This window comes from Cellulosimicrobium sp. NPDC030954 (genome assembly GCF_055571305.1).
The window spans coordinates 1035485-1150827 of sequence record NZ_JBVIFN010000001.1 but is presented as its reverse complement, the minus strand read 5'-3'; the positions used below and the strand labels follow the sequence as shown (position 1 = coordinate 1150827).

Below are 115343 nucleotides of genomic sequence, written 5' to 3'. Positions count from 1 at the left end.
GCGTACTCGGCGAACGCGTACGCGGTGTCGCGGTTGGCCCAGCCGCCGGCGTCCTCGAGCTCCTGCGGGAGGTCCCAGTGGTAGAGCGTGACGACGGGCTTGACGCCCTTCTCGAGCAGCGCGTCGACGAGGCGCGAGTAGAACGCGACGCCCTCGGGGTTGAGCGGGCCGGTGCCGCCGGGCTGGACGCGGGACCAGGAGATGGAGAACCGGTACGCGCCGAGGCCGAGGTCCGCGACGTGCTGCACGTCCTCCTGCCACCGGTGGTAGTGGTCGTCCGCGACGTCGCCCGTGTCGCCGTTGAGCGTGCGGCCCGGGGTGTGAGAGTAGGTGTCCCAGATGGACGGCGTGCGGCCGCCCTCGGCGGCGGCGCCCTCGATCTGGTACGCGGCGGTGGCGGAGCCCCAGAGGAAGTCGGTCGGGAACGTCCGGCGGCCCGACGGCGCGGGCGCGGTCTGCGTTTCGACGGCGTCAGGGGCGGTGGTGTCGGTGGTCACGAGGGTCCTCGCTGCTCGGTCGGCGGACGGCGCGGTCCGCGACGGGGTGGTCGGTGGGAGGTGCTCGGGGAAGGACGGGGGCGAGCATGTCATGGGAGCGCTTCCATGACATGCTCGCCCAGGATACGTCCTCAGCCGAGGTCGATCGTCACGCTCGTCGCGCCGTGCGCCTCGGCCGTCGCCGATCCGGCCCGCACGGACCAGGCCGCCGCGGCGTCGTCGGACGAGACGGTGAGCGTCGCGCCCGACCGGCGCACGCGGAACGTCGCGCCCTGCGCGCCGTCTGCCGACGGGACGACCACGAGCTCGTCGTACCCGTCGGGCAGCTCGAACGCGTGCAGCGTGACGCCGTCGGCCCAGTCGTAGTCGGGGCGGTCGGTGCGGGCGCCCACCGGCAGGACGGTGCCCGGGCGCACGAGCACCGGGAGCGAGTCGAACCCGTGGGTCTCGGTGACCCAGCGCGGGCCGGTCACGGTCTCGCTCAGGGCGGGGCCGTCGTCGGGCTGGACGAGGCGCGTCCACGTGCCCTCCGGCACGTAGTACTCCACGCGGCCGTCCGCGCGGAACACCGGCGCGACGAGGAGCGCGTCGCCCAGCAGGTACTGCGTGTCCGCGGTGTACCCGGCGCGGTCGTGCGGGAGCTCGAGCACGAGCGGCCGCATCATCGGCACGCCGTCGGTGTGCGCCTCCTCGGCCACCCGCCCGAGGTACGGCATGAGCGAGAGCTTGAGGTGCGTGAACTTGCGCGTCACGTCGACGGCCTCGTCGTCGAACGCCCACGGGACCCGGACCGAGCCCGAGCCGTGCAGGCGCGAGTGCGACGACAGGAGGCCGAACGCCGTCCAGCGCTTGAACACGCCCGGGTCGGGCGTGCCCTCGAAGCCGCCCATGTCGTGGCTCCAGTAGCCGAACCCCGACATCGACATCGACAGGCCGCCGCGCAGCGACTCGGCCATCGACGCGTAGGTCGAGTCGCAGTCGCCGCCCCAGTGCACGGGGAACTGCTGGCCGCCCGCCGTCGCGGACCGCGCGAACAGGACCGCCTCGCCCTCGCCGCGCTTGCGCTCGAGCAGCCGGAAGACCGCCTCGTTGTAGAGCTGGGCGTAGTAGTTGTGCATCTTGCGCGGGTCGGAGCCGTCGTGCCACGCGATGCCGTCGACGGGGATCCGCTCGCCGAAGTCGGTCTTGAAGCAGTCGACGCCCTGGTCGAGCAGGCCCTCGAGCTTCCCCACGTACCACGCGGTCGCGTCGGGGTTGGTGAAGTCCACCAGGCCCATGCCCGCCTGCCACAGGTCCCACTGCCACACGGACCCGTCCTCGCGCTTCACGAGGAAGCCCTGCTCCACGGCCTCCGCGAAGAGGGGCGAGCGCTGCGCGACGTACGGGTTGATCCACACGCACACCTTGAGCCCGCGGTCGTGCAGGCGGCGCAGCATGCCCTCGGGGTCGGGGAACGTGCGCGGGTCCCACTCGAAGTCGACCCACTGGTACTCGCGCATCCAGAAGCAGTCGAAGTGGAACACCGACAGCGGCAGGTCGCGCTCGGCCATGCCGTCGATGAACCCGTTCACCGTCTGCTCGTCGTAGCTCGTCGTGAACGACGTCGTGAGCCACAGCCCGAACGACCACGCCGGCACGCGCGCGGGGCGGCCGGTGAGCGCGGTGTACCGGCGCAGCACGTCCTTGGGCGTCGGCCCCTGGATGACCAGGTACTCCAGCGCCTGCCCCTCGACGGAGAACTGGACGCGCGTGTTCACCTCGGACGCGACCTCGAACGACACCTTCTCCGGGTGCTCGACGAACACCCCGTAGCCCTTGGTCGTGAGGTAGAGCGGCACGGACTTGTACGCCTGCTCGCTCGACGTCCCGCCGTCCTCGTTCCAGATGTCCACGACCTGGCCGTTCTTGACGAACGGGCCGAACCGCTCCCCCAGGCCGTAGACGAGCTCGCCCGGCTCGAGCGCGAGCTGCTCGTGGGTCCACGTGCCGCCGTCGTCCGACGTGACGTGCCCGACAGACTTCGGCAGCGAGGAGGTCAGCACCTCGCCGTCCGCCTCGAAGTCGACGCGCCAGCGGTCGCCCCGGTGCACGCGCACGGCGAGGTCCTTGGACCGCAGGACGGCGACGTCGTCGTGCACCTCGACCTCGGGCCGGAACCCGGGCTCGCCGGCCACCTGGAACGCCGGGCCCCGGCGCACGGCGCCCTGGTGGTGCTCCACGCGCACCCGGATGACGCCGGGCGCGGGCGAGGAGTACGTCGTCGTGAGCATCGGGCGGTTGAGCGTGTCACCGCGGCCGCGGATCTTCGCCGTCGGCGCGTACACGGTGAGCGTGCCGGCCGCCTCGTCCGCGCGGACGTCGTCGACCTCGACCGCGTAGAGCGGGTGCATGCCGGGCCGGACCTGCCAGTACCCGTCGGTGAACTTCATGGGTGGTGCTTCCTTCGTCGGTGCGTATCGGAGTCTCGGGGCCGCCCCTGGGGCGGCTCGGCATCACACGGCGAGCGTCACTTCACGGCGCCCGCCGTGACGCCCCGGGTGAGCGTGCGCTGGAAGATGAGGAAGAAGATCAGCGCGGGGATCAGCGAGACGAGCGCGCCCGCGTTCGTCGTCGGGGCGTCCATCATCCGGTCGCCCTGGAGCGACGCGAGGGCGATGGGGATCGTCTGGGTGTCGTTGGTGGTCAGCATGACCAGCGGGATGAAGAACTCGTTCCACGTCCAGATGAAGAAGAAGATCATGAGGACGCCGAGCGTGGGCTTGACGATCGGGTAGACCACCTGCCACAGGATGCGCCAGCGGCCGGCGCCGTCGAGCTGCGCTGCCTCCAGCAGCGCGGGCGGGAACGTGCCGAGCACGGACGCGAGCAGGTACGTGCCGAACGCCGCCTGGATGACGGTGAAGATGATGATGATCGACCACTGCGAGTTCGACAGGCCCACCTTCTGCGCCATGTCGAACAGGGGGTAGATGAGCGCCTCCTGCGGCAGCATGTTGGCCACGAGGAAGAGCGTGACGATCCACAGACGACCCTTGATGCGGCCGACGCCGATCGCGTACGCGCTGAGCAGCGACAGGAGCGTCCCGAACACGGCGACGAGCGCCGAGATGAAGACGGAGTTCCAGAGCTTCTGCGGGAAGTTCGTCCGCGTCCAGAAGTTCTGCACGCCCTCGAGGTAGAGCTCCTTCGGGATGCTCAGCGGGCCGTCCTGCGAGTACTCGGCCGGCGACTTGAACGCGTTGAGCACCATGATGACGAACGGCGACAGCATGAGCAGCGCGACGAGGATCGCCGCGGCGAGCACGAACCAGCGACCGATCCCGCGGCGGTAGCGCTCGTCCTGGCGCGTGGCTCGCAGAGCGCGGCGGGGGTGGGACGCGTCGGCGCCCGGCGCCACGGCGTCCGCGGGGGTGGTGGTGACGGTGGACATCAGCGGCCCTCCTGCTCACGACGCTCGGCGCGGCTCTGCAGCGCGAGGATCACGACGGCGACGACGATGATGACGAGGGTCAGCACGGTCGCCACCGCGGCGCCGTAGCCGACCTTCGACTTGTCGAAGAAGTTGAGGTACGAGTAGTAGCTCGGGACGAGCGTCGAGCTCTCGGGCCCGCCGCGCGTGAGCACGTAGATGGGGCCGAACACCTTGAGCGCGGCGACCGTGCACGTGAGCGTCACGACGAACGTCTCCGGGCGGATCTGGGGGATCGTGATGGCCCCGAAGCGGCGCCACCAGCCCGCGCCGTCGAGCTCGGCCGCCTCGTACAGCTCGGGGTCCACGCGCTGGAGCGCGGACATGAAGATGACGACCGGGTAGCCGATCTGCACCCAGATGAGCACGAGCATGACGCTCGGCAGCGCCGTCGTCGTGTCGCCGAGCCAGTTGGGCGGGTTCTCGATGCCGATCCCGCGCAGGATCACGTTGAGCGCGCCGGTCTGGGAGTTGAGGATCCAGTTCCACAGCACGCCGGCGACGGCGACCGGGAGGATCTGCGGCAGGTAGTACGTGGCGCGCAGGAACGCCGCGACGCGCGGGCCGAAGCGCCGGCCGAGGTAGTCGAACAGCACGGCCGCGAGGACGAGTCCGATGAGGGTCGGCGCGACGACCATCGCGAGGATCATCGCGATCGAGTTCTGGAACGAGGTCCAGAACGCCGAGTCGTGCAGGAGGTCGGCGTAGTTGCCCAGCCCGTACCAGCGCATCGGCGCCATGCCGCCGCGCCACTTGAACAGGCTGTAGTAGACGTTCATCACGAACGGGTAGCCGATCACGACGACGAACGCCACCGCGCCGGGCAGGAGGTAGGGCAGGTACGGCACCCAGGCGGGACGGCGACGACGTCGCGGCGCCGCGGTCGCGCGGGTGGCCTCGCGCTCGGGGCCGGGCGCGGCCTCGGGCACGGTGTCGGTGCGGGTGGTCATGACGGTCTCTTTCGCGGGAGGTGCTCGGGTGGGGGCCCGGGCCGGCCGGGGCGATCCTGGGATCGGACCCGACCGGCCGCGGGCGTGCGTCCGCTCAGCTGTCGAGCAGGTCCGCCTTGCCGTCCACGTACGCGGACTCGAGGCCGTCGAGCACCTCGGTCGGCGACTTCGACTGGTTGATGAGCGACTGGAGCTCGCTGACGATCACGTCGTAGTAGCCGGGCACGGGCCAGTCGGGGTAGAACGCGAGGCCGTCGTCGTCGAGGATCGCCTGGAAGTTCTCGGTGAGCTGCTGCGTGCGCTCGTCCGTGATGACCGACGCGTCGCCGGCGACGGGCAGGCCGCCCTTCTCCGCGAGGATGTTCTGCACCTCGGGGCGCAGGGTGATGTCGATGAACTCCTCGGCGAGGTCGGGCGAGTCGGCGTTCGCCGGGACGACCCAGAGGTTGCCGGACGAGCCGACCTGGAGCGTGTTGCCGGGGAAGTTGAACTGGCCCCAGTCGGCGTCCATCTCCTCGACGATGCGGCCGAACCACCACGAGCCGGAGACCATCATCGGGTAGGTGCCGTTGATGAAGGACACGCCCATGTCCTCGGCGGTCAGCGCGGCGGAGTCGGACGCGACGTAGCCGTCCTTGATCCAGGAGTCGAGCGTCTCGGTGGCCTGCGTCATCTCGGGACCGTGGAAGTCGGGGTCGCCGTCGAAGAGCTGGTACTGGTCGACGAAGTCGCGCTCGGAGCTCGCGAGCACGAGCTCGTACCAGAGCTGGCCCATCGGGTACTCGGCGCCGGCCTCGGCGAGCGGGGTCACGCCCTGGTCCTTGAAGGCCTGCATGACGGTCTCGAGCTCGTCGAGCGTCGTCGGCACCTCGAGCCCGTACTGGGCGAACATGTCCTTGTTGTAGTAGACCTGCACGAACTCGCCGTAGTTCGGGACGCCGTACCACTCGCCCGAGCCCATGAGGCCCTGGTCGTCGTAGGTCGCGGTCGTCTGGAGCGAGCCGCTGAGCTTCTCGTCCCAGCCGCGGTCGGTCGCCGCGTCGGTGAGCGGCGTCAGCAGGCCCTGCGCCGCGAGCTGGCCGGCGGTCGCGTTGCCCTTGTTGTACTCCATGACGTCGGGCACGTCGTCGCCGGTGAGCACGATCTTGGCGTTCTTCTGGATCTGCTCGAACGTCTGCTTCTCGACGACTACGTCGACGTCCGGGTTCTCCTCCTCGAAGATCTCGATCGCCTTGGCCCATGCCTGGCCCATGGCGGAGTCCTCGTTCTCGTAGTGCCAGATCGTCAGGGTCTGGTCGTCGGACCCGCCGCTGCCGCCGGAGCCCCCGCACGCCGCGAGGGCGAGTGGGAGCGCTACCACGGCAGCGACGAGCGAGATCTTCCGGGATCGCAGCATGTGCGTGTCCTCCTCATCGAGTTCCGGCGCTGGAGCCGGAGGGTGACCGGGGCGTCGCCCGGTCGGTCGGGTCAGCGAGCCTCGGGCTCGCGGTCGTCGTCGTCCGGGGACCGGCCGGCCGCGGGGGCGACGCTGCTGCCGGGTTCGAGGACGCACGGGATGAGCACGTTCGGCGTGCTCGGACGGGAGCCGTCCACGAGGGACAGCAGCTTCTGCACACCCAGGCGGCCGAGCTCGGCCCCGGGCGCGTGCATGGTGGTCAGCGGCGGGTTGCTCATCTCCCCGACGCCGGGCGACGTGACGATCGACAGGATCGACATGTCCGCGGGGATCGCGACGCCGCGCTGCTGCAGCTCGGCGACGACGCCGAACGTCGCGATCTCGTTCATGGTGACGAAGGCCGTCAGACGGGGCTCGCGCTCCAGGAGCGTCGCGACGGCGTCGCGGCCCGCGCGCGGGGACTCATCGACGCGCAGCGCGAGCGGCTCGAGCCCGCGGCGACGCATCGCCGCCTCAAAGCCCTCCTCGGCGCGGAACGTCGGCGCGTAGCCGTCGTCCGCCGTCGCCTGCGAGTGGTTGACGAGGGCGACGTGCCGGTGCCCGAGGTCGACGAGGTGCTGGACCGCGTCGTCCGTCGTGCGCTCGAAGTCGATGTCCACGGACGGACGGTCCGTGACGTCGCGCGTGCGGCCGATCATCGTGTACGGCACCCCGGCCTCGTCGAGCACGTCGACGCGGGCGTCGTCCAGCGCGACCTCCATGAGCAGGACGCCGTCCGCCATCCCCTGGCGCACGAGGTCGCGGACCTCCGGCGCCTGGGTCGTGCGGAAGGGCCACAGCACGAGGTGGTACCCGTTCTCGCGCGCCGTCTCCGCGGCGGAGGAGACGAACTCGGCGACCGTGCCGCCCAGCCCCTTCTCCATCGCGGGGTAGATGAGCGCGAGCACGTGGCTGCGGCGCGACGCGAGCCCGCGGGCCATCGCGTTGGGCTGGTAGCCGAGCTCGGACATGGCGTCCTCGATGCGGCGACGCGTGGCGTCGGAGACGGGACGAGTCCCGGACAGCGCGTAGGAGACCGTGCTCAACGAGACCTGCGCGCGTCGCGCCACGTCCTGCATCGTCGCCATCGTCACCACTCCCCTGTGGTCCGGTCCGTCGCCTCGGCCGTCGAAGCGCTTCGTCGAAACGCATCGTCGAAGCGCTTCGCTGTTACGAGTATTGGATGAACAAATGACGAGAGTCAAGCCCGTGGAGCAAGAACGCGCTCTCTGGTTGACGACTCCCGCGCCGACCTGCACCGACGTCGGGTGGATCCGAAGCCCGTCGAACCGCCGAACCCGGGCATACCGGTGAGTTCGACCCGCGAGTCGCCCCCAACCCCGGGTTCGCCGCGCTCCCCTGACGTGACGAACCCGGGGTCGCTCCTCATGGAACAGGCCGGGTGAGGGACGACCCCGGGTTCGGCGGGTGCGGTCGGCGGGGCGACGCGTGCGGGTGCGGGTGCGGGTGGGTCAGGGCTCGAGGTCGACCGGGGCGCCCGCTCGCAGGACCTCGCGGACGCGCAGGTCGGCGTCCGTGACGACGACGTCGGCGCGGCGGCCCGCGACGAGGCCGCCGCGGTCGTCGAGGCCGAGCACGCCCGCCGGGGTCCACGACGCCGCGCGGACGGCGTCGACCAGCGGCACGCCGGCCTCGACGGTCTCGCGCACGACGTCGAGCAGGTGGTACGTGCCGCCCGCGATGGACCCGCCCTCGGTGAGCCGCGCGACGCCGTGCGCGACGGTCACGCGCATCGGCCCGAGCTCGTAGGCGCCGTCGGCCATGCCCGCCGCGGCCATGGCGTCGGTGACGAGCGCGACGGCGTCCGGCCCGGCGACGGCGCCGTCGGCACCGACGTGCGACCCGACCAGCTCGACGACGCTGCGGATCGTGCCGTGCGCGAGGTGCGTGCCGTCGGCGACGAGCTCGACGACCAGCTCGCCGCGCGCGGCGGCCGCGAGGCACGCCGCGATGGGGCCGGGCTCGCGGTGGTGCAGCGGGCGCATGCCGTTGAACAGGTGGGTCGCGGTGAGCCGCGCGCCGGGCCGACCGGCGGCCGCGAGCGCCGCGACGCCGGCCGCGATCGCCGCCTCGGTCTGCTCGGTGCTCGCGTCGGTGTGCCCGATCGACGGGAGGGCCCCCACCTCGACGAGCGTCTCGATCACTCCCCCGGCGCCGACGACGCCCGGCACCTCGGGCGCGACCGTCATGGTCCGCAGGTAGCCGCGCGCCGCGCCCGCGATCGCGCGCACGAGCTCCGGGTCGCCCTCGAGCATGTCGTGCGGGTTCTGCGCGCCGCACCGCACCTCGGAGAGGAACGGGCCTTCGAGGTGGATGCCGACGATCTCGCCCGCGTCGGCGAGGTCCGCGAGGTTCGCGGTGCGCTCGAGCAGGACGTCGCGCGGGGCCGTGACGAGCGAGGCGACGAGGCTCGTCGTGCCGTGGCGCAGGTGCTCGCGCGCGGCGACGCGCGCCTCCTCGACGCTCGTCGCGTCGGGGAAGCTCGACCCGCCGCCGCCGTGGTCGTGCACGTCGACGAGGCCCGGGAGCAGCGTCGCGCCGTCGCCCGCGGGCAGGTCGGCGTAGCCGGCGTCGGCGGCCTGCGCGCGGGTCCCGACCCACGCGACGCGCCCGTCCTGCAGGGCCACGACGCCGTCGTCGAGCACCCCCGTCGGGGTGACGACGCGGCCCACGAGGACTCGTGCGGTGCCGGTCTGCTGGTCGGGACGAGGGCTGCGGGCGTCGGTCATGGGCCCATTCTGGCGCACTTCGTACACCCGGCGTGCAAACTCGTGCGGACGTGGACGCGCGCGGGTCGGGACGCGAGACGTCAGCGGTCGCGCGCGGCGAGGAGCCGCTTCGCACCGCGGCCGAGGTGCAGGGCGAAGAGCCGCTGGAACGTGGGCACGGCGAACGCGAGCGGGCGCACCCACCACAGCACCGGGCGGCTGAACACGTCGATGCTCCACCACAGGTCGCCCGCGTCGTCGCGCTCGACGGCGAAGCGCTCCTCGCCCACGAACGCGTGCCCGGGCAGGGTGCCGTACCCGAACGCGACGCGGTGCGCGGACCGCTCGACCCAGACGACCTCGCACGGCTCGGGCAGCCGCAGCCGCCCGAGGCCGAGCAGCGTCGTCACGCGCGCACCGGGCTCGGCGACCGGGGCCTCGGTCTCGAGGCGCACGCGCGCCGCGGCGTGCACGCGCCAGGTGAGGAGCTGCTCGCCGAGCCACGCGAGGTCGTCGGGCGTGCGCGGCCGGTCGGTGAGCCGACGGCGCACGTGCAGGTGCCGGTACCCCGTGGGCCAGGTGTCGGTGCGGGTCGCGCCGACCTCCGGGTACGTGAACGTCATGCCGCACTCCCCTCCGGGGCCCGCCCGGGCCCGCGTTCCGTGTCCTGTCCCGCGTCGCCGTGCTCCGCCTCGCCCGTGCCCTCCGCCTCGCGCGAGAGCGGCGGCCGGGCCGCGAGGACCCGCAGCCCGAGGAGGGTGCAGAGCACGAACCCGAGCGCGTTCGCGACGCCGTGCGTCGCCGCCATGACGTCGAGGCTCGGGTGCGCGAACCCGAGCGCCTCGCCCGCGGCCCACCAGAGCGCGAGCAGCATCGACAGCCCGACCACGACCGCACCCGTGCCGAGCAGCGCCCGGACGCCCGCCGTGCTCGCCGTGCTCGCCGTGCTCACCGTGCTCACCGTGCTCACCGTGCTCACCGTGCTCACCGTGCTCACGAGGCTCCCCGGACCGGCCGGGTGCGCGTCGTCGGCCGGGTGCGGCGGGCCGGTGGGCCGCGCGAGCGAGCGGACCGCCGCGACCGCGGTCGCCCAGAGGGCGAGCGTGAGCACTCCCGAGCCGACGAGCTCGGCCACGTCGCCGACGAGGTAGCCGACCAGCACGAGCGCCGTCCCGACCGGCACGCCCCACGCGCCCGCGACCGCGAGCCGGTCGGCGACCGCGAGGCGCGCGACCGTGCCCGCGACGAGTGCCGCACCGAACCCGGCGTAGAGCATGTGCGGGACCGTGAGCGCGAGATACGTCCCGGAGAACCCGAGGAGCCCCCACCCGGCGCGCTCGGCGACCAGCGCGCTCGCGCCGACCGCCGGCATGACCAGCGCGGTCGCGGTCGCCGCGCGCGAGGCGAGACCTGCCGCGGCGACCTGCCCGTCGCGCAGGTCGCGCGCCGTGCGCACCGCCAGACGCGCGCCGGTACCGGCGAGCACGACGGTCGCCGCCGCGAAGACGAGCGCGAGCAGGACGGACGCGGTGCCGTGCGGCAGCACGAGGCTCACCGCCCCGGCGACCCCCGCGAGGGGCCACGCCACGCTGCGCGGCGCGGGGACGACGTCGGGCCCCAGGAGCCGGAGGCCGAGCGGCAGGACCACGACCATGCCGAGGATCACCAGGCCCGAGACGAGGGCCCCGCCGGCGGGGCTCACGCGCCCGCCTCCGGCTCGCCCGCGCGCTCGCGCTCCGCATCCCCCGGGGGCGACGCCCAGGGCGCGCCCGGGTGGACCGCGCGCACGAGGCGCAGCGCGTCGTCGACCACGCCGCGCGCGACGGGGAGCCGGGACAGCCGGACGAGGCTGCCGACGAGCGAGGCCCCGCCGTCGACGAGGCGGCGCGTGCGCGCGAACCCGGGCGAGGTGTCGTGGACCCAGAACAGGGTGATGCCGAGCTGGGCCAGCCACAGCAGCTCGGGGAGCTCCGAGCGCAGCCGCTCGGGGACGCGCGTCGACGTCCCGGCGACGATCTGCTCGAACAGGTCGCGCGAGAGGTCGCGCGAGGCGGCGGAGGCCGCGGAGAAGGGGCTCGCGTCCGAACCCGGGCGGATCGCGACGGACACGAACTCGCCGCCGAACGCGTGGAAGGGGGCGAACGCGTCGACCGACGCTCCCCAGACGCCGCGCAGCCGGTCGGTGAGCGACCCGCCCGCGGCGAGCACGGGCGCGGCGCGCTCGGCGTGCTCGCGCTGCACCTCGAGGTAGAGCTCCTGGACGAGCGCGTCCTTGGACGGGAAGTGGTAGTAGGCGTTCCCGGTGCTCACGCCCGCCTCGGCGGCGACGGCGCGCATGGTCGTCCGCTCGTACCCGACGTCGCGCAGCATCCGGACCGCGACGTCGCGCAGGTGCGCGCGCGTGCGCTCGGACTTCGGTGTCGCGCTCATGCGACGGCGCCGTTTTTGAACATGTTCAAAAACTACCACGGAGAGCAGCCGGCCGGCACGAAGGAGGGTCCGCACCCGCCGCCTGTTGTTTTCTGTTTGCTCTTGTTGGAATCTGTGGCCGACAGCGCAGTCACGTCCCCGTGCCCTGGACCACGCGGGACCCGCTCTTCGACGACGAAGGACACGCATGCGACGACCACGCTCGACGGGCGCCCTGGCGCTCGCCTCCGGCCTCCTGGCCCTGGCCCTCGCGACCCCGGCGGTCGCGGCGACGCCGCCGGCGCCCGCGGCCGCCCCGGCCGCCTCCCCCGGGGCCGCGACCGACGACCCGACGACGCCCCTCGACCGGCCCGAGGTCGGGCCCGGGACGTCCTTCGTCGACGTCGGCGAGAAGCTCGACGGCTACGCCGACCCCGACTGGTACGCGGCCAACGTCCCGGTCGTGGACCTCCCCGACGCGGACGCCGAGGCCGTCTACTACTACCGCTGGCGCGTGCTCAAGGAACACCTGCGCTACACGGAGCCCGGCACGGGCTGGGTGCTCACGGAGTTCCTCGACTGCTGCGGCTACGCCGCGCCGTACCAGGCCATCAACGCCGCGGCGGGCCACCAGCTCGCCGAGGGCCGCTGGCTGCGCGACCAGCGCTACCTCGACGACTACGAGGACTACTGGCTCACCGGCCCCGGCCAGATCGAGCCCGCGCAGAACCCCGAGGCGGCCGACTGGGCGCACCAGTACTCGTTCTGGGCCGTGACCGCGATCGTCGAGCGCGCGAAGGTCACCGGGAACCTCGACCGCCTCCGCGCGCTCCAGCCCGAGCTGGAGACCTTCGTCGAGGACTGGGGGAACCAGTTCGACGCCGACCTCGGGCTCTACTGGCAGACGCCCGAGTACGACGCCAAGGAGAGCTCGCCCGCGTCGTACGCGACCGACCGCGACTACGCGGGCCGCCACACCTTCCGGCCGTCGATCAACGCCTACCTCTACGGCGACATGCTCGCGCTCGCCGAGGTCGCGACGCTCAACGGCGACGAGGCGACCGCGACCGAGTACCGCGACCGCGCCGCCGCGCTGCGCGAGGCCGCGGACACCTACCTCTGGGACGACGAGCGCGACTTCTTCTACGACGTCGTCGACTGGGAGAACCCGGACCACGAGCGCCTGCGCGACCGGCTCGACGTCGGGTTCGTCCCGTGGAAGTTCGGCCTCGCCTCGCCGGAGCAGGCGGTCGCCTTCGACCAGCTCCTCGACCCGCAGGGGTTCGCGGCGCCGTACGGCCCGACGGTGACCGAGCGCCGCTCCCCCGACTTCTGGCGCTCGTCCGACCAGGGATGCTGCAAGTGGGACGGGCCGTCGTGGCCGTTCTCGACGTCGCTCACGCTCGACGGCGTCGCGACCGCGCTGCGCGACGACGCCGCGGGCGACCTCACGCGCGCGGACTACCTCGACCTGTTCGACACCTACGTCCGCACGCAGTTCCGCGACGGCGAGCCGTACGTCGCCGAGGCGCACCACCCCGACGAGGACCGCTGGATCTACGACAGGAACGACCACTCCGAGGACTACCTGCACTCCAGCTACGTGGACCTCGTGCTCCAGGACCTCCTCGGCCTCCAGCCGCAGTCCGACGACTCGCTCGTGCTCGACCCGCTCGTGCCGGCCGACTGGGACTGGTTCGCCGCGGAGAACGTGCCGTACCACGGGCGCAACGTCACGGTCCTGTTCGACCGCGACGGCTCGCGCTACGGGGCCGGCGCGGGCCTGCGCGTCTACGTCGACGGCGAGCAGGTGCTGCACGCCGACGCCGACGCGGTCGCCGAGGGTGCCGACCCGGTCGAGGTGCCGGTGCCGGGCGGCGAGCCGCAGCGCCTCCCCCACGCCGTCAACACGTCGGCGAACCCGCTCCGGAACGCCTACCCGCGCCCCGTCGCGTCGTACACGTGGCGGTACGACGACGCGTGGCGGGTCCTCGACGGCAAGGTCTGGTACGACGAGGTGCCCCAGAACACGCGCTGGTCCAACTACTCCTCGCCGAACGCCCGCGACTGGGTCGGCGTCGAGTTCGCCGAGCCGACGACGATCGGCGACGTCCGCTTCCACGGCTACCAGGACGCCGACGCCGTCCAGCCCGCCGCCGGCTACGGCCTCGAGTACTGGGACGGCGCGTCCTGGCAGGTCGTCCCCGACCAGACGCGCGTGCCCGAGCAGCCCGTCGGCAACGGCCTGAACCGCATCACCTTCCCGCCGCTCGAGACGACGAGCTACCGCGTCACGTTCGACGCCGCGCCCGGCAAGTCCGTCGGCGTGACCGAGCTCGAGTCGTGGAGCCCCGTGTCACGGGCGGTCTCCGCACGCGTCGAGGCTGCGGAGCCCGCCGTCGGGAGTGCCTCCCGGGTGGACGTGACCGTGTCGACGCGCGCGGACGCCGTGACGGGCGTCGAGGTCGCGCCCGAGCTCCCGGCCGGCTGGACGGCCGTCGCCGTGGGCGCGGCGGGCCCGGTCGACCTCGGGTCATGGGACCGCGCGACCCGCTCGTGGGACGTCACGCCCGGGCCCGACGCCGTCCCCGGCAGCGAGGCGCGGATCGGCGCCGTCGTGCGCTGGGGCGGGTCGGGCGCCGCCGAGGAGGCGCGCGCGGCCACGACCGCCCGGCTCGCGTTCGACCCCGCCTGGTACGACGACGTCGTGCTGCACGACGACTTCGACGCCGACACGACCGCGGAGTGGACGACGCTGCAGCCCTCCGGGGAGGCGCTGCCCGCCCTCGCGGCCGGGGACGGGGTGCTCGCCGCGACCGGCGACGCGCGCTACTGGGGGCTGTACGGGCACCGCACGGCCCGCGCGACGTCGTCGTCCGTGGTCGTCGCCGAGATCGGCGCGTTCTCCGGCGCGGGGACCCAGGAGGACTCGCTGTTCCTCGGCCTCGCGGCCGCGGACCGCACCTACGCGCTCGCCTGGTTCAACCACACGAACGTCGCGTCCGGACTCGACTACGTCGGGGGCGCGGACGGGTCGTCGCCGTACTTCGGCATCCGGGGCTACGGCCCCGGCGACCGGATCGCGCTCCAGGTGAACGGCGCGCGCGTCGACGTGTTCGCCGAGGAGGACGGCGCGTGGACCTGGTACGGCGGCACGACGACCGGCGGCGCGCTCGACACGTCCGACCCCGACGTGCTCGCCGGGCTCCTGCCGACGATCGGCTTCCGGGCCGATCGCGGCACCGTGAGCATCGCGTCGTTCGAGGTGCGCTCCCGCTCCACCGCGGCACCCGCGCCCCAGGTCGACGTCACCGCCGTCCCGCGCTGCCTCGCCGGCACGGCCTACGTCGCGGTCCGGGCGGCGTACGTCGGCACGGGCGGAGTCGGGGCGGGCGAGCCCGTGGACGTCGAGCTCGTCACGCCGTACGGGTCGCGCACCGTCGCGGAGGTGGCACCGGGCGGCAACGCCTACCAGTCGTTCTCCGCGCGCGCCGCGTCGATCCCGGCGGGCTCGGCGACGGTGCGGGTGGCGGACGCCGCCGGGACGGTCACCGAGCACGCGGCGCCGTTCGCGGCCCTCACATGCTGACCGGTCGGCCGAGCCCGCGGTCCTGACCCCTCGACCCGGCGGCCGTGGCCCGTCCTCGCTGTGGGACGGGCCACGACCGCCTGCTCGTCCGGGTTGGCGGCTCCCGCGCCGGAAGACCCGCGCGTCAGAAGAGGCGGGAGTCCACGTCGTCGACGCCGCGCATCGCGTCGTAGTCGAGGACGAGGCAGCCGATCCCCCGGTCCGTCGCGAGCACGCGCGCCTGGGGCTTGATCTCCTGCGCGGCGAACACGCCTCGCACGGGCGCGAGCAGCGGGTCGCGGTTGAGGAGCTCGAGGTAGCGCGTGAGCTGCTCGACGCCGTCGATGTCGCCCCGGCGCTTGATCTCGACCGCGACGGTCGCGCCGCTCGCGTCCTTCGCGAGGATGTCCACGGGGCCGATCGCGGTCGGGTACTCCCGGCGGACGAGCGTGTGGCCCGACCCGAGCAGCTCGATCTGCGCGGCGAGCATCTCCTGCAGGTGCGCCTCGACGCCGTCCTTGACCAGCCCCGGGTCGATGCCGAGCTCGTGAGAGCTGTCGTGCTGGACCTCGTGGAGCTCGATCTCGAGGCGGTCGTCGCTCTTCGCGTGCTGCACGGCCCAGACCTCGGTCACGCCGCGCTCGCGCGCCTCCTCGGACGGCTCGCGCACCGCGAGCGAGCACGGCGGGCTCATCCAGTTGAGCGGCTTGTACGACCCGCCGTCGGAGTGCAGCAGCACGCTCCCGTCGGCCTTGACGATGAGCACGCGCGTCGCGAGCGGCAGGTGCGCCGAGAGACGGCCGGTGTAGCGGGCGGAGCAGCGGGCGACGACGAGACGCATGAGGCAGGTCCTCCGGGTCGGTGGTGGGCGGTCCGGGACGCGGCGTCAGCCCACGGGCGACGCCTCAGACGACGACGTCGCGGCGGCCGGGCGGCGCGGCCTCCAGCCAGGAGGCCAGCCCCTCGTACGCGGCGCGCGACATCGTGAGCTCGAAGTCCTGGCCGTGGTACCGGCACCGGACGAGGTAGGTGTCGGGCCCGTCGCCGACGAACGGCTCGCGGCCCGCGATGACGAGGTCGTAGCGGGACCACGTCCGGGCGGGGCGGATCGACACCGACCACAGCCGCCACCAGTCGATGCGGCCGACGCCGTAGTGCGCGATGCCCGCGACCCAGGGCGCACCGGCCGCACCCGCGCGCCGCGCGCCGCACTCGAACGAGCCGACGCGGTGGGACAGGGCGCGCAGACGCCACGCCCCCAGCCCGATCGCGAGAAGGACGAGGACGAGCAGTCCGATCGCGAGCCAGGCCAGGGGCGTCATGGTCGTGCGAAGGTCAGCGGGCCGGTACGGACTCGACCGAGTCCGCGACGATCGTGACCTGGTTCGAGTCGACGGAGAGGAACCCTCCGGAGACGCGCACGTCGAGGGTCTCGCCCTCGGCCACGATGCGCACCGACCCCTCGCGCAGCACGGAGAGCAGCGGCGAGTGGTCCGCGAGGATGCCGATCTCACCGTCCGCCGCGGGGGCCGTGACCCGCTGTGCGCGGCCCGACCAGATCTTGCGGTCCGCCGCCACGAGGTCGACGTTCAGCTGTGCCACGGGAACTCCTTCATGGGCGGTTCATGCCCGGTGTGGTGTCCGGGACGACGCCCGGCCCGCGTGCCGCGGTCCGGGTCCGGGTGCGACGCCCGCGGGGCCGGACCGACCGGCCCGGCCCCGCGCGTGCGTCGGATCAGGCGCCGTACTCCTGCTGGATGCGCGCCCAGTTGCGCTCGAGGTCCTCGAGGCCACCGATGTTGTAGAAGGCCTGCTCGGCGATGTGGTCGAACTCGCCGTCCGCGATCTTCTTGAACGCCTCGATGGTCTCGCTCAGCGGCACGGTCGAGCCCGCGACGCCGGTGAACTTCTCGGCCATGTAGGTGTTCTGGGAGAGGAACTGCTGGATGCGGCGCGCACGCGCGACGACCGTCTTGTCCTCCTCCGAGAGCTCGTCCACACCGAGGATCGCGATGATGTCCTGGAGCTCCTTGTTGCGCTGCAGGATCGACTTCACGCGCGTCGCGACGTCGTAGTGCTCCTGGCCCACGTAGCGCGGGTCGAGGATGCGGCTCGTCGACGCGAGCGGGTCCACCGCCGGGTACAGACCGCGCGAGGCGATCTCACGCGAGAGCTCGGTCGTCGCGTCGAGGTGCGCGAACGTCGTCGCCGGCGCCGGGTCGGTGTAGTCGTCCGCCGGGACGTAGATCGCCTGGAGCGACGTGATCGAGTGACCACGCGTCGAGGTGATGCGCTCCTGGAGCAGACCCATCTCGTCCGCGAGGTTCGGCTGGTAGCCCACCGCGGAGGGCATGCGCCCGAGCAGCGTCGACACCTCGGAGCCCGCCTGCGTAAAGCGGAAGATGTTGTCGATGAACAGCAGCACGTCCTGCTTCTTCACGTCGCGGAAGTACTCCGCCATCGTCAGCGCGGAGAGCGCGACGCGAAGACGCGTGCCCGGCGGCTCGTCCATCTGGCCGAAGACGAGGGCGGTCTTGTCGAAGACGCCCGCGTCCTCCATCTCGTGGATGAGGTCGTTGCCCTCACGCGTGCGCTCGCCGACGCCAGCGAAGACCGAGACACCGCCGTGGTCCTGGGCGACGCGCTGGATCATCTCCTGGATGAGGACCGTCTTGCCGACGCCCGCACCGCCGAAGAGGCCGATCTTCCCACCCTGGACGTAGGGGGTCAGCAGGTCGATGACCTTGATGCCCGTCTCGAACATCGTGGTCTTCGACTCGAGCTGGTCGAACGCCGGGGGCTTGCGGTGGATCGGCCAGCGCTCGGTGATCTCGACCGTCTCGCCCGGAGCGGCGTTGAGCACGTCGCCCGTCACGTTGAAGACCTTGCCCTTGGTGACGTCGCCGACGGGGACGCTGATCGGCGCGCCCGTGTCCGTCACCTGGGCGCCGCGGACGAGGCCGTCGGTCGGCTTGAGGGCGATCGCGCGGATGAGCGAGTCGCCCAGGTGCTGGGCGACCTCGAGCGTGAGCGTGAAGGACTTCTCGCCCTCGCCCTGCGACGAGAGGTCGATCTCGACGGTCAGCGCGTTGTAGATGTCGGGGATGGCGTCCGCCGGGAACTCGATGTCCACGACGGGGCCGATCACACGAGCGACTCGGCCCACGCCGGGACCGCTGGAGTGCTCGACCTGTGCTTCCACGGTGGTGGCGGTCATTGCTGGCCTCGCTTCGCAGTGCCGGAGTGGTCCCCGGCGGTGTCGGTCAGGTTGTCGATGATGGTGCTGGCCGCGCGGGCCGTGCGGCCCGTCATGACGCCGCCAGGGCGTCGGCACCCGAGACGATCTCGCTGATCTCCTGGGTGATGTCCGCCTGACGCGCCTGGTTCGCCAGCCGCGTGTAGTTGCGGATGAGGTCCTCCGCGTTGTCCGTCGCCGTGTGCATCGCACGCTGACGTGCGGCGAGCTCGGACGCCGCCGCCTCGAGGAGGCAGCTGAAGATCCGGCTGCGCACGTAGCGCGGGAGCAGCGCGTCGAGCACGGCCTCGGGCGAGGGCTCGAAGTCGTACAGCGGGAGCACGTCGTGCTTGCCCGCCGGGGCGACGCCCTCGACGACCTCGAGCGGGAGCATCCGCACCACGCGCGGGCGCTGCGTGACCATGTTGACGAACTGCGTGTACACGATGTGCAGCTCGCTCACGCCGCCCTCGGCGGCCGGGGCGAGGAACGCGCCCAGCAGGGCGTCCGCGATCTCCCCCGCGACCTCGGAGTTCGGCGCGTCCGACCCGTACGACCACGAGCCGGCGAGCTCGCGCCCGCGGAACGTGTAGTACGAGATGGCACGACGTCCGGCCGCGTAGAGCGCGACCTCCTTGCCCTCGGCCACGAGCCGCTCGACGAGGCGCTCCGTCTCGCGGATGATCGACGCCGAGTAGGCGCCGGCCATGCCGCGGTCGGAGGCGACGACGAGCACCGCCACGCGGTTGGTGTCCGTGCGCTCGCTGGTCAGCGGGTGCTTCGTCGACGTGTGCGTCGCGACGGCCGAGACCGCCCGGGTGATCGCCCGGGCGTACGGCGACGCGGCGGCCGTGCGGTCGCGCGCCTTGCCGATGCGCGACGCGGCGATGAGCTCCTGCGCGCGGAACATCTTCTTGAGCGACTGCGTCGACTTGATCCGCTGCTTGTAGACGCGCTGGGATCCGGCCATGCTCAGGCCCTCTTCTGCCGGACGATCTGCTCCTGCTCGATCTCCGTCTCGGCCTCGTCCTCGGTGTCGCCGCCGACGAGCGGCGAGCCGTCACCCTTGAGGAAGCCGGAGCGGAACGCGTCGACCGCCGCGGCGAGCTGCGACTCGGTCTCGTCCTCGAGCTTGCCGGACTCGGCGATCGTCGAGAGGACGTCCGTGTTGCGGCGCAGGTGGTCGAGCAGCTCGGACTCGAAGCGACGCACGTCCTCGACCGGGACGTCGTCGATCTTGCCCTTGGTGCCGGCCCAGATGGACGCGACCTGCTCCTCGACCGGGAACGGCGAGTACTGGCCCTGCTTGAGCAGCTCCATGAGGACCGCACCGCGCTGGAGCTGGCCGCGCGACGCCGCGTCGAGGTCGGACGCGAACATCGCGAAGGCCTCGAGCGCACGGTACTGGGCGAGCTCGAGCTTCAGCGTGCCCGAGACCTTCTTCATCGCCTTGACCTGCGCGTCACCACCGACGCGCGACACCGAGATGCCGACGTCGACCGCGGGGCGCTGGTCCGCGTTGAACAGGTCGGACTGGAGGAAGATCTGGCCGTCCGTGATGGAGATGACGTTCGTCGGGATGTACGCCGAGACGTCGTTCGCCTTCGTCTCGATGACCGGGAGGCCCGTCATCGAGCCCGCACCGAGCTCGTCCGAGAGCTTCGCGCAACGCTCGAGGAGACGAGAGTGCAGGTAGAAGACGTCACCGGGGTACGCCTCGCGGCCCGGCGGGCGGCGCAGCAGCAGCGACACGGCACGGTATGCCTCGGCCTGCTTCGACAGGTCGTCGAAGATGATGAGGACGTGCTTGCCGCCGTACATCCAGTGCTGGCCGATGGCCGAGCCCGTGTAGGGGGCGAGGTACTTGAAGCCCGCGGGGTCGGAGGCCGGCGCCGCGACGATCGTCGTGTACTCCAGCGCACCGGCGTCCTCGAGCGCGCCGCGGACCGACGCGATGGTCGAGCCCTTCTGGCCGATCGCGACGTAGATGCAGCGGACCTGCTTGGTCGGGTCGCCCGACTCCCAGTTCGCCTTCTGGTTGATGATCGTGTCGATCGCGATCGCCGTCTTGCCCGTCTGGCGGTCACCGATGATCAGCTGGCGCTGACCACGGCCGATCGGGATCATCGAGTCGATCGCCTTGAGGCCCGTCTGGAGCGGCTCGTGGACCGACTTGCGCGCCATGACGCCGGGCGCCTGGAGCTCGAGGGCGCGGCGGCCCTCGGTCGCGACCTCGCCGAGGCCGTCGATCGGGTTGCCCAGCGGGTCGACGACGCGACCGAGGTAGCCGTCGCCGACGGGGACCGAGAGGACCTCGCCCGTGCGACGGACCTCCTGCCCCTCCTCGATGCCGGTGAACTCGCCGAGCACGACGACACCGATCTCGCGGACGTCGAGGTTGAGGGCGAGACCCAGGGTCCCGTCCTCGAAGCGCAGCAGCTCGTTGGCCATCGCGCCCGGGAGACCCTCGACCTGGGCGATGCCGTCGGCGGCCAGGGTGACCCGGCCCACCTCCTCGGACACGGCGCCCTCGGGCTCGTAGGACTTCACGAAGCTGTCCAGAGCGGCCCGGATCTCCTCCGGCCGGATCGTCAGCTCAGCCATTGCTCTTCTCCTGTCGTGGCCGCACCTCGTGGTTCGGGTGCGGTCGAACGTTTGTCGGTTGTGCGGCCGGTGGCCGGCAGGACGGTCGTCGGTCGGAAGGGTCGGCTCGTCAGCTCACGAGGCGTCGGCGCGCGTCGGCGAGCCGGGACAGCACGGTGGAGTCGACGACGTCGGCACCCACCTGCACACGGAGGCCGCCGAGCACGGAGTTGTCCACCGTGACGTTGAGCTGCACGGCACGCCCGTAGGCCCGCTCGAGGAGCGCACCGAGCCGGTCGAGCTGCGCCTGCGTGAGGACGGTCGCCGACGTCACCGAGGCGACGAGGCGCTGCCGACGCTCTGCCGCGATCTCCCCGATCCAGCCCAGCGTCGGGACGAACCGGCGACCGCGCAGCGCACGCGTCGCGTGGACCGCGAGCACCTCGGTGACCCGGTCGACCTTGCCGTCGAGCAGCGCGTGGAGGAACGCCGCGCGCCGCTCGGGGTCGGTCGTGTCGTCGGAGAGCACCTGGCGGGCCTCGCGCTGCCCGACGAGCGCGCGCGAGGTCCGGAACAGCTCGTCCTCGACCTTCTCCAGCGCTCCGCGCGCCTCGGCGGACGCGAGGACCGCGTCCAGACCGAGCCGCTCGGTCGCGTCCGCGAGGTCGCCCTCACGGGTCCAGCGCGACCGGACCAGGCCGGACACGAGGTCGACGACCCGCTCGTCGAAGCCCGACGCGAGGACGGCGGTCACGAGGGCCGCCTTGTCCGCGCCGGACCGCGACGGGTCCGCGAGCGAGCGCCGCAGCGGCGCCGACTCGTCGAACGCAGCAGTGACCGCGAAGAGCTGCTCGCCCAGCGCCAGCGCGCCCTCGCCCGCCGAGCGCAGGACCGGCTCGAACCGGTCCCGCGCCTGCGTCAGGGACTCGCCGCTCGTTCCGCGCATCAGCGCTCCTCGGAAGCCGTGCCCGCCGCGCTCGCCGCCGCGGGACCCGCGGCCTCGAGCTCGTCGAGGAAGCGGTCGACGACGCGGCTCTGGCGCGCCGAGTCGGCGAGCGACTCGCCGACGATCTTCGAGGCGAGCTCCGTCGCGAGCAGACCGACGTCGTTGCGCAGCGAGACCGCGGCCTGCTGGCGCTCGGCCTCGATCTGGCGGTGCGCCGTCTCGACGATGCGCGCGGCGTCGTCGGACGCCTTGGTCCGCAGGTCGGCCACGATGGCGCCGCCCTCGGCACGCGCCTCCTCGCGGATCTTCGCGGCCTCGGCCCGAGCCTCCTGGAGCTGCTGGTGGTACTCCGCCAGCGCCGCCGCGGCCTCGGCCTGAGCGGACTCGGCCTTGGCGAGACCGCCCTCGATCTTCGCGGTGCGCTCGTCGAGGACCGCCTGGAACTTGGGCAGGATCGCCTTGTAGAACGCGATCGCGAGGACGACCATGATCACGGTCGACCAGAGCAGGTCGTACCCGGCGGGCAGGAAGAGCTCGATGCCCGCGTGCTCCTCGCCCGTCTCCGCCGCGACGGTGAGCGCGGCGTCAGCCAGCGCCGTCATCACTGGATGATGAAGCCGGCGACGAGACCCAGCAGCGCGAGCACCTCGACGAACGCGACACCGATGAACATCGTCGCGCGGAGCTGCCCGGCGACCTCGGGCTGGCGGGCCATGCCCTCGATGGTCTTGCCGATGAGGATGCCGAGGCCGATGCCCGGGCCGATGGCGGCGAGGCCGTAACCGACGGTGCCGATGTTGCCGGTGACCTCAGCGAGAGTGGTGACGTCCACGATTGCTCGTTCCTTCCGTTGGGCGCCCGACCGGATGACCGGGCGTCGCGTTGGTGCTGCGCTTGATGGTGTGTCTGGTGGAGCGGAGTCGGTGCACGACCCGGGGGGTCAGTGCTCCTCCTCGAGCGACATGTTGATGTACACGGCGGCGAGGAGCGCGAAGATGTAGGCCTGCAGGAAGGCCACGAGCATCTCGAAGAGCGTGATCGCGAAGCCGCCGGCGAGGCTGAGCGCCCCGAACGCCTTCATGGCAGGAGCTGCCTCGAAGATGAAATACTGCGTCGCCGCGAAGCAGAGCACGAGCATGATGTGCCCGGCGATCATGTTGGCCGCGAGTCGGATCGCCAGCGAGGCGGGCCGGATGATGAGGACCTGCAGGAGCTCGATCGGCGTCACGATCAGGTAGATCGGCGCCGGGACCCCCGGGGGGAAGAGGCTGTTCTTGAGGTAGCCGCCGAGGCCGTGCTTCTTGATGCCGACCGCCCAGTAGGCGACGAACACCCACACGGCGAGCACGATCGGCAGGCCGATGCGCGAGGTCCCGGCCAGGTTGAGGCCCGGGATGACGCTCGTGATGTTGAACGCGAGTACGGAGAAGAAGATCGTCGCGATCATCGGGACGAAGCGCTTGGCGTTCTCCTTCCCCATGATCTCCTCGACGATCTGCACGCGCACGAAGTCGATGAGCATCTCGAGGGCGTTCTGGAACCGGCCGGGCACGAGCCGCGCGCGGCGCGCACCGGTGACGAAGATCGCCAGCAGGACGATCGCCGCGACCATGCGGATGATCCAGATCCGGTCGATCTGGAAGATCGTGTCCTCGAAGAGGATGGCCGGAGGGAAGAAGTCGGCGATCGACGGCGCGTGGAAGCCACTCTCGCCCTCGGAAGCAGCGAGGAGCACGGGGGTCGCAAGCGTGGACAGGGTGGACTCCCAATGGTCGTGTGGTCCCAGCAGCCAGCACATTGTTGTGGGCACGCCGTCGGACCTGGCCGTCATGGATTCGCCAGTAGCCTAGCGCATGGATCGGCGTGGTCCTGCCGATCCTGGCCTGCTTGTGACTTTTTGCTCATGCGGGCGGGACCCGCTTCCTGGTACTGGGGCGCGCTCTCCGCGCGCGGCGCACCAGGTCAGCGTCCGGAGGGCTCCACGTAGGGGATCCGACCCCGGCTCACGGCGCGGTAGTCGAGGACGGCGGACCCGATCACGCCGACGAGCAGGACGCCCGCGAACACCCACCGGTCGTAGAAGTCCATGCCCCGCAGGACGACGAGGACGGCGATGAGCACGACCATCTTCGCGAGCCAGCTCCCCATGACCACGGCGGCCGTGGTCGTCGGGCTCGCGTCGACGGTCCGCAGCATCACGTAGACGGTGGTGGCCGAGAAGAACAGGGCGACCCCCACGCCGAGCAGCGCGCCCCAGACGCCCGGGAGCCCCGCCACCAGCGCGCCGACGGCGACACCGAGGACGGTGAGCGCGCCCAGGAGCACGAGCACGTCCCGCAGCGCGGTGCGGAACACGGCGCGCACCGCCCGGCCCTGCGGCCCGAGCGTGGGCTCGGACGGCGTCGCGCCCTCGGCGGCGCCGTCGGCGGACGGGCGGGCGACGTACGACCCCGCGTCGTCCGGGCGGGTCGGCTCGGGCTGGCTCGTGGTCATCTCAGGGCTTCCTTCGGCGGGGTGGGGACGGCGGGCGCGGGCGCGGCGGCCGTCTCGGGCGGGAGGTCGTCGGGAGCGGCCGCGACGGGCACGGGCGCGGTGGCGGTCGCGGCGTCGTCGTCCAGGAACCGGCCGCGCGTGCGCAGCGGCCCGAGGGTGAGCACCGCGGAGATCAGGACGGCCACGGCGAGGCCCACGGCCACGCCGTGCCAGTGCCACTGCACGAGCGCGACGGCGGCGAAGGCGAACACGGCCGTCCAGACGTAGAGGATGAGGACGGCGCGCCGGTGCGAGTGCCCGATCGCGAGCATCCGGTGGTGCAGGTGCATGCGGTCCGGGTGGAACGGCGACTTCCCCCGCGCGACACGGCGCACCACCGCCATGCCCATGTCGAGCAGGGGCAGCAGGATCACCGCGAGCGGCAGCAGGATCGGGATGAAGGCCGGGATCTGCTGCGCGCCGGAGAGCGCGTCGGTCTCGATCTTGCCGGTCACGACGATGGCCGCGGCGGACATGACGAGCCCGAGGACCATCGAGCCCGAGTCCCCCATGAAGATGCGCGCGGGATGGAAGTTGTGCGGCAGGAAGCCGACGCAGATGCCGACGAGCGCGGCGATCACGAGCGTCGCGAGGCTCGAGTAGTCGTCGGCGCTCGCCTTCTGCGTGAGCACGTACGAGTAGACGAAGAACGCCGTGCCGCCGATCGCGACGAGCCCCGCGGCGAGGCCGTCCAGGCCGTCGACGAAGTTGACCGCGTTCATCGCGACGACCACCACGAGGATCGTCGCGGCGAGCTGGAGGCGCGAGGACCAGATGAGCTGCTGGTCGCCGATCCCGAGGGGCAGCCGGTACAGGACGACGCCCTGCGTGGCCATCAGCCCCGCCGCGAGCACCTGCCCCGCGAGCTTCGTCATCCAGTCGAGGTCCCAGATGTCGTCGGCGATCCCGAGCAGGCAGACGATCGCCGCCCCGCCGACGATCCCCCAGATCCGCGGGTCGGCCACGAGCCGTCCGGCGACCTCGCCCACGAACACGCTCTCGAGGAACGGCATCTGCGACGCGAAGACGACCGCCGTCACGAGGCCCAGCAGCATCGCGAGGCCGCCGAGGCGGGGGGTCGGGATCGTGTGGACGTCGCGGTCGCGCACGGCGGTGATCGCGCCGGTGCGCAGCGCGACCCACCGCGCGAAGGGCGTCGTGAGGAACGTCACCACGGCGGCGACGAGCATCACGAGCAGGTAGACCCTCACCCGCCGTTCGCCTCCGGCTCCCGGGCGTCGTCGGAGGTGGGAGCGTCGGTGCCGGCAGCGTCGGTGCCGGGAGCGGCGGCGGCCGGGTCGGCCGGCGGGTCGTCGGGGCCCGCGACGTCCGCGACCTCGCGGAGCCGGTCGAGCGTGACCGCGCCCTGGCGCACGACGCGCAACGTGCCCGACGTCGCGTCGACGATGGTCGACGCCACCCCCCCGGGCGCCGTCCCCCCGTCGAGGTAGACCGCCACCGCGTCGCCGAGCTGCTCGCGCGCGTCGTCGAGGTCGAGGGCCGCGGGACGCCCGGTCGCGTTCGCCGACGACACCGCGAGCGGGCCCGTGCGGCGCAGCAGCGCGAGCGCCGCCGGATGGTCGGGCATGCGCAGCGCGACGGTCCCGTGGGTCTCCCCCAGGTCCCAGGCCAGCGAGGGCTGCGCCTGCAGGATGATCGTGAAGCCGCCGGGCCAGAAGGCCTCGACGAGGCGGCGCGCGTCGTCGGGGACGTCGGTCGCGAGCCCGTCGAGCGTGCGCGCGTCCGGCACGAGCACGGGCGGGGGCATCTGCCGGCCCCGGCCCTTGGCCGCGAGGAGCGCGGCGACGGCCTCGGCGTCGAAGGCGTCGGCGCCGATGCCGTAGACGGTGTCGGTGGGCAGCACGACGAGGCCACCGCGGGAGATCGCGTTGACCGCCTCGTCGATGCCGGCGCCCCAGGTGTTCGGGTCGGTCACGGGGTGGACGGAGCTCACGGGTCCATCCTTCCACGCCCACGGGCGGGCTCCGGGTCACCGGCGTGCCCGGGTCCCGCGCGCCGGGCCACGACCATGCGGTCGCGTCCCGTGAGGTCGGCGACGGTGCGGACGTCGACGAACGCGCCGGTCGCCGCGACCATGTCCCGCGCGGCGGCGGCCTGGACCTCGGCGTGCTCCATGACGTAGAGACCGCCGGGACGCAGGAGCCGCGCGGCCGCGGCCGTGATCCCCCGCGGCACCTCGAGCCCGTCCGGCCCGAGGCCGTAGAGCGCGACGCCCGGGTCGTGGTCGGCCACCTCGGGGTCGCGCGGGACGGCACCGGGGGGCACGTACGGCGGGTTGGACACGACGACGTCGACCGCGCCGTCGAGGCCGCCGTCGACGGCCGGCCCGGCGAGCGCCGTGCGGGCGTCGCCCCGCACCAGGTGCACGACGACGCCGCTCGCCGCGTGCACGGCCGTCACGTTCCGCTCGGCCCAGGCGTGGGCGGCGGCGTCGAGCTCGACCGCGTGCACGTCGGTCCCGGCGACCTCCGTCGCGACGGCGAGCGCGATCGCCCCCGAGCCGGTGCACAGGTCGACGACGGTCGCGCGCCCCGCCCCGGCCACGACCGCGCGGGCCTCGTCGACGGCGACCTGCGCGACCTGCTCGGTCTCGGGCCGCGGGACGAAGACGCCCTTCCCGACGGCGAGCTCGAGGTGGCGGAACGGCGCGGTGCCCACGAGGTGCTGGAGCGGCACGCGCTGCGCGCGCCGGGCGACGAGCCGCGCGAGGTCGGGCGCTACGTCGTCCGGCACGGGCGTGCCGAGGACCGCACGGCGGGCCACCTCGGCGCGGGGCACCGCGAGGGCGTGGGCGAGCAGGAGCTCGGCGTCCGCGCGCGCCGAGGGCACCCCGGCGGCGTCGAGGACCGCCGTCGTCCAGCGCAGCCAGGTCGAGGTGCGGGCGTCCGACGGCGGGGTCGGACCGAACGGCTCAGGCATCGCCGGCGCTCGCGAGACGCGCCGCCTCGTCGGCCTCGACCGCCGAGCGGACCACCGGGTCGAGGTCGCCGTCGAGCACCTGGTCGAGGTTGTACGCCTTGTACCCGGTGCGGTGGTCCGCGATGCGGTTCTCCGGGAAGTTGTAGGTGCGGATGCGCTCGGAACGGTCGACGGTGCGGACCTGAGAGCGGCGCAGGTCGGCGGCCTCGGCGGCCGCGGCCTCCTGCTGCGCGGCGAGCAGGCGCGCGCGCAGCACGCGCATCGCCTGCTCGCGGTTCTGGAGCTGGGACTTCTCGTTCTGCATCGACACGACGATGCCGGTCGGCAGGTGCGTGATGCGCACGGCGGAGTCGGTAGTGTTGACGGACTGCCCGCCCGGGCCGGACGAACGGTAGACGTCGATGCGCAGGTCGTTCGGGTCGATCTCGACCTCGCCCGCATCCTCGACCTCGGGAAAGACGAGCACCCCGGCCGCCGACGTGTGGATCCGGCCCTGCGACTCGGTCACCGGGACGCGCTGGACCCGGTGCACGCCGCCCTCGTACTTGAGGTTCGCCCAGACGCCGTCCGCGGGGTCGGACGGCGTGCTGCGCGCCTTGACCGCGACCTGGACGTCCTTGAAGCCGCCCAGGTCGGAGTCGGTCGACTCGAGGACCTCCGTCTTCCAGCCCCGGCGCTCCGCGTACCGCAGGTACATGCGCAGCAGGTCCCCGGCGAACAGCGCCGACTCCTCGCCGCCCTCGCCGGCCTTGATCTCGAGGATGACGTCGCGGCCGTCGTCCGGGTCGCGCGGGACGAGCACGCGGCGCAGGCGCTCGCGCGCCTCCTCCTCGGCGGCGCGCAGGCCCGGGAGCTCCGCGGCGAACGCCTCCCCGTCCTCGCCGCCGAGGGCCGCGAGCTCCGCGGCGGCCTCGGCGTCGTCGCTCGCCTCGCGCCACGCGCGGTACGCGCCCACGACCTGGTTCAGCTCGGCGTAGCGCCGCCCGAGCGTGCGCGCGCGGCCCGCGTCGGCGTGGACGGCGGGGTCGGCGAGCTGGGTCTCGATGTCGGCGTGCTCGGCCAGCAGCGGCTCGACGGCGGCGAACGACTCGGTCACGGACGGCTCCTCGGTGACGGGCGGGTCGCGGTCGTCGGCACGAGGTCACGACCGCGCGAGGATCGGGAGGATCGCTCGGGCAAAGCAACAGCGCCGGTGGTCCGACCTCGCCGACTGCCCCTGGAGAGGTTGTCGGGATCGGACCACCGGCGCTGCGGTGTCGCTACTTGTCGGCGGCCTTCTTGCCGTAGCGGGCCTCGAAGCGGGCCACACGGCCACCGGTGTCGAGGATCTTCTGCTTGCCCGTGTAGAACGGGTGGCAGGCGCTGCACACGTCGGAGCTGATCTTGCCCGACGCCTCGGTGCTGCGCGTCACGAAGGTGTTGCCACAGGTGCAGGTCACCTCGGTGACGACGTACTCGGGGTGGATACCAGACTTCACGGTTTTCTCCTTGGGGTGACGTCTCCGGGTCAGGTGCGGCGACCGCACCTGTGAACCGGCGACAGGCGGCCTGACGGACGCAGGCCGACGAACCATTGTGCCAGAACGCGCGGGCGCCCCGAGAACTTCCCGGGGCCGCCCGCCGTCGGCTCCTGCCGGACGAGCGTCAGATCGTGCGGCCGACGTTGTCGTCGTCCGCGAGACCACCCGGGGTCGTCTTCTGGACGTGGAGCAGGAACTCGACGTTCGTCTGGGTCTTCTTGAGCTGGCCGAGCAGCAGCTCGATCGCCTGCTGCTGGTCGAGCGCACCCATCACGCGGCGGAGCTTGTAGACGATCTTCAGCTCGTCCGGCGACAGGAGGATCTCCTCGCGGCGCGTGCCGGACGCGTTGACGTCCACGGCCGGGAAGATGCGCTTGTCGGCGAGGTTGCGGGACAGGCGGAGCTCCATGTTCCCCGTGCCCTTGAACTCCTCGAAGATGACCTCGTCCATCTTGGAGCCCGTCTCCACGAGCGCCGAGGCGAGGATCGTCAGCGAGCCGCCGTTCTCGATGTTGCGGGCCGCGCCGAAGAACCGCTTGGGCGGGTAGAGCGCGGACGCGTCCACACCACCGGAGAGGATGCGGCCCGACGCGGGCGCCGCGAGGTTGTAGGCGCGCGAGAGGCGGGTCAGCGAGTCGAGGAGCACCACGACGTCCTGGCCGAGCTCGACCAGGCGCTTCGCCCGCTCGATCGCGAGCTCCGCGACGATCGTGTGGTCGGACGCGGGACGGTCGAACGTCGAGGCGATGACCTCGCCCTTCACCGTCCGCTCCATGTCCGTGACCTCTTCGGGCCGCTCGTCCACGAGCACCACCATGAGGTGGACCTCGGGGTTGTTGGCCGTGATCGCGTTCGCGATCTGCTGCATGATGATCGTCTTGCCGGCCTTGGGCGGCGCGACGATGAGGCCGCGCTGGCCCTTGCCGATCGGCGCGACGATGTCGATGACGCGCGGCGTCAGGCGCGTGGCCTCGGAGTTCTCGAGGCGCAGGCGCTCCTGCGGGTACAGCGGCGTGAGCTTGGTGAACTCGGGACGCTGGCGCGCCTCCTCGGGCGACATGCCGTTGACCGTGTCCAGGCGGACCAGCGCGTTGAACTTCTGGCGTGCCGTGCTGCCCTGGTTCTCGCCCTCGCGCGGCTGGCGCACCGCGCCGGTGACGGCGTCACCGCGGCGCAGCCCGGCCTTCTTCACCTGGCCGAGCGAGACGTACACGTCGTTCTGGCCCGGCAGGTACCCGCTCGTGCGCACGAACGCGTAGTTGTCGAGGATGTCGAGGATGCCGGCGACGGGAAGCAGGACGTCGTCCTCGTTGACCTCGATGTCGTCGAGGCCCGCGAGGTCCGGTCCCTGGCGGTTGCGGCCACGCTTGCGGTCGCGCTCGCGGCCGCGGTCGCGGCCCCGGCGGCGACGGCCGCCGCGCTCGTCGTCCAGGAGCTGGCGGTCGTCCCGCCGGTCGCCCTGACGCTCGCCGCGACCCTGCTGGCCACCGCTCTGCTGCTCGCGCTGCGGGGTGCTGCCCTGCTGGTCGCGCTGGCGGTCGCCGCCCTGCTGGTCGCGCTGACGGTCGGCGCGCGTCGCGTCGCCGTCGCCCTCGCCGGTCCGGGGGGCGCCGGCACCGCGGCCCGCGCGGCGCGAGCCCCGCTCGCCCGTGACGAGGCCGACCGCCGCGGCGGCGCGTGCGGCGCGCTCGTCGGCGGACTCGTTCGAGGCGTCGCGCGTGCGCACGCCCTGCTCGCCGAGCGCCTCGGCGACCGCGGCGGCGGCCTCCGAGCGGGAGTCGCGACGGCCGTCGCGACGCTCGCCACGCTGTTCCGAGCGCTGCTCGTCGGCGCGCACGGGCAGGTCGAGCACGGGAGCGGCGGTCCGCTCCTCGCGGCTCGCGGCCGACGGCGCGTCCTGGCGCGCCGGCGCGGCGCTGTCGGTGGTGGCCGCGGGGCTCGCGGCGGGACGCTCGGCACGACGGCTGCGGCCGCGCCCCGAGGCGGCGGGCGCCTCGCTCGTCTCACGGCCCGAGGCGTTCGCCCCGTCCGTGTCGCGCCGCGGCGCGGCGGGGCGCTCGGAGGCGCTCTGCTCGCCGGTGCGGGCGCGGATGACGTCCACAAGATCGCCCTTGCGCATCTTGGACGTGCCCTTGACCCCGAGCTGCGAGGCGAGCGCCTGCAGCTCCGGGAGGCGCAGCGTGGAGAGCGCGCCGGTCCGGGCGGTCCCGCCGGCAGCGGCCGAACCGGTCGCGCTGCTCGTGGCGGTGTCGATGGTGTCTGTCACGAAGGACCCTTCCCCCTCGTTTGCGCCCGCCGCTCAGAGGGCGGGCCGCGGGTGGTCGACGCCCGGCCGTGACGGCCGGTGCGTAGGTGTCGCCACGCGTCAGTGGTACGACGACGTCATCTGACGCGGGGCTGGATTGCCTTCTCTCGGACTGCTCGGTCGCAGCACACCCGGTGGATGAGAGCGCGCTCTGCGAGCGGACGTGCTGGTGCGAGAGCGTGACCGAAGGCTGGGAATCATCCTAGCACCGGCAGGACCGAGGTCAGAGCCGTTCGGCCACGACGCCCCGCGTGTCGACGTCGAGGCGGTGCACCGCCCAGTCGGCGGCCCCCCCGACGAGGGAGTCCGCGACGCGCGCGACCTCCTCCAGGCCGTCCGCCGCCGAGAGCACGAGCACGGTCGGGCCGGCTCCCGAGACGGTCGCGGCGAGGCCGTGGGCCCGCAGCGCCTGGACGAGCTCGAACGACGACGGCATGACGTCGGCCCGGTACGCCTGGTGCAGGCGGTCGTCCGTCGCGTCGAGCAGCAGGTCGGGCCGCCGGGTGAGCGCCTCGACGAGGAGGGCGGCGCGCCCGGCGTTGAAGGCGGCGTCGGCGTGCGGCACGTGGGCCGGGAGCACGCCCCGCGCCCGGCTGGTCGCGAGCCGGGCCGAGGGCACGAGCACGGTCGCCCGCACGTCGGCGTGCACGTCGAGCCGCACCGCGCGGGCGCCCGCCCCGGAGCCCGCGTCCCACGCGACGGTGGCGCCCCCCAGGAGCGCGGGCGCCGCGTTGTCCGGGTGCCCCTCGATGGCGGTCGCGAGGCCGAGAGCCACATCGTCGTCGAGGACCGACGGGTCGGCGACGAGCGCCCGCGCCGCCACGATGCCCGCGACGACGGCGGCCGCCGACGAGCCGAGGCCGCGCCCGTGCGGGACGCGGTTCACGCAGGTCAGGTGCAGGCCGGTCTGCGGCGCGCCCGCGACGTCGAGCGCGGCCCGCAGGGCGCGCACCACGAGGTGGGACGCGTCGCCGGGCACCTCTCCCGCGCCCTCTCCCTCGACGTCGACGACCACGTCGTCGCTCGCGAGCGCGCGCACCTCGAGCACGTCGTGGAGGGCGAGCGCCAGGCCCAGCGCGTCGAATCCGGGGCCGAGGTTGGCGCTCGTCGCCGGGACGCGCACCCGCACGTGGTCCGCGCCGAGCTGCATCAGTCGAGCCCGAGGGCGTCGGCGATGGACACGACGTCGGCGCTCACGCGCGTCGGGGTGACCTCGCTCCCGTCGAGCGTGCGCAGCGCCCACTGCGGGTCCTTGAGCCCGTGGCCCGTGACCGTGACGACGATGCGCGCGCCCGCGGGGACGAGCCCGCGCTCGGCGCGCGCGAGGATCCCGGCGACGCCGGCGGCCGACGCGGGCTCGACGAACACGCCGACCTCGCTCGACAGGACCCGGTGGGCGGCGAGGATCTGCTCGTCCGTGACCGCCTCGATGACGCCGCTCGACTCGTCGCGCGCCGCCTCGGCGAGCTCCCACGAGGCGGGGTTGCCGATGCGGATCGCGGTCGCGATCGTCTCCGGCTCGGTGATCGGGTGGCCCGCGACGATCGGCGCGGCGCCCGCCGCCTGGAAGCCCCACATCTGCGGGACGTGCGTGGACACGGCCGGCAGACCCTCGCCCGCGTGGCCGGGGGCGCCCTGGCCTGCATACTCCCGGAAGCCCTTCCAGTACGCGGTGATGTTCCCCGCGTTGCCGACGGGCAGTGCGTGGATGTCGGGCGCGTCGCCCAGCGCGTCGACGATCTCGAACGCGCCGGTCTTCTGACCCTCGATCCGGTCGGGGTTCACCGAGTTGACGAGCTCGACCGGGTAGGCGTCGGCGAGCTTGCGCGCGGCGACGAGGCAGTCGTCGAAGTTGCCGTCGACCTGGAGCAGGCGCGCGCCGTGCGCGATCGCCTGGCTGAGCTTGCCCATCGCGATCTTGCCGTCCGGGACGAGCACGGCGCACGTCATCCCGGCACGCACCGCGTACGCGGCGGCCGACGCCGACGTGTTTCCCGTGGACGCGCACACGACCGCCTGCGCACCGCGGCCCGCGGCCGCAGAGATCGCCGTCGTCATGCCGCGGTCCTTGAACGACCCCGTGGGGTTCATGCCCTCGACCTTGACGAAGACCTGGGCACCGGTGCGCTCCGAGAGCGCCGGGGACTCGACGAGCGGCGTGCCGCCCTCGCCGAGCGTGACGATCCGCTCGGCGACGTGCGCGGGCAGACGCTCACGATACTCGGCGATGATTCCCTGCCACTGGTGTACCACCTGGTGGGCCATCAGGCTCCCTCGACTCTCAGGACGGACGTGATCGTGCGGACGGGCTCGAGCTCGGCGACCGCGGCGACGGTCGCGGACAGCGCCGACTCCGGCGCCGCGTGCGTGGTGATGAGGAGCTCCGCGACCCCGGGCTCCGCGACGTCCGCCCCGCCCGGCGCCGCGGGCTGGCGGACGGCCTCGATGGAGACGCCGTGCTCGGCGAGCGCGTGCGCGACCTGCGCGAGCACGCCCGGGCGGTCGTCGACGTCGAGACGCACCTGGTAGCGGGTCACGGCCGCGCTCGCCGGGAGGATCGCGAGCTCGGCGTAGGTGGACTCCTGCGGGCCCTTGCCCCCGAGCACGCGGTGGCGCGCGGCCGAGACGACGTCGCCCAGGACGGCGGACGCCGTCGGCGCCCCGCCGGCACCGCGGCCGTAGAACATCAGCTCGCCCGCGGACTCCGCCTCGACGAACACCGCGTTGAACGACCCGCGGACGTTCGCGAGGGGGTGCGACGTGGGCACGAGCGCCGGGTGCACGCGCACCGAGACGCCGGCCGGCGCGCCCGCCGCGGTGCCCTCGCGCCGCTCCGCGATGGCGAGGAGCTTGATGACGTGGCCGGTCTGCGCCGCCCACGCGACGTCGTCGGCGGTGACGGACATGATGCCCTCGCGCGCGACGTCGTCCAGCGAGACGCGGGTGTGGAACGCGAGGCTCGCGAGGATCGCGGCCTTGGCCGCGGCGTCGTAGCCCTCGACGTCGGCCGTCGGGTCGGCCTCCGCGTAGCCGAGGTCCTGCGCCTCCTTGACGGCCTCCTCGAGGTCCCTGCCCGTGGTGGCCATCTGGTCGAGGACGTAGTTGGTCGTCCCGTTGACGATGCCGAGCACGCGGCGCACGCGGTCGCCCGCGAGCGACTCGCGCACCGGGCGCACGATGGGGATCGCGCCCGCGACGGCGGCCTCGAAGTAGATGTCGACCCCGGCCGCGTCCGCGGCCTTGTAGAGCGTCGGCCCGTCCTCGGCGAGCAGGGCCTTGTTCGCCGTGACGACGGCGGCGCCCGCGTCGATCGCGCGCAGCAGCAGCGACCGCGCGGGCTCGGTGCCGCCCATGACCTCCACGACGATGTCCGCGCGCGCGACGAGGCCCTCCGCGTCCTCGGTCAGGAGCGAGCGGTCGACCGACGCGGCGCGCGGCGCGGCCGCGTCCCGCACCGCGATCCCGACGAGCTCGAGGCGCGCGCCCACGCGCGAGGCGAGGTCGTCGGACTGCTCCGTCAGCAGCCGCGCGACCTGGGTGCCGACGACGCCGCAGCCCAGCAGGGCGACGCGCAGGGGCGGGTGGGACTCGGCGGCAGGGGGCACGACGGACCTTCCTCGGGTGGTCAGGACGGGTGCGGCGCCGTGCACGCGGACCGGGTCGTGCCCGGGTGGCTCGGGAGCCGCAGGCACAGGATACGGCGCCCCGTGCGACCACCCCGGGCGTGCCCACGGGTCGGATGCCGGCACGGGGCCGGCGTCCGCCGTCAGCCCTCGTCGAGCGCGAGCAGGTCGTCGACCGTCTCGCGGCGCACGAGCACCCGGCTCGCGCCGTCGCGCACCGCGACCACGGGCGGTCGGGCGAGCAGGTTGTAGTTCGACGCCATCGAGCGGCCGTAGGCACCGGTCGCCGGGACCGCCAGGAGGTCCCCCGCGCGCACGTCGCCGGGGAGCCGCACCTCGTGGACGACGATGTCGCCGCTCTCGCAGTGCTTGCCGACCACGCGTGCGAGCACCGGCTCCGCGTCCGACGCCCGGCCGACGACCTCCGCGTGGTACTGCGCCTCGTAGAGCGCCGGGCGGATGTTGTCGCTCATGCCGCCGTCGACCGACACGTACGTGCGCACCCGGCCGTCGTCGAGCGTCACGGGCTTGACCGTGCCCACGGTGTACAGCGTGAGGCCGGCCGGCCCGACGATCGCGCGACCGGGCTCGATCGAGAACCGCGGCAGCGGCGTACCGAGCTCCGCGGCCGCCGCGTCGACGGCGGCCGCGACGTCCTTCGCCACGCGCTCGGGGTCGAGCGCGACCTCGCCGGGGAGGTAGGCGATGCCGTAGCCCCCGCCGATGTCGACCTCGTCGACGAGCACGCCCGTGCGTGCGGCGAGCTCGGCGCGCAGCTCCAGCACCGCGCGCGCCGCGACCTCGAACCCCGACGGGTCGAGGATCTGCGACCCGATGTGCGAGTGGATCCCCAGCAGGTGCAGCTCGGGGCGCGCGACGACGTCGAGCAGCGCGGTCATGGCCGGGGAGTCGCCGGTCCGGGTGCCGTCCGCCGCGCGCGGCGCGGCGATCGACAGGCCGAACTTTTGGTCCTCGTGCGCCGTCGAGATGTACTCGTGCCCACCAGCGTGGACCCCCGTCGTCACGCGCACCATGACGGGCGCGACGACGCCGCGCTCCCCCGCGAGGCGCGCGACGCGCTCGACCTCGACGAGCGAGTCGACGATGATCCGGCCCACGCCCTCGTCGAGCGCGCGCCCGATCTCGGCGTCGGACTTGTTGTTGCCGTGCAGCCCGATCTCCTGGCCGGGGACGCCCGCGCGCAGCGCGACGGCGAGCTCTCCCCCGCTCGCGGTGTCGACGCGCAGTCCCTCCTCGCGCGCCCAGCGCGCGACGGCGACCGTGAGCAGCGCCTTGCCCGCGTAGTACACGTCGACGTCCGACCCGACGGCGCGGAACGCCGCCTCGAACGCCGTGCGGTACGCGCGGGCCCGGGCACGGAAGTCCGCCTCGTCGAGCACGTAGGCAGGCGTGCCGTGCTCGGCCGCGAGGTCGTGGACGTCGACGCCCGCGACCTCGACGACCCCGTCCTCCCGACGGCGCACGCCCCGCGACCACGGCTCGCCGGGGTACCCCGGCAGGCCCGTGCTCACATGCGCTCCGGCGCGGAGACGCCGAGCAGGCCGAGGCCGTTGGCGAGCACCTGGCGCACCGCGTCGTTGAGCCACAGGCGCGTGCGGTGCGTGTCCGTGACCTCCTCGTCGGGGTAGGGCAGGACGCGCTGCGACTTCTGCTGGTACCACGTGTGGTAGTCGCCCGCGAGCGCCTCGAGGTAGCGCGCGACCCGGTGCGGCTCGCGCAGCTCCGCGGCCTGGGCCACGATGCGCGGAAACTCGGTGAGGCGCCCGACGAGCGCGGCCTCGCTCGGGTGGTCGAGCAGCGCGGGCTCGAAGCCGTCGGCGCGCGCGACGCCGCGGTCGGCCGCGTTGCGGTCCACCGCCGCGGTGCGCGAGTGCGCGTACTGCACGTAGTAGACGGGGTTCTCGTTCGTCGCCCGCGCGAGCAGGTCGAGGTCGAGGTCGATGTTCTGGTCCGCGGACGAGCGCGCGAGCGAGTAGCGCGCGGCGTCGACCCCGACGGCGTCCACGAGGTCTTCCAGGGTCACGACGGTCCCGGCGCGCTTGGACATGCGCACAGGCACGCCGTCCTTGACGAGGTTGACCATCTGCCCGATGAGGAGCTGCAGGTTCTTCCCCGGGGTGTCGCCGAACGCGGCGCAGACCGCCATCATGCGGCCCACGTACCCGTGGTGGTCCGCGCCGAGCATGATGATGACCTCGTCGAAGCCGCGCTCGCGCTTGTCGAGGTAGTACGCGATGTCGCCCGCGATGTACGCGGCGTCGCCGTCCGACTTGATGACGACGCGGTCCTTGTCGTCGCCGAAGTCGGTCGTGCGCAGCCACGTCGCGCCGTCCTGCTCGAACATGTGGCCCGACTCGCGCAGGCGCTCGACGGCCCGCTCCACGGCGCCCGACTCGTGCAGCGAGTCCTCGTGGAAGTACACGTCGAAGTCGACGCCGAAGTCGTGCAGCGACGCCTTGATCTCGCCGAACATGCGCTCGACGCCGCGCGACCGGAAGACCTCCTGCGCCTCGGCGTCCGGGAGCGTGCGCGGGTCGGGGGCGCCGGCGGCGAGCGCGTCGGCGATCACCGCGTCCGCGATCTCGGTGATGTACTCGCCGCCGTACCCGTCCTCGGGCGCCTCCAGACCGCGGGCGCGGGCGAGCAGCGAGCGGGCGAACCGGTCGATCTGCGCGCCGTGGTCGTTGAAGTAGTACTCGCGCGTCACGTCCGCGCCGCTCGCCTCGAGCACGCGCGCGAGCGAGTCGCCGACGGCGGCCCAGCGGACGCCGCCGATGTGGATCGGGCCGGTCGGGTTGGCGGAGACGAACTCGAGGTTGACCTTCGTGCCCGCCCTCGAGTCGTTGCGCCCGTAGGCCGGGCCCGCGTCGACGATCGTGCGCGCGAGCTCGCCCGCCGCGGCAGCGTCGAGCGTGATGTTGAGGAAGCCCGGGCCGGCGACGTCCACGGCCTTGACGCCCGGCGTCGCGGCGAGCCGCGTCGCGAGGTCCTCGGCGAGGGCGCGCGGCGTCGTGCCCGCCTTCTTGGCGAGCTGCAGCGCGACGTTCGTGGCCCAGTCGCCGTGCTCGCGCTGGCGGGGTCGCTCCACGTGGACGCGCTCGGGGACCGCGGTCGGGTCCAGGGCGAGGGTGCCGTCGGCGACGGCGGCGGCCAGGGCAGCGCTCAGCGCTTCGGAGAGCTCGTCGGGGGTCACCGGGCGATTCTACCGAGGCGCGAGCACCCTCCGTCGCGGCATTTCGCGCGAGGGCCGCGGGGCGTCCGGACCGCCTGGCCGCCGTCGGGCCCACGCACCCCGGACGTGCTGGTAGTCTCGTGCATCGCGTCGGCGGACACCGTCGGTGCTCGCCCTCGTAGCTCAGTGGATAGAGCGTCTGCCTCCGGAGCAGAAGGTCGTAGGTTCGAATCCTATCGAGGGCACCCGCTCCGCTCCGACGAGCCCGGCCCGCCTCCGGCGGCCGGGCTCGCGTCGTCTCCGCCGCCGTCGACCCAGCCTGCTTCCCGCGCCGCGTCGCGTGCGCCCGCTACGGTGGGGCCATGACCGACGGCGGCTACGGGGACTTCGAGTTCGAGCGCCGGTTCCTCGTGCGCGAGCTGCCCGAGGACCTGCGCGACGCACCGGCGCTCATCGTGCAGAGCTACTACCTGGCGGACGAGGGCTACGCCCTGCGGCTGCGGGCCAAGGTCCCGACCGTGGACGCGACGATGGACGCGGAGACGGACCCGGTACGCCTGCTCGACCGGTTCGCCCCTGCCGTCGACCTGTGCACCCTCACCGTCAAGGGGCCCATGGCGGGCGGCACGCGGTACGAGGCGGAGCGCGAGGTCGACGTCGCGGTGGGCGTGCAGATGATCCGGCGCGGCGGGGCGCGCGTCGTCAAGACGCGGTACTCGGTCTGGGTCGGCGCGGACGGCTGGGTGGTCGACGTGTTCGGCGGCGCGAACCACCCGCTCGTCGTCGCGGAGTGCGAGCGCACCGGCCCCGTCACGGACCTGCAGATCCCCGCCTTCTGCGTCACGGAGCTCACCGACGACCCCCGCTTCTCCAACGACGCCCTGGCGAACCGGCCCTACGGCTCGTGGCGCGAGGAGTTCGAGGCCGAGCTCGCGGCGTCGGGCCCGCGGTTCCTCCCGGACTTCGGCCGCAACGAGCGGCTCTCCGGCCCGTAGCGACCGCGCGCTGCCCGCCCGGCCACCCGGTCAGCGCAGTGCGTCGGCCGCCGCACAGACGGCGGCGACGTCGAACCGGACCGTCCGACGGTCGACCGGCACCCACCCGGGCTCGTGCCCGAACAGCACGGCCCACGGGAGCGCGCCGGACGAGACGTGCTCGCGCGCGTGGTCGTGCGCGCGAGCGTCCGCGACTTCCCGCTCGACGGCGTCCTCCAGCGCCACGAGCTCCGACCGCACGGCCTCACCCTCCTCCGTGAGACGGCGCGCGCGCCCGGGCTCGAGGTAGCCGTCGCGGCGCGCGGCCCGCACGACGTCGCGCGAGGCCGAGCGCACCCGGGCGCGGAGGCCGTCGTCAGCGGGGTCGAGCACGACCCGCGCCCCCGGCCCGGCACCGTCACCGAACACCGCGGCGACGGCGACGCGCTCGCGCTCGGAGCCGGGGACAGGGTCGAGGAGGGTGAGAGCCGGGGCCGACCCGGGCGCCGCCGGCTCCACCCGGACGAGGCCGGAGAGCGCGAGGCTCAGCACCTGCGCGGCGAGCGCGTGCTCGGGACGGCGCAGGACGACCGCGGCGAGGAGCAGGTCGGCCACGGTTCCGACGATACGGCGGAGAGGGCCGAGGCGGAGGGCGCCGGGCCGTGTCAGGAGTTCTGGATCTCCTCGACGCCCTGGACGAACTCGAAGTGCCACGGCTCGTAGGCGCCGCTGCCGCCACGCTTGGCCCAGGCCGGGTTGGCCCAGCCGTAGGTGGCACCGTTCTGGTTGATCCACGCGTAGACCTCGCGCGAGCCGGTCTCGACCGAGCACAGGTCGATCGCGAGCCCCCACCCGTGCATGGACCAGCCGGGCGGCGCGGCGAACGCGCCACGGGAGGACTTGAGCGACACCTGCGTCGAGAGCGTGCGGTACGACGAGACGAGGCACAGGTCGCGACCGAACGTCGCCCGGAAGGCCTCGTTCATGGCCGACAGCGAGACCGCGGCGTCGGGCCGCAGGTGCTCGCCGGCCTGCCAGAGCTCGCACAGCGCGTGCTCGTCGAGGTTGCCGTTGGTGCCGGCGGGGCGGACGGTCGGGTCGCAGCCGGGGAGCGGGTCACGTGCGGCGGACCGGGAGGCTGCCTCGCGCCGCACCTCGACGCGCGGTGCGGCGGCGACGCTCTGGGAGACCGCGGGCGCCGTCGACGCGGCGGTCGCGAGGTCGAGCGCGCTGGGGCCGAGCGGGCGCGTGTCGGGCTCGAAGGGGGATCCCGTGCCGAGCCCGTCGTCCGCGCCGGCGGAGAGGGGCATCGCGATCGTCGCGGCGGCGAGCGTCCCGAGGACGGCGATGCGCGGCATCCAGCGGTGCTGGCTGGAGACCTGCGCCTGGGGACGACGACGGCGTGAGCCCTGCTCCGCCTCGCGCCGTGCCCGTCGGGACTCGAGGGCGGGTGCGTCGGTCTGCTGCGACTCCACCCGCCACCTGCCTCTCACCCTTCGGGGTGGCTCCCGGGCCACCGACGACCGATCAATCACGGAACAGTAACGAAGCACTCCGGCGATGCCAAGTCCCCTGCTCAGGGCCGGTCCCGACGCGGGGAACGGTCGTCAGTGCCGACGCTGCATCGCGTCGCGCACCTCCCCCACGAGCTCCTCGAGGATGTCCTCGAGGAACACGACGCCGAGGGCGCCGCCGCCCTCGGGCGCGTCGACGCGCGCCAGGTGCGCGCCCGAGCGCTGCATCGCCCGGAGCGCGTCCTCGACCTCGTCGCCCGGGGCGGCGGTCGCGAGCGCCCGCACGCGCCACGACGGGACCGGGGTCCCGCGCGTCGTCTCGTCCGCGTAGAGCACGTCCTTGACGTGCAGGTAGCCCACGAGGTCGCCCGTGACGTCTGCGACGGCGAACCGGGAGAAGCCGGTCTTGGCGACCAGGCGCTCGACCTCGTCGGGCGTGCAGCCCTCGGTGACGGTGACGAGGTCCGAGACGGGGACCATGACGTCCTGCGCGGTGCGCTCGGAGAACTCGATGGCTCCCGAGAGCAACCCCTGCTCGTCGCGCAGGACCCCCTCGGCCTGGGAGTGCTCGACGATGGACTGCACCTCCTCGGCGGTGAACGCCGACGCCACCTCGTCCTTCGGCTCGACGCCCGTGGCGCGCACCGCGTGGTTCGCGAGCCAGTTGAGCGCGACGATGACCGGCCGCAGCACGCGCCCGATCCACACGAGCGGCGGCCCGAACCACATGACCGCCGTCTCGGGCCCCGCGACCGCGAGGTTCTTCGGGACCATCTCGCCCAGCACGACGTGCAGGTAGACGACGATCGCGAGCGCGACGACGAACGCGATCGGGTGGGCGAGCGACGTGCTCACGCCGAGGGCGTGCAACGGGTCCTCGATGAGGTGCGCGAGCGCGGGCTCCGCGACGACGCCGAGGCCCGTGGAGCAGACCGTGACGCCGAGCTGGGCGCACGCGAGCATGAGCGACACGTTCTCCATCGCCCACAGGACGGTCTGCGCCCGCCGGTTCCCCTGCGCGGCGAGCGGCTCGATCGCCGAGCGGCGCGCGGAGATGACGGCGAACTCGGCGCCGACGAAGAACGCGTTGCCCGCGAGCAGGAGGACGGCGACGAGGAGCGCGGTGGTCGAGCTCACGACTCCACCTCCACCGGGGCCGCACGGACGGAGAGCCGCTCGACCCGCCGGCCCTCCATCGCCTCCACGCGCAGCACGACGCGGTCGCGACCGTCGCCCGCGACGACCTCGTCGCCCGGCTCCGGCACGCGCCCGAGCCGCGCCATGACGAGGCCGCCGAGCGTCTCGTACGCGCCGTCCTCGGGCGCGCGGAGCCCGGTGACCTCGGTGAGCTCGTCGGGCCGCATGACGCCCGGCACGAGCCAGGAGCCGTCCGCACGGCGGGCCGCGCCGGAGCGCCGCGGGTCGTGCTCGTCCGCCACGTCCCCCACGAGCTCCTCGACGACGTCCTCGAGCGTCACGACGCCGGAGGTGCCGCCGTACTCGTCGACGACGACCGCCATCTGGAGCCCGAAGCCGCGCAGCTCGACGAGCAGCGGACCGAGGCGCACGGTCTCCGGCACCCGGGGCGCCTCGACCATGAGCGCCGCCGCCGGGACCTCCTCGCGCCGCTCGTACGGGACGGCGACGGCGCGGCGCAGGTGGACGAGGCCGACGACGTCGTCCCGGTCCTCGCCGATCACGGGGAAGCGGGAGTGCCCGGTCCGGCGCGCGGCGTCGACGACGTCCGCCGCCGTCGCGTCGCGGTCCACGACGACCATCCGCATCCGGTCCGTCATGACGTCGACCGCGCTCAGCTCGTCGAGCTCGATGGAGTTCGTGAGGAGCGTCGCGACGGAGACGTCGAGCGTGCCCTCCTGCGCGGAGCGGCGGACGAGCGCGGCGAGCTCGGAGGCCGAGCGTGCGCCCGACAGCTCCTCGCGCGGCTCGACGCCGACGCGGCGCAGGATCGCGTTCGCCGACCCGTTGAGCACGGCGATCACGGGCCGGAACAGCTTGGTGAACTGGCGCTGCACGGGCACGACCTGCCGGGCCGTCGCGTAGGGGGCGCTGAGGGCGAAGTTCTTGGGGATGAGCTCGCCGAAGAGCATCGAGACGAAGTTCACGACGAGGAGGGCCAGGACCCCGGCGAGGACCGCCGAGGCCGCCTGCCCGAGCGCGGTGGCGCTCAGCCCGGCGCCGAACAGCGAGAGCAGCGCCGGCTGCGCCGTGTAGCCGAGGAGGATCGTGGTGAGGGTGATCCCGACCTGCGCGGACGACAGCTCCGTCGACAGGTGCTTGAGGCCGGCCCGGACGCTGCGGTCGCGCCGGTCGGCACGCGCCTTCCCGCCGGTGGGCGGGGATCCGCGTCTGTCGCCCTCCTGGTCGGGGTCGTCGCCCGCGGGGAGGACGGCGGGGTCGAGGGTGACCAGGGAGAACTCGCTGGCCACGAAGACGGCGGTGCCTGCGGTGAGGAGCACCCCGAGCGCGACCATGACCCAGTCGCCTACCACGAGGTGCTCCACCGATATCGAGAGGTGGTCTTCATCGTGCCGACGATGCTAGCGCCCGCTCCCCCCGGGCCGCCCGGCCGCACGGCGCCCGGCCGCCCGGCGGCGGCGAAATCCGGCCGACCTGGGCCGACGTGTGCCACGCTGTATCCCATGGCAGATCCGAGGGCAGCGAGCGCATCACCGACCGGCGCGGGCGCCGGTCCCGTCCCGGGCCGCGGGCCCGTGCCCACGACGGCGCCGTTGACGGGCGGCACCCCGCAGCAGGCCGCCACGGTCCTCGTCGTCGAGGACGAGCCCGCCATCGCGACGGCGATCGCGCAGCGCCTGAGCGCGGAGGGCTGGCGCGTCGAGGTCGCGCGCGACGGGCTCTCCGGCGTCGACGCCGCGACACGGCTGCGCCCGGACGTCATCGTGCTCGACGTCATGCTGCCCGGCATCGACGGCCTCGAGGTCACCCGGCGCATCCAGGCCGAGCAGCCCGTGCCGATCCTCATGCTCACCGCGCGCGACGACGAGACCGACATGCTCATCGGGCTCGGCGTGGGTGCCGACGACTACATGACGAAGCCCTTCTCGATGCGCGAGCTGGTCGCGCGCATCAAGGCGCTGCTGCGCCGGGTCGACCGCGCCACCCAGGCCGCGAGCGCCGCCCCGACCGACCCGCCCATGACGGTCGGTGACGTGACCATCGACAAGGCCCAGCGCCGCGTCTACCGCGCGGGCGACGAGGTCCACCTCACGCCCACCGAGTTCGAGCTCCTCGTCATGCTGGCGAGCTCGCCCAAGACCGTCCTCACGCGCGAGCGTCTCCTCGCGGAGGTCTGGGACTGGGCGGACGCGAGCGGGACGCGCACCGTCGACTCGCACATCAAGGCGCTGCGCCGCAAGCTCGGCGCCGACCTCATCCGCACGGTGCACGGCGTCGGCTACGCGTTCGAGCCGCCCGCCGGATGACCTCCCACCCCGCTGGCCCTGCCGACCCGGTCGACGGCGCGGGCGGGTCGACGAGCGCTCCGGCGCGGAACGGCCTGCACCGGGCGCACACGATCCGCCCGCACCTGCCCGACGTCCGTCCGCTCGACTCGTTCCGCTCGCTGAAGATCAAGCTCGGCGTGCTCGTGGCCGCGACCGTCACGCTCGCCGTCCTCATCACGTGGATCGGGCTGCAGAACCAGCTCGGGCCGTCGCGCACGTTCCCGCTCGCGATCGTCCTGTCGCTGCTGCTCACCCAGCTCCTCGCGCGCGGGATGACGTCGCCGCTGCGCGAGATGACGGCGGCGGCGCGCGCGATGGCCGACGGCGACTACACGCGGCGGGTGCGGGCGACGAGCCGTGACGAGGTGGGCCAGCTCGCCGTCGCGTTCAACGTCATGGCGGAGGACCTCGCGACGAGCGACCAGGTGCGCCGCGAGCTCATCGCGAACGTGTCGCACGAGCTGCGGACGCCGATCGCGGCGCTCCAGGCGCAGCTCGAGAACGTCGTCGACGGCGTCACGCAGCCGACGCCCGCGACCATGGAGATGGCGCTGGCCCAGACGGAGCGCCTCACGCGCCTCGTCTCCTACCTCCTGGACCTGTCGCGCATCGAGGCCGGCGCGGCGGCCCTCAACATCACCGAGATCGACGTCGGCGACTTCCTCGAGGAGAACGCCGAGGCGGTGTCGATGGTGGAGGCCGGGAAGCAGCTGCGGTACGTCGTGGACGTCACGCCGCCCGACCTCGTGCTCGAGGCGGACCGCGAGCGCCTGCACCAGGTCGTGACGAACCTCCTGCAGAACGCGATCCGGCACTCCCCGCAGGGGGGCGAGATCCGGCTCGAGGCGTACCCGGTGGACGACGACGTCGTGCTCGAGATCGTGGACGAGGGCCCGGGGATCGCGAAGGAGGACCGCGAGCGCATCTTCGAGCGCTTCGCCCGGGCCAGCGCGACGGGCACGCACACGACGACAGGTGGCTCGACGGGCGGGACGGGCATCGGCCTGGCGATCGTCCGGTGGGCGATCGACCTCCACGGCGGACGGATCGAGGTCGCGGACTCGCGCAGCGGCGCGACGATGCGCGTCACGCTCCCGGCCCGCTCCCGCGCCGTCGGGCTCGACCCGCTCGGCGACCCGGCGCCCGGCCCCGAGGGCCCGACGACGCGCTGAGCCCGCCGCTGACAGCGCGGACACGGGGTCGGCCGCGTGCGTGATATCCATCACACCGCGCGGCCCGGATACCTCGCGATGGCGTGGAATTCCGCGATCTTGCCGTCCGACGAGGTCCGCGTGGGGTCACGTTTGCCTGGCCCAGACGCAGCGTGAAGAACCCGCGGACAGGCCGCGCGCGAACGCCCCGCGCAGCCCGCTGGGCCGCCGTCGAGGGCCTAGGCTGGAGTGGTCCGGAATCCGGACGAGTCTGTGCCGACGTCGGGCGCCACGCCTCGCGCGTGCCGTCACGCGTCTGCTCGCAGACTGTGACCGACAGCGACCTGTGTGTGAAAGTGGGCGATCCTCGCGTGTCCCCGAAGGCTGAGTCAGAGGCGATCAGCGACGCAAGCTCCGTGTTCGGAGCGAACGAGTGGCTGGTCGACGAGCTGTACGAGCAGTATCTCCTGGACAAGAACGCGGTCGACCCCGCGTGGTGGGACTTCTTCGAGGACTACCGTCCGGCAGAGCGTGCCGAGGCAGCCACGACGACGGCCGACGCGCCGTCGACGCCCGTGAACGGGTCCTCCGCGGCGCCCGCCGCGGCCCCGGCAGCCCCCTCCGCGCCGGTCGCTCCCGCCGCCGTGACGGACGGCTCGGCCGCCGCCGAGGCGGCGCAGCGGGTCAAGCCCCCGAAGCTCCCGGCCGACCCCGCGGTCAACGCCGCCGCCGAGGCCGTCCGGGCTACGCGCCCCGTCGCGACCGCCCAGCCCGCGACCGCGCCGTACGCGCAGGTCCCGGCCCGCAAGGTCGCCGGCGCGCCGACGGCCGAGGCGGAGGCCGGCGGGGACGACGTGCAGAAGCTCCGCGGGCCCGCGGCGCGCGTCGTGACGAACATGGAGGCCAGCATCCAGGTGCCGACGGCGACGTCGGTGCGCGCGGTGCCGGCCAAGCTCATGGTCGACAACCGGATCGTCATCAACAACCACCTCGCGCGCGGCCGCGGCGGCAAGATCTCGTTCACCCACCTCATCGGGTTCGCGCTCGTCGAGGCGCTGGCGGACATGCCGGTCATGAACGCGAGCTACACGCAGCTCGACGGCAAGCCCGCGGTGAACCAGCCGGCGCACGTCAACTTCGGCCTCGCCATCGACCTGGCGAAGCCGGACGGGTCGCGCCAGCTCCTCGTGCCGAGCATCAAGAAGGCCGAGACGATGGACTTCGCCCAGTTCTGGGCGGCCTACGAGGACCTCGTGCGCCGCGCGCGCGGCGGCAAGCTCGGCGTCGACGACTTCGCCGGGACCACGATCTCGCTCACCAACCCCGGCGGCATCGGCACCGTGCACTCGGTCCCGCGCCTCATGGCGGGCCAGGGCACGATCATCGGCGTCGGTGCGATGGACTACCCCGCGGAGTTCGCGGGCGCGTCGACCGAGCGCCTCGCGCGCCTGGGCATCTCGAAGGTCCTGACCATCACGTCGACCTACGACCACCGCATCATCCAGGGCGCGCAGTCGGGCGAGTTCCTGCGGATCCTGTCGCAGAAGCTCCTCGGCGAGGACGGCTTCTACGACCGCGTGTTCGCGGCGCTGCGCATCCCGTACGAGCCGGTGCGCTGGGTCCGCGACAACACGACGGACGCCGAGATCGAGGCGGCCAAGCCCGCGAAGATCGCCGAGCTCATCCACTCGTACCGGTCGCGCGGGCACCTCATGGCCGACACCGACCCGCTCGCGTACCGGCAGCGCAAGCACGGCGACCTGGACATCCAGAACCACGGGATGACGCTGTGGGACCTGGACCGCACGTTCCCCACGGGCGGCTTCGGCGGCAGGACCAAGTCCTCGCTGCGCGACATCCTCGGTCTGCTGCGCGACTCCTACTGCCGCACCGTCGGCGTGGAGTACATGCACCTGGCCGACCGCACGCAGCGCAAGTGGCTGCAGGAGCGGCTCGAGTCCGGGTACGCGCGCACGCCCCGCGAGGACCAGCTCCGCATCCTGCGCCGTCTCAACTCGGCCGAGGCGTTCGAGACGTTCCTGCAGACGAAGTTCGTCGGGCAGAAGCGCTTCTCGCTCGAGGGCGGCGAGGCGCTCATCCCGCTGCTCGACGCCATCCTGTCGAAGGCGGCGGAGAACGGCCTCGACGAGGTCGGCATCGGCATGGCCCACCGCGGCCGCCTCAACGTGCTCGCCAACATCGCGGGCAAGAGCTACGCGCAGATCTTCGCCGAGTTCGAGGGCAACCTCGACCCGAAGAGCGTGCAGGGCTCGGGCGACGTGAAGTACCACCTCGGCACCGAGGGCGTCTTCACCGCCGAGACCGGCGCGACGACCAAGGTCTACCTCGCCGCCAACCCGTCGCACCTCGAGGCGGTCGACCCGGTGCTCGAGGGCATCGTGCGCGCCAAGCAGGACCGCATCGACCTGGGCGGCGACGGGTTCTCCGTCCTGCCGATCCTCATCCACGGCGACGCGGCCTTCGCGGGCCAGGGCGTCGTGCCCGAGGTGCTCAACCTCGCGCAGCTGCGCGGGTACCGCACGGGCGGCACGGTGCACGTGCTCATCAACAACCAGGTCGGCTTCACCACCGGCCCGTCGTCGTCGCGCTCGACGACGTACGCGACCGACGTCGCCAAGGGCTACCAGGTCCCGATCTTCCACGTGAACGGCGACGACCCGGAGGCGTGCGTGCGCGTCGCGGAGCTGGCCTTCGCGTTCCGCGAGCAGTTCGACCGCGACGTGATCATCGACATGATCTGCTACCGCCGCCGCGGTCACAACGAGGGCGACGACCCCTCGATGACGCAGCCGCTCATGTACAACCTCATCGAGGCCAAGCGCTCGGTGCGCAAGCTCTACACCGAGAACCTCGTCGCGCGCGGCGACATCACGCTCGAGGAGGCCGAGCACGTCCTCCAGGACTACCAGGCCCAGCTCGAGCGCGTGTTCACCGAGACCAAGGAGGGCGGCTTCACGCCCGCCGCGGACCGCGAGCCGATCGCCGGCCTCGAGCGCCCGGAGTCCCAGCTCGAGGACGCCGGCACGATGGTCGGCTGGAAGACGGCGATCGACCGCTCGGTCCTCGAGCGCGTCGGCCAGGTGCACGTCGCGCCGCCGGAGGGCTTCACCGTCCACCCCAAGCTCGCGCAGCTCCTCGAGAAGCGTCGGCAGATGTCCGTCGAGGGCGGCATCGACTGGGGCTTCGGCGAGCTCGCCGCGTTCGGCTCGCTCCTCGCGGAGGGCACGCCCGTGCGCCTCGCCGGGCAGGACTCGCGCCGCGGCACGTTCGTGCAGCGCCACGCCGTCCTGCACGACCGCGAGACGGGCGCCGAGTGGACGCCGCTGCTGTACCTGTCGGCGGACCAGGCCAAGTTCTGGGTCTACGACTCGTCCCTGTCCGAGTACGCCGCGCTCGGCTTCGAGTACGGCTACTCCGTCGAGCGCCCAGACGCGCTCGTGCTGTGGGAGGCGCAGTTCGGCGACTTCGTCAACGGCGCCCAGACGGTGATCGACGAGTTCATCTCGTCCGCCGAGCAGAAGTGGGGCCAGCACTCCTCGGTCGTCATGCTGCTCCCCCACGGCTACGAGGGCCAGGGGCCGGACCACTCGTCGGCGCGCATCGAGCGGTTCCTGCAGCTCGCCGCCGAGGACAACATGACGATCGCGCAGCCGTCGACGCCCGCGTCGTACTTCCACCTGCTGCGCCAGCAGGCGTACGCCCGCCCACGTCGTCCGCTCATCGTCTTCACGCCGAAGCAGCTCCTGCGCCTCAAGGCCGCCGCGTCGAGCGTCGAGGACTTCACGACCGGCACGTTCCGGCCCGTCCTCCCGGACGCGACCGCGGAGCCGGCGAAGGTCGACCGCGTGCTGCTCAGCACGGGCCGCGTCTACTACGACCTCCTCGCCGAGCGCACCAAGCGCGGCGACGAGGGCGTGGCGCTCGTCCGCCTCGAGCAGCTCTACCCGCTCGACGTCGACGGCATCCGGGCCGAGCTCGCGAAGTACCCGGGCGCCGAGGTCGTGTGGGTCCAGGACGAGCCGGAGAACCAGGGCGCCTGGTCGTTCGTGCACATCAACCTGCCCGAGGACCTGCCGCGCGTGAGCGTCGTCTCGCGTCCGGCGTCGGCGTCGACCGCCGCGGGCACGGCGAAGAAGCACCAGGCCCAGCAGGCCGTGCTCCTCGAGCAGGCGTTCGCCCGCTGACGCGGCCGGGCTCCGGCCCCGGACACGACGAAGGCCCCCTCGCGGAGGGGGTCTTCGTCGTCGGTGCGTGCGGCACTGTCGCGCCCGGGAGCCCGGGAGTCGTCGCCGCCAACGCGAGATCGACCCGAGCGTCCGAGATCGACCCTCAGGGGGTCGATCTGGCGACGTACGGGTCGATCTCGCGGGTCACCAGCGGTCGTGGACCGCCGCGCGCAGGTGGCGGTCGTAGATTTCGCGGACGCCCGAGGTGAAGAGCGGGCCGAGGACGTCGGCGTCGCCCGCGGCGGCGTTCGAGCGGGCCTGCTCGACGTTGCGCGCGCCGGGGATGACGGTCGACACGCCCGGCTGCTGCCAGACCCACGCGATCGCGACCTGGGCGGGCGTGAGCTCCTGCCCGACGACGTCCTGCACGAGCGTGGTGAACTCGCCCGCCGCCCGGACGCCGGTCTCGAAGTCGACGCCCGAGAACGTCTCGCCGACGTCGAACGCGCTGCCGTCGCGGTTGTACGTGCGATGGTCGTCGGCGGCGAAGGTCGTGTCCTTCGTGTACTTCCCCGACAGCAGCCCGGACGCGAGCGGCACGCGCGCGATGACGCCGACCCCGGCGGCGGACGCCGCGGGCAGCACGGCGTCGAGCGGCTTGAGCCGGAACGCGTTGAGGATGATCTGCACGGTCGCGACACGGGGGCGCGCGATCGCGGTGAGCGCCTCGTCGACGGTCTCGACGCTCACGCCGTAGCTGGCGATCGCGCCCTCGGCGACGAGCGTGTCGAGCCCGTCATAGACCTCGTCGCGCGAGTAGACCGCCGTCGGGGGGCAGTGGAGCTGGACGAGGTCGAGGCGGTCCGTCCGGAGGTTCCGACGCGACCGGTCGGTCCACTCGCGGAACTTCGCGAGAGTGAAGTTGTCCGCGTCCTGGGCCTCGCGGCGTCCCATCTTAGTCGCGACAGTGATCGCGTGGCCCGGGTTGTCCGCGAGGTAGCCGCCGATGATCTGCTCGCTGCGCCCGTCGCCGTAGACGTCCGCGGTGTCGAAGAACGTCACGCCGGCCTCGGCCGAGGCGTCGAGCACGGCGCGCGCGTCGTCCTCGCTCACGTCGCCCCAGTCGGCGCCGAGCTGCCAGGTTCCCAGTCCGACGACCGAGACGAGCCGTCCCGTGCGTCCGAGCACCTGTCGTTCCATCGTTCCTCCTCGTGCTGCGTCGGGTGCGTCGGGAGACACACCCGGGCACCGAGTCTGACTGCCGAGAGCGCATCGCGCACGCTCGCACGCCGAGTACCGTATGTGAGCGTGAACACCCATGCCCCCTCGGGGACCCAGGTCCGCATCGCCCACGGCGAGCACGCAGCGACGATCACCGAGGTGGGAGCGGCCGTGCGCGAGTACGCGGTGGGCGGCCGGCCCGTCTTCACCCCCTTCGCGGAGGACGAGGTCGCACCCGCGTTCAACGGCGCGGTCCTGCTCCCCTGGCCCAACCGGCTGCGCGACGGCGCGTACGAGGTGGACGACACGGCGTACCAGGTGCCCGTGTCGGAGCCCGAGCGCGGCACGGCCCTCCACGGGCTCGCCTGCTGGCAGCGCTGGGTCGTCGTCGAGCACGAGGCCGCGCGCGCGACGCTCGAGCTGCACCTGCCGCCGTCGCCCGGCTACCCGTTCGACCTCGTCACGCGCGTCACCTACTCGCTCGACGACGCGGGGCTGCGCGTCCACGTGCGGACCACGAACGTCGGCGGCGCGACCGCCCCCTACGGGATCGGCTTCCACCCCTGGCTGTCCGCCGACGGCGCGAACCTCGACGAGTGCACGCTGCGCCTCGACGCCGCGACCCGCGTCACGACCGACGAGCGGCTCCTGCCCACCGGCACCGAGCCCGTCGCGGGGAGCTACGACCTGCGCGAGCCGCGCCTGCTCGCGGGCGTCGACCTCGACGACGCCTACGTCGACGTGCTGCGCGACGCCGACGGCCTGTCCTGGATGCGCCTGTCCGCCCCCGACGGCCGCACGTCCGCCGTCTGGATGGACGGCTCCATGGACACGTGGCAGGTCTGCACGGGCGACCACGTGGGGGACGTCGCGTTCCGTCGGTCCGGCGTCGCCGCGGAGCCGATGAGCTGCATCGCGGACGCGTTCCGCACCGGCGACCGCCTCGTCCGGCTCGAGCCGGGCGCCTCGCACGAGGTCGTCTGGGGCGCGACGCTGCTCTGACCCGCCAGGTCGTGGGCGGTCCGTCCGATATGCCCGGCTGGACACGCCGTCGCCACGAGGCGGTTTCGACCCACGCGGTCCGCGTCGGGGAGAATGGCGCCCGTGGAGGACGCCGTGAGTCGTGAGGTACGGATCTGCGTCGTCGGCGACGAGCTGAGCGCCGGCGTCGGCGACGCGAAGGCCCTGGGGTGGGCGGGGCGCGTCGTCGCGCGCACACGCTTCCCCCAGCCGGCCTACGTGTTCCCGCTCGCCATCCCCGGCGAGACGACGACGGCGCTCAGCCAGCGCTGGGAGGCGGAGACCGCGCGGCGGTTCGCCCCCGAGCCGGACGTGGACAACCGCCTCGTCATCGGCCTCGGCCGCCACGACCTGGACGCGGGGCTCTCGGTCGCGCGCTCGCGCCTCAACCTCGCGAACGTGCTCGACGTCGCGGAGTCGCACCGCCTGCCGACGTTCGTCGTGGGCCCCCCGCCGGGCCACGCGCAGGACGCCGAGCGGCTCGCCGAGCTCTCGCACGCCTTCTCGGACGTCGCGAACCGGCGCCGCGTGCCGTACGTGGACACGTTCAGCCCCCTCGTGACGCACGAGCAGTGGCTCGCGGACCTCGCCCAGAGCGGCAACGGGTTCCCCGGGCAGGCGGGCTACGGGCTCATGGCCTGGCTCGTCCTGCACACGGGCTGGCACGCGTGGCTGGGCCTGCCGGACGACACGGTCTGAACCGACCACGCACGCCGACGGCCCGTCGCCCCAGGACCACTCCTGGGACGGCGGGCCGTCGGCGCGTCGGCGTCAGCCGCGCGAGACCGTGAGGTCGCCCGAGACGGTGTTCGCGGAGACGTACGCGCCGCCGGCGCCCGGCTGGTCGACGTGGTCGACCGACGTCGTGCGCTGCGCGGCGGAGTCCAGGCGGACGCCGTCGAGCACGGCCTTGCCGGTGACGCTGCGGGCCTTGAGGTTGACCGGCGACCCGGCGCCGAGGCGCACGGCCACGTCGCCGGAGACGGTGCGGGCGTCGACGAGCGGTGTGCTCTCGCGCGCCACGACCTCGACGCCGCTCGTCACGGTGTTGACGGACACCCGGCCGAGGGTCCCGCCGAGCGTGACCGCCCCGGACGCGGTGCTCACGTGGACGTCGCCGACGTGCTCGCCGACGTCGACCGCGCCGGTCGCCGTCTTGATCGACGCCGTGCCCGACACGCCCTGGACGCGCACCGCGCCCTTCGCGGTCGTCACGGACAGGTCGGCCCGCGTCCCGACGACGGAGGCCGCGGCGCGCGCGGTCGTCACCTTGACCGGCACGTGGGCGGGGACGGTGAGGCGGACCACGGCGCGGTCCTTGTCGCGCAGGCCCTTGGCCCGCTCGACGAGGCCCTCGACGCCGGCGAAGTCGTAGCCGACGCGCAGCTCGCCGTCGTGGACGCTCACCTGCAGGGGGCGCTCGGACACCTCGCTGACGTAGAGGTGCGCCCCGGCCTCGCGCGCGGGGTCGGCGACGACGTCGACCGCGCCGTCAGTGAGCTGGACGACGACGCGCCGGACGTCGGCGACGTCGACGGTCTGGGGGGCGTTGATGACCCAGGACTCGGTGCTCATGCGCTTCTCCTCGTTCGGTGCTGCGGTTCAGGGGTGCGGTGCTGGTCGTTCGTCGAGGGGTTTCTCGTGATCGTCGGTCAGGGCAGGGTCGCTCGCACGGCCTTGCGCGCGCTGTCGAGCACGGTGCGCAGGGTGTCGACCGTGAGCTCCGAGACGACGCTCGCCGCGTCGGCCCGGCGCAGGTCGGCGCGCACGTCCTCGCGGAATCGCTGGAGCAGCGCCTCGGCCTCCATGCGCCACGCGTACGACTCGCGGCGCCGTGGGTCGGCCTCTCCGTCGCGCGGGCGGGCGCGCGCGGTCTGCGCTGCGGCCGCGAGCTCGGCCCGCAGGCCCTTCAGCGAGCCCTGCACGTCGGCGCGCAGCGCCTCGGCGCGCTGGCGCACCGTCTCGGCGATGCCGTGCTCCAGCGCCGCGACGTCCGCGCGACGCGCCTCGATCTCCGCGCGACCGGCGGGCGTCAGCTCGTACGTCGTCTTGCGACCGTCCGCGCTGCGGTGCACGAGGCCCTCGTCCTCGAGCCGCGCGAGGCGGGGATAGATGGTCCCGGCGCTCGGTCGGTAGGTGCCGCCGAAGCGCTCCGAGAGCTCGGTGATGAGCTCGTAGCCGTGCTTGGGCCCCGTGTCGAGGAGCGCCAGGAGGTAGAGCCGGAGCTCGCCGTGCGCGAAGACGGTGGCCATCAGCGGTCCACCGGCCCGCTCGACGGCGCGCCGCCGCGAGCCCCCGGGGCCCCCCACACGGGGGCGTCGGCGTCGGCCGGGGCGTCCTCGACCGGGTGCCCGGCCGCGTCCCACGACGTCTCCTCCGGCGCCCCGCGCAGGACGGTCACGTCGCCGGAGACGGCGGAGACCCGAACCGGCGACCCCTTCCCGGACCGCGCGGGCTGGTGGAACGAGCGTGCGGACCCGCGCTGCTCCGCGCCGTCCACGAGGAGGCGCCCGCTCACGCAGCGGATCGCGTAGTCCATCGCGTCGGGGTCGGGCAGGCGCACGAGCACGTCGGCGGAGACGGCGCTCACGGTGATCTCGGACGGGGTCGTCCGGGTGTCGACGGTGACGGACCCCGAGACGGAGTCGAGGCGCAGCGCACGGAGCGCACCGGTCGCGGTGAGGCCGCCGGACACGGAGTCCATGCGGACCGGGCCGTCGTGCTCGCTCGCCGAGACCTCGCCCGAGACCGTGTCGACGCGCAGCTCGCCGCGCGTGCGGCTCGTCATCACGGAGCCGGAGACGGTCGCCAGCCGGGCGCCGTCGCGCACGCCCGCGACGAGGGCCTCGCCCTGCACGGTCGCGACCTTGACCGTCGTCGTCGCCGGCACGGCGACGTGGACGTCGGCCGCGTCCTTGCCCGTGTAGGTGCGGAAGCGCTCGAGGAAGCCCTTCCAGCCCGCGACGAAGGGGCCGTAGCCGACCCGGAGCGTGGTCCCCTCGAGGCGCACCTCCAGGGGGCGGCCCACGACCGAGTGGACCTCGACGCGCGTGTCGGTGCGCGTCGGGTCGTCGTGCGCGACGACGTCGATGCGTCCGCCGATGACGGTCGCGTCGAGCGTCCGCACGCGCGCGAGGTCGATGGCCTGCGGACCGGTGACGGTCCAGCTCTCCTGCGTCATCCTGTGCTCCGTCCGTGGTCGCGCCCCTGCGCCATGGCAGCGGTCGCGTGGGACACTCGCGATATATCTCGTTTCGCAAGACACGATATATCGCGTGCTCGGCCGAGGCAAGGGGTCGCGTGTGGGACGATGGTGGGCGGACTTGACCCGCCGAGACCGGCGGGGCTCCCCCGATCGTCAGGAGAACACCATGAGCAAGCGCGGACGCAAGCGTCGCAGCCGCAAGGGCAACGCCGCGAACCACGGCAAGCGCCCCAACGCCTGAGACGGCGCACCCCTCCGGGGGACGGCGAGAGGGCCCGGACCGACGACGTCGGTCCGGGCCCTCTCGCTCTTCTCGGTCCCGCGGCGGCCGGCGGCCCCTCAGGCGGGTCTCAGCGGGTCTCGACGACGGTCGTCGTCGTGACCATGACCGTGAGCTGCGTGTGGATGCGCTCCCGCAGCCCCGCCGGCGCCTTCTCGTGGCACGAGCGGCGCACGAGCTGCTTGACGAGCTCCTCGACGCTCAGCTCGGCGAGGCACGGCGAGCAGTGCGCGACGTGCGCACGCATGCGCAGCTCGTCGTCCGGCGTCATCTCCGAGTCGAGGTACTCGTAGAGGTGCGTGAGCGCGTGCTCGCACTCCGACTCCCCCGCGGTCGAGTGCGGGATGGGCGTCACCGTCTCCTCGGCCGGGCCGCGCCCCGGGATCCGGCTCTCTGACGTGCTCACGACTCACCTCCGGGGGTCTTGGCCCCCACCAGTCCTCGCCTCACGGCGTAGTCGGCCAACAGCTCGCGCAGCTGGCGCCTGCCTCGGTGCAGGCGGGACATGACCGTGCCGATCGGTGTCCCCATGATCTCCGCGATCTCCTTGTAGGGGAAGCCCTCGACGTCCGCGTAGTACACGACCATGCGTCGGTCCTCGGGCAGCTCCTGCAGCGCGCGCTTCACGTCCGAGTCCGGCAGCCGGTCGAGCGCCTCCGCCTCGGCGGAGCGCAGCCCCTGCGACGTGTGCGACGCGGCGCGCGCGATCTGCCAGTCCTCGACGTCGTCCGTCTGCGCCTGCTGCGGCTCGCGCTGCTTCTTGCGGTACGTGTTGATGAACGTGTTCGTGAGGATGCGGTACAGCCACGCCTTGAGGTTCGTGCCCGGCCGGTACTGGTGGAACGCCGCGAACGCCTTCGCGAACGTCTCCTGCACCAGGTCCTCGGCGTCCGACGGGTTGCGCGTCATGCGCAGCGCCGCGGAGTACAGCTGGTCGAGGTACTGCAGCGCGTCCTGCTCGAACCGCGCGGCGCGCGCGGCGTCGCTCTCGGTCTGCGGCGCGCGGTTCGTGTCCTCGGCGTCCGTGTCCGTGGGCAGCGTCGTGCCCTCGACCGGCGTCGTTCCCGACGTCGTCGCGGGGCTGCCGGAGACGTCGCTGCCGGAGATTCGCTCTGTCATCAACAACGAGCCTAGTCCCCTGTTCGTCTGGGTGTCCGGTGACGTGACCGGTGCCGACCACGCGGCGGCGAACGCCGCGTCCGCCGTCGGCGCCCCGGGGGTCGACGACGCGGCCCGGGCGGCGGGTGCGGGAGTCTCGAGCAGGACGGTCACGAGTGGTGCAACCCCCGCGTGCCCGCGCGCATTCCCGCCCCCGCCGAGGCTCTGACGCTCCGACGTGAGGCGTGCCTCACGGTCCGCGGGTGGCGCCGTCCCGGCGGTCGCGGCAGGCTGGGACCGACCGGTGGACGCCTGCGGCGGACCCCGGCGAGTCACCGGCGATGAGGAGAGAACCGATGCTGCTGCGTCACCTCGCGAGGCCCATGCTGGCCTCGTGGTTCGTCTACGACGGGCTCCAGGCCGCGCTCAAGCCCGCCGAGCACGTGCGAGCCGCGCGCTCGGGCGTCGAGCTCGTCGAGAAGAGCGCCGGCATCGAGGCTCCGCTCAGCGAGAAGCAGGTCGCGGTGCTCGTGCGCGCCCACGGGGCCGCGACGGCCGTCGCCGGGCTGTTCCTCGCCGTCGGCAAGGCGCCCCGCACGGCGGCCCTGACCCTCGCCGCGCTCACGGTGCCGCTCGCGGTCGTCAACCAGCCCTTCACCTCGGGCGGGGCGACGCGCGCCGAGCGCACGCGCAAGTTCGTGGCGAACGTCGGCGCGATCGGCGCGGCGCTCATCGCGGGCGCGGACTACGAGGGCCGCCCGGGCGTGCAGTGGCGCCTCGAGAAGGCCCGGCACGACCTCGCGCTCGCCAAGCAGGCGAAGCAGGAGGCCGTGGTCGCGAGCGCGAAGGGGGCCGTGAAGGACGTCTCGGCCTCGGCCCGGGGAGCGGCGAAGGAGGCGAGCCGCTCCACGAAGAGCGCGGCGAAGCGCGCGGCCAAGGAGGCCGGGCGCTCGGCGCGGCGCGCCACGAAGGCCGCCCAGGAGGCGGCCCAGCACGCCGCCGGCCTCGCCGCGGACGCCGTGCACGACGCCGAGGCCGCCGTCCGCGCGAAGGTCGCCTGACGCGGTCGGGACGCGTCCGCCCGGCGGTACCGTCCGCCGTCGGGCACGGTGCCTCCACTAGCCTGGAGGCCATGACGACCACGCCCTCCGCCGCGCCCGTGCCCCCCGCCGTCGACGAGGGCTGGGCCGCGCCCACGGCGGGCGGGCCGCTCGACGCGACGGTCGAGGTCCCGGGGTCCAAGTCGCTCACGAACCGGCTGCTCGTGCTGGCCGCGCTCGCCGACGGCCCCGGGACGCTGCGCGGTGCGCTGCGCAGCCGCGACGCGGACCTCATGATCGCCGCCCTGCGCACGCTCGGCGTCGGCGTCGAGGAGGGCGCGTCGCCGAGCGAGCTGCACGTGACCCCCGGACCGCTGCGCGGGCCCGTCGAGGTCGACTGCGGCCTGGCCGGCACCGTCATGCGCTTCCTGCCGCCGCTCGCGGCGCTCGCCGACGGCACGGTCCGGTTCGACGGCGACGAGGGCGCGCGCGTGCGCCCCATGGGCCCGGTGCTCGCGGCGCTCAGCGCGCTCGACGTGCCGGTCGACGGCGACGGCGACGGGCTCCCGACGACGCTCCCGTTCACGATCCGCGGCCGCGGCCGGGTGCGCGGCGGGTCGGTCGACGTCGACGCGTCGGCGTCGAGCCAGTTCGTCTCCGGGCTCCTCCTCGCGGCCGCGCGCTACGACCAGGGCCTCACCGTCCGGCAAATCGGCCACACGCTGCCGAGCATGCCGCACATCGAGATGACGGTGGAGGTCCTGCGCGAGGTCGGGGTCGTCGTCGACGACTCGCGGCCCGCGATCTGGCGGGTCGAGCCCGGTCCGATCGCGGCGCGCGACGTGCAGGTCGAGCCGGACCTGTCGAACGCCGCGCCCTTCCTCGCGGCCGCGCTCGTGGCGGGCGGCACCGTCCGCGTCACGGGCTGGCCGACGGCGACGACCCAGCCCGGCGCGATGGTCCCGGAGCTGCTCGAGTCGATGGGCGCGACCGCGTCGCTGGACGGCGACGTGCTGTCCGTGACGGGCACCGGCGAGGTGCGCGGCGTCGACGTCGACCTGCACGCCGCCGGCGAGCTCGCGCCGACGATCGCCGCGCTGGCTGCCCTCGCGGACTCCCCCAGCCGCCTGCGCGGCATCGCCCACCTGCGCGGGCACGAGACCGACCGGCTGGCCGCGCTCGCGACGGAGATCACGCGCCTCGGCGGGCAGGCGGAGGAGACGCGCGACGGCCTCGTCATCACGCCGCGCCCCCTGCACGGCGCGCTGTTCCGCACCTACCACGACCACCGCATGGCGACCTCCGCGGCCGTGATCGGCCTGCGCGTCCCGGGGGTCGGCGTCGAGAACGTCGAGACGACGGCCAAGACGCTGCCCGGGTTCGCGGACATGTGGCAGCGCATGCTCGGCGGCGGGACGGGACCCGGCGAGGGAGCGGCGGCCCGCTGATGGCCCGCCGCGTCCCGGACGAGTCCGACTTCCGCTCGCGCCCCGGCAAGCGCGGCAGCCGTCCCCGCACCAAGCAGCGGCCCGAGCACGCGGACGCGGTGACGGGGTTCGTCACGGGCGTGGACCGCGGCCGGTACACGCTGCTCGTCGGGCACGACGGCCCGGACGGCGGCGACGCGACCGGCGAGGACGAGCGCACGGTCCTCGCGATGAAGGCGCGCGAGCTCGGCCGCACCCGCATCGTGTGCGGGGACCGGGTGGACCTCGTCGGGGACGTGACCGGCGACGACGGGTCGCTCGCGCGGATCGTGCGCATCCAGGACCGGTCGTCGGTGCTGCGCCGCACGGCCGACGACACCGACCCCTACGAGCGCGTGATCGTGGCCAACGCCGACCAGCTCGTCGTCGTCACCGCGCTCGCCGAGCCCGAGCCGCGCACACGCATGATCGACCGGTGCGTGGTCGCTGCGTACGACGCCGGCATGGACGTCCTGCTGTGCCTCACCAAGGCGGACCTCGCCGACCCGGAGCCGCTGCGCGCGCTGTACGAGCCGCTCGGGGTGTCCGTCGTCGTGACGCGCCGCGCGCCCGACGGCCTCGCGCCGGACGGCTGGGCGATCGAGCCGCTCGGCGCGGTGCGCGCTGCGCTGGCCGGACGCACGTCCGTGTTCGTCGGGCACTCGGGCGTCGGCAAGTCGACGCTCGTCAACGCGCTCGTCCCGGACGCGCAGCGTGCGACGGGCCACGTCAACGACGTCACGGGTCGCGGCCGGCACACGTCGACGTCGGCCGTCGCGCTGCGCCTGCCGGGCGGCGGGTGGGTCATCGACACCCCCGGCGTGCGGTCGTTCGGCCTCGCGCACGTGCAGGTCGACCACCTGCTGCACGCGTTCGAGGACCTCGACGCGGTCGCCGCGGACTGCCCGCGCGGGTGCACCCACCTCGACGACGCCCCGGACTGCGCGCTCGACGAGTGGGTCGAGGCGTCGCCCGACGACGAGACCCGCGCGGCCCGCGCCGCGCGGCTCGAGTCGTTCCGCCGCGTGCTCGCCTCGCGCACCGGCGCGGCCTGAGCCCGTCCCGCGGCCGCCGCCCTCCCCGGGCCGCGCTCACGGCGCCGGGGCCGCGGCCACAACGGTGGCGAGCCGCTCGGCCAGCGCGGTCACCCGCGCCGCCGGGACGTCGACCGGGAGCGTCGCGTAGGAGAAGCCCTGCCGGGCGAGGTCGGCCTCGATGGCGGCCGCCGGCACGTCCGACGGCAGCGCGCCGACGAAGCGCGTCCGCGTCGGGCTGAGCCGGACCGGGGTGGGTGCGCCGTCGACCAGGATCGTGACGACGTCGCCGGCGTCGTCCGCCCCCGGCGCGAGGCGTTCGACGTCCCGGCGGACCTGGCCGCCGAGCTCGGCCTGGGTCACGACGCGCCGCAGGCTCTGCTCGCGCGCGATCGCGTCGACCGCGGCGTCGGAGACGCCGACGGCCCCGCGCGCGACGGCGTCGGCGTCGGCCCCGAGACCTGCGGTGCGCAGCACCGTCACCACGCGGCTCCGCTCCTGCTCGATGACGAAGCGCGCGAACTCCTCGGGGTCTCCCAGCTCGGAGGCGGTGCGGCGGAGCCCCTGGGCGGCGCTGGGACCGGCCTTGGCCTCGACGACGGTGACGACGTCGAGCACGCCGTCGCGTCCGCGACGCACGATCATGCCGTCGGTGAGCTCCCGACCGCTCAGGTCGCTGAGCCGGTGCCCCTCGAGGACCTCGAGGCCCGTCCGGTCCGCGACCCCCAGCGTGCGGTCGGCACCCTGCGCGAGGCGCCGGGCGATGTCGCGGTGCGCGAGCTCCTCCACGAGCTGGCCCTTGAGGTGCTCGACGTGGGTGCCCTTCGCGAGCACGCGCGCGACCGCCTCGTCGGACAGGTCGAGCCCGGCGAGGACCTGGCGCGCCGCCCGCAGCTGCTGCTCGGCGAGCTCCCGGCCCGCCGCGGTGATGCCGAACCGGCTCGCGGCGCGCGACGCGAGCCGTTCGGCGACGTCCTCGCCGAACAAGACCGCGGCCCTGCCCCGGAACGCGCGGAGACGGAGCGCGGACGGCGCCGCGGTGAGCGCCCGGCCGACCGGACGCAGCCCGCGCGCCACCGCCCCGACGTCGAGCGCCAGGAAGATCGCGTCGAGGACGATCCACGTGAGGGTCGGCTCGTCGAGCGACAGGTCGGCGACGGCCGCGTCGAGGGCGACGCCCTCGGCCGCCGACTCGTCCCGGTAGGCCGTGACGTCGCCCGTGAGCGTCTCGACGCCCCAGGCGGCCGCGACGGCCGCTCCCGCCAGCGGGGTGAGGAGAGCGCCGGCGAGCAACGACGTCGTGATCGCGAGCGCCACCTTGGCGGCCGCGAGGAACGACTCGTCGGCCTCCGCGAGCTCGATCCGCCGGTGCACCGCCGCGAGCAGCACCGGATCGTCCACGCCCAGCCGCTCCTGCGTGAGGCGGACCACGAAGCGCAGGTTCCAGACCTTGAGCCGGTCCCGGTCGATCGCCTCCCGCACGCGCGCGATGTTCTCGACGACGACCGCGATCGGCTCGCCCGTGAGACGCCCGAGCTCCTCGGGCGGCGCGCCGGCGAAGGAACCTGGCCGGTAGCCGTCGCTGAGCAGGAGGGGGAAGCGCCGACCGAGCCCGAGGCGGGCACGGTCGTAGACGGCGCGCCTGCTCGGGAGCTGCTGCCGGTTCCGGTCGAGGTTCGCGATGTCCACCCCCACCGACCGCTCGCTCTCGGGGAGGCTCTGCACCAGCTCGGCCGGCGTGAGGACGCCGGCCGACGGCGCGTACCTGCTGAGCACCCGCTCGGCCGCGGCCACGGAGATCTCGAGCGACCGGTAGTCGAGGCTCGCGAGCGTCCGGTCCGCCTCGAGCAGCCCCTCGAGGTCGGGCGAGCACACCTGCAGCGCGTAGCGGTCCCGCTCCGCGAGGGCCTCCCGCTCGTTGTCGGCGAGCAGCTCCTGCGCGACGGTCTTCGCGTGCTCCAGGAACTGCTCGGGGAAGTCCCGCTCCACGAGGGCCACGAGCGCGCGCTCGTCGGGGACGCCGAGCGCCGCGAGCTCCCGCTCGATCCTCGCGGTGAGCTCCCGCTCCTGCGCCCGCGCGTCCTCCCGCGCGGCGACGACCTCCGCGGGCTCCACCCCCGCCGAGGGCCGGTCGCGGTCGAGCTGCTCCAGCCGCAGCCGCAGCGCGTCGCGCCGCCGCACGGCCTCGACGAGCGGGGCGCCGCCGACGGCACGTCCGAGCGCCTGGGTCTGCGCCTCGGTGAGGCTCGGTCGCAGCAGCCGGGCGTACCTCGCCGGCACGTCGGCCGGTGCGTCGTCCGCCGGCCGCGGCCCGGTGTCGGGGTCTCTCGACACGACGACCGTCGGCACGACGGGCGGCACCGACACCACGTTCGTCACCGCACCGTTGCCCGCCGCCGACTGGAGCTGCTGCAGGAGCCCCCCGGCGAGCGCGAGCCCCGACACGCTCGCGACCGGACCCGCGGCGAGCGCCGGCCCGGCGCGTCCGCGCTGCGCGGCCGGCGCCGCGACGGACGCCCTCGGCGCCGCCGCCCTGCCACGCGGAGCGCCCGGCTCGACCCCGTGCACAGCGCCGCGGCTCCTGCCCATGAGCCCCTCCCGCTGCCAGGATGCGACGACCGCGCCCCGCCCTCCAGCACGATCGCGCGCCCGGGCGCGCACCGTCCCTGCCCGATGGGGCACCGGCCCGCCCGCGAGGCGCGCCGTCGCCGCGTTCCGCCTCCCACGCGTGGCGCTCTCACGTCACGACCGGCTCGCCGCTACGGTGTGAGCCATGACGCCCCCCTCGACGCGCGGCTACGACGACGACCTGCGCCTCGCCCACGTGATCGCCGACCAGGTCGACGCGCACACGATGTCGCGCTTCAAGGCGCTCGACCTGCACGTCGAGTCGAAGCCGGACTCGACGCCCGTGAGCGACGCCGACCGCACGGCCGAGGAGATCATCCGCGGCCAGCTCGGCCGCGCACGCGGCCGCGACGCGATCGTCGGCGAGGAGTACGGCGAGACCGGTCACGGCGCCCGGCGCTGGATCGTCGACCCGATCGACGGGACCAAGAACTTCGTGCGCGGGGTGCCCGTCTGGGCGACGCTCATCGCGCTCGCCGACGGGGACGAGGTCGTCGTCGGGCTCGTCTCGGCGCCCGCGCTCGGCCGGCGCTGGTGGGCAGCGAAGGGCACCGGCGCGTGGACGGGCAAGTCGCTCGCGGCCGCGTCGCGGCTGCGGGTGTCGGGCGTCTCGTCCTGGTCCGACGCGTCGCTCGCCTACGCGTCGCTCGACGGCTGGGAGGAGCGCGGCAAGCTCGACCCGTTCCTCGACCTCATGCGCGGCGCGTGGCGCACGCGCGGCTACGGCGACTTCTGGTCGTACATGCTCGTCGCCGAGGGCGCGGTCGACGCCGCGGCCGAGCCCGAGCTGGAGCTCTACGACATGGCCGCGCTCGTCCCCATCGTCACCGAGGCCGGCGGCCGGTTCACGTCGCTCGACGGCGCTGACGGCCCGTGGGGCGGCAACGCCGTCGCGACGAACGGGCTGCTGCACGACGAGGTGCTCGGCCGCCTCGGCTGAGGCGGACCGCCGTCGGGCACCGCCCGACGGCGGCGGGCCGGCCGCACCGCGCGGACGTCAGCCGCGCGGCACGTCCTTGAGCTCCGACCAGTCGTACCAGAGCAGGTCGCGCTCGCCCACGCGGTCGATCGCGGCGTCGAGCGCCTCGTCGGCGCCGGGGCCGTCGTCGTCGGCCGCGGCGAGGACCGCCTCCACGTCCTCGACCGCCTCCGGCTCGTCGACGTGCACGCACACGATCGCGACGTCGGGCACGGTCCGCAGGACCTCGACGGCGCTGGGCGCGGGCGCGTCCTCGTCGTCGGAGTCGTCCCCGCCCACGACCTGCACCGCGCCGTCGGGCACCTCGAGCGTCACGACGAGCCGCTGGCGCGGCGCGTCCGGTCGCGCGGCGACGAGCGCCAGCGAGTCGTCCGCCGCCTCGAGCGCGGCCGCGTACTCCAGCCCCTCCTCGTCCTCGTCGGGCAGCGCGCGCGTCAGCGCGGCGGTCACGGCGTGGGCGCCGCGCGGGGCGACGGTCCAGCGGGCGGCGTCGGCGGTCACGGTGACGGCGTCGAGCTCGTCGAGCGTCGCGGGGAGGTAGATGCGCATGGGTTCAGTGTGCCGCCTCCAGCACGGGTCCGTGCGCCGCACCACGCCCGGGCGGTGCTGCCTCCCGCACGTGCGCGGCGAGCTGCGCGAGGGCGCGGCGGGCGGGGCTCGCGGGCGCCGACTCGGCGAGCGTGCGGCCCTCCCGGAGCCCGAGGTCGAGCGCGGCGTCCTCGGGGACGACGTGCAGGTCGTCGACGCTCGCGTAGCGGGACATCGCGTCGCGCACCGCTCGCTCCGGCCGGGGGCCGACGACGCTCGCGCGCACACGGTTCACCACGACGGCGCGCGCCGCGCCGACGCACGCGCCCGTCTCGGCGAGCTCGTCGAGCGCGCGGACCAGGCGCTGGAGCCCGACGGGGTCGCCCGCGCCGACGACGACCACGACGTCCGCCGCCGCGAGCGCGCTCCAGGTCGCGTCGTTGCGCTGCGGGGCGCGGGTGTCGTATGTCAGGAGCTCGTCCCGCTCGATCCCGAAGCCGCAGTCGACGACCGTCCAGTCGGCGACCGACCGCGCGACCTCCCACACGGCGTCGAGCGACGCCCCGGGCAGCTCCGGCCAGCGGGCCGCCCGGGTCAGGCCCGTGAGCACCCGGACCCGCGGCAGGACCGTCGGAGCGAGCGCGACCAGGCCTGCGGCGTCGAGCACGCCCTGACGCGCGCTGCGGGCGGCCGCCGCCAGCCCCGGCGACTCGTCGAGCAGGCCGAGGCGCTGGGCGACGCTCCCGCCGTACGTGTCCGCGTCGACGAGCAGGACCTCCGCGTCGGGCGACGGCGGGACCGCGGCCGGGACGTCCACGTCCGGGGGGCGCCGCTCCCGGCGCGGCGGACGAGCGCGCCGCGCGGGCGGCGGTCCCGCGAGCTCGGCGGCGAGGTTCGTCGCCACCGTCGTGCGACCGGGAGCCCCCGTCGGTCCCCACACAGCGACGGTCCGTCCGAGGCGGGGCGCCGGCCCCGGGTCCGCCGTGGCGCCGCCTGCGACGGGCCGGACCGCGCCGGGCGCGCCCGGCTCCGCCTCGCGCAGCGGCAGGACCGCGCGGACGACGTCGCGCAGCGCGTCCGGGGCGGAGTCCAGGTCCACGACCGCGTCGACCCCGTAGGCGCGCAGCCGCCCCTCCTCCCACGTCCCGCCCGGGGCGAGCGCGACGACCCGGACGCCGTGGGCGTGCAGGTCGACGATCGCCTGCCGGTCCAACGCGGGCAGGTCGCACGACACCACGGCGACCCGGCCCGCACCGGCCGCGGCCGCGGCGAGCAGCTCGACGACGTCGGCGCACCGCCGCGTGACCTGGAGCCCCGGAGCGGCGAGCGTCGTGACCACCTCGGCCTCGCGCGCGCCGCGGACCGCGCACAGGACGGTCGCGACCGTGGTCGCGCCGCTCATCCCGCACCTCCGACCGGGACGAGCGCGATCGTCCCGTCCCCGGCCACCGCCGCCAGCACGGCCGGGAGGTCGTCGACGCCGACGAGGAGGTGGACCGTCGTCGGCCCACCCACGACGAGCGTCCCCTCGCCCTCGTCGACCTGCGCGACGGTGACACCGCCGACGAGCAGCTCGGGCTGCGGCGCCTCGTCGTCCGCGGCGGCACCCGGCTCGGCACCGGCCGTCGGCGCGGGTACCTCGGGGACGTACCAGACGTCGACCGCGGCCCCGGCGACGATCCGCTCCGAGAGGCCCGTCGTCACGGGGACCGCGACCGCGCGCACCGCGAGGTCGGACGCCGCACCGAGCGACGACGCGGGGACCAGCTCGCCCTCGGCGACGGTCCGCAGGACCACGGCCTCGCCCGGGAGCCCGTCCGCCACGAGCAGGTAGCGGTCCGTCTGCGCGCCGAGCCGCACCTCGACCGTCCGCAGGTCCGCGGCGGTCACGGCCGTCCCGGGCGTCAGCGCCGCCCCGGCCGCGTACACGGTGACGGTCCGGCTCGCGGTGCTCACGGCCCACGAACCCAGGGCCACCGACAGCGCGACCACGACGATCCCCACGAGGAGCCGCGGGTCCTTCCAGCCGGGTCGCCGCAGGCGCGCGGCAGGCCGTGGTGCGGGCTCGGCCCGCACGGGTCGTTCCGTGGTCGTCGTCATCTTTTCTCCCCCTCGGTGGTCCGGCACGTCAGCCGTGCCGCGGCTTCATGATCCCCGGTCCGCGCCTCGCGCGGCAGACCCTGTGGACGAGCGCCGGGCGGCGGCGCGCGCGTGCCAGACTGACGCCATGGCCCAGCGGTTCCTCACCCTCGCCGACGTCACGGACGAGCTCAACATCTCCGCGGCGCAGGCGTACGCGCTCGTCCGCTCCGGGGAGCTCCCCGCGATCCAGGTGGGCGGCCGGGGCCAGTGGCGCGTCGAGGTCAGCGAGCTCGAGGCGTACATCCAGCGGATGTACGCCCAGACGCGCCAGCGCATCGAGGCCGGCGACTTCGACGGCTGACCGACCCTCGCCCCCTCGCCCCCCGTGCCGTGCGGACGCCGGCGTCCGCGTCGCGCGCTCCCCTGCAGGCTGCTCACCGCGGGACGAACCCCGCCTCCGACTCGCTGACGCACAGGAGCGCGGACCAGGGCAGGACCCGCGACCCGTGCCCGCTGCCCGGGGCGACCTCCAGGTCGACGTGGTCCTTGCCGACGCGCGCGACCCAGCCGGGGTACGTCCCGGCCGCGGTGCGCACCTGGACGGGTCGTCGGTCGCGCATCAGCGCGCGCAGGGCGTGGCCGAGGCCGAGCCGTGCCGACCGGGTCGAGGGTGCCGGCTGCGCGTGGCGGCCGAGGCCCTGGACGGCGGCGATCGCCACGGTCGGGACGAGGTGCTGGCGCCGGGCCTCGCCCACGAGCACCCACTCCTCCGCCGCCTCGCGCAGCTCCCCGGTGACGGCGGACCCGTCGCGCAGCTCGAGCGTGACGGTGCCGGGCGTGCCACGCAGCCGCTCGACGAGCGTGATCGTCGCGTGCTCCGCGCGGGTGAGGTCGGCGACGGCCGTGGCCCGGTCCTGGGTCTCCGCGGCGACGAGCTGTGCCGCGAGGTCGTCGAAGAGGGCGTCCCATCGCACCGGGACACCGTAGCGGTCCACCGCACCGACGACCCGCGCCGTGTCCACATCACGAGAAGTCCTCTGGACAGGCGGGCCGGGTCGCGCTTAGATCGACTCGTCGCGATCAAACGACATCAAACGACGTCAAGAGCCGTCCTCGACGGACGGCCACGCAGGGGGCACACCGATGGACCGTCGCACCGCCGTACCCGCGCGAGCCGGAGGAGTCACCGTCCTCCTCGCGCTCCTCCTCGTCATGAGCGGTGCCGTCTCGGCGCTCGCGCTGCGCGCCACGCACCTCGTGGGCACCCTCCCCGGCACCCGCCCCGAGCCCTACGTGGAGCTTCTCGCCGTGGCGCTCGGGGCCGCGGCGGCCACCTGGGTGGGGGTCAGCACGCTGCTCGGCCTGGGCTGCGTGGTCGTGCGCGCGCTGGGCCGCTCGTGGGGAGCGGGCGAGCGGCTCGTGCTCCGCGTGGCACCGGCCGTCGTCCGCCAGGCCGTGCGGGCGGGCGTGGGGCTGACCGTCGGCGCGGGCCTCGTCCTCGCCGGAGGGACGGCGCAGGCCGCCACCACCCCCGACGCCGACCCCGGCGTCGTGGCGGTCGACCTGGGCTGGCAGACCTCGGCGCCGGCGACCGAACCTGTCGGGCCCGCGCAGCCTGCTCCCCTCCCGACGGACGAGTCGGCCCCCGCGGCGCCGCACACCCGCTCCGCGCCGCCGACGACCGCAGAACGGCCCGGGCCGGCGGTCTCCGCCCCGGCCGCGCAGCCCTCCCGCCCCGACGCGGTCGTGCCGGACGCGCCGACGACCTCGTCGGCTACCCCAGACGTGCTGGACCTGCCGGACTCACCGAGCGCGCCGAGCGCCGTGCCGAGCATGCCTTCTACCGGGGAACCGGCGGGCGCGACCGCCCCCGGCACCGCGACGACCGAGACCTCGGCACCCGCAGCACCCGCACGCGCGCCCGAGGGCCGGAGCGCCACGACCGAGCAGCGCGACGCCGCGCTCACGGTCGTGCGGGACGTCGCCCCGGACGGGCCGCCCGAGGTCGTCGTCGTGCGCGGCGACTCGCTCTGGTCGATCGCCGCACGCCACCTGCCGGACGGCGCGTCCGACACACAGGTCGCCGACGCGGTGCAGCGCTGGTACGCCGCGAACGTCGAGGTCGTCGGGGACGACCCCGACCTCGTCCGCCCCGGCCAGGTGCTCGTCGCACCGAGCGCCTGACGACCGCCTGCCACGAAGGAGCCCGACCGTGACCGCTCCCCTGCTGACCACCGCGGACGTCCAGCTCGCGACCAACGTCGCCGCCCCGTCGCACCGCCGGGCCGCCCCCGCCTCGCCCGAAGGGCCCGCGCGACCCGCCCGCTCCACGAGCGTGCCCGCCGACCCGCCCGCTCGCCTGCTGCGGTGCGTCGGCGAGCGCCCCGTCCCGACCGTGGACCTGCGCGACATCGCGACCGCGCGGGCACCGCAGCACGTCGTGCGGGGACGTCCTCTCGCGCCGCCGACGGCGCCGCTCCCGCTCCCCGACCCGACGGCCCTGTGCTGCGCGGTCGTGCGCGCCGCCGTCGAGGTCGTTCGCGGCGAGCGCACCGTGGGGCAGCTCGCCCGGTGGGTGTCTCCCGAGATCTACGAGACGCTCGCCCGACGGTCGCGCCTGGTCGCCGACGGTCCACGCCCCACGACGACCCGGCCCGTCACCGTGCGCCGCGCCCGCGTCCTGCGGATCGGCGACGGCGTCGCGGAGGGCACCGTCGTGGTCGAGGACGGTGACCGCGTGCGGGCCGCCGCGGCGCGGCTCGAGGCGCGCCGGGGCACGTGGCGCGTCGTCGCCCTCGAGATCGGGTGACCGACCGCCCTCGGGGCCGACGACGGCGGGGCGCGCCACCCCTGGTGGCACGCCCCGCCGTCGTCGGTCCCGTCACGGCGCAGGCCGGACGGGGCGAGGATCACTCCTCGTTCTGACCGTGGCAGACCTTGTACTTCTTGCCCGAGCCGCACGGGCACTGCGCGTTGCGCGGCGTCCCGGGGAACGTGCGACCGTCGCTCTCGACCGCGCTCGCCTCGCCGTGCAGCGCCCGGCGCGAGCGCCGGCTCGCGTCGCCCGAGACGACGGCCTGGCCGGTGCCGTCCTCGCTCGGCGCGCTGTACGACAGCGGCACCTGACGGTCGGGGCCGTCGAGGCCCTTCGCGATGAGCGTCCCCGGGCGGTCGCCGCGCGGACCGCCGAACGCCGCCGGGGTCGTCACCGGGACGGGCTCGGCCTCGACCGGGGCGTCCTGGGTCGGGGCGTCGGCCGCCGCAGGTGCGTCCGCGACGGGAGCGTCCGCCACGGGGGCGTCCTGCGTCGGAGCAGCGGCCTGCTGGGCCGCCGCCGCGAGTCCTGCCGCAGCACCGGCCGAGGCCGCACCGGCCGCCCCGCCGAGCGCCTGGCCGGCCGCCGACTGAGCCGCCTGCGCCGCGTCCGCGACCGAGATCGCCGCGGCCTGGCCCGGTGCCGCGCCCGGCTCGGCGACCTTGACCTCGAGGTTGAAGAGGTACCCGACCGTCTCCTCCTTGATGGCCTCGGTCATCGCCTGGAAGAGCTGGAAGCCCTCGCGCTGGTACTCGACCAGCGGGTCGCGCTGCGCCATCGCGCGCAGCCCGATGCCCTCCTTGAGGTAGTCCATCTCGTAGAGGTGCTCGCGCCACTTGCGGTCGAGGACCGAGAGCGTCACGCGGCGCTCGAGCTGGCGCATGTTCGCCGCACCGAGCTGCTCCTCGCGGTTCTGGTAGGCGATGCGGGCGTCGGAGAGGATCTCCTCGAGCAGCAGGTCCTGCGACAGCCGGGTCTCTCCGCCCGCCTGCTCGACGACCTCGTCCGGCTCGATCGAGATCGGGAAGACGGCCTTGATCGCGGTCCACAGACCGTCCAGGTCCCACTGCTCCGGGTTGCCCTCGGCCGTCGCGCCCTCGACGTACGCGGTGACGACGTCGGTGAGGAAGTGCTGCACCTGCTCCTGCAGGTCCTCGCCCTCGAGCACGCGACGACGCTCGTCGTAGATGACCGTACGCTGGCGCGACAGGACGTCGTCGTACTTGAGGACGTTCTTGCGGATCTCGAAGTTGCGGGACTCGACCTGGCCCTGCGCGCTCGCGATGCCGCGTGTGACCATCTTCGACTCGAGCGGCACGTCGTCGGGGAACCCGGCGCGGTTCATCATCGACTCGGCGAGGGTCGAGTTGAACAGGCGCATGAGGTCGTCCTGCATCGACAGGTAGAACCGCGACTCGCCCGGGTCGCCCTGACGGCCGGAACGACCGCGGAGCTGGTTGTCGATGCGGCGCGACTCGTGGCGCTCGGTGCCGAGCACGTAGAGACCGCCGAGCTCCCGGACCTCGTCGTGCTCCGCCGCGACCGCGGCCTTCGCCTTCTCGAGCGCGTCGGGCCAGGCGGCCTCGTACTCCTCCGGGTTCTCCGCGGCGTCGAGGCCGCGCGCCGCGAGGTCCGCGACCGCCATGAACTCGGCGTTGCCGCCGAGCATGATGTCGGTACCACGGCCGGCCATGTTCGTCGCGACCGTCACGGCGCCCTTGCGGCCCGCGAGCGCGACGATCGAGGCCTCGCGCTCGTGCTGCTTCGCGTTGAGGACCTCGTGCGGCACGCCCTGCTTCTTGAGCTTGGACGACAGCAGCTCGGACTTCTCGACGCTCGTCGTGCCGACGAGCACCGGCTGGCCCTGCGCGTGGCGCTCGACGATGTCCGCGACGACCGCGTCGAACTTGCCCTCCTCGTTCTTGTACACGAGGTCGGGCTGGTCGACGCGCTGCATCGGCCGGTTCGTCGGGATCGGCACGACGCCGAGCTTGTACGTGCCCTGGAACTCGGCCGCCTCCGTGTCCGCGGTACCGGTCATGCCCGAGAGCTTGGAGTACAGGCGGAAGTAGTTCTGCAGCGTGATCGTGGCGAGCGTCTGGTTCTCCGCCTTGATCTGCACGCCCTCCTTGGCCTCGATGGCCTGGTGCATGCCCTCGTTGTACCGGCGGCCGGGCAGGATGCGCCCGGTGTGCTCGTCGACGATCATGACCTCGCCGTTCAGCACGACGTAGTCCTTGTCCCGCTTGAAGAGCTCCTTCGCCTTGATGGCGTTGTTGAGGAAGCCGATGAGCGGCGTGTTCAGCGACTCGTAGAGGTTGTCGATACCGAGGTAGTCCTCGACCTTCTCGATGCCCGGCTCGAGCACGCCGACGGTGCGCTTCTTCTCGTCGACCTCGTAGTCGGGCCCCGGGTTCAGGCGTCGCACGACCTTCGCGAACTCGCCGAACCAGCGGTTCGTGTCGCCCGACGCGGGACCCGAGATGATGAGCGGCGTGCGCGCCTCGTCGATGAGGATCGAGTCGACCTCGTCGACGATCGCGAAGTGGTGGCCGCGCTGCACGAGGTCGTCGGTGGACCACGCCATGTTGTCGCGCAGGTAGTCGAAGCCGAACTCGTTGTTCGTGCCGTACGTGATGTCCGCGGCGTACTCCTGGCGACGCTGCGCGGGCGTCTGCCCGGACAGGATGACGCCGGTCGTCAGGCCGAGGAAGCGGTAGACGCGGCCCATGAGCTCGCTCTGGTACTTCGCGAGGTAGTCGTTGACCGTGACGACGTGCACGCCCTTGCCCTCGAGCGCGTTGAGGTACGCGGCCGTCGTCGCGACGAGCGTCTTGCCCTCACCGGTCTTCATCTCGGCGATGTTGCCGAGGTGCAGCGCCGCGCCGCCCATGAGCTGGACGTCGAAGTGCCGCTGACCGAGCGTGCGGCGCGACGCCTCGCGCACCGCGGCGAACGCCTCGGGGAGCAGGTCGTCGAGGGACTCGCCGGCCTCGAGGCGCGCCTTGAAGCGGTCGGTCTCCTCCCGCAGCTCCTCGTCGGTGAGATCCTCGAAGCCCGGCTCGAGCTTGTTGACCTGGTCGGCGAGGCCGGACAGCTTCTTGAGGATCCGGCCCTCGCCGATGCGAAGGACCTTGTCGAGGATCGAAGGCACGCAGGACTCCCGTATCGATCGGTGCCCGGGCCGGGTGGTCCGGGAGCAGCGCCGACGCTCTGCCGCGCGGGCGCGCACGGCAGCGGACGTCGGCAACGTCACACAACATCGTAGGCGAGTCGGAGCGACGTCGGACCCGCCCGGGTTTCGCCGACGACGAACCTCGCCGGCGAGACCCGCGCCAGCCTACGACGACGGGGCCCGCTCCGGCGGACCGCCCACCGTCCGCGGCGGGCGTCACGGTCAGGCGGCCGCCACCTCGGCCGCGAGGGCCGGGGCCAGGTCGCCCGACGCGGCGACGTCGACCTCGGGCACGCCCAGCCACCCCCCGAGCACCCGCAGCTCGGCGGCCAGACGGGCCGCCGTCTGCTCCCCCGCCGCCCGCTCACGGTGCGCCGACAGGACCCGCAGCACACCCGCCCGCCGGTCGGCCTTGAGGTCGACCCGCGCCGTGAGGTCCTCGCCCTCGAGGAACGGCAGGACGTAGTAGCCGTGCACCCGCTTCGGAGCCGGCACGTAGATCTCGATCCGGTAGTGCACGTCGAACAGCCGCTCGAGCCGCGTGCGCTCGAACACGAGCGGGTCGAACGGGTTGAGCAGCGTCGTCGCCGTCGCCCGACGCGGGAGCGCGGCGTCGGCGTGCAGGTAGGTCGGCTCGTCCCAGCCGCGCACCGTCACGCGCCGCAGCGTCCCGGACTCGACGAGCTCGTCGAACGCCGTGCGGACCGCGGGCCCCCGGAGCCGGAAGTAGTCCTTGAAGCAGCGCAGCGTCCCCACCCCGTGCGCCCGGGCGCCGATCTCGAGCAGGGCGCGCACGGCGTCGGCGTCCCCGACGGGCGGCGCCGCGACGACCTCCGGCGGGAGCACGCGCTCCGTGAGGTCGTAGCAGCGCTCGAACGCACCGTTGCGACGCGCCGAGGTGATCTCGCCCGTGAAGAAGAGGAACTCGAGCGCGCGCTTGGCGACCGTCCAGTTCCAACCCCACTGCGACCGGTCCCGCGGGTGCGCGCGGCCCTCGGCCTCCAGGATCTCGTGCACCTCGCTCGCCGTGATCGGGCCGCGTTCCGTGACGAGGCGACGCACGTCCGCCACCGCCTCGGAGTGGCTCATCTCCACCGCGCTGATCGTCCCCCACGCCTCGGTCCGGTACCGACGGCGGCGCCACTCCAGCAGCGGCCACGTGCTCGGCGGGACGTACGACGCCACGTGCGCCCACGTCTCCACGAGCCGGCGCGGGGCACGACCTGCCGCGCGGTCCAGCAGCGCCGTGTCGTACGGGCCGAGGCGCGCGTACAGCGGCATGAGGTGCGCCCGCGCGAGCACGTTCACCGAGTCGATCTGCAGCAGCCCGAGGCGGTCGATCACGCCCTGGACCTGCCGCATCGTCGGCGCCCGCCCGTCGGTGCCGTCGTACGGACGCGCGCGGTGCAGCCCCTGCGCGGCGAGCGCGACACGGCGCGCCTGGGACAGGGACATCGACTCGGACCTCGACGGCGTGGCGACCACCCCCCGATCCTGCCCGACCCCACCCACACGCCGCCCCGCGGTCGGCCGGGTGCGGACAGCGCGACGCGCCCGGACCCTGAGGGGTCCGGGCGCGTCCGTGAGGGTCAGGCGGTCTTCTCGACCGCGGCGTCGGCGCAGTCGCAGGACGTGTCGAGCGCGACGACCCCGTAGGTCCAGCCCCGGCGCCGGTAGGCGACGGACGGACGGGAGGTCTCGACGTCGACGAAGAGGAAGAAGTCGTGGCCGACCATCTCCATCTCGTACAGCGCGTCGTCCACGGTCATGGGTTCCGCGGAGTGCAGCTTCTGCCGGATGACGACGGGCGAGTCGCCGAGGGTGGTCTCGACGGCCTCCCCGGGCTCGCTGGGCGCGGTCGGCGCCGGCGGCGGGGGTGCGGCGTGCGTGGCCGGGTCGTAGGGGCGCACGTCGACGGGCGGCACGACCGTGTGGTTGCGGTGGTCCTTGCGACGGTCGCGGGCACGGCGCAGGCGCTCGGCGAGCTTGTCCATCGCGAGGTCGAGGGCGCCGAACCGGTCGTCTGCCGCTGCCTCGGCGCGGACGACGGGTCCCTTGGCGCGGACGGTCAGCTCGACGCGTTCGCGAACCCCGGAGAGCCTCGGGTTGTTCTCGTGGGTGACCTCGACGTCCACGCGCTGCGCGGTGGGCGCGAGCTGCTGGACCTTGGCGAGCTTGTCCTCCACGTGCCGGCGGAAGCGGTCTGCCACTTCCGTGTGCCTGCCGACGACGACGATCTCCATGTGAGCCTCCGCGAGGATCTTGTGCGGCGCCCGGCCGGTGCGTCCGAGCGCCTCGTTCGGATTCGGTAGGAGCACCCGTTCCCAGGTGCGGTGGGCTACCACCTCCTTGCGGCGCGAGGCCGCGCGCTCGGTACGCTCGCGCGGCGTCGGACGTGCCCAGCACCTCCGTCGTCCGCGGCGACTGGCCCTCAGACTAACCCGCGTCCCGGGGTGTCGGCAGCACCAACGGGAGGTGAACCGGAGGACCTTCGGCCCCACCCTCCCGACGGCGTGCCACCCGTCTCCCCCGGCGCCTGCCGACGCGTCGACGGCGCGGGCGTCGCGGCCAGCACGACGGCTCCCAGCACGGGCATCCCGGCGCGGGCGAGGGCGGTCTCGCACGCGGCGAGGGTGGCCCCGGTGGTGAGGACGTCGTCGACGAGCAGGCACGGGAGCCCCTCCCGGACGGCCTCCCGCGCCCGCCGTCCGGTCACGGGTCCCGCCGCGAGGCGGACGGCCCCGAGGCGGGCGCCACGCGCCCGGGAACCGAGCCCGACCTGGTCGCGGACCGGTCCCCGCTGGACGAGCAGGGGCACCGTCCGCGTCGGCGTCCCCGAGGTGACGAGTCCCGCGGCGACGGCGCGCGCGAGCACGGTGACGGGGTCGCGCCCGCGCGTCCGACGCGCCGCGGCCGACGTCGGCGCGGGCACGACGAGGACCGGCCCCGCCAGGGCGCCGGGGCGGCCACCGAGGAGCCGGCCCAGCGCGACGCCCGCCCGTCGCGCGACGGTGCCCAGCGGGCGGTCGAGGTCGGCCCGGCCACGGTCCTTCCAGGCGACGACGACGCCGCGCACCGGCCCCGCGTAGTGCGCCGGGGCCCAGACGGGGAGGGGCGCGACGCCGTCGAGCCGGTCGAGGCGGGGTGCCGCCTGCTCACGCCGCCGCAGCGGGGCGTGCAGTGGCGCGAGGCAGTCGGGGCACCACCGGACGTCGGGACGGTCGCACCCGGGGCACGCGACCGGCAGCACGAGGCGCGCGGCGTCGTCGAGAGCACGGAGGAGCACCGGACCAGCATGCCCGCGGCGCCGCCTGCGCGCGGGCGCGGCGGCGGGCCTGTGGACGACGGCCGGCCTGTGGTCGGGCCCCGACGACGGCGAGACCGCGGCCCCGGTCAGCCGGGGTACGTGGGCAGGCGCACCTCGGTCGCGACCTTCGTCCAGAGCGTCGACGTGCCCGCGGCGTAGAGGCTGCTGTCGCTGGTCCCGACCAGCGTCGTGGCGATGCCCGTCGCCGAGGCGAGGGACACGGCGTCCTCGACCGGTGACGAGGCCATCGTCGGACCGCCGACGGGGACGCGCTGCACCACGGGGTCGGACGTCCCGACGGTGCGGCCGAGCACCCCGAGCAGGGCACGGTCCACCCACGTGACCTGGGTGGCGGCGAGCACGGGCTGCCCCACGCGGACCGGCTCCGAGAGCTGGGTCGGGCGGCCTGCCTCGTCGCGGACGATGCCGGCGACCTGGATCTGCGCCCCGCTCCCGGCGTCGCTCACGACGGCGACCCGTGCGCCGTCCGGCGCCACGCGCACCGACATGATCGTGCGGCCCTCGAGCCAGGGGGCCGCAACGGTGGAGACCGCCGCGTCGGACCCCGCCTCGCGGAGGTCGACGACCTGGAGCGTGCCCGCCTGGACCTGCGGCCCGCTCCACAGGTACTGGAAGCGGTCGATCGTCGGCGCGAGGAGGTTCGACCCGCTGAGCAGCGTCGTCGGCCCGGACTCCGCGGTGGGTGCCGTGACGATGCGTCCGCCCCCGTCGCGGACCACGTACGCCGCGTCGGAGGACCGTCCGCGGAACGCGAGGGCGGTGGGCTGGAGCCCGGTGAGCGGCGCGGCGGACGCGACGGCCTTGGTCGTGCGGCCCTCGAGGCTCATGATCTGGTCCCCGGACAGGACCACGGGGTCGTCGGGGGTGGTCGCGACGCCGATGGTCGGGACCTCGTCCGCGGAGAGGGTGGAGCCGCCCACCCCGGTCGTGATCTCGACCCGTCCGCCGAGGGACGCCTGGAGCTGGGCCAGCAGGAGGGCGCGGTCGGCGGGGGACGCCTCCGTCACGGGCTCGTTGAGCGGCACGATGACGGCGCCCTCCCCCGGCGGGACCGAGTCGATGCTCAGCGCGGTGCCCTCGGGGGCGACGGTCGCCACGGAGCCCGCGAGCCACTCCGAGGGACCGCGCAGCGTCTCGCGCACCGCGAGCGCCTGCCAGTTGCGGCTGGGGAACCAGCGCGCGTCGGGCACGAGGTAGGCGCGGTCGATCGTCGGGAAGTAGAGGTTGACCTGCTTGTACGTCTGCGCGAAGCTCGCCTCGGTGATCGTCAGGCCGTCGTCGACGGCGTCGATGCGCCACTGGTCGTCGTCGTCGCGCACGAGCCCGTACGAGATCTCGATGGTCTGCCCGGGGGCCTGCTCGGTGTAGACACCGTGCTCGTCGACGGTGCCGCTGAGCTCCGCGGTCGTGCGGACCGTCGTGGTCCCGTCCTCGAGCGTCGACTCGTCCACGACGAGCTCCGGCTCGCCCGCGAGGATCGCGACCTGCGCGAGCGGCGACCACTCCTCCTGCACGTCGGACGTGAGGAACTCCGAGGCGACGTCGAACGAGCTCCGCGCGCCCTGGGCCTGCGCCGCGAGGAACCCCTGGACGATCTGGGTCGGCGACGCGTCCCGGATCGGGGCCGCGGCGCTGACGAACGGCTGGCCCGGGTCCTCGGGGGTGGCCTGCCCCTCGGTGACGGGTCCGGAGGTCGGGATCGAGGCGCACGCGCCGAGCGCGGCGACGAGCGCCGTCGCGAGCCCGGCGGCGAGCGCGTGCCCGGCCCGCCGCCGCAGAGCCCGACGGCGCGGGGTCCGACGGCGCAGGGTCCCGGTCGTGGTCATCGCGCCTCCTGCACGTCGTCGCTGGCCAGGTGCCCCGGGCCGTCGCCGGGTCCGGGCTCGGCCCCTCTGCCGGGGTGCCCGGCCTGCTCGCGCGGCAGGACGACGGGGATGCCGCCCGTGACCGACGGGAGGTCGGCAGGACCCGCCGTCCCCTCGACGTCCTCGACGACGGCGGTCGTCGCGCTCCACTCGGCGGGGAGCCCCCGACCGGCCGCGGCCTCGGCGACGAGCGGCAGCGGCGAGGACTGGAGCCGGATGCCCGCACGTCGCGGGAGCGTGAGGCGGAAGCTCGCGCCGCGGCCGGGACGCCCCCACGCCTCGAGCCAGCCGCCGTGCAGGTGCGCGTCCTCGAGCGAGATCGCGAGGCCGAGGCCCGTGCCGCCGGTCGTGCGGGCGCGCGCGGGGTCCGCGCGCCAGAAGCGGTCGAAGACGTGCTGGACCTCGTCCGGGGTCATCCCGACGCCGTGGTCGCGCACCGTGATCGCGACGGCGTGCCCGTCGCCCTCGACCGTGATCTCGACGGGCCGCTCCTCGGCGTGCTCGATCGCGTTGACGACGAGGTTGCGGACGATGCGCTCGACGCGTCGCGGGTCGATGTCGGCCGTGACGGGCTCGTCCCCGAGGTGGACCGACAGCCACACGCCCTTGCGCTCGGCGAGCGGGGCGGCGTGGTCGACCGCGGCGTTGACGACGTCGCGCAGGTCGCGCCGCTCGGCGTCCAGGACCGCGGCACCGGCGTCGAACCGGCTGATCTCGAGCAGGTCCGCGAGGAGGTCCTCGAACCGGTCGAGCTGGGCCTGCAGCAGCTCGGTCGAGCGCTTCGAGACGGGGTCGAAGTCCTCGCGCGAGGAGTACAGCACCTCGGACGCCATACGGATGGTCGTCAGCGGCGTCCGCAGCTCGTGGGAGACGTCGGAGACGAACCGGCGCTGGAGCATCGACAGCTCCTCCATGCGCCCGATCTGCTCCTGCAGACCCTGCGCCATCTCGTTGAACGAGTGCGCGAGCGACGCCATCTCGTCGTGCCCCTTGACCGGGAGCCGCTCGTCGAGGCGACCGTCGGCGAGGCGCTCCGCGACGGTCGCCGCCTGCCGCACGGGCAGCACGGCCTGGCGCGTGACGAGCGCGGTGATGCCGACGAGCAGGGCGAGCAGCACGAGCGCGCCGACGAGCAGCACCGACTGCAGGAAGCGCAGCGTCTCCTGGTCCGCCTTCAGGTCGTAGAGGTAGTAGAGCTCCCATGTCCCGGCGACGGGCACCTCGACCGTCGAGCCGACGACGATGCCCGGCACGACCGGCGAGTCCGGGTCCGCCGGGTCGACCGGGATGGCGACCGACTGGAGGTACTGCTCGCCGTCGGCGGCGACCGTCGCAGCCCGCATCTCCGGGGTCACGAGGTCGGTGAGCTGCGGGTTCGTCGACAGGTCGAGGAACCCGACGGTGCTCGACCCGCCGGCCTGCCAGAGGAAGACGTCGCGCGACGAGCCCGTGCTCTGCAGCATGGAGAACAGGTCGAACAGCAGCGACTGCGCCTCGGTCGCGTTGGCCGCGGGCGACGCGTCGAGCGTGTTGCGCGCCTGCTGCGTCGACTGCGCGCTCTCCAGGTCGACCTCGTCCGCGCGCCGCTCGTAGAGCCCGTCGCGCATCGCGTCGGTGAGGTAGGCCCCCAGCGCGCCGACGGTGAGGACGCCCACGACGAGCGCGGACGTGACGACGCGCAGCTGCATCGAGGAGCGCCAGCGCCACACGACGCGGCGGGCGGTGGCGCGCACGCGGCGCCGGACCCGGCGCCAGAGCCCCCGCCAGCGCCCGTCGGTGGTGCCGGCCGTCGCGCTCACGTGCGGGTCGCGCCCGCCTTGTACCCGACGCCGCGGACGGTCAGCACGATCTCCGGGTTCTCAGGGTCGTGCTCGATCTTCGAGCGCAGGCGCTGCACGTGGACGTTGACGAGGCGCGTGTCCGCGGCGTGCCGGTAGCCCCACACCTTCTCGAGGAGGACCTCGCGCGTGAACACCTGCCACGGCTTGCGCGCGAGCGCGACGAGCAGGTCGAACTCGAGCGGCGTGAGCGCGACCTGCTCGCCGCCGCGCGAGACGCGGTGGCCCGTCACGTCGATCTCGACGTCGCCGATCGACAGGTGCTCGGGGGCGGGCTCCTCCGTGCGGCGCAGGCGCGCCCGGATGCGGGCGACGAGCTCCTTGGGCTTGAACGGCTTGGAGATGTAGTCGTCGGCGCCCGACTCGAGCCCGAGCACGACGTCGACCGTGTCGCTCTTCGCCGTGAGCATGATGACGGGCACGCCCGACTCGGCGCGGATGAGGCGGCACACCTCGGTGCCGTCCTTGCCCGGGAGCATGAGGTCGAGGAGCACGAGGTCCGGCTGGGTGCTGCGGAACGTCTCGAGCGCGAGGTCGCCGTCGGCGCAGAAGACGGGTTCGAAGCCCTCGGAGCGCAGGACGATCCCGATCATCTCGGCCAGAGCGGTGTCGTCGTCGACCACGAGCACACGAACCTTCATGCGGACATCTTGCCATCGACGGGCCGCCGCTCGGAGCGGCCCGACGCCCGCGGCGCGGGTGAACCCGCCCGGCCGTCGCCCGGTGCCGACCCGTCGTGCAGCCCCGCCGTGCCGGCAGGACGCGGCGGGCCGCGACCGCCGTCGCGCAGGGCCGCGTACTAGGGTGGCCTCGCCGCCGTCGCCCGATCCTCGCACGGCGGCCAGGAACGACGCCCGAGCCGACCCGGGGGACCACGAGCACATGAGCACACCCGACACCTCCGGCACGCCGGACGGTGCCACGCCGGACCCGACGGCGGCACCCGGTCCGACCACGCCCGTCGGACCCGTCCCGGGCGACGACGCCGGCTGGGGAGCCCCCGCGTACGGCGCACCCGGCTACGGTGCGCCGGGCAGCCCCGCCCCGCAGCAGCCCCAGCCCCAGCCCCAGTACGGCCAGTACGCCCCCGGGTACGGGCCGGGCCAGGTCCCGACGGCGGACCAGCCGCCCGCGCCCGCCGCACCCGGCGGGTGGGGGCAGCCGCAGTACGGCCGGTCCGCGCCGCAGCCCCCGGGCGGGTACGGCCAGCCGGGCTACGGGCAGGGCCAGTACGGCCAGCAGCAGTACGGCGCACCCGGCTACGGCCCGCCCGCCGGGTTCGCGGGCGCGCCCTACGTGCCGCCCGCCGCGAAGCCGGGGATCGTCCCGCTGCGCCCGCTGTCGCTCGGCGAGATCTTCGACGGCGCGTTCGGCGCCATCCGCCACAACCCGCGCGTCATGCTCGGCATGAGCTCCCTCGTGGTCGTCGTGGCGACGATCCTCGGTGCCCTGCTCGGATGGGCATTCTCCGGGTACGTCGCGGACTTCCTCCTCAGCGTGCCCTCCGACTCGGGGCTCGGGGGCATGGAGAACGAGTTCGCGGTCATGTACGCGAACCTCTACGGCACGGCGCTCACCACCGGCCTCGCGACCCCGATCGTCAGCGGCCTGCTCACGGTGTCGATCGGGCAGTCGGTCATCGGGCGCAAGGTGTCGGTCGGGGAGGTGTGGTCGCAGGTCGGGCGCCGGGCGTGGTTCCTCATCGGGTTCTCGCTCCTGTTCAGCCTCGGCTGGGCGGTCCTGGTCGTCCTCGCCGTCCTGCTCGTCGTCGCCGGGTTCGCCGTCACGACGTGGCTCGGGGTCACGCTCCTCGTCGTCGCCCTTCCCGGCCTGGCCGTCCTCGGCGCGTGGCTGTGGATCCGGACCGTCCTCGTCCCACCCGCGCTCGCCCTCGAGGGCCAGCCCTTCTGGGCCACGGTGAAGCGCTCCTGGCTGCTGTCTCGCGGCAGCTACTGGCGGCTCTTCGGCATCCTCCTGCTCGCCTACATCGCGATGGGCTTCGTCGCGCAGATCCTCGTCTCGCCGTTCAGCCTCGTCGGCGGCGTGCTCATCGGCGTCGGTCAGGGCTTCGCCGGGAACGCCCTCATCACGCTCGGTGTCGCCGTCTCCACGATCGCGACCGCGCTGTTCCTCGGGAGCGTCGTGGCGCTGCTCTACATCGACGTGCGCATGCGGCGCGAGGGCCTGGACGTCGAGCTCGCCGCCGCGGCGAACGCGCAGCCGCCCGCATGACGCTGCGGTCGCTCGCGGCCGACGTGCCGGTGCAGCCCGGCGCCGACGAGGCGCGCCGGTGGCTCGTCGAGGAGCTCGCGAAGCCCGAGTACCGCACGGAGCCGTCGCTCCTGCAGCGGTTCCTCGAATGGCTCCAGGGGCTCTTCGACGGCGCACCCACGATCGACCTGGGCGGCCCGCTCACCGCCGTGCTCGTCGTCGCGGTCGTGCTCCTCGTGGCCGGCATCGCCTACTGGGTCGCGGGCCCGGTGCGCCTGTCGCGCCGCGCGACGTCGTCCGTCGTGGTGCACGACGACGACGCGCGGACCGCCGCCGAGATGCGCGCGGCGGCCGACGCCGCGGCGTCCCGGGCCGACTGGGCGACCGCCACGCTCGAGCGCTTCCGCGCCGTCGTCCGCTCGCTCGAGGAGCGGGCCGTCCTCGACGCCCGTCCCGGGCGCACCGCGTGGGAGGCCGCCGAGGCCGCGGGCGAGCGCGTGCCCGACGTCGCCGACGGCCTCGCCCGCGGCGCGCACCTGTTCGACGACGTCGCCTACGGCAAGGCCGCCGTCGGGCCCGAGGCGGACGCGTTCCTGCGGGCGCTCGACGAGCGCACCCTCGCGACGCGCCCCGCCCTGCGGCCGGAGCTCGCGACGACGGCCGCCCCGACCCCGGACGGTGACGACGCGTGAGCACCACGACGTCCGCGCCTCCGTCCGGGGACGGCCCCCGGGCCGTCACGACGGCGCACGTGCCCGTCGTCGGCGACGGCACGACCGCCGGGTCACGGGCCCGGAGCCGGTGGCGACGCGCCCGCTGGCCCGTCACGGTGGTCGTCGCGCTCCTCGTGCTCGCCGGCCTGTCCGCGATCGCGCGCCCCACGACCTCGGCCACGCCCCTGGCACCCGACAACCCCGGCCCCGACGGCGCGCGCGCCGTCGCCGAGGTGCTGCGCGACCAGGGCGTCGAGATCACGTACGTGACGACGGTCGCGGACGCGGTCGCGGCGTCCGCCGACGGGGGGACCCTGCTCGTCGCGCAGGGCGACTTCCTGCTCGACGAGCAGGTCGACGCGCTCGTCCGCACGCCGACCGACCTCGTCCTGGTGGCTCCGCCCGACTTCCTGCTCTCGTCCGCGACCGACGACGGCGCGGAGCTCGCCTACGACTGGGGGTCGGGGTCGTCCGCCCGGTCGGCACGCTGCGACGACCCGGCCGCGGAGGCGGCCGGAGCGCTGCGCTCCGACGGCGTCGGCTTCCTCGCGCTCGACCGGACGACCGTCCTGTGCTTCCCCTCCGCCGACGACCCGTCGATCGGCGCCTACCTCGTGCACGAGACCGACGAGCGGAGCGTGCGCGCCGTCGACACGACCGCCGTGCTGCGCAACGACTCGGTCACCGACGACGGCAACGCCGCCCTGGCCCTGTGGACGCTCGGTGCGCACGACCGCCTCGTGTGGCTCGTGCCCGACCCGTTCGACACGTCGCTCGGCGGCGGCGAGGACGAGCAGACCCCGGCGCTCTCCCTCCCGCCGTGGTTCGGCGTCGTCGCGCTCCAGGTGCTCGTCGTCGCGCTCGTCGTCGCGCTGTGGCGCGGCCGCCGGCTCGGCCGGCTCGTGACGGAGGACCTGCCGGTCGTCGTGCGCGCGGCCGAGACGACGCGCGGCCGGGGCCGCCTCTACCGGCGCGCCGGGGCGCGCGGGCACGCCGCCGCCGGGCTGCGCGCGAGCGCCGCGGACCGGCTCGCGAGCCGGCTCGGCCTCCCGCGCTCCGCCGACGCGCCCGCCCTCGTCGACGCGGTCGCCCGCGCGACGGGCCGCCCGGGCGAGCAGGTCGCCCAGCTGCTGTACGGACCACCACCCGCCGACGACGCGGCGCTGCTCGAGCTCGCGCGTCACCTTGACCGGATCGAGAGCGAGGTCTACCACTCGTGACGCACCACCCCGACGGCTCCGTGCCGCAGCCCGACCGCTACGCGCCGCCACCGCACCAGGGGCAGCCGTACACCCAGGACCCGAGCGTCGCCGACCGCGTGAGCGCGGCCGCCGGCGCGCCCGCGCACGAGCCCGGACCGCACGGTCCCGGCGCCCCGACGCCGGGCTACGCCGCCGCGCCCTCGGCCGGCCACGGTCAGCCAGGCGTCCCCGCACCGGCACCCGCGCACGACGCCCCGCCCGCGCCGTCCCCCGAGCTGCGCCAGGCCCTGGCCGCCGTGCGCACCGAGGTGGGCAAGGCCGTCGTCGGGCAGGACGGGGCCGTGACGAGCCTGCTCATCGCGCTGCTGTGCAAGGGCCACGTGCTGCTGGAGGGCGTGCCCGGCGTCGCGAAGACGCTGCTCGTGCGCACGCTCGCCGCGTCGCTCGACCTGGGCACCAAGCGCGTGCAGTTCACGCCCGACCTCATGCCCGGCGACGTCACGGGCTCGCTCGTGTACGACGCGCGGACCGCCGAGTTCTCGTTCCGCGAGGGCCCCGTCTTCACGAACCTCCTGCTCGCGGACGAGATCAACCGCACGCCCCCCAAGACGCAGGCCTCGCTCCTCGAGGCGATGGAGGAGCGCCAGGTGTCGGTGGACGGGACCCCGCGCCCGCTGCCCGACCCGTTCCTCGTCATCGCGACGCAGAACCCCGTCGAGTACGAGGGCACCTACCCGCTGCCGGAGGCCCAGCTCGACCGCTTCCTGCTCAAGGTCGTGCTGCCCCTGCCAGAGCGCGAGCAGGAGGTCGAGGTGCTCGCGCGCCACGCCGCCGGGTTCAACCCGCGCGACCTCGCGGGCGCGGGCGTGCGCCCCGTCGCCGGGCGCGACGTGCTCGACCGTGCTCGCGCGGAGGTCGCGCGCGTCCAGGTGGCGCGCGAGGTCCTCGGCTACGCCGTCGACGTGTGCCGCGCGACGCGCCACTCCCCCTCGCTCTCGCTCGGCGTCTCCCCGCGCGGCGCGACGGCGCTGCTCGCCACGTCGCGCGCGTGGGCGTGGCTCTCGGGCCGCTCCTACGTGACGCCCGACGACGTCAAGGCCCTCGCGCACCCGACGCTGCGCCACCGCGTGCAGCTCCGGCCCGAGGCCGAGCTCGAGGGCGTGACCGCCGAGAGCGTGCTCGACACCGTGCTCGCGTCCGTCCCCGTCCCCCGCTGAGGCGTCGCACGTGGCCCTGACGTGGCGCGCCGTCGTGCTGACGGCGCTCGGGATCGTCCCCGTGCTGCTGTTCCCGGTGCCGGGGACGGTGCTGGTGTGGACGCTGCTCGTCGTCGCGCTGTGCGCGCTCGACGCGTCGCTCGCCGCGTCCCCGCGGCGCGTCGCGATCGAGCGGCGCGTGCCGGGCTCGGTCCGCCTCACCGACACGACGACGTCGCGCCTCACCCTCACCAACCTCGCGCCCCGACGGCTCCGCGCGCTCGTGCGCGACGCGTGGCCGCCGTCCGCGGGGACCCAGGTCAACCGGCACCCGGTCGACCTGCCGCCCGGCGAGGCCACGCGCGTGACGACCGTCCTCGTGCCCACCCGCCGCGGCGAGCGCGTCGCCGACCGGGTCACGATCCGCTCGTTCGGCCCGCTGCGCCTCGCCGCGCGCCAGGCCTCGATCACCGTGCCCGGCCGGCTGCGCGTGCTCCCCGAGTTCGCGTCCCGCCGGCACCTGCCGAGCCGGCTCGCGCGCCTGCGCGAGATGGACGGTCGCGCCGCGGTGCAGGTGCGCGGCGAGGGCACCGAGTTCGACTCGCTGCGCGAGTACGTGCTCGGCGACGACGTCCGCTCGATCGACTGGCGCGCGTCCGCCCGCGGTCGGGACATGGTCGTGCGCACGTGGCGCCCCGAGCGCGACCGGCGCGTGCTCATCGTCGTCGACACGTCCCGCACGTCCGCGACCCGCGTCGGCGACGAGCCGCGCCTCGACGCGAGCATCGAGGCGGCGCTCCTGCTCGCCGCGCTCGCCGGCCGCGCGGGCGACCGCGTCGAGCTCGTCGCGTACGACCGCACCGTGCGCTCGCGCGTCGCCGGGGCCGCCGGCCCGCGCCTCATGCCCGCCATGGCCGACGCGCTCGCGCCCCTCGAGCCCGCGCTGCTCGAGACCGACTGGCCCGGGCTCGTCGGTGCGGTCCACGAGCGCCTGTCCCAGCGCGCGCTCGTCGTGCTCCTGTCCACCCTCGACCCCGCCGCCGTCGAGACCGGGCTGCTCCCCGTCGTCGGGCAGCTCACGACCAAGCACCAGGTCGTGCTCGCCGCCGCGGGCGACCCCGAGGTCGCCGCCCTGCGCGACGACCGCAGCGGCACCGCCGAGGCGTACGACGCCGCCGCAGCGGCCCGCGGTGAGATCGAGCGCGCCGCCGTGACGACGGTCCTGCGCCAGCGCGGCGTCGAGGTCGTCGACGCCCTCCCCGACGACCTCGCCCCCCGCCTCGCCGACACCTACCTCGCGCTCAAGGCCGCCGGCCGCCTCTGACGTCCGGGCCGAGGCCCGGTCAGCCGACCGTGAGGTAGAACCTCCGGTCACGAGAGAGAGCTCCGCGCGTGCTACCTCGCGACCGGCGGTTCTACCTCGGCGGTCGCGGCCGTTCCTTCAGGGGCGAGGTAGGGTCGTGCGGGTCGTTCCACCGAGCTCAGGAGTACCCCGTGGCCTGGCAGCCCACCGATCCCCGACAGCGCGCACGGCGCAACCGTCGCGTCGCGATGATCGTCGTGGCGGCGCTCCTCGCGACGTTCCTCATCCCCGCGCTCGCGATCGTGCTGTCCTGACCCGCCGATGGGCGACGGGCGGTTCGGGCCGCGGCTGAGCCACGACGACCTCAACCGCGCGCTGCTCGCGCGTCAGCACCTCGACGCCCCCTGCGAGACGTCGGTGCTGGACGAGGTGCGGCATCTCGTGGGGCTCCAGTCGCAGGTGCCGTCGTCGCCGTACCCGGCGCTGTGGTCGCGGCTCGCGGCGTTCGCGCCCGACGACCTGGGCGCGCTGCTCACCGACCGTGAGGTCGTGCGCGTGGGTGCGCTGCGCGGCACGGTGCACCTGGTCGCCGCGGACGACGCGCTGGGGCTCACCGCGCTGGTGCGGCCGACGCTCGCCGCGTACCTGCGGGCGAAGAACCAGCACGGCGCGGCCCTCGCGGACGTGGACCTCGACGATCTCGAGGAGGTCGCGCGCGACCTGCTCGACGAGCCGCTCACCTCGGTCGAGCTCGGCAGGCGGCTCGCGCAGCGGTGGCCCGACGTCGACCCCAAGCACCTCGCGTACGGCGCGCGCTGCCTGCTGCCGCTGGTCCAGGTGCCGCCGCGCGGGCTCTGGGGCGCGAGCGGGCCGGGCACCACGACCACGTGGACGACGGCGCAGGCGTGGCTGGGCCGGTCCGACCCGGTCCTCGACGCGGTCGCGCACGGCACGGACCCCGACGCCGTCCTCGTGACGCGCGTCGGGCTGGTGCGGCGCTACCTGGCGGCGTTCGGCCCGGCCTCCGTGGTCGACGCGCAGCGGTGGTCGGGCCTGACCCGGCTCAAGGCCGCGTTCGAGGTGCTGCGTCCCGAGCTGGTGACGTTCACCGGCCCGGACGGCAAGGAGCTCTTCGACCTCCCCGACGCGCCCCGACCGCCCGGCGAGGCGCCCGTGCCGACGATCCTCGCGGGCGACTTCGACAACCTCGTCCTCGCGCACGACGACCGGACGCGGATCCTCGGCGACGTCCCGGTCAAGAGCGTCGTGAGCATCAACGGGCAGGTCGCGGCGACGGTGCTCGTCGACGGGCGCGTGGCTGGGGCGTGGACGGCGCGCCCGATCACCCCGTCCGCCCCCAGCCGGGCCACGACCGGGGCGACCCCGCCCGACGAGGCTGCGGACGACGTCGTGCACGTCGAGGTGCGCCCGCTGCGCGGCCCCGCGGGTGACGTGGCCGGACGCGGCACGGGCGCGGGCGGGGTGGGCGTCCCCGACGTCCGTCGCTCCCCCGCGGACCGGCTCCGCGAGCCGGGCGTGCGCGACGCGGTCGTCGCGCGGGCCGAGGACTGGGTCCGGTGCGCCTGGCCGGGCGCGCGGGCGCGCGTCGTCGTGCACGACTGACCGGTCTCCCACCGGCACCGAGCCGGGAGCCTGGGCCCGGGAGCAGAGCGGGAGCCCGGAGCCCGGAGCCCGGAAGAACCGTCAGGCCGCGACGGGGGCGACGTCGCCCGCGTGGTCGGCGGTGAGGTCGCCGGTCTCGCCGGCCGCCACCGCACGACGGCCGAGCACGATCGTGTAGACCCAGAACGCGGCGAGCGCGATCGCGCCGATGACGATCTTGAGCCACCACGGCATGGTCGAGCCCGTGACGAAGCCCTCGATGACGCCGGAGACCGCGAGGGCGATCGCGAGCCCGATCGCGACCGTGACGAGCGCGCGGCCCTCCTGGGCGAGCGCGCGCGAGCGCGGGAGCGGGCCGGGGTCGACCCAGGCCCAGAAGATCCGCAGACCCGCGGCACCGGCGACGAAGACCGACATGAGCTCGAGCAGGCCGTGCGGCGCGATGAGCTGGAGGAACAGCCCGAGCTCGCCGTGCGCGGCCATCATGCCGCCGGTCGAGCCGATGGCCACGGCGTTCGAGAACAGCACGTACGCGGGGAAGATCCCCGTGATGCCCAGCCCGATGCACTGCGCCGCGATCCACGCGTTGTTGGTCCAGACGACGGTCGCGAAGTCGAGCCCGGGGTCGTAGTACGACGCGAACGCCTCGTTCACGTAGTTCTCCTGGACGCTCGGCGGGCCCATCGACGCGAGCCCCTCGGGCGTCGTCGCGACCCAGACCCCGGCGACGAGCGCCACGACGAGGCAGGCGACCGTCACGCCGACCGACCACCACCGGATCCGGTACAGCGCGGCGGGCAGGGACACCACGAGGAACCGCACGACGTCGCGCCACGCGGGCTCGTGCGCCCCCGCGATGCGCGTGCGGGCCTTGCCCAGGAGCACGGACAGGCGCGAGATGAGCACGGGGTCCGGCGCGACGGACCGGACGGTCGACAGGTGCGTCGCGACGGCCTGGTACAGCCGGACCAGCTCGTCCGCCTCGGCGCCGTCGAGCGTGCGCCGCGAGGTGAGGGTCTCCAGGCGGTCCCACTGCGCGCGGTGCACGTCGGTGAAGGCGTCGAGGTCCACGACCGATACCCTGCAACACGGGGCGTGCCGCCGGTGCGCCGACCGGCGCGCGGGCACGGACCCGTGACGGACGAGGGTGAGGAGCAGCGTGCGGGACGGCATCCTGATCGGCGAGGGCGTGGTCCTCGACGCACGACCGGCGTCGTTCGCCACGCGCGGCCTCGCGCTCTTCCTCGACATGCTGACGTTGTGCGTGGGGCTGTTCGCGCTGCTCTTCGCGACGTCGGGCTCGCTCGAGCTGGTCGACCCGGACTTCGCCCCGGCCATCGCGATCGCGCTCGCCGTCCTCGTCATGGTCGTCGTCCCGACGACCGTGGAGACGCTGTCGCGCGGGCGCTCGCTCGGCAAGCTCGCGCTGGGCATCCGGGTCGTGCGCGACGACGGTGGCCCGGTCCGCTTCCGGCACGCCTTCCTGCGCGCCCTGGTCGGCATCGGCGAGATCTGGCTGACGCTCGGCTCGGTCGCGCTCGTCGCGTCGCTGACGAACGACAAGGGCAAGCGCCTCGGCGACATGGCGGCGGGGACGTACGCGATCCGGGTGCGGGGCGGGCGGCCGACGCTCGCGCCGCTCGTCATGCCCCCGTACCTCGCCGCGTGGGCGTCCCACGCCGACATGCGCCGCCTGCCCGACGGCCTCGCGCTCGCCGCGCGGCAGTTCCTCGCGCGTGCGCACAAGCTCCACCCGGCGTCGCGGGCCCGGCTGGGGCAGGAGCTCGCGGGACAGGTCGAGCGGTACGTCGCGCCGGGCCCGCCGCCCGGCACGCACCCGGAGACGTTCCTGCTGGCCGTGCTCGCGGAGCGGCGGGACCGCGACTGGGCGACGGCGCAGCGCGCGCAGGCGCTCGCCGGCGAGCAGGCCGAGCTGCTGCACCGGCTCCCCTACTCGATCCCCGACCCCACGCGCTGACGCCACGACACCTGTCCTCCCGCTCCTGTCAGCGGTTCGTCGCGCTCGAGCGCGTGCTGCTGCTGACAGGTCGCGCGGGGCGGGCGTCCTCGAAGCGGCCCACCAGGCGGGAGATGCCCAGGAGCACGAGCGCGAACGCGCCGAACCAGACCGGGCGGCTCGCCCACCAGTCGGCGCTGCCCGGGGCCGGGAGCTGCTGACCGAGCACCACGAGCACCGTCCCGACGACGACGATCATCGCCGTGAGGTGCCACAGGTAGACCGTCATCGACCGTCGGGCGAGGCCCGCGACGACCGTCCGGCCGCGCCCGTCCGCCCAGCGCACGAGCGGTCCGCGGGCGGCGAGCGCGAGGGCGACGAGCGCGACCGCGTGCAGGACGACGGGCGCCGTGGGCGGGCCGAGGTTCGACATCGCGTCGCCCGGCATGCCGATGAGCGACACCGGGTACGGCCCGACGGCGACGAGCAGGGCCGCGAGCGCCGCCGCCGCGAGCCCGGCCCCGACGAGCACGAGCGGTCGCGGGAGGACGGCGACCGGCACCACGCGGCCCCGGCGCACGACCTGCGTCCCGGCGCGCGCGTCGGCGTACAGGAGCCCGATCGCGTACGGCACGGCCCACACGAGCACGACGTCGACGAGCGCGAGGCGCTCCGCACCGGCGCCGAATCGGAGCGCCTCGACGGCGAGCGGTGCGGCGACGAGCGCGGCGACGGTCCACCAGCCCGCGGCGTGCAGCGCGCGGCGCAGGAGCGGCGTGAGCACGACGAGGCCGAGGTACACCGCGAGGAACCACAGGAGCTGCGGCGCGAGCGTCGCGAGCGAGCGCACGGCGTCCCCGGGCAGCCCCGCGGCGAGCAGCGCCCCGATCGCGACGACCCACGCCCCGACGAACACCCCGACGGGCCGCAGGAGCCGGGGCACGCGCCGCCCGGCGAGCCGCGCGCCGGCGGCGAGGTCGGCCAGGACGCTCGGGCGGGCCACCACCCGCGCGGCGCCCGCGAGCCCGGGGGCGCGACCGCCGTCGGGCCCGCGCCGCAGCCCGTACGCGGCCGAGGCTCCGGCGGCGAAGAACAGGAGCGCGAGGACCTGCAGCAGCCAGGTGACGGTCCAGCCCGCGCCGTGCGCGAGGGCGTTGCCGATGCGCAGGTGCTCGCCGTCCCACGTCGCGTCCGCCATGAGCCAGTGCACCGTGAGGACGCTGAGCGTCGCGAGGGCCCGCACGGCGTCGACGAACACGTCGCGGCGAGGCCGGCGCGGACCGTCCCCTCCGGGGAGCGGGGCGGTGCCGGGCGTCCGGGCGGTGCCCGACGGCGGTCGGTACCGGTGGGCGCGCGGCCCGCCCGGGGGTGCCGGTCGGGCGGGCGCGGGGCGGGCGCGGGACGGCGCGCGGGTCGGGGACGGCGGCGGCGACAGGACGGCCACGGGATGCTCCAAGGTCGGCGTGCCCGGGAGGGTCCCCGGTGCTCACCAGTCTCGAAACATCCCGTTCGTCCCGGTACGGGACGGTCCCCCGACCTCGCCGCGGCGGACCACCGCCGCGCACGGGGGTTGTCCCCCGGCCGGCCCCGACGACCTGTCAGCAGCACGTCGCGCTCGGGCGCGAGCACGTGCTGGCAGGTGGACGGACGGTCGGCTACACCTTGAGGTAGCGCAGCACGGCGAGCACGCGCCGGTGGTCGCCCGCATCCTGGGGCAGGCCGAGCTTGCCGAAGATCGACGTGACGTTCTTCTCGACCGCGCCGTAGGAGAGGAACAGCGCCTCCGCGATGGCGGAGTTCGAGCGGCCCTGCGCCATGAGCTCCAGGACCTCGGTCTCGCGCGGCGTGAGGCGTGCCAGCCCGTCGTCGGAGCGTGACGCGCCCATGAGCTGGCTCACGACCTCCGGGTCGAGCACGGTCTGCCCGGCCGCGATGCGCGTGAGCGCGTCGACGAACTCGCCGACGTCCGCGACACGGTCCTTGAGCAGGTACCCGACGCCGCGCGCGCCGCCCGTGAGCAGCTCGCTCGCGAACCGCGTCTCGACGTACTGGGAGAACAGCAGCACCCCGAGGTCGGGGTGCGCGGCGCGCAGCGCGAGGGCGGCGCGCAGGCCCTCGTCGGTGAACGTCGGGGGCATCCGGATGTCGACGACGGCGACGTCGGGCAGCGCGTCCTCGGCCGCGAGCCGGGCCACCTGCGCGACGAGCTCGTCGCCGTCCGCGACCGCGGCCACGACCTCGTGGCCGCGGCGGGTGACGAGCGCGACGAGCCCGTCGCGCAGGATGGCGGAGTCCTCGGCGATGACGAGCCGCATGGTGTCCTTCCGGTCGGGCGGGCCGTGCGACGGCCCCGGCGGGCGGGATGCCCCGGGGACATCGTGCCCGACGGCGCCGGCCCGCCCGGGCAGGACACGGTGGTCCGTGCGCACGTCAGACCCGCACGGGCAGGAGGACGGTAACGACCGTCGGGCCGCCGACCGGGCTGGTGAGGTCGAACGTGCCGTCCACGGAGCGCACGCGCTCCGCGAGTCCCGCGAGGCCGGACCGCTGGCCGTCGGACCCGGGCTGGACGACGCGCGCGCCGCCCTGGCCGTCGTCGCGCACCCGCAGGCGCAGCCGCGCGCCGCGCCCGCTCCCCTGGCGCTCGACGAGCACGTACGCGCCCGTGGCGCGCGCGTGCTTGACCGCGTTCGTGACGAGCTCGGCGACGCAGAAGTAGGCGATCGACTCCACGGCCGGCGCGAGCCTGCCCGACGCCTCGACGGCCGGGTCGACGTCGACCGTCACCGGGAGCGGCGAGCGGGCGGCGAGCGTCTCGAGCGCGACGGCGAGCCCGTTGTCGAGCGCGGGCGGGTGGATGCCGCGCGCGAGCTCCCGGAGCTCGACGAGCGCCTCCTTGGTCGACGAGTGCGCGAGGTCCACGAGCTCGAGCGCCTCCCCCGCGTCGCCGCCCGCCGCGAGCTGCTCCTTGGCCTCCCCGAGCTGCATCGCGACGGCGACCAGGCGGGCCTGCGTGCCGTCGTGCAGGTCGCGCTCGATGCGCCGCAGCTTCGCGTCGGCGTCCTCGACGGTGCGGCCGCGCGACTCCTCCAGGTCGGCGACGCGCAGGCTCGACAGGGTCGGGCCGAGCAGCGCCACGGTGAGCGCGCGGAAGAGCTGGGCGAAGCCCCGCGTGACCTGCGCCCAGAGCCAGAGGAAGAGCAGCCCCACCAGGACGAGGCCGAGCTGGCGCACCGGGGTGTCCACGTACCAGTCGACGCCGAACGACGCGCCGCGGTGCCACGACCCGTCGCTCGCCTGCTGCAGGGGGAGCCAGCGCGACCAGATCCAGTGCGTCATGCCGCCGAGCCCGACGGCGAGGAAGACGGTGCTCACCACGAAGGACACGATCGCGAGGGGGAACGTGACGAAGAGGAAGAGCACGGCCCGCCAGCCGGTCCCGTCGCCGATCCCGCCCCACAGGGTGCTCCAGAACCCGCGCCGCCGGACGTACGGCGCGGGGGCGGCGACGTCGATGCCGAGCGCCGAGCGTGCCAGGGACCGGTACATCGAGCCCCAGCCGCGCCCACCGAGCACGACCCAGCCCGCGAGGACGAGCCCCAGGACCGGGACGAGCATCGCCACGAGGAACGAGACCGTGAACACCGCGTACGCGAAGGCGAACGGCGCGAGCAGCAGCACGAGCCACAGGTACCCGTACGCGTGCCACGTCTGCCGGTGGAACGGGGCGCGCGCGAACGACACGCGCTCGTGGTGGTCGACGTACCGGGGGTCGGGCTGCGTGCCGGCGAACGTCGTCGCGTCCGCCGCCGCGACGCCCGTGGGCGCACCCCCCGTCGCGGGGACGGTCGGGGCCAGGGGGCCGTGGGCCGCACCCGGGGTCGGGGTGCCCGACGGCGGGTCGCCCGTCGGCACGACGCTCGGCTGGTCAGGGGTCACGGCAGTCATGGTGCCAGTCTCGGCGAGCCGCGGTCACGACGACAGGGTGGCGTCCGCCGCGCCGGGGTGGGGACATCCCCCGTGTCGTCCCGTGCCGGCGACCCGTCGGGCGGTCGCCGGCACGGTCACCACGGCGCGCGGGTCAGTGCAGGAGGTACTTGACGCCGATGACCACGCCCGCGAAAGCCGCGGCGAGCAGCGTCTCCCCCACGAGCCGTGCGCCCCGGGCACCCGCCCGGTACGCGGCGAGGAAGCCGACGACGCCGAGGAGGAGCACCGTGAACCACACCGCGACGAGCGCGGCGTCCTCCACGTCGAGCCCGAGCGCGTACGCGATCAGGTAGACCACGATCCCGGGGACCGCACCGAGCAGCACCCCCACGTTGAGGCGCAGAGCCGCGAGGGTGCGGTCCCACAGCGAGTGCCCGCTGTCGCGGAACCGCCCGCTGACCGCGTCGACGTAGCAGTGCGCGAGCCAGTACCCGACCGCGACGAGGGCCGTCGCGACGACCACTCGGTCTCCCGTCGGCGCGTGCACGCTGGACACCGCCATGACGAAGCCCGCGACGATCGCACCGTAGAGCAGGTCGTGCGGGGGCTCGCGCTCCCACCGGTCGCCGACCCGGTGCCACAGCGGACGGACGCCCGGGGGCGGGCCCGTGGGCTCGCCGTCGGCCTGCGGACCGATCTGTCCCGTCGCGCCCCCGCCCGCAGGGGGCGGGGGCGCGACGGAGCCACGCTCGTCGGGCGACTGGTCCATGCGGCCTCCTCGTGGCGCGAGCGGGCTGTCGGCGCTCAGTAGCGGTAGTGCTCGGGCTTGTACGGGCCCTCGACCGGGACGCCGAGGTAGTCCGCCTGGGACGGCGAGAGCTCGGTGAGCCGCACGCCGAGCGCGTCGAGGTGCAGGCGGGCGACCTTCTCGTCGAGCACCTTGGGCAGGCGGTAGACCTGGCGCGCGTACGACCGCTCGCGCCCCTCGTGCGCGGCGCCGGTCGCGTCCTGGTAGAGCTCGATCTGGCCGATCACCTGGTTGGAGAACGAGTTGCTCATGACGAAGGACGGGTGACCGGTCGCGTTGCCGAGGTTGAGCAGGCGCCCCTCGGACAGCACGACGATCGAGCGGCCGGCGGGCTGCCCGCCCGGGCCGGCCTCTGCGAACGTCCACTCGTGGACCTGGGCCTTGATCTCGGTGCGGGACACCCCGGGCACCTCGGCGAGGCCGGCCATGTCGATCTCGTTGTCGAAGTGGCCGATGTTGCCGACGACGGCCTTGTCCTTCATCGCGACGAGGTGCTCGGCGCGGATGACGTCCTTGTTGCCCGTGGTCGTGATGAAGAAGTCGGCCTCGCCGAGCACGTCCTCGATGCGGGCGACCTGGTAGCCGTCCATCGCGGCCTGGAGCGCGCAGATCGGGTCGACCTCGGACACGATGACGCGCGCGCCCTGGCCGCGGAACGCCTCGGCCGCACCCTTGCCGACGTCCCCGTACCCGGCGACGAACGCGACCTTGCCGCCCATGAGGACGTCGGTCGCGCGGTTGATGCCGTCGGGCAGCGAGTGGCGGATGCCGTACTTGTTGTCGAACTTCGACTTGGTGACCGAGTCGTTGACGTTGATCGCCGGGAAGAGCAGCTCGCCCGCCTCGGCGAGCTGGTAGAGGCGGTGCACGCCCGTCGTCGTCTCCTCGGTGACGCCCTGGATCGCCTGGGCGATCGTCGTCCAGCGCAGGGGGTCGGCCTCGAGCGCGCGGCGCAGCACGGCGCGCACGACGTTCATCTCGTGCGTGTGGTCGGGCTCGCCGGGCAGCGTGTCGGGCGGGACGACGCCCGCGCGCTCGTACTGCAGGCCGAGGTGGACGAGCATCGTGGCGTCGCCGCCGTCGTCGAGGACGAGGTTCGGCGACTCGTCCCCGGGCCACACGAGGATCTGCTCGGTGCAGTCCCAGTACTCCTCGAGGCTCTCGCCCTTCCACGCGAAGACGGGCACGCCCTGCGGGTCCTCGGGCGTCCCGTGCGGCCCCACCACGACGGCGGCCGCGGCCTCGTCCTGCGTGGAGAAGATGTTGCAGCTCGCCCAGCGCACCTGCGCCCCGAGCGCGACGAGCGTCTCGATGAGGACCGCGGTCTGCACCGTCATGTGGAGCGAGCCGGCGATCCGCGCGCCGGCGAGCGGCTGCGACGCGCCGTACTCGGCGCGCAGCGCCATGAGGCCGGGCATCTCGTGCTCCGCGAGGCGGAGCTGGTGACGGCCCGCCTCGGCGAGGGACAGGTCGCGGACCTTGTAGCGGCCGGGGACCTCGTCGAAGCCGGGAGCGGCTCCCGGGGTTCCGGTCGTCGGGGCTGGCGCTGTGGTGGACATGGTTCTCCTGTGCGTACTCGGTGCCGGTCGGGCCGGTGGTGCCGGCCCTGCGGGTGGCTGGCCGGTGGCCGGCCGGTGGCTGCGCTGGGGGCTCCCGTCCGCGCCGGGCGGGACCACGGTCCCGCCCGGGTCCAGCCTACCGACGACGGCGCCGCCCGGCCCCGGCGAGCGGGGCACCCGGCCCGGGCTACACCGTTCGTCCGGCGCGCGCGCCCGGGCGCGCGCGTAACACGAATGCTTGACCATCTCAAGGTCACAAAGGGATAACGATCCGAGATCGCTCGTCATCCGCGTCATTGCAACGATGATCGGTCAAGAAACGTCCTGGAACAGTCCCTGATCCACGGGCCCTAGGTAGAAGTTGAACCTCGAATCAGGCAGGGTGCTGGAGTACCGATTGACGTCGGACCAGCATGTGGCCCGCTGCGCGCAGAGCGCGGAGGTCGCCCCCCGGGCGCCCGACCGCGACGCGTTCACCGGCCGCGTGCCACGCTCCCGAGACGCCGCCGCCGGACCCCTCTGGCGCCGTCCTCGCGCGGGGCGTGCCGGTCCCCGCACGGAAGGTGGCGAGACCCGCCCGCATGACCGCTCCCAGCATCACCCCGCCAGACAGCACCGACGCGACGGTCGACTCCCCCGCACCGTCGACCCCGGCCCCCGCCGACGTCGCCGTCTCGGTCCGCGACGTCTACAAGGTCTTCGGCCGTCGGCCGGTCGAGGCGATCCGCCGGCTCGAGCAGGGCGCCGCCCGTGACGACGTCAAGGCGCTCGGCACGGCCGCGGTCATCGACGCGAGCTTTGACGTCCGGCGCGGCGAGATCTTCGTCGTCATGGGCCTCTCCGGCTCCGGCAAGTCCACGCTCATCCGCATGCTCAACGGCCTGTGGAAGCCGACGGCCGGGCACGTGGTCGTCGGCGGGACCGACCTCGCGAGCACCGACGCGAAGCAGCTGCGCGCCCTGCGCCGCAGCAGCGTGAGCATGGTGTTCCAGCACTTCGCGCTCCTGCCGCACCGCACGGTGCTCGACAACGCGGCGTACCCGCTCGAGATCCAGGGCGTCGGCAAGGCCGAGCGCCGCGAGAAGGCCCGCACCGCGCTCGACCTCGTCGGGCTCGGCGGCTGGGAGGACTCGCTCCCGTCGCAGCTCTCGGGCGGCATGCGCCAGCGCGTCGGCCTCGCCCGCGCGCTCGCCGCCGACACCGACGTCCTCCTCATGGACGAGGCGTTCAGCGCCCTCGACCCGCTCATCCGGCGCGAGATGCAGGAGCAGCTCCTCGACCTGCAGCAGCGCCTCGGCAAGACGATCGTCTTCATCACGCACGACCTCAACGAGGCCATGCACCTCGGCGACCGGATCGCCGTCATGCGCGACGGCCGGATCGTCCAGATCGGCACCGCCGAGCAGATCCTGTCCGACCCCGCGAACGACTACGTCGCCCAGTTCGTCGCCGACGTCGACCGCACGCGCGTCCTCACCGCGTCGTCCGTCATGGTGCGCCCCGCGGTCGTCGTGCCCGTCAGCGGCGGGCCGCGCCAGGCCAGCCGCGCGATGCGCGAGGCGCAGGTCTCGGCCGCGTACGTCGTCGACCGCCAGCGCGTGCTGCACGGCATCGTGCGCGACGACGACGCCGTGGCCGCCCTCAAGGCGGGCAAGGAAAGCATCGGGGACCTCGTGCACGACGGCGTCGCCCCGGTCTCCCCGGACACCCCCCTCGCGGAGATCTTCGCGCCCGCGGCCGAGTCGTCGCTGCCCGTGCCCGTGACCGACACCGAGGGCCGCCTCGTCGGCGTCGTCCCGCGCGTCACCCTGCTCGAGGCCATGGTCCCGACCGAGCAGCCCCGCACGGGCGAGATCGACCTCGGCGCGCCGGCGGTGCAGGACGAGACCGTCGAGGACGCCGCCGTGGACGCCACTGCGACGACCGAGGGAGGTGCCGCGTGAACGACACCCTCGTCCCCCGCATCCCGCTCGGCGAGTGGGTCGACACGTTCGTCGACTGGATGACCACGACGTTCCGGCCGCTCTTCCGCTTCGTCAAGGACGTCCTCGTCGGCATCTACGACGGCCTGGACACGATCCTGTCGAGCCCGCCGTTCTGGGTCGTCGCGCTCGCGCTCGCCGCCCTCGCGCTCCTCGCCAAGGGCTGGAAGCTCGCGCTCGGCTCGCTCGTCGGGTTCGTCGTCATCGCCGGCGTCGACCAGTGGGACAACGCGATGGACACCCTCGCGCTCGTCCTGCTGTCCGCCGTCCTGGCCCTCGTCGTCGCGATCCCGGTCGGCATCTGGGCCGCGCGCGACGACCGCGTCTCCGCGGTGGTGCGGCCGGTCCTCGACTTCATGCAGACCATGCCGGCGTTCGTCTACCTCATCCCGACCGTCGTCATCTTCCTCACGGGACCCGTCCCGGGCATCATCGCGACGATCATCTTCGCCATGGCGCCCGGCGTCCGGTTCACCGAGCTCGGCATCCGGCAGGTGGACAAGGAGGTCGTCGAGGCAGGCCAGGCGTTCGGCGCGACCCCGGGGCGCATCCTGCGCCAGATCCAGCTCCCGCTCGCGCTCCCGACCATCATGGCCGGCGTCAACCAGGTCATCATGCTGTCGCTCTCCATGGTCGTCATCGCGGGCATGGTCGGCGCCGGCGGCCTCGGCAACGACGTCGTCGCCGCGCTCCAGCGCGTCAACGTCGCGCTCGGCTTCGAGGCCGGTCTCGCCGTCGTCATCCTCGCGATGTTCCTCGACCGCGTGACCTCGGCCCTCGGCAACCGCGCCCCCGTCTCGCGCGCGCTCGCCGCGGCGCGCGTCTGAGGGGCGCGTCTGTCGCGCGCACGAACCGAACCCGGCCGCAGCGCCGGGAACCCGCCCGCCGCACCCCCGGCGTCGGGCACACCGACCGGGTCCGCCCGGACCCAGGGAAGGACAGCATGACCCCCGCACGCACCCGCACCGTCCGCCGCTCCGCCGCCGTCGCAGCGACCGCCGTCCTCGGCCTCGCGCTCACCGCCTGCGCCTCCGACTCCGGGTCGGGCGCCGACGACGGGGCGTCGTCCACCGGCGAGGACGAGACCTCGGTCTCCATCGGGATCCCCTCCGGCTGGGACGAGGGCATCGCCGTCTCCCACCTCTGGACGGCGATCCTCGAGGAGGAGGGCTACGACGTCTCCTCCCAGACCGCCGACGTCGGCGTGATCTACACCGGCCTGGCCGGCGGCGACTTCGACGTCACGCTCGACGTGTGGCTCCCCTACACGCACGCCTCCTACGAGGAGGAGTACGGCGACGAGGTCACCGACCTCGGCTACTGGTACGACGACGCCAAGCTCACCATCGCGGTGAACGAGGACTCGCCCGCGCAGTCGCTCGAGGACCTCGCCGGCATGGCCGACGAGTACGGCAACAAGCTCGTGGGCATCGAGGCCGGCGCCGGTCTCACCAAGATCACGCAGGAAGAGGTCATCCCGACCTACGGGCTCGAGGGCATGGACTACTCCATCTCCTCGACCCCCGCGATGCTCGCCGAGCTCAAGGGCGCGACCGACGCCGGCGAGAACATCGCCGTCACGCTGTGGCGCCCGCACTGGGCCTACGACGAGTTCCCCGTCCGCGACCTCGAGGACCCCGAGGGCGCGCTCGGCGAGGCCGAGAAGATCCACATGTGGGGCTCGTCCGACTTCGAGGAGCGCTACCCGACGCTGACCAAGCTGTTCGGCGCGTTCTCGCTCACCGACGAGCAGCTCTTCTCGCTCGAGAACATGATGTTCAACTCCGACGAGTACGCCGACGAGGCCGAGGCCGTCCAGGCCTGGCTCGAGGCGAACCCGACGTTCGTCGACGACCTCAAGGAGTCCGCGGGCGTCTGACGCCCCCGGCTCGACGCCGAAGGCCGGCTCCCCGCGGGGGAGCCGGCCTTCGGCGCGTCGTCGTGACCGACGAGCACGGTCACAGCGGGCGCGCGTCGTCCTCCAGCAGCACCGGGATGCCGTCGCGCACCGGGTACGCGAGCGGCCGGTCCGTGTCGGTGGAGTGCAGCTCGGGCTCCCCCGTCGGGCCGGTGCCGTCCACCAGGCGTGCGCCGGTGACGGGGCACCGCAGGGCCTCGCGCACCCAGGGGTCGATCTGCAGGCTCATGCTCGCTCCTCGTCGTCGTGCGTGCGCACGAGCGACAGGACGTCGTCGCGCACCTTCTCCATGATGTCCTCGTCGGCGGCCTCGACGTTGAGCCGCAGCAGCGGCTCGGTGTTCGAGGCGCGGAGGTTGAACCACCACTGCGGGTGGGAGTCCCAGTGCGAGACGGTCAGCCCGTCGAGCTCGTCGACGTCGACCGGGCCGCCGCCCTGCTGCGTCACGTACGCCTCGACGACGCGCGCCCGGGCCGCGGGCACGTCGGCCACGGTCGAGTTGATCTCGCCCGAGGCGACGTACGGCTCGTACATCTCCCCCAGCGCCGACAGCGGGTGCGGCTGCGACCCGAGCGCCGCGAGCACGTGCATCGCCGCGAGCATCCCCGTGTCGGCGAAGAAGAAGTCGCGGAAGTAGTAGTGCGCGCTGTGCTCGCCGCCGAACACGGCGTCGTTCTGGGCCATCTGCGCCTTGATGAACGAGTGGCCCACGCGCGTGCGCACCGTCCGGGCGCCCGCGGCCCCGAGGAAGTCGGGGACGGCGCGCGACGTGATGAGGTTGTGGATCACGGTCGGTGTGCGCCCCGCCTCGACCTCCTTCGCGACCTCGCGCAGCCCGACGAGCGCCGTGATCGCGGACGGCGACACCGGGTCGCCGTGCTCGTCGACGACGAAGCAGCGGTCGGCGTCGCCGTCGAACGCGAGCCCGAGGTCGGCGTCGTGCTCGACGACGGCGGCCTGCAGGTCGAGCAGGTTCTTCGGGTCGAGCGGGTTCGCCTCGTGGTTCGGGAACGTGCCGTCGAGCTCGAAGTACAGCGGCACGACGTCGAGCGGCAGCGCGGGCAGGCCCGCGCCGGTGCCCAGGACGGCCGGCACGGTGTAGCCACCCATCCCGTTCCCGGCGTCGACCACGACCTTGAGCGGCCGGATCCCGGACAGGTCGACGAGCGAGCGCAGGAACTCCGCGTAGTCCGCGAGCGTGTCGCGGTCGGTGACCGTCGCCGGCTCGTCCGCGGCGGCGGGGAGGCCGTCGTCGAGGTACCCCTCCGCGAGCCGGCGGACCTCCGCGAGCCCCGAGTCCTGGCCCACCGGGCGCGCGCCCGCGCGGCACAGCTTGATCCCGTTGTAGACCGCGGGGTTGTGGCTCGCGGTGAACATGGCGCCGGGGACGCCGAGAGCACCTGACGCGTGGTACAGCCCGTCCGTGGAGCAGAGCCCGATCCGGACGACGTCGACCCCCGCCTCGGTGAGCCCGGACGCGAACGCGTCCACGAGCTCCGGGCCGGAGTCCCGCATGTCGTGCCCGACGACGACGCTCGCCCGGGCGGGCGCGTCGCCTGCGGGGGTCGGCGCCTCGGGGAGCACGACCGCCCGCGCGAACGCGGCGCCGATGGCCTTCGCCACCTGAGGGTTGAGCTGGTCCGGGACGGTGCCGCGGACGTCGTACGCCTTGATGAGGTGGGAGAGGTCGGTCGTCACGCCGCCCACCCTACCGAGGCGGGGGGTGCGTCGCGGTCAGTCGCCCTCGGCGCGCAGGACGCGCAGGTGGCCGCGTCGTCCGACCTCGGTGACGTCCGGCGGCTCGGGCTCGGTCCTGACCTTGCCCGCCTCGCGCACCGCGTCCGCGAGCGCCGACAGGTCGTCGTCGCTCGGGCCGGTCTCGACGAACTGCGGCGACAGCCGCACGACCTCCCAGCCGCGCGGTGCGGTGAGCCGCTCCGCGTGCTCGGCGCAGAGGTCGTAGCTGTGCGGCTCGGCGAGGTGCGCGAGCGGGCCCAGGACCGCCGTGGAGTCGGCGTACACGTAGGTGAGGGTCGCGACGGCGGCACGGACGCACGCCGTGCGCGAGCACTGCCTGACGGATCTCACGCGCTGACCTTACGCCTTCCGGGCGTGTCGTGGGGCCGCCACACGCCGTCCGGGCGCCCGCGCCGCCGCAGGTGGGCGCGCTGCGCCGGGCGCCGGCGGGCTAGAGTCGTGGTGTGCGTGGCAACACTCCGTCCCCCGGCTCGCGGCCCGAGCCCGCCGGCAAGGGGCGCCGGGCCCGCGACCGCTGGTCGCGCCGGGCGGCCCCCGCCCCGCCCCCCGTCTCGTTCGACGAGCTCGTCATCCCGCCCCGTGCACCCGGACCGGGCGGCCAGGGCCCGGTGCCGCGACGGCGGGACCGCCGTGGTCGAGGGATCCGGGGGCCGCTCCTGCCGCCCACCGCGCCGGCGAGCCGCACGCGGGCGGAGAAGTTCGACGACGTCGTCGTCGACGTCGTCGAGCGGGTCGAGCACTCGTGGGCCAAGCAGCTGCGCGGGACGGAGTTCGCGGTCGAGGACGTCCCGCCCTCCGACCCGGCCCCCTGGGAGGACGGCGGCGTGCCGCTCGGCCGGTGCTTCCCCGCGGAGTCGGGACAGCCCGCGCGCATCGTCGTCTACCGACGGCCGGTCGAGGCCCGCGCGTTCGACGCGGAGGACCTCGAGGACCTCGTCCGCGACGTGCTCGTGGAGCAGGTCGCCCACCTGCTGGCGCGCACCCCGGAGGAGATCGACCCCCGGTACACCGGCGACCGCTGACCCGCGTCGGTCCCTAGCCCCCGAGGCCCGCGGTGTCCGAGGCGCGGACCGCGACGGTGCCGGGCGCAGGGGCGTCGACGACGGGCAGGAGCACCGAGAGCAGGCTCGGCGTCTCGTCGCCGTCCCCGCTCGGCGGACCGGCGCTCGCCACGACGGACCACGCCGGGCGCAGGTCCCCGCGGGCGCCGACGACGTCGACCGTCACCGCCGCGACCACCGCGTCCGAGCCCTCGGGCCGCAGCGTGGACGGGTCGAGCGTCTGCGTCGTGCCGGCGTCGAGCGTCACGGTCGTCGTCCCGGCCTCGGCGCCCTCCTCGTCGTAGGCGCGGACGCGGAGCTCGAGGCGTCCGGCCGCGTCGTCGCCGTCCTCCGCCGTGCCCCTCGCCGGGACCGCCGCGAGCGTCAGGACCGACGTCGTGCCGGGGACGAGCGCGACCTGCCCGGCCCGCGCGTCGTCCGCCACGGCCGGGGCGTCCTCCGCGGGGGGAACCAGCGCCCGCGCGGCGATCCACGCACGGTCGTACTGACGCTCCTCGTGGAGCAGGTCGGGGTCCGGCTCGCCGCGCCGGTCGACGGACGCCCCGGCGACGACGGGGACGTCCGCGCGCACGGCCACGGCGTACGACCCCTCGGGGAGGCCGCCGAGCGAGACGTCGGTGACGACGCCGGGCGTGAGGGCGACGTCCTCCACGCCGCGCAGCGGCACGGGCCCGTCCGCCCCGTAGACCGTCACGTGCGCGGTCCCGGCCTGGTCGCCCGGGGCGAGGAGGCGGAGCTGCGGAGCGTGCGGGTCGTCGACGGCCTCGCCGACGCTCGCGACGCCCCCGAGCGCCAGGTCGTGCGCGGGTTCCGCGCCGGGGACCACGTAGTCGACGCCGAGCGGGACCAGCCCGTCGAGCGTCGAGTGCTGGAGGTAGGCGGAGACGAGACCGCCCGTCGCCGCGACGTGCACGACGAGGCGCCGCTGCTCGGGGGCGGCAGCCTCGACGAGCGTCACGACCTCCTCGCCCGGGCCCACGAGCTGCTGCCCGCCCCCGGAGAGCACCGCGGCCCCGCCCTGGCCCCAGACGTCGACCTGCACGACCGCAGGCGTGAGCCCCGGGTTCTGCAGCACGAGCTGGGTGCTGCTGCCGATCTGGGTGCTCCCGCCCACGAGCCACTGGCTGATGCCGGGTCGCGCGCAGCTCGCCGCGGCGAGGCCGCGCAGGTCACCCGCCGTCGTCGCGGACCCCACCGACGCCGCGACCCGCGGGGCGGCTCCCTCGCCCGGGCGGACGGTCAGGACGGTGCCCGCGGCGGGGTCCTCGTCGGTGGTCACCGTGACGTCGGCGTCGGCGGCACGCTCGAGCGCCCGAGCGTCGGCGCGCGCGGCCGTGCCGTCGAACGCGCCGATCTCGGCCGACCCGGCGCCCGCCACGACCGCGCGCAGACTGCTCTCGGTGCCGACCGGCGCGGGGCCGAACTGCGCGTCGCCGACCGTCTCCGGGTCGGTGAGGCGCGCGGGTCCCGGGCAGACCGTGACCTCCGGGGCCGGCTCGACGGCGACCTGCTGGACCGGGTCGGCGGGGGCCGGCGCGGCAGGGACCAGCGTCGCGCCCGTGCTCCCGAACGCGGCCACGGCGCCCACCGCGAGCATCCCGACCAGGCCGGCGCCCGTCGTCGTGATCCGGCGCACCACCCCGCGCCGCCTGCTGCGGGGCGTCCCTGCGGGCGCGTCGTCCGGGACCGCCCGGCCCTGACCCGTCTCGTTCTCCGTCGTCACCGCGCTACCTCGTCCCCGCCCGACGACGCCGCACCGGCACCGCGAGCAGCACGTACACGAGCAGGGTGATCCCTGCCGCCGTCATCCAGCCCGACCGGTGGTCGGCCGCGTGGAACACCTCGAGCCGCCCGTCCGCGGCTCCCAGGGCGAACGCCTGGAGCCCGCCGGTGGTCGACGGGTCGACGGCCTGCAGGGGCCGGCCGTCGAGCGTCGCCCGCCACCCGGACGAGGCGTCCTCCGCGAGCACGACCACGCGGTCCTCGGCCCCCGCCGGCACGGCCGCGTCGACCGGTCGCAGCGCCTGGCGGTCCGCGTCGAGCGGCTGCGACCCCGCGGACGACTCGACCCGCGCGTAGGCGGGATCGAGGCCGTCGGGCGCCACGCGCCACACCAGCCCCGACTGCCCCTCCGTCATGCGCTCGAGGCCGGGCACCGTGTCGAGCCGCGCCACGAGCTCCGCGCGCGCCTGGTCCGGCTCCGCCGACGCCGGCAGGAGCACCGCGCCCACGCCGAGGCGCCCGAGGCCGTCGCTCACCTCGGCCGACGTGCCGGAGACGAGGTCGGCGACCACCCGGGGCAGCTCGCCCTCGGTCGCGCCGGGGTCCGCGGCCTGCCACGCCTCGACGACGACCGAGGAGTCGACGGCCTGCGGGCCGTCCGAGCGCAGGGCCGCGTACTCGACCACGCCGCCCGGACCGATCTCGAGGCTGAGCACCCGGGCCTGGCGCGGGGAGGACTGCATCTGGCGGCCCACCGGCGGGACGACGGGCTGGGTCGTCGCGCGGACGTCGCCGACCCGCGCGTCGTCCCGGTCGAGCACGCCCGCCGTCCACGACGCCGCGGTGCCCAGCGGGAGCAGCGCGACGACGAGGCCGAGCGCGACAATGGCACCGGACCGCCAGGGCGGGGCGCCGCCGTCGGGCAGTCGGGGCGCACCCACGAGCGCGGCACCGAGGAGCGCGAGGAGCGCGAGCGAGGTGCCCGCGCCGGGCCAGCCCGTCACGGGGGCGCCCGGCGACGCACCCGCCCCGACGACGGTCGAGCCGGCGAGGATCGCCGTCGCGAGGCCGATCGCCGCGACGAACCACGCGCCGACGGCGAGGCGGCGCCCGCGGAGCACGGCCACGGCGGCGAGCGCCACGACGACCGCCCCGGCGGCGAACGGCGCCCACCGCGCGAGCAGGTCGACGGCGCCCGAGCCGTCGAGCCCGAACCACGCGCCCGGCGACACCGGCAGACCGAGGAGCAGCTGCCACGGCGGCGCCGCCGCGGCCGCGACGGGCGCACCGGGGTCGGCGAGCAGGAGGCGCCACCCGCCGTCGCCCGCGGTCCTCGCCACGTGCACGAGGAACGGTGCGAACAGCACGAGGGCCGGGACGGGCACGAGGGCCAGGTAGCGACGGTGGGCGGGCACCCCGACCGCGACCACCGCGAGCACGAGCACGCCGACCGGGAGGAGGACGGGCGACCCGGCGACGACGACGGCGAAGAGCAGGCCCGCGGTCGCCGCCGCGGCGAGCGACCCCGGCTCGCGCCGCGGGACCGGACGCGCGGCGCCGGGCGCGGCCGGCGCGACCGCGTCGACGCGCTGGAGCCCGAGCGCGCGGACCACCGCGAGCGCGAGCCACGGCAGGGTGGCGTGCACGAGCACGGCGCCCACCCGGCCCGCGCCCACGGCGGCGAGCAGGGCCGGCGCGGCGACCCACACGAGCGTGGCCCAGGCGCGCGCCGGGACCGAGCGGACCAGGGCGCCCGCGGCGAACCACGCGCCCAGACCCGCGGCGACGAAGCATGCCGGCACGAGCAGGTTGACGGCGGTCTGGGTCGCGCCGCCGGCGAGCAGCGAGGCGGGGACGAGCGCCGTGACGTAGGGGTCGGCCGGCGCTGGCGCGCCGAGCCCGGTCGTGACCCACCCGGTCGTGGCGGCGCGCCAGACGTCGCCGAGCGTGCCCGTCGCCGGGAGCAGCGAGCCGCCGACGAGGCGGCCGCCGGCGAGCAGCGCCCCCGCGAGCGGGCCGAACACGAGGGCGGTGTACGCGACGAGGGCCAGGGCCGTCGCCGCGAGGCCCGCCCGTCGCCGCAGGGCGAGCGCGCGCAGCTCGCGCCGCTCGATGTCGGTCGGGGCCGACGCGGTGCGCCGCTGCTCCGCCCGGGCCAGACGGCGGTCGCGCCGCTCGGCGAGGACCTCGCGCCACGTGCCGCGCAGCGGGCGCAGGGCGCGACGCGGGAGCCTGCGGGTGCGCCGGGCCGCGCGCCGCGCGCGCCACACGGGCCCGATCCGGGCGAGCGCCCACAGCGGGGCGAGCAGCTCGTCCCGGGCGTGGCCGGGCTGCTTGACGAGCAGCCGGTACGCGGCGTGGAACGGGGCGCCGAGGACCATCGCCAGCGCGACGAACGGCAGCCACGGTGCCGCGACCCCGACGAGTCGCGCGTGCAGCTGCGACCGGCGCCGCGCGGCGGAGGACGAGCCGGGGTCCGGCGCGGGGAGCGTGGTCGCCCCGCGCCGCCGGTCCCGCAGCCCGAGGAGCGACGCCTGCGCGTGCCGCACCACCGCGGACGGCACGACGATGACGCGGTGCCCGGCGAGCCGCGCCCGGCGGCACAGGTCGAGCCCGTCGCCGAACGGCCCGTACTCGGGGTCGGTCCCGCCGAGCTCGAGCCACACCGTGCGGCGCACGAGCGCGCCCGCGAGCCCGACGGCGAGCACGTCGTCGCGCGCGTCGTGCTGGCCCTGGTCGATCTCGTCGTCGTCGATCCCCGTCATGCGACGCCCCAGGGGCGTCGTCGTGACACCGACCTCGACGAGGCGGCTCGCCGTGCCCGGCTCGAACGGCGGGGCGGGCTCGGTCCCCGTGCCGATCGTCCACCGCTCCTGCTTGGGTCCCGCCACGGCGACCGCGGTCGAGTGCTCGACCGCGCGCAGGAGCTCGGCGAGCGCGTCGGGAGCGGGCGCCGAGTCGTCGTGGAGCAGCCAGAGCCACGTGCCCGGTTCGACGTGCGCGAGCGCGGCGTCGACCGCGTCCCCGAACGAGCGGGCGCGCGGGGCCGCGACGAACCGCGCGTCCCCCAGCTGGAGGCCCTGGTGCTCGCGTGTCGCGTCACCCGCCGCGGCGTCCACGACGACGACGGCGTGCGGGCTCGTCGTCTGGGCGCGCAGCGCGGCCATCGTCGCGGCGAGGAACGGCGTGCTCCCGCGCGTGACGACCACGGCCGTGACGGTCGTGACGACGGGCAGCGCCCCGGTGACGGCGGCGACGATCTCGGGTGCCGCGACGACGCCCGGCACGGCGGCAGCGCGCGCGGCCGCCCCCGGCGTGACGTCGCCGGGGCGGGCGCTGCGCGCGGACGTGGTGAGGTCGGAGGAAGTCATGTCCCGTCGATCATGCGACGGACACGGCTCCGGGCGCGGCATTTGCGCGCCCCGGTGTGGCGGGGTGTCGTGACCCCGTCACGAGGTGGTCCGGTGCGACGCGTGCGCCGACCCGGACCGCGGCGACGCTCGTCAGACGACGCGGCGCTTGAGCTTGCGGCGCTCCCGCTCCGAGAGACCGCCCCAGATGCCGAACCGCTCGTCGTTCTCGAGCGCGTACTCGAGGCACTCGGCCCGGACCTCGCAGCCCGTGCAGACCTTCTTGGCCTCGCGCGTGGACCCGCCCTTCTCCGGGAAGAAGGCCTCCGGGTCCGTCTGGGCGCAGAGCGCCCGCTCCTGCCATCCCATGAGCGAGTCGTCGACCGGCTCGCCGAAGAGCGGCAGCACCGGTGCCACGCGCTCCACCTCTCGTTCAGCGTCGGAGGGGAATGCCCCTCCCGTCCCGTCCAGCATGTTCCACATCGTGCGCCCCTTCATGCCGTTCGCCGGGCCTCGTGGCGAGAACCCCGCCGGAAACTGCATTGAAGAAATTACACGCGTGTCGTCCGCGGGCGTCAAGCCGAAATGTGATAGCGACGAGGAGGCGAGGGGTGAAATTCCGACATGTCGGGACGCGATATCAGCGCTCTAGGGTGGTGTCCATGGTGACCGCTCCCCATCCCCCGACCCCGCGCGACGACCGCCCCACGCACGTCGCTGACCTGCTGCGTCTCCTCACGCGAGACCCCGGACGACCGCGGCTCACGTGGTACGGCGACGACGGCGAGCGCGTCGAGCTCTCCGGTGCGGTGCTCGAGAACTGGGTCAACAAGACGACCAACCTTCTCGTCGAAGAATTCGACGCCGGCCCCGGCACGCGGGTCGTTCTCGACCTTCCCGTGCATTGGCGCACGGTCGTCTGGGCGCTCGCCGCATGGCGCGTCGGGACGACGGTCGTGCTCACGCCCGCCGACGACGACGCTACGCTGGGTGACGGCACCACGCGACCGGACGTCGTCGTGACGACGCGCCCCGACCGCTGGGCCGGGACGCGCGCCGAGCTCGTCGCCGTCGCGCTGCCGGCGCTCGCCCGCCGGTTCGACGGGGACCTCCCGGCAGGGGCGATCGACGCCGCGTCCGCGGTCATGACCTACGGCGACCGCATCGGCTGGGCGCCCGCGGTCGAGCCCGGGCTGGAGGCGCTCTCCGCACCATCCTCGTCCCGGGACCACGCGCACCTGGTCGAGCGTGCCGTCGGCGGTCGGCAGCTCCTGTCCCCGACGCCCTCCGGGGACGGGGACCCTGCGGCTGCCTCGATCCTGCTCCGGGTGCTCGCGACCTGGGCCGGCGACGGGTCCGTCGTCCTCGTCTCTCCCGCCACCGCGACGGCTCTGGGCTCCGACCCCGAGCGGTTCCGTCGGCTCGTCGCCCAGGAGCAGGTGACGCCGGCCTGACCGCCCCGGCGGCGCCTCCCGGGAGGAGTCCGCCCGGCTATCGTGGGCGGACCCGAGGACAGGTGCGACCCCGAGCGAGGTGCCCGTGACCCAGCCCGACGACCGGCCGACCGCGGACACCGTGCCCAGCGGGCCGGACGACGCCACCGCACGCGCCGCGAGCACGGAGGACGCCGGGTACACGCGTCGCCTGCGCGAGCTCCAGGGCGCCCGGTGGAAGCGGATCCTGCACGTGCAGGCCCCGTACCGCTGGATCGTCCGGCACCACCTGGGGGCGCGCCGGACGCTCGACCTGGGGTGCGGCATCGGGCGCAACCTGCGCCACCTTGCCCCGGGCAGCGTCGGTGTGGACCACAACCCCGCGTCGGTCGCCTTCTGCCGCAGCCTCGGGATGGACGCCCTCACCCCCGAGGGCTTCCTGGACGCGAGCGTCGACGGGCGGCTCTCGCCCTTCGACGCCCTCCTCGTCTCGCACGTCCTCGAGCACCTCGAGCCGGGCAGCCAGGTCGAGATGCTGCGCCCGTACGTCGAGCGGCTCGCCGCAGGCGCCCGGGTGCTCGTGGTGTGCCCCCAGGAGCGCGGTTTCGCGTCAGACCCCACCCACACCGACTTCGTCGACGACCGGAGGATCGCGCAGGCGCTCGACCGGCTCGGTGTCGTCGTGGACGGGTCGCGCTCCTTCCCGTTCCCCCGTTGGACGGGCCGGTACTTCGTCTACAACGAGTTCGTCGTGCACGGGCACGTGCCCGGTTGAGCGGGCCGAGCCCGTCGTGATCGCGCGCATGGGAGGATGGCGCCCATGCGTGGAATCATCCTGGCCGGCGGCTCCGGCACGCGACTGCACCCGATCACGCTCGGTGTGAGCAAGCAGCTCGTGCCGGTCTACGACAAGCCGATGATCTACTACCCCCTGTCGACCCTGATCCTCGCGGGCATCCGCGACGTCCTGGTCATCACGACCCCGCACGACGCCGAGCAGTTCCGTCGGCTGCTGGGCGACGGCTCGCAGTTCGGCATCTCCATCTCGTACACCGTCCAGGCGGAGCCCAACGGGCTCGCGCAGGCGTTCGTCCTCGGCGCGGACTTCATCGGGTCGGACTCCGCGGCGCTCGTCCTGGGCGACAACATCTTCTACGGCCCGGGCCTCGGCACGCGCCTCTCGCGGTTCGAGGGCCTCGACGGCGGCGCGGTGTTCGCCTACCGGGTCTCCGACCCGACCGCGTACGGCGTCGTCGAGTTCGACGAGGACGGCAAGGCCCTCTCGCTCGAGGAGAAGCCGCAGCACCCGCGCTCGAGCTATGCGGTGCCCGGGCTGTACTTCTACGACAACGACGTCGTGGCGATCGCCCGGGACCTCGAGCCGTCGGCCCGGGGCGAGTACGAGATCACCGACGTCAACACGGAGTACCTCCGCCAGGGGCGGCTCCACGTCGAGGTACTGCCCCGCGGCACTGCGTGGCTCGACACCGGGACCTTCGACTCCCTCCTCGAGGCGTCGGACTTCGTCCGCACGATCGAGAACCGGCAAGGCCTGAAGGTCGGTTCGCCCGAGGAGGTCGCGTGGCGACGGGGCTTCCTCACGGACGACGAGCTCCGCTCCCGCGCCGAGAAGCTCGTGAAGTCCGGCTACGGGAGCTACCTGCTGGGCCTGCTCGCACCCTGACGACGCCCGGCGGGTGCGCCGACCGTCAGCCCGCGAGGACCTCGGCGGCCGCCGTCCGCCACCGCTCCTGCCAGTGGTCGATCACGGGGACCCCGGCCGCCGCCAGGGGCGCGTGGTCCAGCACCGAGTAGGCAGGACGCGGTGCCGGCCGCACGAACGCCTCGCTGGTCGTCGGCCGCACGCCCTCGGGGTCGTGGCCGGCGGCGACCGCGACCGCGCGCGCGAACTCGAACCAGGAGCACTCGCCGCTCGCCGTCGCGTGGTAGACGCCACCGGGGGCGCCGGTCACCACGAGGCGGTCGACGGTCTCGGCCACGTCCCGCGTCCAGGTGGGTTGGCCGACCTGGTCGGCGACGACGTCGACCCCGCCGCGCTCGCGCAGGAGCCGGGCGATGGTCCGGGGGAAGCAGGCACCGCGCGCACCGTAGAGCCACGCCGTGCGCACCACCAGGTTCTCCGGGGACGCCGCGCGCACCGCCCACTCGCCCGCGAGCTTCGACCGCCCGTACGCCGACACGGGCGAGGGCGCGTCGTCGACGCGGTAGGGCGTGTCGGCCGTCCCCGCGAACACGTAGTCGGTCGAGACGTGGACGAGCCGGCGCCCTCGGCGGGCGCACGCTCGCGCGAGGACGTCGGCGCCGAGGGCGTTCACGGCGAACGCGTCCGCCTCGTGCTGCTCCGCACCGTCCACGTCCGTCCACGCGGCGCAGTTGACCACGACGTCGACCTCGGCGACCGCGTCGGCCACGACCCGGGCGTCGAGCACGTCGAGCTCCCGGGACGAGGGAGCCCACACCCGCTCCCCCCGCTCGGTGAGCCTGCCGGCGAGGTCCGAGCCGAGCATGCCCGTCCCTCCCGTGACCAACCAGTGCACGAGCGACCTCCGATCCTGTGGGCGATGACCAGACGAGCGTAGTGGAGGCCCCCGTCTCGTAGGATGACCAACCATGACCCCTGAGATCGGCGGACCTTCCCGCGCCCGCCGGACGGCCACCTGGGTCGCGCTCCCCCTCCTCGCCCTGGTCGCCCTCCTCGCATGGGGCTTCGCCTCGCCGGTCGGCTCGAGCCCGGACGACGACTTCCACCTCCCGTCGATCTGGTGCGGGCTCGGCGAGCGGGACGGCCTGTGCGAGCAAGGGTCCGAAGAGCTCACGCGACTCGTCCCGGCAGCGGTCGCGGGCGAGCCCTGCTATGCCCGGGACGCCGCTCGCGACGCGTCCTGCTGGTCCGGCTCGACAGACCTCGTCGAGACGGACCGGGTCAACACGACGCACCTGTACCCCCCGGTCTTCTACGCGACGATGTCGGTCTTCGCCTCGGACCACGTCGAGACGTCCGTCCTGCTCATGCGGGGGTTCAACGCGCTCCTCTTCGTCGGGCTCGTCACCGGGGTGGCCGCTCTGGTCCCGCGGCGGCTGCGGCGCAGCGCCGTCCTGCCGTTCGCGGTCACGGCGGTCCCGCTCGGGGCGTTCGTCGTCCCGTCGACCAACCCCAGCTCGTGGGCGTACCTCGCGGCGGGCGTGACGTGGCTCGCGCTCTACGCGAGCACGCTCGTCGAGGGCCGCCGCCAGATCGGGCTCGCCCTGCTCGCCGTGCTCGCCGGGTTCCTCGGCGCCGGAGCGCGAGGTGATGCCGGGATCTACGCGTGCCTCGCCGTCGTGATCGTCGCGATCCTCTCCCTCCGCCGCGACCGCCGTCTCGTCGTCCCGGCCGTGGCGGGCGCCGTCATCGCGGCGGTCGGCGCGCTCTTCTACCTGAGCTCGACGCAGGGTGGCCAGGTGAGCGGCGGCTTCAGCGACGGACCCGGAGGGCCGCCGCTCGGCGTGTGGGACACCTTCCGCACCGTGCTCGAGGTCCCGGACCTGTGGATAGGAGCCGTCGGCGGGTGGGGCCTCGGCTGGTTCGACGTCCCCCTCCCGGCCCTCGTCCCCGTCCTCGTCTGGGCCGTCCTCTCTGCCGCCGTGTTCCTCGGCCTCGGAAAGGCCACGCCCCGGACCCTGGTCGCGGCGGTCGTCGCCCTCGGCGCGCTGTGGGGCATGCCGACGCTCCTGCACCAGCAGTCGGGAGTACTCCCCGGCTCGTTCGTCCAGCCTCGCTACCTCCTGCCCGTGCTCGTCCTGCTCGTAGGCGTCCTCACCGTGGCGACCGCGCGCGGCAAGGTCGAGTGGACCCGGGCACAAGGCGTCACCGGAGCGGTGGCGCTGACGCTCGCTGCGGCCGTCGCACTGTTCACCACGATCCGAAGGTTCACCGTCGGCATCGAGACGCCGGTGGCGAACCTCGACGGCGACCCCCGCTGGTGGTGGGACGTCCTCGCCCCGACCCCGCTGACCGTGCTCGTCACCGGATCGCTCGCCGCGCTCGGCGTCTTCCTCCTTGCCGAGCGGCTGGGCAGGGCCGTTCCCAGCGGCGGACGAGCGACGGACGACGAGCCCGAACCCCGACCGACGGAGAGATGACCGTGAAGATCCGAGAGCTCGACATCCCCGGTGCGTGGGAGCTCACGCCACGCCAGTTCGGCGACGACCGAGGCGTGTTCCTCGAGTGGTTCCAGGGCAGCGAGTTCGCTGCGACGGTCGGGCACGACCTCGACCTCCGGCAGGCGAACCTGTCGGTCTCCGCCGCCGGGGTCGTCCGGGGCGTGCACTTCGCCGACGTCCCGCCGAGCCAGGCCAAGTACGTGACCTGCGTGAGCGGCGCGGTGCTCGACGTCGTGGTGGACATCCGCGTCGGCTCGCCGACCTTCGGCCGCTGGGACTCGGTGCTGCTCGACGACGTCGACCGCCGCGCCGTCTACCTGAGCGAGGGCCTCGGGCACGCGTTCTGCTCGCTCGAGGACGGCTCGACCGTCGCCTACCTCTGCTCGGCACCGTACGCGCCGGGCAGAGAGCACGGGATCCATCCGTTGGACCCGGGCCTCGCGATCGAGTGGCCGACGACGGACCGCCGTGGCCGTGCGCTCAGCCCGCGGCTCTCGGACAAGGACTCCCAGGCCCCGACGTTCGACGAGGCGCACGCGCAGGGCCTGCTGCCCACCTGGGACGCCGTGCAGTCCTTCCTCGCCGACCGACGGGGCACGGGCGCCTGAGCACCCGGGCACCCGCCGACCGCGAGCTCCTGTCCTACTGCCCGGACGCGGCGTACGTCGCTTCGACGCCGGCCTTCGCCGGGCGCCACCACGACTCGTTCTCCCGGTACCAGTCGACCGTCGCGACGAGGCCGTCCCGGAAGTCGGTGTAGCGCGGCTCCCAGCCGAGCTCCTCGCGGAGCCGCGAGGCGTCGATCGCGTACCGCAGGTCGTGCCCGGGGCGGTCGGCCACGTGGTCGAAGTCGTCGGAGGGCCGCCCGAAGATCTCGAGCAGCGTCCGCACCACGTCGAGGTTGCTCGTCTCCCCGTCGGCACCGATCAGGTAGGTCTCCCCGATCCGGCCCGCGTCGATGATCCGCCACACGGCGCTGTTGTGGTCCTCGACGTGGATCCAGTCGCGCACGTTCAGCCCGGCACCGTACAGCCGCGGGCGCACCCCGTCGATGAGGTTGGTCACCTGGCGCGGGATGAACTTCTCCACGTGCTGGTACGGCCCGTAGTTGTTGGAGCAGTTGGAGAGCGTCGCCTCGACCCCGAAGGACCGGACCCACGCCCGCACGAGGAGGTCGCTCGCCGCCTTCGTGGAGGAGTACGGGCTCGAGGGGTTGTACGGGGTCGTCGGCGTGAACTTCGCCGGGTCGTCGAGCTCGAGGTCGCCGTACACCTCGTCCGTCGAGATGTGGTGGAAGCGCACCCCGTGCCGACGGACGGCCTCGAGCAGCGTGAAGGTCCCGACCACGTTGGTCCGCACGAAGGGCGACGGGTCGTTGAGCGAGTTGTCGTTGTGGGACTCGGCGGCGAAGTGCACGACCAGGTCGTGCTCGGCGACGAGCGGGTCCACCACGTCGGTGTCCGCGATGTCGCCCTGCACCAGGCGGACCCGGTCCGCCACAGGATCGAGCGACGAGCGGTCGCCCGCGTAGGTGAGCGCGTCCAGGACGGTGATCTGGACGTCCGGGCGCTCCCGGACGCTCTGGTGGACGAAGTTGGACCCGATGAAACCGGCTCCGCCGGTCACCAGCATCTTCATGTGCGCTGCTCCTGCCAAGTCGTCGTGCGGCCGACCGACCACTCTAGACGACCGGTCCCCCGGTCTCAGCCTCGCGTCCGTGACCGCAGCGCGAGGCCGATGTCGGCTCCCGTCGCGGCGATGCCCACCGGGAGCGGCACGAACGCGCGGTGGTCCAGCTCGGGCCACACGCGGGACCGGAACCGCAGGTCGAGCGCCTGACGAGAGGTGAACGGCGACGCCGCCAGCACCGCCTGGGGGCGTCGCTTGTAGATGCGGCGCATCTCGCCGAGCAGGGTCGCGATCGAGACCGACTGCTGCGACGCGAGGATCTTCACCACGGGGTCGCTCCCCGCAGGGAGTGCGGCGGCGCGGTCGAGCGTGTCGAGGACCATCGCCGCGCAGTCGTCGACGAAGAGGTAGTCGCGGAGCGTGTCCAGGGGGACGTAGATCCCGATCGGCCGGGCGGTGTGGTGGGCCAGGCAGAGCTGGGAGATGAGCCCCTGGGGCTTCGCGAGGTTCTGCCCCGGTCCGTAGATGTTCGCGATGCGGGCGAGCACCACGCGCGTGCCCGCCCCGCCGAGCGCTCGGAACGCCTCCTCCGCGTCGAGCTTGGCGCGCCCGTACGCCGCCAGCGGCCGCGGCGCGGTCTCCTCGGTGAAGGGTGGATCGTCGCTCCCGGAGTAGAGGCCGCCCGCCGACGAGGCGAAGAGGAGCGCGCCCCGTGCCGCGACGTCGGAAGGCAACGCCCGCAGCCGGGACACCACGTCGCGGATGACGTCGAGCTCGGCGCCGAGCGCGTCGGCAGTCGAGGCCGTGACCCCCGCACCCGCGGCCCAGACCACGGCCCACGGCCCGCCGCCCGCCGTCCGGAGCAGCTCGTCGATCGAGCGCCCGAGGTCGTCGACGGCGTCCTCGCGCACGCCCCACCGGACCCGCGCCCGGACGGACGACGTCCCGCGGCGGTCGAGCTCGCGCGTCACGGCCCG

General features: G+C 74.4%; 101 protein-coding genes and 1 tRNA gene (2 of these 102 running past the window's edge). 33 read left to right on the top strand and 69 right to left on the bottom strand.

What is annotated here, in order from left to right; translation table 11 throughout:
* From ACZ402_RS04900 to ACZ402_RS04855, 10 genes are all read right to left on the bottom strand, one after another.
* Positions 1–497, bottom strand: the start of a protein-coding gene (locus ACZ402_RS04900; protein ID WP_375824294.1) for a GH1 family beta-glucosidase. Its footprint begins 994 nt before the window's first position; 497 of the gene's 1491 nt are visible here — the first part of the coding sequence; its start codon is at positions 495–497; the stop codon falls past the left edge of the window.
* A 131-nt stretch (positions 498–628) separates the two neighbouring features.
* Complete coding sequence (gene yicI / locus ACZ402_RS04895; protein WP_375824293.1) at positions 629–2926, bottom strand: alpha-xylosidase; 2298 nt, start codon at positions 2924–2926, stop codon at positions 629–631.
* 77 nt (positions 2927–3003) lie between these two features.
* Positions 3004–3927: a carbohydrate ABC transporter permease gene (locus ACZ402_RS04890; RefSeq protein ID WP_375824292.1), complete on the bottom strand. Its 924-nt coding sequence runs from the start codon at positions 3925–3927 to the stop codon at positions 3004–3006.
* Positions 3927–4916: a carbohydrate ABC transporter permease gene (locus tag ACZ402_RS04885; protein WP_375824291.1), complete on the bottom strand. Its 990-nt coding sequence runs from the start codon at positions 4914–4916 to the stop codon at positions 3927–3929. Before ACZ402_RS04885 ends, ACZ402_RS04890 begins: the two co-directional genes overlap by 1 nt.
* A gap of 94 nt (positions 4917–5010) precedes the next feature.
* The gene (locus ACZ402_RS04880; RefSeq protein WP_375824290.1) at positions 5011–6312 is read right to left on the bottom strand and encodes an ABC transporter substrate-binding protein; all 1302 of its coding nucleotides are present in this window, start codon (positions 6310–6312) and stop codon (positions 5011–5013) included.
* A gap of 71 nt (positions 6313–6383) precedes the next feature.
* Entirely contained in the window at positions 6384–7439 is a 1056-nt protein-coding gene (locus ACZ402_RS04875; RefSeq protein ID WP_375824289.1) for a LacI family DNA-binding transcriptional regulator, read from the bottom strand.
* A 384-nt stretch (positions 7440–7823) separates the two neighbouring features.
* Positions 7824–9101 (bottom strand): N-acetylglucosamine-6-phosphate deacetylase, encoded by a 1278-nt coding sequence (locus ACZ402_RS04870; protein ID WP_375824288.1) that lies wholly within the window; start codon positions 9099–9101, stop codon positions 7824–7826.
* A gap of 80 nt (positions 9102–9181) precedes the next feature.
* Positions 9182–9703 carry a DUF1990 family protein gene (locus ACZ402_RS04865; RefSeq protein WP_375824287.1) on the bottom strand — a complete coding sequence of 174 codons (522 nt, stop codon included), beginning with the start codon at positions 9701–9703 and terminating at the stop codon, positions 9182–9184.
* Positions 9700–10782, bottom strand: coding sequence for a YndJ family protein (locus ACZ402_RS04860; RefSeq protein WP_375824286.1), 1083 nt, complete (start codon positions 10780–10782; stop codon positions 9700–9702). The genes ACZ402_RS04865 and ACZ402_RS04860 overlap by 4 nt, the downstream gene beginning before the upstream one ends.
* Positions 10779–11510 carry a TetR/AcrR family transcriptional regulator gene (locus ACZ402_RS04855; protein WP_375824285.1) on the bottom strand — a complete coding sequence of 244 codons (732 nt, stop codon included), beginning with the start codon at positions 11508–11510 and terminating at the stop codon, positions 10779–10781. Before ACZ402_RS04855 ends, ACZ402_RS04860 begins: the two co-directional genes overlap by 4 nt.
* A gap of 187 nt (positions 11511–11697) precedes the next feature.
* Between ACZ402_RS04855 and ACZ402_RS04850 the strand changes: the two genes are divergently transcribed.
* Positions 11698–15078: an MGH1-like glycoside hydrolase domain-containing protein gene (locus ACZ402_RS04850; protein ID WP_375824284.1), complete on the top strand. Its 3381-nt coding sequence runs from the start codon at positions 11698–11700 to the stop codon at positions 15076–15078.
* 124 nt (positions 15079–15202) lie between these two features.
* Here the strand turns inward: ACZ402_RS04850 and nucS are convergent, their stop codons facing one another.
* The 22 genes from nucS to argS form a co-directional block, all read right to left on the bottom strand.
* On the bottom strand, positions 15203–15898 hold the full coding sequence (gene nucS, locus ACZ402_RS04845) for an endonuclease NucS (protein ID WP_375824283.1): 696 nt from the start codon (positions 15896–15898) through the stop codon (positions 15203–15205).
* 64 nt (positions 15899–15962) lie between these two features.
* Positions 15963–16379 (bottom strand): DUF2550 domain-containing protein, encoded by a 417-nt coding sequence (locus ACZ402_RS04840; protein ID WP_047232904.1) that lies wholly within the window; start codon positions 16377–16379, stop codon positions 15963–15965.
* A 13-nt stretch (positions 16380–16392) separates the two neighbouring features.
* Complete coding sequence (locus ACZ402_RS04835; RefSeq protein WP_047232903.1) at positions 16393–16659, bottom strand: F0F1 ATP synthase subunit epsilon; 267 nt, start codon at positions 16657–16659, stop codon at positions 16393–16395.
* Positions 16660–16792: 133 nt separating this feature from the next.
* The gene (gene atpD, locus ACZ402_RS04830; protein ID WP_253053367.1) at positions 16793–18274 is read right to left on the bottom strand and encodes a F0F1 ATP synthase subunit beta; all 1482 of its coding nucleotides are present in this window, start codon (positions 18272–18274) and stop codon (positions 16793–16795) included.
* A 91-nt stretch (positions 18275–18365) separates the two neighbouring features.
* The gene (locus ACZ402_RS04825) at positions 18366–19262 is read right to left on the bottom strand and encodes a F0F1 ATP synthase subunit gamma (protein WP_253053365.1); all 897 of its coding nucleotides are present in this window, start codon (positions 19260–19262) and stop codon (positions 18366–18368) included.
* A 2-nt stretch (positions 19263–19264) separates the two neighbouring features.
* Positions 19265–20896: a F0F1 ATP synthase subunit alpha gene (atpA, locus tag ACZ402_RS04820; RefSeq protein ID WP_375824282.1), complete on the bottom strand. Its 1632-nt coding sequence runs from the start codon at positions 20894–20896 to the stop codon at positions 19265–19267.
* 109 nt (positions 20897–21005) lie between these two features.
* A complete protein-coding gene (locus ACZ402_RS04815) occupies positions 21006–21821 on the bottom strand; it encodes a F0F1 ATP synthase subunit delta (protein ID WP_375824281.1) in 816 nt (271 codons plus the stop codon).
* A complete protein-coding gene (locus ACZ402_RS04810) occupies positions 21821–22423 on the bottom strand; it encodes a F0F1 ATP synthase subunit B (RefSeq protein ID WP_375824280.1) in 603 nt (200 codons plus the stop codon). Before ACZ402_RS04810 ends, ACZ402_RS04815 begins: the two co-directional genes overlap by 1 nt.
* Positions 22423–22653, bottom strand: a complete 231-nt coding sequence (locus ACZ402_RS04805) for an ATP synthase F0 subunit C (protein ID WP_164437185.1) — start codon at positions 22651–22653, stop codon at positions 22423–22425. The genes ACZ402_RS04810 and ACZ402_RS04805 overlap by 1 nt, the downstream gene beginning before the upstream one ends.
* A gap of 108 nt (positions 22654–22761) precedes the next feature.
* Complete coding sequence (gene atpB, locus ACZ402_RS04800) at positions 22762–23619, bottom strand: F0F1 ATP synthase subunit A (RefSeq protein WP_375824322.1); 858 nt, start codon at positions 23617–23619, stop codon at positions 22762–22764.
* Positions 23620–23783: 164 nt separating this feature from the next.
* A complete protein-coding gene (locus tag ACZ402_RS04795; RefSeq protein WP_375824279.1) occupies positions 23784–24314 on the bottom strand; it encodes a hypothetical protein in 531 nt (176 codons plus the stop codon).
* Positions 24311–25564: an MraY family glycosyltransferase gene (locus ACZ402_RS04790; protein ID WP_375824278.1), complete on the bottom strand. Its 1254-nt coding sequence runs from the start codon at positions 25562–25564 to the stop codon at positions 24311–24313. The genes ACZ402_RS04795 and ACZ402_RS04790 overlap by 4 nt, the downstream gene beginning before the upstream one ends.
* Positions 25561–26307 (bottom strand): L-threonylcarbamoyladenylate synthase, encoded by a 747-nt coding sequence (locus ACZ402_RS04785; RefSeq protein ID WP_375824277.1) that lies wholly within the window; start codon positions 26305–26307, stop codon positions 25561–25563. The genes ACZ402_RS04790 and ACZ402_RS04785 overlap by 4 nt, the downstream gene beginning before the upstream one ends.
* Entirely contained in the window at positions 26304–27293 is a 990-nt protein-coding gene (gene prmC, locus ACZ402_RS04780) for a peptide chain release factor N(5)-glutamine methyltransferase (RefSeq protein ID WP_375824276.1), read from the bottom strand. Before prmC ends, ACZ402_RS04785 begins: the two co-directional genes overlap by 4 nt.
* Positions 27286–28389 carry a peptide chain release factor 1 gene (prfA, locus tag ACZ402_RS04775; protein ID WP_375824275.1) on the bottom strand — a complete coding sequence of 368 codons (1104 nt, stop codon included), beginning with the start codon at positions 28387–28389 and terminating at the stop codon, positions 27286–27288. Before prfA ends, prmC begins: the two co-directional genes overlap by 8 nt.
* A 163-nt stretch (positions 28390–28552) precedes the next feature.
* A complete protein-coding gene (gene rpmE, locus ACZ402_RS04770; protein ID WP_253053345.1) occupies positions 28553–28771 on the bottom strand; it encodes a 50S ribosomal protein L31 in 219 nt (72 codons plus the stop codon).
* Positions 28772–28937: 166 nt separating this feature from the next.
* Positions 28938–31079: a transcription termination factor Rho gene (gene rho / locus ACZ402_RS04765; RefSeq protein WP_375824274.1), complete on the bottom strand. Its 2142-nt coding sequence runs from the start codon at positions 31077–31079 to the stop codon at positions 28938–28940.
* 262 nt (positions 31080–31341) lie between these two features.
* Complete coding sequence (gene thrB, locus ACZ402_RS04760) at positions 31342–32268, bottom strand: homoserine kinase (RefSeq protein ID WP_375824273.1); 927 nt, start codon at positions 32266–32268, stop codon at positions 31342–31344.
* Positions 32268–33371, bottom strand: coding sequence for a threonine synthase (gene thrC / locus ACZ402_RS04755; RefSeq protein WP_375824321.1), 1104 nt, complete (start codon positions 33369–33371; stop codon positions 32268–32270). Before thrC ends, thrB begins: the two co-directional genes overlap by 1 nt.
* 11 nt (positions 33372–33382) lie before the next feature.
* Positions 33383–34723, bottom strand: coding sequence for a homoserine dehydrogenase (locus ACZ402_RS04750; RefSeq protein ID WP_375824272.1), 1341 nt, complete (start codon positions 34721–34723; stop codon positions 33383–33385).
* A gap of 161 nt (positions 34724–34884) precedes the next feature.
* Positions 34885–36273, bottom strand: coding sequence for a diaminopimelate decarboxylase (gene lysA, locus ACZ402_RS04745; protein WP_375824270.1), 1389 nt, complete (start codon positions 36271–36273; stop codon positions 34885–34887).
* A complete protein-coding gene (gene argS / locus ACZ402_RS04740; RefSeq protein ID WP_375824269.1) occupies positions 36270–37955 on the bottom strand; it encodes an arginine--tRNA ligase in 1686 nt (561 codons plus the stop codon). Before argS ends, lysA begins: the two co-directional genes overlap by 4 nt.
* Positions 37956–38106: 151 nt before the next feature.
* Between argS and ACZ402_RS04735 the strand changes: the two genes are divergently transcribed.
* Both ACZ402_RS04735 and ACZ402_RS04730 read left to right on the top strand, forming a co-directional pair.
* A tRNA-Arg gene (locus ACZ402_RS04735) sits at positions 38107–38179 on the top strand.
* A 117-nt stretch (positions 38180–38296) separates the two neighbouring features.
* Positions 38297–38929, top strand: coding sequence for a CYTH domain-containing protein (locus ACZ402_RS04730; protein WP_375824268.1), 633 nt, complete (start codon positions 38297–38299; stop codon positions 38927–38929).
* A gap of 30 nt (positions 38930–38959) precedes the next feature.
* On the opposite strand, the gene ACZ402_RS04725 is transcribed toward ACZ402_RS04730, so the two are convergent.
* From ACZ402_RS04725 to ACZ402_RS04710, 4 genes are all read right to left on the bottom strand, one after another.
* Positions 38960–39523 carry a hypothetical protein gene (locus ACZ402_RS04725; RefSeq protein WP_375824267.1) on the bottom strand — a complete coding sequence of 188 codons (564 nt, stop codon included), beginning with the start codon at positions 39521–39523 and terminating at the stop codon, positions 38960–38962.
* 50 nt (positions 39524–39573) lie between these two features.
* Complete coding sequence (locus ACZ402_RS04720) at positions 39574–40383, bottom strand: M15 family metallopeptidase (protein WP_375824266.1); 810 nt, start codon at positions 40381–40383, stop codon at positions 39574–39576.
* Between the two features lie 132 nt (positions 40384–40515).
* Positions 40516–41559: a hemolysin family protein gene (locus tag ACZ402_RS04715; RefSeq protein ID WP_375824265.1), complete on the bottom strand. Its 1044-nt coding sequence runs from the start codon at positions 41557–41559 to the stop codon at positions 40516–40518.
* Positions 41556–42932: a hemolysin family protein gene (locus ACZ402_RS04710; RefSeq protein ID WP_375824264.1), complete on the bottom strand. Its 1377-nt coding sequence runs from the start codon at positions 42930–42932 to the stop codon at positions 41556–41558. Before ACZ402_RS04710 ends, ACZ402_RS04715 begins: the two co-directional genes overlap by 4 nt.
* A gap of 150 nt (positions 42933–43082) precedes the next feature.
* Here ACZ402_RS04710 and ACZ402_RS04705 point away from each other — a divergent pair, with 150 nt between their 5' ends.
* From ACZ402_RS04705 to ACZ402_RS04695, 3 genes are all read left to right on the top strand, one after another.
* Positions 43083–43886, top strand: a complete 804-nt coding sequence (locus ACZ402_RS04705) for a response regulator transcription factor (protein ID WP_253053309.1) — start codon at positions 43083–43085, stop codon at positions 43884–43886.
* Positions 43883–45079: a sensor histidine kinase gene (locus ACZ402_RS04700; protein WP_375824263.1), complete on the top strand. Its 1197-nt coding sequence runs from the start codon at positions 43883–43885 to the stop codon at positions 45077–45079. The genes ACZ402_RS04705 and ACZ402_RS04700 overlap by 4 nt, the downstream gene beginning before the upstream one ends.
* 395 nt (positions 45080–45474) lie before the next feature.
* Positions 45475–49263 carry a multifunctional oxoglutarate decarboxylase/oxoglutarate dehydrogenase thiamine pyrophosphate-binding subunit/dihydrolipoyllysine-residue succinyltransferase subunit gene (locus tag ACZ402_RS04695; RefSeq protein WP_375824262.1) on the top strand — a complete coding sequence of 1263 codons (3789 nt, stop codon included), beginning with the start codon at positions 45475–45477 and terminating at the stop codon, positions 49261–49263.
* 186 nt (positions 49264–49449) lie between these two features.
* On the opposite strand, the gene ACZ402_RS04690 is transcribed toward ACZ402_RS04695, so the two are convergent.
* Positions 49450–50445, bottom strand: coding sequence for an aldo/keto reductase (locus tag ACZ402_RS04690; protein ID WP_375824261.1), 996 nt, complete (start codon positions 50443–50445; stop codon positions 49450–49452).
* A gap of 108 nt (positions 50446–50553) precedes the next feature.
* On the opposite strand from ACZ402_RS04690, the gene ACZ402_RS04685 reads away from it, so the two are divergent.
* Together ACZ402_RS04685 and ACZ402_RS04680 are read left to right on the top strand one after the other, a co-directional pair.
* On the top strand, positions 50554–51468 hold the full coding sequence (locus ACZ402_RS04685; protein ID WP_375824260.1) for an aldose 1-epimerase family protein: 915 nt from the start codon (positions 50554–50556) through the stop codon (positions 51466–51468).
* A 93-nt stretch (positions 51469–51561) separates the two neighbouring features.
* Complete coding sequence (locus tag ACZ402_RS04680; protein WP_047232150.1) at positions 51562–52185, top strand: GDSL-type esterase/lipase family protein; 624 nt, start codon at positions 51562–51564, stop codon at positions 52183–52185.
* Between the two features lie 72 nt (positions 52186–52257).
* Here ACZ402_RS04680 and ACZ402_RS04675 read toward each other — a convergent pair whose 3' ends face one another.
* The 3 genes from ACZ402_RS04675 to ACZ402_RS04665 form a co-directional block, all read right to left on the bottom strand.
* Positions 52258–53061, bottom strand: coding sequence for a DUF4097 family beta strand repeat-containing protein (locus tag ACZ402_RS04675; protein WP_375824259.1), 804 nt, complete (start codon positions 53059–53061; stop codon positions 52258–52260).
* A gap of 77 nt (positions 53062–53138) precedes the next feature.
* Positions 53139–53738, bottom strand: a complete 600-nt coding sequence (locus ACZ402_RS04670) for a PadR family transcriptional regulator (protein WP_375824258.1) — start codon at positions 53736–53738, stop codon at positions 53139–53141.
* Complete coding sequence (locus tag ACZ402_RS04665) at positions 53738–54667, bottom strand: DUF4097 family beta strand repeat-containing protein (RefSeq protein ID WP_375824257.1); 930 nt, start codon at positions 54665–54667, stop codon at positions 53738–53740. Before ACZ402_RS04665 ends, ACZ402_RS04670 begins: the two co-directional genes overlap by 1 nt.
* Positions 54668–54857: 190 nt before the next feature.
* Between ACZ402_RS04665 and ACZ402_RS04660 the strand changes: the two genes are divergently transcribed.
* Entirely contained in the window at positions 54858–54932 is a 75-nt protein-coding gene (locus tag ACZ402_RS04660) for a 50S ribosomal protein bL37 (RefSeq protein ID WP_099052597.1), read from the top strand.
* Between the two features lie 109 nt (positions 54933–55041).
* Here ACZ402_RS04660 and rsrA read toward each other — a convergent pair whose 3' ends face one another.
* Both rsrA and ACZ402_RS04650 read right to left on the bottom strand, forming a co-directional pair.
* Positions 55042–55377 (bottom strand): mycothiol system anti-sigma-R factor, encoded by a 336-nt coding sequence (gene rsrA, locus ACZ402_RS04655; protein ID WP_375824256.1) that lies wholly within the window; start codon positions 55375–55377, stop codon positions 55042–55044.
* Entirely contained in the window at positions 55374–56090 is a 717-nt protein-coding gene (locus tag ACZ402_RS04650) for a sigma-70 family RNA polymerase sigma factor (protein WP_255318746.1), read from the bottom strand. Before ACZ402_RS04650 ends, rsrA begins: the two co-directional genes overlap by 4 nt.
* A 335-nt stretch (positions 56091–56425) precedes the next feature.
* Here ACZ402_RS04650 and ACZ402_RS04645 point away from each other — a divergent pair, with 335 nt between their 5' ends.
* From ACZ402_RS04645 to rsgA, 3 genes are all read left to right on the top strand, one after another.
* Entirely contained in the window at positions 56426–57130 is a 705-nt protein-coding gene (locus tag ACZ402_RS04645) for a DoxX family membrane protein (RefSeq protein ID WP_375824255.1), read from the top strand.
* A 71-nt stretch (positions 57131–57201) separates the two neighbouring features.
* Entirely contained in the window at positions 57202–58557 is a 1356-nt protein-coding gene (gene aroA, locus ACZ402_RS04640; RefSeq protein ID WP_375824253.1) for a 3-phosphoshikimate 1-carboxyvinyltransferase, read from the top strand.
* Positions 58557–59630 carry a ribosome small subunit-dependent GTPase A gene (rsgA, locus tag ACZ402_RS04635; RefSeq protein ID WP_375824251.1) on the top strand — a complete coding sequence of 358 codons (1074 nt, stop codon included), beginning with the start codon at positions 58557–58559 and terminating at the stop codon, positions 59628–59630. The genes aroA and rsgA overlap by 1 nt, the downstream gene beginning before the upstream one ends.
* Before the next feature lie 36 nt (positions 59631–59666).
* Here the strand turns inward: rsgA and ACZ402_RS04630 are convergent, their stop codons facing one another.
* Positions 59667–62198 (bottom strand): hypothetical protein, encoded by a 2532-nt coding sequence (locus tag ACZ402_RS04630; RefSeq protein ID WP_375824250.1) that lies wholly within the window; start codon positions 62196–62198, stop codon positions 59667–59669.
* 184 nt (positions 62199–62382) lie between these two features.
* Between ACZ402_RS04630 and hisN the strand changes: the two genes are divergently transcribed.
* Positions 62383–63177: a histidinol-phosphatase gene (gene hisN, locus ACZ402_RS04625; RefSeq protein ID WP_375824248.1), complete on the top strand. Its 795-nt coding sequence runs from the start codon at positions 62383–62385 to the stop codon at positions 63175–63177.
* Between the two features lie 57 nt (positions 63178–63234).
* Here the strand turns inward: hisN and ACZ402_RS04620 are convergent, their stop codons facing one another.
* The 3 genes from ACZ402_RS04620 to ACZ402_RS04610 are packed head-to-tail and all read right to left on the bottom strand — an operon-like array spanning position 63235 to position 65844.
* Positions 63235–63765 (bottom strand): DUF6912 family protein, encoded by a 531-nt coding sequence (locus ACZ402_RS04620; RefSeq protein WP_253053279.1) that lies wholly within the window; start codon positions 63763–63765, stop codon positions 63235–63237.
* Positions 63766–63769: 4 nt separating this feature from the next.
* Positions 63770–65146, bottom strand: coding sequence for a CpaE/TadZ family protein (locus tag ACZ402_RS04615; protein WP_375824246.1), 1377 nt, complete (start codon positions 65144–65146; stop codon positions 63770–63772).
* Positions 65143–65844, bottom strand: coding sequence for a CpaB family protein (locus ACZ402_RS04610; RefSeq protein ID WP_375824245.1), 702 nt, complete (start codon positions 65842–65844; stop codon positions 65143–65145). The genes ACZ402_RS04615 and ACZ402_RS04610 overlap by 4 nt, the downstream gene beginning before the upstream one ends.
* Positions 65845–65971: 127 nt before the next feature.
* Between ACZ402_RS04610 and ACZ402_RS04605 the strand changes: the two genes are divergently transcribed.
* Positions 65972–66187, top strand: a complete 216-nt coding sequence (locus ACZ402_RS04605; RefSeq protein WP_087472469.1) for a helix-turn-helix domain-containing protein — start codon at positions 65972–65974, stop codon at positions 66185–66187.
* Positions 66188–66260: 73 nt separating this feature from the next.
* Here ACZ402_RS04605 and ACZ402_RS04600 read toward each other — a convergent pair whose 3' ends face one another.
* Positions 66261–66800: a hypothetical protein gene (locus tag ACZ402_RS04600; protein ID WP_375824244.1), complete on the bottom strand. Its 540-nt coding sequence runs from the start codon at positions 66798–66800 to the stop codon at positions 66261–66263.
* A gap of 169 nt (positions 66801–66969) precedes the next feature.
* Between ACZ402_RS04600 and ACZ402_RS04595 the strand changes: the two genes are divergently transcribed.
* Both ACZ402_RS04595 and ACZ402_RS04590 read left to right on the top strand, forming a co-directional pair.
* Positions 66970–68010 carry a LysM peptidoglycan-binding domain-containing protein gene (locus tag ACZ402_RS04595; RefSeq protein ID WP_375824243.1) on the top strand — a complete coding sequence of 347 codons (1041 nt, stop codon included), beginning with the start codon at positions 66970–66972 and terminating at the stop codon, positions 68008–68010.
* A 28-nt stretch (positions 68011–68038) separates the two neighbouring features.
* Positions 68039–68635, top strand: a complete 597-nt coding sequence (locus ACZ402_RS04590; RefSeq protein ID WP_375824242.1) for an Rv3235 family protein — start codon at positions 68039–68041, stop codon at positions 68633–68635.
* Positions 68636–68735: 100 nt separating this feature from the next.
* Here the strand turns inward: ACZ402_RS04590 and secA are convergent, their stop codons facing one another.
* The 7 genes from secA to mtrA all read right to left on the bottom strand — a co-directional run bounded on the left by secA (position 68736) and on the right by mtrA (position 79488).
* Positions 68736–71795, bottom strand: coding sequence for a preprotein translocase subunit SecA (gene secA / locus ACZ402_RS04585; protein ID WP_375824241.1), 3060 nt, complete (start codon positions 71793–71795; stop codon positions 68736–68738).
* Between the two features lie 243 nt (positions 71796–72038).
* Positions 72039–73271, bottom strand: coding sequence for a winged helix-turn-helix domain-containing protein (locus tag ACZ402_RS04580; protein WP_375824240.1), 1233 nt, complete (start codon positions 73269–73271; stop codon positions 72039–72041).
* 134 nt (positions 73272–73405) lie between these two features.
* Positions 73406–74059 (bottom strand): ribosome hibernation-promoting factor, HPF/YfiA family, encoded by a 654-nt coding sequence (hpf, locus tag ACZ402_RS04575; RefSeq protein ID WP_047232136.1) that lies wholly within the window; start codon positions 74057–74059, stop codon positions 73406–73408.
* 188 nt (positions 74060–74247) lie between these two features.
* Positions 74248–75102: a ComF family protein gene (locus tag ACZ402_RS04570; protein WP_375824239.1), complete on the bottom strand. Its 855-nt coding sequence runs from the start codon at positions 75100–75102 to the stop codon at positions 74248–74250.
* A 107-nt stretch (positions 75103–75209) separates the two neighbouring features.
* The gene (locus tag ACZ402_RS04565) at positions 75210–76970 is read right to left on the bottom strand and encodes an LpqB family beta-propeller domain-containing protein (RefSeq protein WP_375824238.1); all 1761 of its coding nucleotides are present in this window, start codon (positions 76968–76970) and stop codon (positions 75210–75212) included.
* Positions 76967–78808, bottom strand: a complete 1842-nt coding sequence (gene mtrB / locus ACZ402_RS04560; RefSeq protein ID WP_375824237.1) for an MtrAB system histidine kinase MtrB — start codon at positions 78806–78808, stop codon at positions 76967–76969. Before mtrB ends, ACZ402_RS04565 begins: the two co-directional genes overlap by 4 nt.
* Positions 78805–79488: an MtrAB system response regulator MtrA gene (gene mtrA, locus ACZ402_RS04555; protein WP_047232133.1), complete on the bottom strand. Its 684-nt coding sequence runs from the start codon at positions 79486–79488 to the stop codon at positions 78805–78807. Before mtrA ends, mtrB begins: the two co-directional genes overlap by 4 nt.
* Before the next feature lie 241 nt (positions 79489–79729).
* Between mtrA and ACZ402_RS04550 the strand changes: the two genes are divergently transcribed.
* From ACZ402_RS04550 to ACZ402_RS04520, 7 genes are all read left to right on the top strand, one after another.
* The gene (locus ACZ402_RS04550; protein ID WP_375824236.1) at positions 79730–81079 is read left to right on the top strand and encodes a hypothetical protein; all 1350 of its coding nucleotides are present in this window, start codon (positions 79730–79732) and stop codon (positions 81077–81079) included.
* Positions 81076–81750 (top strand): DUF4129 domain-containing protein, encoded by a 675-nt coding sequence (locus tag ACZ402_RS04545; protein ID WP_375824235.1) that lies wholly within the window; start codon positions 81076–81078, stop codon positions 81748–81750. Before ACZ402_RS04550 ends, ACZ402_RS04545 begins: the two co-directional genes overlap by 4 nt.
* Positions 81747–82991: a DUF4350 domain-containing protein gene (locus ACZ402_RS04540; protein ID WP_375824234.1), complete on the top strand. Its 1245-nt coding sequence runs from the start codon at positions 81747–81749 to the stop codon at positions 82989–82991. Before ACZ402_RS04545 ends, ACZ402_RS04540 begins: the two co-directional genes overlap by 4 nt.
* Positions 82992–83089: 98 nt before the next feature.
* Positions 83090–84190: an AAA family ATPase gene (locus ACZ402_RS04535; RefSeq protein ID WP_465272284.1), complete on the top strand. Its 1101-nt coding sequence runs from the start codon at positions 83090–83092 to the stop codon at positions 84188–84190.
* 10 nt (positions 84191–84200) lie between these two features.
* Positions 84201–85493 carry a DUF58 domain-containing protein gene (locus ACZ402_RS04530; protein WP_375824233.1) on the top strand — a complete coding sequence of 431 codons (1293 nt, stop codon included), beginning with the start codon at positions 84201–84203 and terminating at the stop codon, positions 85491–85493.
* Positions 85494–85663: 170 nt separating this feature from the next.
* Positions 85664–85786 (top strand): hypothetical protein, encoded by a 123-nt coding sequence (locus tag ACZ402_RS04525; RefSeq protein WP_255318720.1) that lies wholly within the window; start codon positions 85664–85666, stop codon positions 85784–85786.
* A 7-nt stretch (positions 85787–85793) separates the two neighbouring features.
* Positions 85794–87095, top strand: coding sequence for a winged helix DNA-binding domain-containing protein (locus ACZ402_RS04520; protein ID WP_375824232.1), 1302 nt, complete (start codon positions 85794–85796; stop codon positions 87093–87095).
* Positions 87096–87176: 81 nt separating this feature from the next.
* Here the strand turns inward: ACZ402_RS04520 and ACZ402_RS04515 are convergent, their stop codons facing one another.
* Positions 87177–88166: a stage II sporulation protein M gene (locus ACZ402_RS04515; RefSeq protein WP_375824231.1), complete on the bottom strand. Its 990-nt coding sequence runs from the start codon at positions 88164–88166 to the stop codon at positions 87177–87179.
* A gap of 88 nt (positions 88167–88254) precedes the next feature.
* Between ACZ402_RS04515 and ACZ402_RS04510 the strand changes: the two genes are divergently transcribed.
* Entirely contained in the window at positions 88255–89073 is an 819-nt protein-coding gene (locus tag ACZ402_RS04510) for an RDD family protein (RefSeq protein WP_375824230.1), read from the top strand.
* A 28-nt stretch (positions 89074–89101) separates the two neighbouring features.
* Here ACZ402_RS04510 and ACZ402_RS04505 read toward each other — a convergent pair whose 3' ends face one another.
* The 5 genes from ACZ402_RS04505 to ahcY all read right to left on the bottom strand — a co-directional run bounded on the left by ACZ402_RS04505 (position 89102) and on the right by ahcY (position 95349).
* The gene (locus ACZ402_RS04505; RefSeq protein ID WP_375824229.1) at positions 89102–90496 is read right to left on the bottom strand and encodes an acyltransferase family protein; all 1395 of its coding nucleotides are present in this window, start codon (positions 90494–90496) and stop codon (positions 89102–89104) included.
* A gap of 211 nt (positions 90497–90707) precedes the next feature.
* Positions 90708–91367: a response regulator transcription factor gene (locus tag ACZ402_RS04500; RefSeq protein ID WP_375824227.1), complete on the bottom strand. Its 660-nt coding sequence runs from the start codon at positions 91365–91367 to the stop codon at positions 90708–90710.
* 115 nt (positions 91368–91482) lie between these two features.
* The gene (locus ACZ402_RS04495) at positions 91483–93000 is read right to left on the bottom strand and encodes a sensor histidine kinase (RefSeq protein ID WP_375824226.1); all 1518 of its coding nucleotides are present in this window, start codon (positions 92998–93000) and stop codon (positions 91483–91485) included.
* A gap of 133 nt (positions 93001–93133) precedes the next feature.
* Positions 93134–93751 carry a hypothetical protein gene (locus ACZ402_RS04490; RefSeq protein ID WP_465272282.1) on the bottom strand — a complete coding sequence of 206 codons (618 nt, stop codon included), beginning with the start codon at positions 93749–93751 and terminating at the stop codon, positions 93134–93136.
* A gap of 35 nt (positions 93752–93786) precedes the next feature.
* Positions 93787–95349, bottom strand: coding sequence for an adenosylhomocysteinase (gene ahcY / locus ACZ402_RS04485; protein WP_375824224.1), 1563 nt, complete (start codon positions 95347–95349; stop codon positions 93787–93789).
* 581 nt (positions 95350–95930) lie between these two features.
* Here ahcY and ACZ402_RS04480 point away from each other — a divergent pair.
* The 3 genes from ACZ402_RS04480 to ACZ402_RS04470 all read left to right on the top strand — a co-directional run bounded on the left by ACZ402_RS04480 (position 95931) and on the right by ACZ402_RS04470 (position 99210).
* Complete coding sequence (locus tag ACZ402_RS04480) at positions 95931–97292, top strand: quaternary amine ABC transporter ATP-binding protein (protein WP_375824223.1); 1362 nt, start codon at positions 95931–95933, stop codon at positions 97290–97292.
* Positions 97289–98158, top strand: coding sequence for an ABC transporter permease (locus ACZ402_RS04475; protein ID WP_375824222.1), 870 nt, complete (start codon positions 97289–97291; stop codon positions 98156–98158). The genes ACZ402_RS04480 and ACZ402_RS04475 overlap by 4 nt, the downstream gene beginning before the upstream one ends.
* 116 nt (positions 98159–98274) lie before the next feature.
* Positions 98275–99210 carry a glycine betaine ABC transporter substrate-binding protein gene (locus ACZ402_RS04470; protein WP_375824221.1) on the top strand — a complete coding sequence of 312 codons (936 nt, stop codon included), beginning with the start codon at positions 98275–98277 and terminating at the stop codon, positions 99208–99210.
* Between the two features lie 79 nt (positions 99211–99289).
* Here ACZ402_RS04470 and ACZ402_RS04465 read toward each other — a convergent pair whose 3' ends face one another.
* From ACZ402_RS04465 to ACZ402_RS04455, 3 genes are read right to left on the bottom strand one after another with little or no spacing between them, the layout of a single operon-like run.
* Complete coding sequence (locus tag ACZ402_RS04465; RefSeq protein WP_375824220.1) at positions 99290–99478, bottom strand: Trm112 family protein; 189 nt, start codon at positions 99476–99478, stop codon at positions 99290–99292.
* Positions 99475–100947, bottom strand: a complete 1473-nt coding sequence (locus ACZ402_RS04460; RefSeq protein ID WP_375824219.1) for a phosphomannomutase/phosphoglucomutase — start codon at positions 100945–100947, stop codon at positions 99475–99477. Before ACZ402_RS04460 ends, ACZ402_RS04465 begins: the two co-directional genes overlap by 4 nt.
* 36 nt (positions 100948–100983) lie before the next feature.
* Positions 100984–101337, bottom strand: a complete 354-nt coding sequence (locus tag ACZ402_RS04455; protein ID WP_047232115.1) for a DUF3499 domain-containing protein — start codon at positions 101335–101337, stop codon at positions 100984–100986.
* Between the two features lie 113 nt (positions 101338–101450).
* Between ACZ402_RS04455 and ACZ402_RS04450 the strand changes: the two genes are divergently transcribed.
* Complete coding sequence (locus ACZ402_RS04450) at positions 101451–102029, top strand: metallopeptidase family protein (RefSeq protein WP_375824218.1); 579 nt, start codon at positions 101451–101453, stop codon at positions 102027–102029.
* A gap of 13 nt (positions 102030–102042) precedes the next feature.
* Here ACZ402_RS04450 and ACZ402_RS04445 read toward each other — a convergent pair whose 3' ends face one another.
* The 3 genes from ACZ402_RS04445 to ACZ402_RS04435 all read right to left on the bottom strand — a co-directional run bounded on the left by ACZ402_RS04445 (position 102043) and on the right by ACZ402_RS04435 (position 107623).
* Positions 102043–103791: a DUF5719 family protein gene (locus ACZ402_RS04445; RefSeq protein WP_375824217.1), complete on the bottom strand. Its 1749-nt coding sequence runs from the start codon at positions 103789–103791 to the stop codon at positions 102043–102045.
* Positions 103792–103795: 4 nt separating this feature from the next.
* Positions 103796–107161: a glycosyltransferase gene (locus ACZ402_RS04440; RefSeq protein ID WP_375824216.1), complete on the bottom strand. Its 3366-nt coding sequence runs from the start codon at positions 107159–107161 to the stop codon at positions 103796–103798.
* Positions 107162–107293: 132 nt separating this feature from the next.
* Positions 107294–107623: a WhiB family transcriptional regulator gene (locus ACZ402_RS04435; RefSeq protein WP_275892227.1), complete on the bottom strand. Its 330-nt coding sequence runs from the start codon at positions 107621–107623 to the stop codon at positions 107294–107296.
* 179 nt (positions 107624–107802) lie between these two features.
* Between ACZ402_RS04435 and ACZ402_RS04430 the strand changes: the two genes are divergently transcribed.
* The 3 genes from ACZ402_RS04430 (at position 107803) to rfbA (ending at position 110257) form a co-directional block, all read left to right on the top strand.
* The gene (locus tag ACZ402_RS04430; RefSeq protein ID WP_375824215.1) at positions 107803–108594 is read left to right on the top strand and encodes a TIGR03089 family protein; all 792 of its coding nucleotides are present in this window, start codon (positions 107803–107805) and stop codon (positions 108592–108594) included.
* Between the two features lie 85 nt (positions 108595–108679).
* Complete coding sequence (locus ACZ402_RS04425) at positions 108680–109348, top strand: class I SAM-dependent methyltransferase (RefSeq protein WP_375824214.1); 669 nt, start codon at positions 108680–108682, stop codon at positions 109346–109348.
* A 45-nt stretch (positions 109349–109393) separates the two neighbouring features.
* A complete protein-coding gene (gene rfbA / locus ACZ402_RS04420) occupies positions 109394–110257 on the top strand; it encodes a glucose-1-phosphate thymidylyltransferase RfbA (protein ID WP_375824213.1) in 864 nt (287 codons plus the stop codon).
* A 25-nt stretch (positions 110258–110282) separates the two neighbouring features.
* Here rfbA and rfbD read toward each other — a convergent pair whose 3' ends face one another.
* The gene (gene rfbD, locus ACZ402_RS04415; RefSeq protein ID WP_375824212.1) at positions 110283–111131 is read right to left on the bottom strand and encodes a dTDP-4-dehydrorhamnose reductase; all 849 of its coding nucleotides are present in this window, start codon (positions 111129–111131) and stop codon (positions 110283–110285) included.
* Between the two features lie 73 nt (positions 111132–111204).
* Between rfbD and ACZ402_RS04410 the strand changes: the two genes are divergently transcribed.
* Entirely contained in the window at positions 111205–112716 is a 1512-nt protein-coding gene (locus ACZ402_RS04410) for a DUF2142 domain-containing protein (protein WP_375824211.1), read from the top strand.
* A gap of 2 nt (positions 112717–112718) precedes the next feature.
* On the top strand, positions 112719–113345 hold the full coding sequence (locus ACZ402_RS04405; RefSeq protein ID WP_375824210.1) for a dTDP-4-dehydrorhamnose 3,5-epimerase family protein: 627 nt from the start codon (positions 112719–112721) through the stop codon (positions 113343–113345).
* Positions 113346–113379: 34 nt separating this feature from the next.
* Here ACZ402_RS04405 and rfbB read toward each other — a convergent pair whose 3' ends face one another.
* On the bottom strand, positions 113380–114375 hold the full coding sequence (rfbB, locus tag ACZ402_RS04400; protein WP_253053205.1) for a dTDP-glucose 4,6-dehydratase: 996 nt from the start codon (positions 114373–114375) through the stop codon (positions 113380–113382).
* A 65-nt stretch (positions 114376–114440) separates the two neighbouring features.
* Positions 114441–115343, bottom strand: partial view of an NAD-dependent epimerase/dehydratase family protein gene (locus tag ACZ402_RS04395; protein ID WP_375824209.1) — the 3' portion only. Its footprint extends 57 nt past the window's final position; only the last 903 of its 960 coding nucleotides appear in the window; the start codon falls outside the window, past its right edge; its stop codon occupies positions 114441–114443.

Excerpts from the sequence above, each read along its gene's own strand:
- yicI (WP_375824293.1), bottom strand. The coding sequence starts at position 2,926 with ATGAAGTTCACCGACGGGTACTGGCAGGTCCGGCCCGGCATGCACCCG.
- ACZ402_RS04890 (WP_375824292.1), bottom strand. The coding sequence starts at position 3,927 with ATGTCCACCGTCACCACCACCCCCGCGGACGCCGTGGCGCCGGGCGCC.
- ACZ402_RS04885 (WP_375824291.1), bottom strand. The coding sequence starts at position 4,916 with ATGACCACCCGCACCGACACCGTGCCCGAGGCCGCGCCCGGCCCCGAG.
- ACZ402_RS04880 (WP_375824290.1), bottom strand. The coding sequence starts at position 6,312 with ATGCTGCGATCCCGGAAGATCTCGCTCGTCGCTGCCGTGGTAGCGCTC.
- ACZ402_RS04875 (WP_375824289.1), bottom strand. The coding sequence starts at position 7,439 with ATGGCGACGATGCAGGACGTGGCGCGACGCGCGCAGGTCTCGTTGAGC.
- ACZ402_RS04870 (WP_375824288.1), bottom strand. The coding sequence starts at position 9,101 with ATGACCGACGCCCGCAGCCCTCGTCCCGACCAGCAGACCGGCACCGCA.
- ACZ402_RS04865 (WP_375824287.1), bottom strand. The coding sequence starts at position 9,703 with ATGACGTTCACGTACCCGGAGGTCGGCGCGACCCGCACCGACACCTGG.
- ACZ402_RS04855 (WP_375824285.1), bottom strand. The coding sequence starts at position 11,510 with ATGAGCGCGACACCGAAGTCCGAGCGCACGCGCGCGCACCTGCGCGAC.
- ACZ402_RS04850 (WP_375824284.1), top strand. The coding sequence starts at position 11,698 with ATGCGACGACCACGCTCGACGGGCGCCCTGGCGCTCGCCTCCGGCCTC.
- nucS (WP_375824283.1), bottom strand. The coding sequence starts at position 15,898 with ATGCGTCTCGTCGTCGCCCGCTGCTCCGCCCGCTACACCGGCCGTCTC.
- ACZ402_RS04840 (WP_047232904.1), bottom strand. The coding sequence starts at position 16,379 with ATGACGCCCCTGGCCTGGCTCGCGATCGGACTGCTCGTCCTCGTCCTT.
- atpD (WP_253053367.1), bottom strand. The coding sequence starts at position 18,274 with ATGACCGCCACCACCGTGGAAGCACAGGTCGAGCACTCCAGCGGTCCC.
- ACZ402_RS04825 (WP_253053365.1), bottom strand. The coding sequence starts at position 19,262 with ATGGCCGGATCCCAGCGCGTCTACAAGCAGCGGATCAAGTCGACGCAG.
- atpA (WP_375824282.1), bottom strand. The coding sequence starts at position 20,896 with ATGGCTGAGCTGACGATCCGGCCGGAGGAGATCCGGGCCGCTCTGGAC.
- ACZ402_RS04815 (WP_375824281.1), bottom strand. The coding sequence starts at position 21,821 with ATGCGCGGAACGAGCGGCGAGTCCCTGACGCAGGCGCGGGACCGGTTC.
- ACZ402_RS04810 (WP_375824280.1), bottom strand. The coding sequence starts at position 22,423 with ATGACGGCGCTGGCTGACGCCGCGCTCACCGTCGCGGCGGAGACGGGC.
- atpB (WP_375824322.1), bottom strand. The coding sequence starts at position 23,619 with ATGTGCTGGCTGCTGGGACCACACGACCATTGGGAGTCCACCCTGTCC.
- ACZ402_RS04795 (WP_375824279.1), bottom strand. The coding sequence starts at position 24,314 with ATGACCACGAGCCAGCCCGAGCCGACCCGCCCGGACGACGCGGGGTCG.
- prmC (WP_375824276.1), bottom strand. The coding sequence starts at position 27,293 with ATGCCTGAGCCGTTCGGTCCGACCCCGCCGTCGGACGCCCGCACCTCG.
- thrB (WP_375824273.1), bottom strand. The coding sequence starts at position 32,268 with ATGCAGCTCGGCGCGGACCACGTGCGGGTGCGCGTCCCGGCGACGAGC.
- ACZ402_RS04730 (WP_375824268.1), top strand. The coding sequence starts at position 38,297 with ATGACCGACGGCGGCTACGGGGACTTCGAGTTCGAGCGCCGGTTCCTC.
- ACZ402_RS04705 (WP_253053309.1), top strand. The coding sequence starts at position 43,083 with ATGGCAGATCCGAGGGCAGCGAGCGCATCACCGACCGGCGCGGGCGCC.
- ACZ402_RS04700 (WP_375824263.1), top strand. The coding sequence starts at position 43,883 with ATGACCTCCCACCCCGCTGGCCCTGCCGACCCGGTCGACGGCGCGGGC.
- ACZ402_RS04690 (WP_375824261.1), bottom strand. The coding sequence starts at position 50,445 with ATGGAACGACAGGTGCTCGGACGCACGGGACGGCTCGTCTCGGTCGTC.
- ACZ402_RS04680 (WP_047232150.1), top strand. The coding sequence starts at position 51,562 with ATGGCGCCCGTGGAGGACGCCGTGAGTCGTGAGGTACGGATCTGCGTC.
- ACZ402_RS04675 (WP_375824259.1), bottom strand. The coding sequence starts at position 53,061 with ATGAGCACCGAGTCCTGGGTCATCAACGCCCCCCAGACCGTCGACGTC.
- ACZ402_RS04670 (WP_375824258.1), bottom strand. The coding sequence starts at position 53,738 with ATGGCCACCGTCTTCGCGCACGGCGAGCTCCGGCTCTACCTCCTGGCG.
- ACZ402_RS04665 (WP_375824257.1), bottom strand. The coding sequence starts at position 54,667 with ATGACGCAGGAGAGCTGGACCGTCACCGGTCCGCAGGCCATCGACCTC.
- ACZ402_RS04650 (WP_255318746.1), bottom strand. The coding sequence starts at position 56,090 with ATGACAGAGCGAATCTCCGGCAGCGACGTCTCCGGCAGCCCCGCGACG.
- ACZ402_RS04645 (WP_375824255.1), top strand. The coding sequence starts at position 56,426 with ATGCTGCTGCGTCACCTCGCGAGGCCCATGCTGGCCTCGTGGTTCGTC.
- aroA (WP_375824253.1), top strand. The coding sequence starts at position 57,202 with ATGACGACCACGCCCTCCGCCGCGCCCGTGCCCCCCGCCGTCGACGAG.
- rsgA (WP_375824251.1), top strand. The coding sequence starts at position 58,557 with ATGGCCCGCCGCGTCCCGGACGAGTCCGACTTCCGCTCGCGCCCCGGC.
- ACZ402_RS04630 (WP_375824250.1), bottom strand. The coding sequence starts at position 62,198 with ATGGGCAGGAGCCGCGGCGCTGTGCACGGGGTCGAGCCGGGCGCTCCG.
- hisN (WP_375824248.1), top strand. The coding sequence starts at position 62,383 with ATGACGCCCCCCTCGACGCGCGGCTACGACGACGACCTGCGCCTCGCC.
- ACZ402_RS04620 (WP_253053279.1), bottom strand. The coding sequence starts at position 63,765 with ATGCGCATCTACCTCCCCGCGACGCTCGACGAGCTCGACGCCGTCACC.
- ACZ402_RS04615 (WP_375824246.1), bottom strand. The coding sequence starts at position 65,146 with ATGAGCGGCGCGACCACGGTCGCGACCGTCCTGTGCGCGGTCCGCGGC.
- ACZ402_RS04610 (WP_375824245.1), bottom strand. The coding sequence starts at position 65,844 with ATGACGACGACCACGGAACGACCCGTGCGGGCCGAGCCCGCACCACGG.
- ACZ402_RS04605 (WP_087472469.1), top strand. The coding sequence starts at position 65,972 with ATGGCCCAGCGGTTCCTCACCCTCGCCGACGTCACGGACGAGCTCAAC.
- ACZ402_RS04595 (WP_375824243.1), top strand. The coding sequence starts at position 66,970 with ATGGACCGTCGCACCGCCGTACCCGCGCGAGCCGGAGGAGTCACCGTC.
- ACZ402_RS04580 (WP_375824240.1), bottom strand. The coding sequence starts at position 73,271 with ATGTCCCTGTCCCAGGCGCGCCGTGTCGCGCTCGCCGCGCAGGGGCTG.
- hpf (WP_047232136.1), bottom strand. The coding sequence starts at position 74,059 with ATGGAGATCGTCGTCGTCGGCAGGCACACGGAAGTGGCAGACCGCTTC.
- ACZ402_RS04565 (WP_375824238.1), bottom strand. The coding sequence starts at position 76,970 with ATGACCACGACCGGGACCCTGCGCCGTCGGACCCCGCGCCGTCGGGCT.
- mtrA (WP_047232133.1), bottom strand. The coding sequence starts at position 79,488 with ATGAAGGTTCGTGTGCTCGTGGTCGACGACGACACCGCTCTGGCCGAG.
- ACZ402_RS04550 (WP_375824236.1), top strand. The coding sequence starts at position 79,730 with ATGAGCACACCCGACACCTCCGGCACGCCGGACGGTGCCACGCCGGAC.
- ACZ402_RS04545 (WP_375824235.1), top strand. The coding sequence starts at position 81,076 with ATGACGCTGCGGTCGCTCGCGGCCGACGTGCCGGTGCAGCCCGGCGCC.
- ACZ402_RS04520 (WP_375824232.1), top strand. The coding sequence starts at position 85,794 with ATGGGCGACGGGCGGTTCGGGCCGCGGCTGAGCCACGACGACCTCAAC.
- ACZ402_RS04500 (WP_375824227.1), bottom strand. The coding sequence starts at position 91,367 with ATGCGGCTCGTCATCGCCGAGGACTCCGCCATCCTGCGCGACGGGCTC.
- ACZ402_RS04495 (WP_375824226.1), bottom strand. The coding sequence starts at position 93,000 with ATGACTGCCGTGACCCCTGACCAGCCGAGCGTCGTGCCGACGGGCGAC.
- ACZ402_RS04490 (WP_465272282.1), bottom strand. The coding sequence starts at position 93,751 with ATGGACCAGTCGCCCGACGAGCGTGGCTCCGTCGCGCCCCCGCCCCCT.
- ahcY (WP_375824224.1), bottom strand. The coding sequence starts at position 95,349 with ATGTCCACCACAGCGCCAGCCCCGACGACCGGAACCCCGGGAGCCGCT.
- ACZ402_RS04480 (WP_375824223.1), top strand. The coding sequence starts at position 95,931 with ATGACCGCTCCCAGCATCACCCCGCCAGACAGCACCGACGCGACGGTC.
- ACZ402_RS04470 (WP_375824221.1), top strand. The coding sequence starts at position 98,275 with ATGACCCCCGCACGCACCCGCACCGTCCGCCGCTCCGCCGCCGTCGCA.
- ACZ402_RS04465 (WP_375824220.1), bottom strand. The coding sequence starts at position 99,478 with ATGAGCCTGCAGATCGACCCCTGGGTGCGCGAGGCCCTGCGGTGCCCC.
- ACZ402_RS04440 (WP_375824216.1), bottom strand. The coding sequence starts at position 107,161 with ATGACTTCCTCCGACCTCACCACGTCCGCGCGCAGCGCCCGCCCCGGC.
- ACZ402_RS04435 (WP_275892227.1), bottom strand. The coding sequence starts at position 107,623 with ATGTGGAACATGCTGGACGGGACGGGAGGGGCATTCCCCTCCGACGCT.
- ACZ402_RS04430 (WP_375824215.1), top strand. The coding sequence starts at position 107,803 with ATGGTGACCGCTCCCCATCCCCCGACCCCGCGCGACGACCGCCCCACG.
- rfbA (WP_375824213.1), top strand. The coding sequence starts at position 109,394 with ATGCGTGGAATCATCCTGGCCGGCGGCTCCGGCACGCGACTGCACCCG.
- ACZ402_RS04410 (WP_375824211.1), top strand. The coding sequence starts at position 111,205 with ATGACCCCTGAGATCGGCGGACCTTCCCGCGCCCGCCGGACGGCCACC.
- rfbB (WP_253053205.1), bottom strand. The coding sequence starts at position 114,375 with ATGAAGATGCTGGTGACCGGCGGAGCCGGTTTCATCGGGTCCAACTTC.